We start from the raw sequence: 115,343 nt of genomic DNA, 5'->3' as shown, positions 1-115,343 counted from the left end.
GCAGCTCAACAAGCTGAAATTTTTAGTGGGGATAAGGAAGAAACAGATGTAGAAGCTGGTATAATGTGGCATAAAATAACTAGAAAGTCAAAAAAGTTTGGAGTAAAAAGTGAAATAACATCATTTGTTCCGGCTACTGACGAAAAAATAGAATTAATGAAAGTTACAATTACAAATATAAGTAATGAAACTAAAAAAATAACGTCAACAGTAGCAATACCATTATATTGTCGCTCAGCAGATAATATTAGAGATCATAGGCATGTAACTTCTCTTTTAAATAGAGTAGAAACTACTGAATATGGAGTTATAGTAAATCCGACATTGACATTTGATGAAAGAGGACATAAAAAGAATACAGTAGTTTATGGTGTTGTTGCTGCAACAGAAAATGGTGGAAAACCAATAAGTTTTTGTCCAATAGTGGAGGAATTCATTGGCGAAGGCGGATCTTTTGAGATGCCAAAGAGTGTTTTATTAAATGAGGAATTTAAAATAAAGCCTAATGAAAAGTTAGAAGGCTATGAAGCAATTGGAGCTATACGTTTTGAAGATGTGGTAATTGAACCAAATTCATCTAAGAGTTATATTGTGGCAATTGGATTTGGAGATTCAAAATGTGATTTTGATAGTGTTGTAGTAAACGACTTAAACGAAACCGGTTTTTATAAACTTTTTGAAGATACAAAAACATATTGGGATAAAAAGATTAATATTTCTTATGAAACAAAGGACAAGCGATTTGACAATTGGATGTATTGGGTTAATTTTCAGCCAATGCTTAGAAGAATTTATGGCTGCTCATTTTTACCACATCATGATTATGGTAAAGGTGGAAGAGGATGGAGAGACTTATGGCAAGACTGCTTAGCTCTTATAGCTATGGATCCAAGGGACGTTCGTGGTATGCTTTTAGATAATTTTGGCGGAATTCGTTTTGATGGAACTAATGCCACAATTATTGGAACAAAGCAAGGTGAGTTTATTGCAGATAGAAACAATATAACACGTGTTTGGATGGATCATGGGGCATGGCCATTCTTAACTACTAATCTTTATATAGAGCAAACTGGAGATATAGAATTTCTTTTAGAAAAACAAAGTTATTTTAAAGATCTTCAAGTGGAAAGAGGAACAGAAAAAGATACTTTATGGGACTTAAGTCAAGGAAATAAAATCCTTACAGAAAATTCTAAAGAGTATAATGGAACAATTTTAGAACATCTTTTAGTTCAACATTTAACAGCATTTTATGATGTTGGAGAGCATAATAACTTAAAGCTTCATGGTGCTGATTGGAATGATGGTCTTGATATGGCAGAAGAAAAAGGTGAGAGTGTTGCTTTTAGTACACTTTATGGAGGAAATCTTGAGAGTATTGCAGAGTTATTAAAAGTATTAAGAGATGAAAAGAAAATTAAAAATGTAGAACTTGCAGAAGAACTACTAATACTTTTAACTGGTGATGATGAAATTTACAATAGGGTAGATGAAAAACAAAAAGTACTAAAAGATTATTGTTATAAGTGTAGACACAACATAAAAGGAAAAGTTATTAAGCTAAATTGTGATGAACTTATTGCAGATATTCAAGGGAAAGCAAAGTGGCTTAAGGAACACATACAAAAAAATGAGTGGATTACAAATCGTGAAGGATATAGCTGGTATAATGGCTATTACGATAATAATGCAAGACGCGTTGAAGGTGATGGAGAATCAGGAACTCGTATGATACTTACTGGGCAAGTATTTTCTATTATGAGTAATACGGCTACAGAAGAACAAGTTGAAAGTATTATTAAAGCAGCGGATAAATATCTTTATGATAAATCTATTGGTGGATATAGGTTAAATACTAATTTTAATGAAATCAAAACCGATTTTGGAAGGATGTTTGGTTTTGCCTATGGTCATAAAGAAAATGGAGCAGTGTTTAGTCATATGGCTATTATGTATGCAAATGCACTTTATCAAAGAGGATTTGTACATGAAGGATTCAAAGTTGTTGATACACTTTATAGTCATTGTAACAACTTTGATGTTAGTAGAATTTATCCAGGTGTACCTGAGTATATAAATGAAAAAGGAAGAGGAATGTATAACTATTTAACTGGATCAGCAAGCTGGTTAATACTCACTGTATTAACTGAGATGTTTGGCGTAAAGGGAGAAATGGGTAACTTAGCATTTGATCCTAAAATACTATTAAAGCAATTCGATGATGAAAATAAAGCGTCTATTGAAATGAATTTTGCAGAAAGAATGCTTAAGATTGAATATATAAATGAAGGTATTAAAGAATATGGTGATTATAGTGTAAATCAAATTTATATGAATGGTGAAGAATATAAATTTGATGGAAAGCCTGTCATTTGTAGAAATGTTATAACTTCACTTGACGAAAATATTAAACATACAATAAAAGTTGTTCTTAAATAAGATAAATTACTAATTAAAATTCTATTATTTATAGATATAAAAGTATCTATAAATAATAGTTAAAAACACAATATATGTAAAGGGTTTATTAACAAGGAGGATGATTATAAATGAAAAGTGTAAAATTAAAAAAAATTATAGCTGCAGCAATTGTAGCAGGAATGATACCAGTAATGCTTCAAAGTGGAGTAAATGCGGAATGGAAACAATCAACAGATAATGGTAGTTGGAGTTATGCAGATGATAGTGGAGTAGCTACAAATTGGAAGTTAATAGATGGAATTTGGTATAATTTTGATTCAGCAGGAGTAATGAGAACTGGTTGGATAAATGATAATGGAACATGGTACTTTGCAGATACATCAGGAGAAATGAAAACAGGCTGGGTAAATGATAAAGGGACTTGGTATTTTACCGATGCATCAGGAGCAATGCAAACAGGATGGGTAAATGACAAAGGAACTTGGTACTTTAACGATACATCAGGGGCAATGCAAACAGGTATAGTTGAAGTTAATGGAAAAGTATATTCTCTTGCATCATCAGGAGCAATGCAAACTGGTAAAGTCATTATAGATAATAAGGAATATAACTTTAGTAATAATGGAGATGCTGTTGGAGAAACACCACAGGCTGTTAAAGCTTTTGATAATAAAGGTGCTGGTGTTACGAAACAAGCTGATAAGACAGCAAATACTGAGGCTTTGCCAAGTAGCTCATCATCAAGTAGTAGTTCATTATCTAAAAATTCATCATCTGGTAATTCGGGTTCAAATGGTGGAAATTCAGGGACAAATGGTGGAAATGCTAATCAAGAACAAGATAAGTGGAATTTAGTATGGAGTGATGAATTTAATGGTGACAGTTTAGATGCTAATAAATGGAGTTATCAATATGGAAATGGTACTGAATATAATGCAGTAGATTGGGGAAATAATGAAAAAGAATTCTATACTGATAAGAATACAAAAATAGAAGACGGAAATCTTATTTTAGAAGCAAGAAAAGAAGAAACTCCAATTTTGTATGGAGATAAGGAATATAAATATTCGTCAGCAAGAATCAGAACATTAGATAAATATAGTAAGACTTATGGAAAAATAGAATCTGCTATTACTATGCCAAAAGGACAAGGATTATGGCCAGCATTTTGGATGTTGCCAGATGATAATGATGTATATGGAAAATGGGCTAGTGGTGGAGAAATAGATATTATGGAGGCTAAAGGAGGACATCCTAATAATGTGTGGGGAACAATTCATTTTGGTAAGGAATGGCCTAATAATACATCTAGTGGAAGTCATTATACATTCCCAGAAGGAAAAGATATTTCAGGAAAGCACATTTATTCAGTGGAATGGGAGCCAGGCGAAATTAGATGGTACGTTGATGGGGAATTATATTATACAGCTAATAATTGGTTTAGCAAAGGTAATGATCAACCAGAACCATATGCTTATCCAGCTCCATTTGATAGGAACTTCCATATGATTCTTAATCTTGCAGTAGGTGGAGCGTATGATGGTAATGTAGAACCAGATGAATCATTTAAATCGGCACAAATGAAAGTAGATTATGTAAGAGTATATGATTTAAATGGAAAATATCCAGTACATGAAAACCCAGCATCTAATACAGGAGAATTAAAAGGGGCAAGAACTCCTTTAGATAATGGAAGTTATGTTTTGGATCCTACGTTTAAAAATATAAAAGCGACTAACGCGGAAGATCTTTCTTTTGACAACTGGAATCTACTTACAGCAAGTGGCGGTGAAGCTACATTTAAGAACGATAATGGATTAGATATTGATATTAAAAAAGGTGGAACTGTAAATTACGGAGTTCAGTTAGTTGATCATGTTCCTTTAAGACTTAATAAAAAATATACATTAAAGTTTAAAGCAAAAGCAGATAAAAATGCAACAGTTGAAGCTCAATTTGGTGGGGGTTCAGATAGAGGTTATGCGAAATATTCAGATGCTTTTAAAGCAAATCTTACAAATGAAGAAAAAGAATATGAATATTCTTTTGTAATGAAAGATACACCTAATGTTCATGGTAGACTAGAATTTAATCTTGGATTAACTGATAATGTTAATCTTCATATTACTGATGTAGAAGTGACGCAATCTGAGCCAGATGTAGTTTCAGATGAAGATACAAGTACTGCAAAAGCACCATTAGCAAATGGTAATCATATTTATAATGGTAGTTTTAATTTAGGAGATAATAGAATGGGGTTCTGGGATTTTACAGGCAAAGGTGCTACTTTTGAAAGTGATAAAGTTAAATCAGAAGCTGTAATAACAATACCAACTGCAGGAACTAAAGACAGTGTTGTATTATCTCAAAAAGGAACTAATCTATTACAAAGTGATATCTATAAACTTAAATTTAAAGCACATGCATCTAAAGATAGATCAATTGATGTAAGATTTGCATCAAAAGATGGAAAAACAACTTATAATCAAAATACATTTAATTTAACTACAACAAATACTGACTATGACTATGACTTTACTATGCCAAAAGGAACAACTGATGAAGAGGCAATTACACAATTTTTAATGGGGGATAATATTGGAACAGTTTATATTGATGACATTGTACTTATAAGAACAACAAATAACAATGTAAATTATGATGGCGTTGATTTATATCCAATTAAAAATGGAGATTTCTCTTTAGGATATAACTATTGGCAAACTATGGACAATCAAGGCGGTTCAAAAGCAGATTTTACAACAACAAATGATGCAGCTACTATTGATGTTAAAGCATTAGGTACAGAAAATTGGAATGTAATGTTATATAGTAATGATATGAAATTATCTAAGGGTGTTAATTATACTTTAGAATTTGATGCTTGGGCAAAGAATCCTAGAGATATAGTAGCTAAAGTTGAAGAAAATGCCACTTATTCTTCTTATGCATCAAAAACTTTATCACTTAAACCTGATTCTCAACATGTAACGTTAAACTTCACAATGGCTAAAGATGATGTGGCACAATTAAAATTCATATTAGGTAACACAAGTAGCCCTGCATTAGGAAAAGTATATATTGATAATGTTTCACTGAGAGTAAAGAATGCACCAGTTAAAATGCCAGCAACATTAGTATCAGATAGTACAGACAATACAATTGGAAATGATATTAATATTGCTTATGCCGGTGGAGATACAGGTTGGAAAGACTCAATCAGTGGAATAAGTGATAACGACACTGATATTGATAAGAGCTTATATACAGTAGCAGATGGTCAAATAACATTAGATAAGAGTATATTTACTGAAAAAGGTGATTATAATATTGTTGTAAAATCTAATGGCTTTGATGATACAAAAATAAGTCAAATTATAAAAGCAGCAGCAGGAACAGTAAATTATGATAATCTTATTAGCAATGGAGATTTTACTTCAGAATTTAGCGATTGGAAGAATTATGCTACAAGTCCAGCTGCAGCAACATTTAGTATAACAGGTGATGCAGATAAAGCAGCAGCTATTGATGTTACAGAATTAGGTATATCAAAAGCTTGGGATGTAATGTTATTTAGTAATAATATAAATTTATCAAAGGATGTAAAGTATACATTAGATTTTGATGCTTGGGCTGATCAAGCCAGAGATATAGTAGCTGAGATTCAACAAAGTGCTGGTGCTTATTTCACTTATAAAGAAGAAACAGTAGCACTTGATGGTACTAAGGATAAGAAACATGTAACTTTAGAATTCACAATGCCAAATGATGATACTCCACAAGTGAAATTCTGCTTTGGTAACACAACTAACCCTGCATTAGGAAAAGTATATATTGATAATGTTTCACTTAAAGTTAGTAATGTTACAGTATAAATACAAGCAACATTAGTACAAGCTTAAGAAAAAAATAGTAAAAATGAAATAAGGGACAAATATTTTCAAAATTTAATTGTGGGAAATAAGGTGATTGTGTAAGGAGTATCTATAAAAGATACTCCTTTTTCTATTGTTATAAGTAGTTAGAATATTGTTAGTATTTCATGTGCATTTTTTTGATAAGCAAAGAATAAGTTAGAAAAATGGTGTAATATATATTATGTTGGGATATAAATGAGATAATAGATTATTACCATATATATACTGATTGTTGGTGGTTGCTAAAAGTGCTATAATTATGTAATAACAGGGGATAATAAAGGGGGAAAGGGTTTAAAAAACCGATAAGATATGAAAAATAAAATTTTAGCTACTTCGTTAGCGATTATAATAGCAATTGGCACTACAATGCCAGTATTTGCAACGCCAAATAATGCGCAATTAAGTGAATCAAGACAGAAATATGCAGAAATTGAAAATAAAATAACAGATATTGAAAATAAAATTTATGATTTAAGTGCTCAAATAGAACCATTACAATTTACTGTAGATAAGAATAAAAGGGAAATAGAAAATATTAATATGATTACTGAAAATACTGGAAAAGACATTGTGCAATGTAAAAAAGAAATTAATGATTTAGATTTGGCTTTAGGACAAAGGGTTAAAGGAATGTATTCAGCAGGAGAACTGGAATTTAATTATTTAAACTTCGTACTTGAAGCTGATTCAACCACTGAACTTTTTTCTAGAGTACAAGCAGTGAGTAAAATTGTAGGAAAAGATAAAGAATATATAGAAGCAATTGATACTAAGAAAGAAGAATTAAATAGTAAAGTAAAGTCTTTAGGTGATAAAAAGGATGAAATAAATAAATTAAATAAAGAAGTACAAGACACTTTAAGCCAATTAGATGGAAAGAAGAAAGAACAAGAAGTTTTAGCCAATCAAGCTAAAGCAGAAAAAAGTAAATTCGATGCAGAATATTTATCGCAATTAGAAAGAGAGGCTGTAAAGACTCAATTTGATACTATAGATAATGCCAATAGTTCATCTATAGAAATTGAAGGGGCAATTAATCAATTAGTAAGTATTAGAAATAATCAAATTAAGAGTCCCATTGTTACTAAGGAAATTAACGATAAAATAGAAAAAGCAAAAGTAGCAGCAAAACAAAAGAAAGTAGTTGAGGAAAAAGAAGCAGCAAAACGTGAACAAGAAGCACAAGCAGCAAACGTAAAATCAGAAACGTCAAATACAAAATCAAGCGGCAAAAAATCAAATTCAACAGTAGCAGCACCAGCAGCAGGAAAGGCTCAAGCAATTTTAAATGAAGCATATAAACATTTAGGAGCAAATTATGTATGGGGTGCAACAGGCCCGGATACCTTTGATTGTTCAGGATTTACTGAGTATGTGTATGAACATGGAGCAGGAATAGATATATCAAGAACAACATATACACAAATTAACGTTGGACAGTCAGTTAGTGAAGATCAACTTAAGCCAGGAGATTTAGTATTTCCACATGCAGGTCATGTTGGAATATATGTTGGTAATGGACAAATGATTCATGCACCACAAACGGGTGAAGTAATTAAAGTAGGACCAGTATATGGTTTTTATGCAGCAAGAAGAATACTTTAGTATAAACCAGATTGTTAAAAAAAGAATTTTGCTTATTTTTGAGTAAAAGATATATAATTTACACATATATATATGAATAGATGAAAAGGAGAATAATTGTATGAATGCATTAGAACTAAAAAAGAATTTTTATTGGACGGGAGTATTAGACCCAGAGTTAAAAGTATTTGATATTGTTATGGAAACGGAATTTGGGACTTCATATAATTCTTATCTACTTAAAACAAGTGAAAAGACAGTGCTATTTGAAACAGCAAAAGCTAAATTTTTTGATGATTATTTAGAGACATTAAATAAACTTGTTGATATAAGCGAAATTGATTATATTGTAGTAAATCATACGGAACCAGATCATGCAGGTAGTATAGAAAAACTTATTGAAATGAACCCTAATATTAAAATTGTTGGTACATCAGTTGCTATAGGATTTTTAAAGAATATTGTAAATCATGATTTTTATAGTATAGCAGTAAAGGAAAATGATACTTTAGATTTAGGCGATAAAACTTTACGTTTTATGGTTCTTCCAAATTTACATTGGCCTGATACAATGTATACATATATTGAAGAAGATAAAACTTTGCTTACTTGTGATTCTTTTGGTTCACATTATAGCTTTGATGAAATTTTATTAAGTAATGTTACAGACAATGAAGGTTATATGAGAGCTAATAAATATTATTTTGATAATATTATTGGACCATTTAAACCATTTATGATAAAAGCCTTAAACAGAATTAAAGATTTAGATATTGATATGATTTGTACAGGACATGGTCCAGTAATTGATTGTAGAATAGATGAGATTAAAGAAATTAATGCTAAATGGTGTACTGTAGTTAATCCAAATCCAAGAAAAACAGTAATTATACCATATGTAAGTGCTTATGGTTATACAAAAGAATTGGCAGGCGAAATAGCTAAGGGAATTAAAGCTAGTGGGGATATAGATGTAAGAGATTATGATTTATTAGAAGTAGAGAAAAGTAAAGTCTTAGAAGAATTAGGATATGCAGATGGTATTCTTTTTGGTACACCTACAATTGTTGGTGAAGCATTAGAACCAATTTGGGATTTAACTATATCAATTTTTGCTAAAACTCATGGAGGAAAGCTTGCGAGTGCTTTTGGAAGTTATGGCTGGAGTGGAGAAGGAGTTCCTCATATTATAGAAAGATTAAAACAACTTAATATGAAGGTTGTTGATGGATTACGAATTAAATTCAAACCAAGTGATAATGATTTAAGTGAAGCTTATGATTATGGTTTTAACTTTGGTTGTATTTTGCAAAATAAAGAAAATCAAAAAAAGAAATCTGCAAAGAGAACTTTAGTAAAATGTTTAGTTTGTGGTGATATATTTGATTCTAGTCTTGAAATTTGTCCAGTTTGTGGTGTGGGCAAAGAAAACTTTATATCAGTTGAAGTGGATGAAAATGATTATAAGAAAAATACAAATGAAATTTATTTAATTTTAGGAAATGGTGCAGCAGGAATAAGTGCAGCAACTGCAATAAGAGAACGAAATGAAACTTGTTCTATAGTTTTAGCTTCTAATGAGAATGTACTAGGATATAATCGTCCAATGTTAACAAAGTCAATGATAGCTAAGTTTAATTCAAATCAAATTGCAGTTCATGATGAAGCTTGGTATAAAGAAAATAATATTACAAATGTACTTGGAAGAGAAGCAATTAAAATTGATACCAAAGAAAAAGAAGTTATTTTTGAAGATGGAATTAAGCTTAAATATGATAAATGTATTTATGCATTAGGTTCTGAGTGTTTTGTTCCTCCAATTTTAGGTAATGATAAGTCAGAGATTATAGCAATTCGTAGTATTTCAGATACAAATAAAATTGCAGAATTGCTACCAAGAGTTAAGAACGCTGTTGTAATTGGTGGAGGTGTTCTTGGACTTGAAGCTGCATGGGAATTAAGTAAAGCAAAATGTAAAGTTACTGTATTAGAACTTGCAGATAAATTAATGGGACGTCAATTAGATAATGAAGGCGGAAAATTCCTAGAAGAAATAATTAAAGGTGAAGGAATTGATGTAAGATTAAATGTAAAGATTGATGAAATAGAAGGTGTAGATTCAGTTACAGGTGTAAGAATTAATGAAAGCGAAATTATTGAAGCAGATCTTGTTATTATATCTTGTGGTATTTGTGCCAATTCTAAAATAGCAAAAGAAGCAGGAATTAATGCAAGTAGAGCTATAATTGTAAATGAAAAAATGGAAACTAATATTTCTGATATTTATGCATGTGGAGATTGTGCAGAATATAATGGAATAAATTATGGTATTTGGCCACAAGCGCTAGAAATGGGTAAAGTAGCTGGTGCTAATGCAGCAGGAGATTCATTAACATATGAAACAGTAGATTCTACTTTAACCTTTAATGGTATGAATACTTCATTATATGCAATTGGAGATAATGGGAAGAAGCCTAATGTTCAATATAAAACAGTAGAATTTAAAGATCCAGTTAAAAGGACATATACAAAATACTATTTTACAAATAATCGTTTATGTGGTGCTATATTAATTGGTGATACTAGTGATATTGTAAAAGTAACACAAGATGTAAAAGAAAATAAATTGTTTAAACAAATATTTTAAGTAAAAAATTAAAAATAAGGTTAGAAGGTAATTAAAACTTTCTAGCCTTATTTTTGTTAAAAGTGTACAATAGTATAAAAGTTGTAATAAATAGACTGGAGATTTAATAGAAAACTAAGAAATTCATGTGTTTATAAGAAACACATAAAATATTAGGAGATATAATTATGAAAATAAATTATAAGCATTTAAGCACATTTATAATTTTACTTATAATAGAAATATATATAGGACTTTTCGTGCATGATAATATAATTAGACCTTTTGTTGGTGATGCATTGGTAGTAGTTCTAATATATTTTTTCATTAGAAGTTTTATTAGCAAACATATAAGATTTTTACCGGTGTATATTTTTTTGTTTGCTTGTTTGATTGAAGTAGGCCAATATTTCAATTTGATTTCTTTATTACACATGGAAAATCTTAAAGGTGCAAAAATAATTATTGGGTCAACTTTTGATTTAAATGATATTTTTTGCTATTTTCTTGGGACAATATTAATATTTGTATATGAAGTTAAGTGGAGTAAGTAAGGTAGTTGAAGTTTTAGAAAGCATAACATAAAGAGGTCTTCTTCATTATGAAGAAGACCTCTTTAATTAATAGATTTATTTAAATAAGTTATTTTGGAATTCTTTTTAAAGTGGTATGATGGTGCTTATTACAACCTAAAAATAATGGGACATTTTCAATGTCAACATCACTATTCTCAAGTCCAAACCATTTTGTTGGTGAAACAGTATATCTTTTTATAAATAACTTAGATTTAAGTACTAATGATTCCCAAAAATCTAAATCTGATTCATATGAAAGTTGTTCTTGGATTATAATAAAACGAAAATCACCAACTTTTCTATCAGGCATTGTAGTATAGTTTCTAGATTGAATTTTTATTTCACCATTTTCAACTAATTCAGTTGAAATTTGGCGTAAGAAAACATTCAATTTTTGTTCTACTCGGAAACCAAGCTTTATATGAACTTTTACAATGTATAATGTTCCCAATGTATCTATTGAATATTCTGCGTCATAAGGTTCATCAGTAACACTAATATTAACAAACCAGTAAACTTCTGCTTTCTTAGGTCTTTTATCTAAAATAGAGTACATTATGCTTCTTTCAATTTGGTTAGGATCTTCGCAACTAGTTAAACATACAAGATTTGTTGTATATTTAGGGCGATCAGCATCTTGACGTAATTGATTTAGTTGTGTCTTATAATCTGCAATTGGGACATTTTCTAATAAACGAAGTTTAATATAGTGTCCTTTAATCCATATATACATAATAAAGAAAATTACTAAAGCAATTATGACAGCTACAAATCCTCCATGCATAAATTTAGCAGCATTTGCAATGAAGAAACAGAATTCAAAAGTACCAAAGAAAATAAGCATACTTACTGCAAGAGCAAAAGGAGTCTTTTTCTTTAATAAATAATTAAATAAGAGAATAGTTGTCATTAACATAGTAACTGTAATTGCAAGTCCGTAAGCTGCTTCCATATGTGCTGAATTCCCAAAGTAAAGAACAATGCAAATACAAACAAACCATAAAGATTTATTAATTGTTGGTATATAAAGCTGCCCTTTAGTGCTAGATGGATACATAGTATGTAATCTAGGAAATAAATTCAATTTAATTGCTTCAGAAACAAGTGTAAAAGATCCGGAAATTAAAGCTTGCGAAGCAATGATTGCAGCCAAAGTTGAAATTATTATACCGTAAATTAAAAAATTGTGTGGAATCATTTGAAAAAATGGATTTAAGTCTTCCACATTTAAAAAAGCTGGATTTTTCCTAGCGGCTAATAGCCAAGCTCCTTGGCCAAAATAATTTAATAATAAGCATATTTTAACATAGGGCCATGACGAATAAATATTATGTTTACCAACATGCCCAAGATCTGAATAAAGAGCTTCAGCACCTGTTGATGATAAAAATATACCACCAAGAATAAAAAATCCTAATTTATTTTCACTACCAAAAAGAGTCATAACAGCATAGTGCGGAGATAGTGCACGTAATAACGTCCAATCATGAGAAAGGTTCATAATTCCAAATATTGCTAATGTGGAAAACCAAATAAGCATTATTGGACCAAACATTTTTCCAATTAAATCAGTTCCAAAATGTTGAATGAAAAAGAGGGCACTAATGATTACTATTACAATTAAAACAATGTTATTTTGATTGCTACCAAAAGAAGCCTTAAAACTTGGAATTAGATCTAGTCCTTCGATTGCCGAAGTTACAGTTACAGCAGGTGTTAGCATTCCATCAGCTAAGAGTGCAGATCCACCAATCATAGCTGGAATGATAAGCCACTTTGCACGTTTACGAACTAAAGTGTAAAGTGAAAAAATTCCACCTTCACCTTTATTATCTGCATTTAAAGTAATAAGAACATATTTTATTGTTGTCAAAATAGTAATTGTCCAAAAAACTAGAGACAAGACGCCAAGAATAAAATTTTCAGATATATTTTCTAAGCCTCCATTACCTTGAATAACTGATTTCATTACATAAAGTGGTGAAGTTCCAATATCCCCATAAACTACACCTAGTGTTACTAAAATTCCCCCTAAGGTTGCTTTAGAAATGTTATTTTGCTTCGTATTTGATTTCATATTTAATCTTCCTTTACATTTAAAAATAGTTATGTATTAGTTCTAATTAAGTTTATATATTGAATTATTTCTTCGAAGTTACTCTTTTAGCTTTATTTTAAACAGTAACTTGTACATTATACATTATTAATTGAAACATAAATAGTATTTGTTAATTTTAGAAATAATATTTATGATATCACTATTTAAAAATAAGTCAAATATCTTAATAACCTAATATTAGTCTTCTTCGACATTCTGATTTTTGACGAGGCAACATTTTTGATATATTCTCTTCCATCCATTTTCGTTGTTCATAGGAAAACCTTTTTCCATAGAATAACATAAATTGATTATTAGAAGATTCATCTATTAAACCATAAGTAGATTGGGTAAATTTAATATACCCTAAAGACTCTAATAATGCTGTATCATGCAAATAAATAGACTTTTGTTCATCAAATACTTTTAAGTTTAAATCCTTTTCTAATTTAGATGCTAAAAGATTGTGTTTAGACTCACCACATTCATTAAATTTTCCATCTTTGGATAACCAACCGCATATACCCAATTTATCCATTTGTTCAATAGGACAGATACTTATAATTTCATTTATTAAACAAAACTTCAAATGTATCTCCCTATTTTAACACCTCACTTTCTTGTATAAATAATTCTAATCTATTATAAATGATTTCTTTCAAAATGGCTATGTTTTACCACAGTGTTGAGTGTCAAATATTATTCAGTTATATTTTAACTTAATTCTCACTTCTAATTTCCTGGAAATCAAGAAATACATTACATTAATATTAATAAAATATCATTTCATTAGAGATACTATTATTAGACATCATTTATTCGATATTATATTTTAGATGTCTTACATAATATAATTCAAGAAGGAGGATTTTAAGATGAATGGAAAAAGTAATGGAAATAAATTTCGTAATTTAATGAGGGTGGGGAACTTTACTAAACATGCAATAGAAGACTTTGAACAAAATATAGTGAATCAAAAAGACTATTTAGAAAAGGTTAAGGAGAATGAATCGTCTAAGAATTTAGAATAGGATATATTCAATTACTTTATATGCCTAAATTTAATTAAGAGGTGTAAATTATGGAAAATATATTAGGATATTATCTTTTACCACATCCACCAATAATTATTCCAGACATAGGCAAAGGGGAAGAAAAAAAAATAGAGAAAACAAGTTTGGCTTGTAATTGCATAGGAAGAGAAATAGCAGATATTAAGCCTGATACAATAATAATTATAACACCACATGCTGCAATGTTTTCTGATGCTATAGCGGTATCAGACGACGATATAATCTATGGGGATTTAAGCCAGTTTGGATGCACTAATATAAGGATGAACATTCCTATAGATAGGCAATTTAATATTAGGTTGGGGACAGCTTGTCATTTAGAAGGAATACCATCAGTTCTTGTGAATTCAGATTTTTTAGAGAATTATAACGTTAGTTATGAATTAGATCATGGTACTTTGGTTCCATTATATTTTGTTAACAAATATTATAATGATTATAACCTTGTACATATTACTTATTCTATGATAGGTAATATAAATTTATATAAATTTGGGATGGCAGTAAAAAAAATAGCAGAGGAATTAAATCGAAAGGCTGTAATTATAGCCAGTGGAGATTTATCTCATAAACTTAAAGATGAAGGGCCATATTCTTATTCACCATATGGAGAAAAGTTTGATCATGAGCTTCTAAAGAATTTAGAAAATGGCGATGTTGTTGGAGCTTTTAATATGAATAAAACTATGGTTGAAGAAGCTGGACAATGTGCATTAAATTCTGTTTATATACTTCTTGGAGCAATGGAAGGCAAGGAAATAAATGGTGAACTTTTATCTTATGAAGGACCTTTTGGAGTAGGCTACAGCGTAATGAAACTTAGAAGAGGATCGGAAAATAAAAGTAATTTAGATTTATTAATAAAAGATAAAGAAGAAAAATTTAAAAAAAAACTAAATAGTAAAAATCCTTATGTAAAGCTTGCTAGAGAAAATTTAAATCATTATTTTTCTCGTGGAAAAGAGATAGCAGAAATATCTAATTTACCGAGTGAACTTTTAGCACAAAGACATGGAGTTTTTGTGTCGTTAAAAAAGTTTGGTAATCTTAGAGGTTGTATAGGAACCATAGCACCTACAACTAATTCTGTAGGCCAAGAGATAATAAGAAATTCAATAGAGGCAGCCATCCATGATCCAAGATTTCCAGCAGTTTTAGAAGATGAACTACAGGATATTGATATATCTGTAGATGTTCTTATGGATTCGGTGCCATGTGAAAAGGAAGAGCTAGATCCTAAAAGATATGGTGTTATTGTTTCTTCTAGTGGACGACGTGGATTGTTATTGCCAGATCTTGAGGGCGTAGATACTGTAGAAGAACAATTAAATATAGCTTGTGATAAAGCTAATATAGATAGTGAAGGATATTATAATATAGAGAAATTTGAGGTTGTAAGATATAAAGAAATATGATGGCTTTAGAGGAAGGTGATAAGTTATGGATATGAAGATACCATTTTATGAAGAATATAGAGATAAAATTAGATGTAGAATATGTCCTCATAATTGTATATTAGATGAAGGGAAATTTGGAATATGCGGAGTTAGAACTTTAAAGAATAATGTACCTGTTGCCATAAATTATGGAGGCGTTACGTCTATGGGAGTTGACCCTATAGAAAAAAAGCCTCTATACCACTTTAAACCATCAAAAAATATTTTATCTCTTGGAAGTTTTGGATGTAATATGACCTGTAGCTTTTGTCAAAATTATGAAATATCTCAAGGCAAACCAGAGACACAATATATGAGTGTAGAAAAATTGATTGATATAATTCCAAAAGTAGAAAATAATGCAGGAGTTGCTTTTACTTATAATGAACCATTTATGTGGTATGAATATATTTATGATGCAGCTAAAAGTATAAAGGAAAATAATCCGGATACAAGTGTTGTAGTAGTAACAAATGGTTACATTAATGAAGAGCCACTTTTAAAACTTATTCCTTATGTTGATGCTATGAATATTGATTTAAAGGGATATACAAGTAGATATTATAATAAGATTTGTGGTGCAAGACTCGAACCAGTTTTAGAAACTATAAAAATAGCTAATAAATATTGCCATGTGGAAATAACAACTTTGCTCGTTAGCGATGAAAATGATTCTATAGAAGAAACCAGGGAAATAGCTAAGTTTATAGCTAGTGTTAATGAAAATATACCTTTTCACTTAAGTAGATATTTTCCGAGATATAAAATGGATAATGCAGAAACTAGAATAGATACGATAACGCAAGCTCAAAACGAAGCTAAAAGATATTTAAAACATGTGTATGTAGGAAATGTGGAAGGGGTTGATAATAATACATATTGCTCTAAGTGCAATGAATTGATTATTAGAAGAAATGGATATTCTACTGAAATTCTTATGAAAGAAAATAAATGCGAAAAGTGCGGGGAAGATATATACCTATAAAAAGAGTACAAAGCCGCAACCAAGAACTTAATTAAACAACTAAGACTATTTTAAATATTAAGTCTTCAGGAGCTATTAAAACTCCTGCTTTTTTTGACCTAAATTATTAAGTGTAAAAGGATTAAATTTAATGGCACCACTATATTGATAAGGATAAAATTGTTTTAAATGTGAAAGGTAGCTTATCCATTGCAAAGTTAATGCTTTATATACTCTATTAATATCACCCTTAAGATGCACGCAATCATCAGTGGTTAATTCCTTATGCTTTAAAAATATGATTTCATCTCGTAAATGCATTAATGACATAAGCAAATCAGCAAAGGTTTCATGCTCTAAAAGACTCTCATTACTTATAAGATTAGACAAAATATCTCTACTTTCAATAACTAGTGTCTTAAGTTCAGGATAATTAATTTTTTCAAAATCAACATTATGATCATGGGATTTTAATTTATTACCAGAAGTCTTTAAATCAGCAAAGTCCAATTCTAGAGATTGAATCTTTTCATCTCCTTCAACTATTAGCTTCAATAGAATAAATCCAATATCACTAAAAAATAATCCGACTAACATATTTAATTTACTTACACGCTCAAGTTTAGCACGTCTCTCAACAAGTTTTTCAAACATAAGAGTTACAGCAAGGATATTTATTGGAATAAAACAAAGATTCATTAAGGAATAATATTCAGTATTCTCCAATTGACCAAATATTAAATAGTGAATTAAAAACATGATAAATGATAAAAAAATTAAAAGAAATGAAACTAATAAATAGTGTTTTGAATTTTTCATATGTACTCCCTTTTGAGAAATTTTTATTTTTTTGATTGTGCCTTATTATAACAAAAGCATTTCTATTTTAACAGAATATACAACATATAAGCAAATGAATAAAAAGAACAACAGTGTTTATCATATATTGTGGAACGATTGTGTTAAGATGCGAAAGAGAATATAATAACATATGATAATTAAATTTCTATAATAATTAAAATATTTATAAAAAAATTAAAAATGAGATATTAAAATAGTAGAAATATGTTTATAAAAAGATTATTGTTTTGATAAGTGAAAAAGTACCTAAGAGAAAGATTGCATTTTGAAATATATAAACTATTTATTTTTTGAATTAATTTATAACAGATTAAGAGGTTAAAGGAGAACAAAAAGATGAGTGAAGATTTAATTGATTTTTGGAAAAAGTGGATAGATGGAGAAGAAGAAATTGATGTTACTGCTGATTCTATTATTCTAAAATATTCCATGATTAATAAACAAAGTGATGATGGTGTTAAAGATTGGGTATGTTTTAATTCTAAGGATAAACTATATTCATTTATTAAGTATTTACTATTACCATCAATCCAACTTACAAGAAGTATAGGAGCTAAAGAATCTCAGGTATATTTTGATGTGTGTGAGTATAGTGAAACTATAAAATTGTTGGAAACCTTTAAATTAGATTCTTGTAAAAAGGATATAGAAGATTATAAAAGGTGGCTTGGGGAAATTGAAGTATTAGAAAATAATGAATATTCTTTAGAATCTATAACAAATTTCATTAATATAATTTGTTGTGAAGTGGCTAAAACAGAAGACATTTTTTTTGAATTACAATTATTTAAAAATATAAAATGTGTAGGGAATATTATTATAAAGCAATATGAAGATGATAACATGTTAGATGTATTGGAAAGTAAATTTGAATTAAGCAAAGATGAAATAAAAGATTTATTTGAAAGTATTGATAATAATAAATTAGTGTTTAAGAAAATCCTTGATTTATTAAATGAAAGATTTATATAGAAGAATCTTGTAATTCTAATATGACATACTGTTGGCATATTTGGGATGTTATAGTTTAGATAAAGCAGGAGGTAAAGATTAATGAAATTTGAATGAAAAAAACATGATAAAGAATTATATATGCAAAAAAACAAAGTGGAATTAATTACAGTCCCAGAATGTAAATTTTTTATGATTAAAGGAAACGGGAATCCAAATGATGAGAAATTCTCTGAAGCAATAGGGGTTTTATATTCTCTTTCTTATGCAGTAAAAATGATGCATAAAAATGGAGTGATACCAGATGGATACTTTGATTATACTGTTTTTCCTTTAGAAGGTGTTTGGGATATGAGTGAAAAAGGGAAATTGCAAGACACTCTTGATAAAAATGAACTTATATATAATATTATGATTAGGCAGCCAGATTTTGTAACAGAAGAAATTGCTATGAAAGCAATTGAAATAGTCAAAAAGAAAAAACCACATCCATTATTAGAATGTGTAACCTTTGGTAATATGAATGATGGATTATGCGTACAGATGCTTCATGTTGGTTCCTATGATGATGAACCAAATAGTTTTGCTATGATGAAAGAATATTGTGAGCAAAATAACTTAAAAAGAATAACAAAAGTCCATAGAGAAATATATATTTCTGATGGCCGTAAAACAGAAATATCAAAATTAAAAACTGTTTTACGTTATAAGGTAAGTGCTATAGAATAAAAATAATTATAAATATCGTAGTATTCAATAAAATGAATTTACGATATTTTTTTACTCAATAAGTAAAAAATATTACGGAAAAAGGAAATTTTTATAGTAAAGGTATAGAATTTAAATGTAATTATATAAGATTGGATATATTAAGCATGGGAAATATGTTATAATTTTCATGTTAAATATATAAAAGGTGGGGTATCGAGTTATAAGAAATATATATGAGAATGTAAAATAAGTATTATTTGAAAAGAAATTTAATTAGATTTTAGGAGAAGTTGATTAATATGTTTACAATTGAACAAATTAAAAGCAATAAGAAAGAGTATTTACCATTGTTATTGCTTGCAGATCCTTGTGAAGAAATGATTGATTTGTATCTTGATAAGGGAGAAATGTATGTACTAAATGATGAAAATAAAATACTTTGTGAAGCAGTTGTTATTGAAATATCAAATACAGAATGTGAATTAAAGAATATTGCAACAACTGAAGAACATCAAATGAAAGGATACGCAAAAAGAATTATAGATCATATTTCTAATATATACAAAAAAAATTATAAAGAAATGTTTGTTGGAACTACAAGCGCAGCAGTTCCATTTTATAATAAATTAGGATTTCAGTATTCGCATACTGTGAAGAACTTTTTTGTAGATAATTACCCTAAATCAATTTTTGAAGGTAATGCTCAGTGCGCTGATATGCTGTATTTGAAAAAAGATTTATAAATAAATTAATTAAAAAAGCGAGGATATTATGGGAATAAAAATGATACATCATGTATGTATTCAAACTGAAAATTATAGAGAATCCCTTGAATTTTATACTGATATTTTAGGATTTGAAGTTGTGCAAGAAACAAAGAACTTTCACAATAGAGATTTTAATACATGGTTAAAATTAGGCACATTCATGATTGAATTGCAAACTAATAAAAAAGAAGATAAGTTAAATAATTGGAATGAGTTAAATGCAGGAATAGTACATATGTGTTTCTTGGTAGACAATGTACACGAAGAAGTTAATAGAATAAAAGAATTGGGTTATACCAAGTTTAAGCTTAAAAATGGAGAAGCAATATACAAAGTTGAAAATAATTGTTTATGTAAAATTAAAGCACCAGAAGGCACTGAAATTGAAATGAGAGATAGGGAATTATGAAAAAATACCTATTACCAATTGCTATATTAATGCTTTTTCTTGGAATTGGCATTACTTTAAGTGTCAGCTCTGGAAATTATTTTTATTTATTCAATTTTATTTATATAGGAAGCTTTGTATCAGTTGGAATGGTTTTATTTATAAAAGGATGGAAATATTCTAGATTAATTGTTCAATTTGGTGTAGGTCTTTATATGTTTGTGTTTTTAGGGATATTTTGCAAGGAGAATATGCAAATAGAAGGATTTTGGTACTATTTATTTTTAGGTGTTTTCCAAGCTGCTACAATTCACTACATTGTAGCAAAAATTGCTGGACCATTAATTTTTGCTAGAGGTTGGTGTGGATATGCATGCTGGACGGCTATGATTTTAGATTTATTACCATATAAGACACCACAAAATCCACGTGTAAAAAAAATTTCTTATATAAGATATATTGTGTTTATATTTTCATTTTCGTTTATTGGTAGTTTGTTTTTATTTAAAGTAGACAATATTGAGAATATAATGTTTCAAAGCTTTATAATATGAAATATACTTTATTATGTTATAGGAATAGCTCTTGCATTTAAGTTAAAGGATAATAGAGCTTTTTGTAAGTATATTTGTCCCATCACAGTATTTTTGAAGCCCATGAGTTATTTTTCTTTATTAAGAATTAAAGTGGACAAAAATAAATGTATATCATGCAATAAGTGTAGATCTGTTTGCCCAATGGATGTGGACATGCTAGATAATAAGAGAAATCGTAAAAATGGAACAGAGTGTATTGTATGTAAAGAGTGTATTAGAGCATGCCCTAAAAATGCACTTAAATCTTAGTAAGCTTATTGTGTGGTGGAGATACACAGAAAGGAAGTTGAAGAATGGTTATTGAAAAGTTAAAGTTAGAAGATATTGAAGGTTTATTAGAATTATATAAGGAGCTTACTCCTTTTGAGAATTCATTAGAAAAGTCAATTGAAATATACAAAGAAATACTACAAGATGAACAGTACTTAATAATAGCGGCTAAAGAGAACAATAAGATTATTGGTTCTGCACTTGGAGTATGTTGTAAATGTCTTTCAGTAGGAGGAAACCCATTTTTAGTAATTGAAGATGTAATTATTAACGAGGACGTTAGAGGTCAAGGAGTAGGTAAAAAAATAATGACGGCTTTAGATGAATTTGCTAAAGAAAAGAATTGTGATTATGCAATTCTTGTATCTTCTGATTATCGAAAAGGAGCCCATGTATTTTATGAAAATTTAGGATTTATTGATGGGGTAAGAGGATTTAGAAAAATGTACACAGATTAAAAAGCACGCACCAATGAAAAAGGCACGAAGTGCAACCAAGAACTTTTCACCTATAAGAAGATACGCACATATAAAAAAAGTGCGAAGCACAATTAAGAAATTAAGTAAAAAGTACAAAATGGCAAAATATTATAAATTAGTAAGTTGTAAATTATACTAATTATATTATATGTGAAAATGTTAATATATATAATAGAGTAAGAGAAAGGATTTGGGGGAAGAAATATGGAGATTAATAATAACGAAATAAGAGAAAATGCAAGACTCAGTTTAAAAGGAAATTGGAAGGTTGCAATAGTAAGTTCTTTAGTGTATAGCATTGTTAGTATTATAGGAGATTTTATACCGGAGTCTAGCAGTATATGGTTTTCTATATTAACAACTATTTCTAATGCACTATTGATATTTGGGTATACAGCTATAATGTTACATATAGTCAGAGGTGAGGATGCTGAATTTTCGGAAATTTTTTCTGAATGCAAGAGATTTTGGAAGGGCTTGGGAATGACAATAGTAGTTAACATTTACATCGGATTATGGACATTGCTATTGGTAGTTCCAGGTATTATAGCATCTATTAAGTATTCTATGACGTTTTATATATGGGTTGATAATCCTAAAATTGGTATTGACGAAGCAATAAATAAAAGTATTGAGATGACTGACGGGCATAAGATGGATATATTCAAATTATACTTAAGTTTTATAGGTTGGATTGTATTATCCTTAGTGCCAAGTTTTGTGGTATGGTTTTGGTTTAAAGAATATGCTCTTGGAATTATGTCTCTTGGAATGATTTTCGTAAGTCCTTATATTGAAGTATCTATGGGAACTTTCTACAATACGTTAGTCAAGGAGAGGGGAAGTCAACTCACATTAGGGGAATAAGCAAGAAAGTTCGATATATTATCAAAATTAACTAGGCATAAAGGAAGGTAAGATTATGTGTAAAAAGAGAACAAGAATTTTACTCCATGCAAAGTCAGCTATGAGCAGTTGCATGTATGGAGTAAGTTAGAACTGCTCATTGTAAAGGCTTTGCATACTTAATTATTTTATTAAATTTAAGGAGCAAAGTTAAAATGAAAATAAAAAATATACACAAATTAAAAAGAATAAAAGATCTTCAACAATTAGAAATATTAAAAGAGCTAAAAAATTTCTTGATATTATGGAGTAGTCAATCATTATCACAATTTGGCAGTAGCATGACAAGTTTTTCACTTATTGTTTGGGCATTTGAGAAACAAGATTCTGTATTGTCAATTTCGATGCTTATGATATGTTCACTATTACCTAGTATTTTACTTAGTTTTTTAGCAGGAACATTTATAGATAAGTGGAATAAAAAATTAATAATGATTATATCTGATACAATTGCAGCTATTTGCTCAGTATTTGTATTGATTTTATTGTTCAACAATAGACTTGAAATAAGTTATTTGTATATTATAAATGTTATACTTGGAATAATGAATGCATTTCAATCACCTGCTTCAAGTGTAGCAGTTACTATGATTGTACCTAAAAGGCATTATATTAAGATAAGCGGATTGCAATCATTATCTTCTTCAATGGTTACAACATTTACACCTTTAGTTGCCACATCTATATATGCTTTTGGAGGAACGAAAGTAATTTTATTTATTGACCTTAGTACTTTTTTTGTAGCATTTATAGCATTACTATTTTGTGTTAAGATACCAGATTATGTAGCGTATAAAAAGAAACAAAAATTAAGTACTTTAGCAGATTGTTTGGATGGAGTTTCTTATATTTTTAACAATAAAAGCATTTTACATTTAATAATTTTTATGGGTTTTGTGAATTTGATTGCATCAATATATAATTGTAATTTAACTCCAATGATTTTAGCTAGAACAGATAATAATAAAATTATTCTTGGAGTCATTACATCATTTGTAGGTATTGGTGGGGTTATTGGAAGTATTTTATTTACCATAAAAAAAACTTCTAAGAGCAAAGTAAATACAATATTTAATTCTATCACTTTCTCTTTTTTGATTTGTAACACTTTACTTGGAATAGGCGGGAATGCTTATATTTGGTCATTTGCAGTACTCGCAGGACATATTGCAGTTCCTTTTTTAACTGGAAATGTAGAAGTTTTAATGAGAACTAAAGTTCCGATAGAAATACAAGGTCGTGTATTCTCAGCAAGAAATACTATTCAATATGCCACAATACCTATTGGATATATATTAGGTGGAATATTAGCAGATAAATGTTTCGAACCAATAATGGCTTCAAATTCTTATCTTAAGCAAATACTTTCTATGATTGTAGGAAGTGGTAAGGGCTCTGGGATATCTATTATTTTTATTATAATTGGAATTACAGGATTTGCTGTATGTTGTATGTTTAGAAGAAACAAATATATAAAAGCTTTGGATGATTAATAATTGATAAGAATAAAAAAGATAATTAAAAATATCGTATTATTTAGTTTAAAATGAATTTACGATATTTTTTTACATATGCAAAGGAATATCCATTTGGAATAATTAATGGTAATAATTTAGAAGTAATAGTTAGAGATCCTATAGCATAAATTTCTTTATTTTACTGCTCAGGTTTGCAATCTGTAGATTTTATGTAGTAAATAATAAAAAAGATGTTCTTTGAAGTTAGAGTATAATTTTATATTACAATTTATGTTATAATTAATTTGGAATAGTAAATATTGTGAATTTTATTAAATCTTTAGAATATAAGGTGGATCTATAAAATGGATATAGGAACAATTTTAATTTTATCAATGATTCTATTTGTAATAATATATTTTTCAGTTAGGTTAGCAATTAATCCATTGTTAAACAAGACAGAAAAAATAATCACAGAAAATAATAATATTGGATTAGTTAAATTACGGGATATAGAAATATTAAGTGATACTGAACTTGAGCAAGTAATAAAACTATATAAGAACAAAAGTGTTGATAAAAAAGACTATGAGCAGTATCAAAAATATGCAAAAGTCCTAAATGAATTGAAGGAGATTGGATATTTATCTGTTGAACAATATTCAAGTAAGGCTAACAAACTTAAAAAGTATTTCAAAGTTGATTAGTATTTGATTTGTAGATATTTCTTAAATCATGAATTAATAAAAAAATAAAAAAACTAAATTTGAAAAATATAAATAGTTATTGCTATGATTTGATAGAAAATTCTTTGGATGAAAAGTACCATGTTATATATAGTTCAATGGCTTTACATCATATTGTGGATATAGATAAATTATTAAAAAAATTCTATAATATGATTAATTCAAATGGTACATTATGTATTGTTGATTAAATGAAGATGATGGAAGGTTTCATTTAAATGAAGCTGGATTTAACGGTCATAATGGATTTTCTAATGTTAAATCACAAACATTTTATAAAAGTACACGTGAAATTGATGAAGAAGAATTAAAATATTCTTTATTTATAATGACAGCTGATAAAATAAATAATTAAGATTTAAAAAAGATATACACATTAAATATTTAATTATTTCATTAATATTTAATAAAATAATTATTAAAGTATTATAATATAATAGTAAGTACCCCATAGTAAATTACCAAAAGAGGGGTGAATGGAAGGAGAACTATAATGTACAGAAAACAAATTGAAGATTATTTTACTACTCACAAAGATGAAATGCTAAATGATATATGTAGCATTATCAAAATAAAAAGTGATAGAGAAGAAGCGATAAAAGGAATGCCTTTTGGAAAAGGTCCAGCTAAAGCACTAGAAGCAGCATTAAATTTAGCTGAGGGAATGGGGTTTATTACTAAGAATTATGATAATTATGTTGGAACTATTGATTTTAGTGAAAAGGAAAAGGGATTAGATATCCTTGCTCATTTAGATGTAGTTCCAGCTAGTGACGATTGGGTTGTTACAAAGCCTTTTGAACCTCTTATAAAAGATGGAAAATTATATGGTAGAGGAAGTGCTGATGATAAGGGGCCAGCAATTGTAGCATTGTATGCCTTAAAAGCAGTTAAAGACTTAAATATACCACTTAGCAAAAATGTCAGACTTATTTTAGGGACAGATGAAGAGTGTGGTAGTGAAGATATTGATTATTATTATAAAATTGAAAAAGAAGCACCTATGACGTTTTCACCAGATGCAGATTTTCCAGTTATAAATATTGAAAAAGGTCGTCTAGCTAGCACATTTGAAGCTAAGTTTGAAGAAGATGTTATGCTTCCTAGAATAGTATGTGTACAAAGTGGAGTTAAGGCAAATGTAGTTCCAGACAAAGCAACTGTTACAATTGAAGGTTTTAATAATGAAGAAATTAAAAAGTATTTAGAGGCTGTTGAAAAGAAAACTGGGATAAAATTCACAGTACATGAAGAAGCTAATGAGAAATTGATTATTTCTGCAAAAGGAAGTGGCGCACATGCATCTACTCCTGAAAAGGGTGATAATGCATTAACTGGAATATTAGAATTGCTTAAAGATATGCCATTTGCAAAGAGTGAGGGTTTTAATAGATTATGTGAAGTGCAAAAGTTATTTCCTCATGGTGATTTTAATGGTGAAGCTAGTAAAGTTAAGATGAGTGATGAAATATCAGGGGAATTAACTATTTCATTAAATATTTTTGAATATGATACTGAAGGCCTTAGTGGAGTATTTGATTGTAGAGCTCCAATTTGTGCTACAAATGAAAATTTACGTGATGTTTTAAGAGATACTATGAAAAAAGAAAACATTATTCTTTCTTCTGATGATTTAACTGAAGCACATCATGTAAGTGCAGATTCTGATTTTGTGCGTACCCTTTTAAAATGTTATGAAAAATATAGTGGTAGACAGGGAGAATGTCTTGCAATTGGTGGGGGGACATATGTACATCATCTTAAAAATGGTGTAGCATTTGGTTGTACAATGCCAGGAACTGAGAATAATATGCATGGAAATGATGAATTCGCAAACATAGATGAATTAGTACTTAGTGCTAAAATATTTACTCAAGCAATAATTGATTTATGCACTTCTTAAAAAAAACGCGAAACGCAACCAAGAACTTACTCTTTGAACATTTTATATTAAATTAGGTAGGTGGTTATATTAAGAGTCCAATGAGAATTTAATATAAATTTAGATTGAAAAATAAAAAATACCACATTAATAAATTTGTGGTATTTTTTTCTTGCGAGGTAATATATTATTAGTTAAAAAACAATATAGGAGTAACTAAAAACAAATTAGAATTTCTTATTTACAAAATATGTTATAATAATATAAATTTAGTAATAATTGAAAGAAGAGTAATAGATATGCGAAAAATATGGAGGGGCTTTTATGAATATATGTATAGTTGAGAAGGATATAAAAGAAATTGAAATTATAAGGCCATTATGGAAGCAACTTAATTCTGTTCACTTGGATAAATCAATTTATTTTAAGAATAAATATGAGACATTTACATTTGACAAAAGAATGGAATCTATATATAAAAAGGCTCAACATGGTATTGTAAAACTTGATATGATTTTAGATAGTGATAACGGGAATTATGTAGGGTATTGCTTAAGTTCAATTGAAGATACTTTAGGTCAAATAGAATCTATATATATTGAAAAAGAGTATCGTAAGTTTGGATTAGGCGGTACACTTATGAAAAGTGCGTTAAGGTGGTTTGAATCAAATGTAATAATAAATATTGAAATTAGTGTAGTTTATGCAAATGATGACGCATTATCTTTTTATGAACGTTATGGGTTTCATATTGGAAATTATATATTAAAAAAGTAAAAACTAAAAAGTTATAATTTGAATGTGTCAATATTAAATCAGGTAGGTGGTTATGTGAAGAGATGCATTGTATTAATGGAATAGGAATTAAAGTATTATAATTAAAGGAGAGATTAAATATGGCTATTCCAAATTTAAATAAAATATATCCGAGAAGTAATGATTTTCAAACAATATACCTTAAGAATGTAATCACAAGAGATAATATAAAGGTTGGAGATTATACTATATATAATGATTTTTGCGATGATCCTAGGGATTTTGAGAAGAATAATTTATTATATCACTATCCTATTAATAATGATAAATTGATTATAGGAAAGTTTTGTTCTATTGCATGCAAAGCAAAATTTCTTATGACTTCTGGAAACCATGCTATGAAATCACTATCTACTTATACATTTCCTATTTTTTACGAAGAGTGGGATGAAACATTAAATATCAAAGATGCTTGGGATAATAAAGGAGATATTATAATAGGTAATGATGTGTGGATAGGATATGATGCTATTATTATGTCAGGAGTTAAAATTGGAGATGGTGCAATAATTGGAACGAGAGCTCTAGTAACTAAAGATGTTGCGCCATATACTATTGTTGGAGGAGTGCCAGCAAAACCTATAAAGAAAAGGTTTGATGATGATATCATTTCTAAATTGCTAGACATTAAGTGGTGGGATTGGAGAGCTGAAAAAATTCAAGCAAATATAAAATACATTCAGCTTGGAGACATTAAAAATTTAAGATAATAATTAACAAGTACCGCATTATTCAAAATTGAATTTGCGGTATTTATATTAATTAAGTAAGAATATTTTTCCAAGTGACATATTCTAATATGGTAAACCATAAATATTCTTCACCATATATATGGTGAAGAATATACACCTATAAGAATCCAAAGCATTTATTCATTTATATTAAATAGATTATCAAAATGTTCTTCTTGATGATATTAATCTTAGTTCTGTAACATCTGTTATATCATAAAATCTACCATTAACAGGGCTTCTATCATATGCATATTCTGTATTGCTAAATAGTGCGCTAGAAATAAATTTCCATACTTTAGTAAAATGAGATTTATTATTCATAATAACCCCTCCAATTTGTTAACGCTTAATTAAATATAGTAACTGTTTAAAAATATAAATTACTATACTTTTAATATAAATGAATATTCTGAAAATTGCATCTCTATAATATTTACCATTTAGCAAAAAAATAGGTAAATATCTAAAGATATATATACAAATTAAACTATCATTGTATATATAATAATAACATATTAGAAATACTTAATATGTTATAAAAATAATAGAAATCATTATATTTTTATTATGCTGAAGTTAGGGTTTATAAACGGAGTAAGAGGAGTTAGAAAATTATATAGAATCCCATTGAATTTTATACTAAAATTTTGGGGTTTGAAGTTGCACAAGAAACAAAGAACTTTCATAATAGATAGTTTAATACATGGCTAAAATTAAGGACATTCATGATTGAATTGCAAACTAACAAAAAAGAAGATAAGTTAAATAATTGGAATGAATTAAATGCAGGAATAGTACATATGTGTTTCTTGGTAGATAATGTGCAAGAAGAATTTGATAGAATAAAAGAATTGTGTTTATGCAATACTGGTATCTTCTGATTATAGTAAAGTAGCATATGAATTTTATGAAAAATTAGGATTTATTGAAGGGGTAAGAGGATTTAGAAATATATATTAAAAGTATAAAATCATAAAAATTATGATTAAGTTTTATCGGTTGGATTGTATTGGGCTTAGTGCCAGGTTTGGCGCTAGCATTTGTGGATAATCAATATGCTGTTGGAATTATTTTCGTAAGCCCTTATATTGAAGTATCTTTAGCAACTTTCTACAATAAGTTAGTTAAGGAGATATAATTTGGGCTATGTTTTTTATAAGATGAGAATAAGAGGTGGTTATGTGAAGAGATGCTATGAAATCACTATCTACTTATACATTTCCTATTTTTTTACGAAGAGTGGGATGAAACCATTAACTTAGTCGCCTTTAATTAAAGCATGCTTTTACAGGCTTTGTTTCCTTAATTTAAATTAATAATTTAAGGAGATGGGCTTTGTGAGATATGTAAAAGCTGAAACATTATTACCAGATAGTCTAATAGAAGAAATTCAAAAATATATTCAGGGAGAGTATATTTATATTACATCCCAGAAATCAATACGTAAAAAATGGGGAGAAAAATCTGGAAGTCGTGAATATATATTAAATAGAAATAAAGATATTCGTAAGAAATATCAAAGTGGATATATAATTGAAACTGTGGCAACACATTCAGATTACCAAAAACGTGGATTTGGAAAAGCAGTTATAACAGAATGTTTTAGAAGGCTTAGAGAAAAAGGTGTTAAAAGTGCATATAGTACAGGCTACTCAGAAGCCGCAAATGCACTTTATCAATCTTTAAAACCTGTTGAGGTTTACCAATTAATACGATATAAATTAGAAAATTCATGTCAAATTGACTTATTGTAAAATAAAAGTATTTTCTATGTATAATCGTTTAGGTATAGAAATAGGAGAATATACAAGTAGTAGTAATAATAAATGTAAGTAATATAGAAGAATACTAAAAATATGGTATAATATTCATATGAAATAAATGTAAGAGAGATATGAAGGTGTAAAGCATGGAATTTGAAGAAGTAAAAATAGAAATATATGTTCCCAATGAGTTTATTATTCCGTTAAGAGATGGTCTTAATAGTATAGGTGCATGTAAAGTTGGAAATTATGATAATTGCATTTCAGTGACACAGGTTAGTGGATACTGGAGACCGTTAGATGGTGCAAAACCTTATGATGGGAAAGTAGGAGAAATTTCTGAAGGGGTCGAATGTAAAATGGAAGTTCGTTGTAAAAAAGAATATATAAAACAAGCTATTAAAGTGATAAAAGAAATTCACCCTTACGAAGAAGTTCTATTTAATATTATTCCTATTATTAATCATTTATACATATAAGGTATGCGATAGAGTAAATACGGTATTATTCCAAGTGAATTTGCCTTAGAATTAAATAAATTACATAGTGGAAGTGATATTTAATGAAATATTTTATTAAGTCAGAAAGAATTGGATTTTCAGTGTGGGATAAGGAAAATGAAAAACAGGCTAATTTATTATGGGGAAATGAAGATGTGACTAAATATATATCTACTACAGGTAAGATGACTGAAAAAGAGATATTAGAGCGATTAGACAAAGAAGTAGATACATACAGTAAATATAGGATTCAGTATTTTCCTCTATATATAAAGGAAAATACTGAATTTATTGGATGTTGTGGTTTAAGACCTTATAAAAAAGAGAAGAAAATAGCTGAAGTTGGAGTTCATTTACTTCCGGAATATTGGGGGAAAGGTTATGGAAAAGAAGCATGTATGAGAATAATAAAGTATGCATTTGAAACACTTTCTTTTGAAACAATATTTGCAGGGCATAATCCTAATAATTTAGAATCGGCCAAACTTTTAAAAAAACTTGGTTTTGTGTATTCGCATGATGAATATTATGCTCCAACAGGTCTTAAACATCCATCGTACTTATTAAATAAGGAATTTTAGTATGAAAGTTTGAAGGAGGAATTTCTATGGATTTTGATGATGTTGCCAGAGAATGGGATAATGAAAAAAGAATTGAAAGAGCTAAAATTATAGCAAATAAAATAAAAACAACAATAACAGTAGGAAAAGATAAATCTGCAATGGAATTTGGATGCGGGACAGGTCTTGTTAGTTTTAACTTACATACTGAATTTAAAAATATAACTTTAATTGATACATCTAAAGAAATGATAAATGTTGTAAACAATAAAATTGAAGCATTGAATTTAAGCAATATAAATACTTATTGTGAAGACTTGGTTCAAAATAAATTGAATGAAAAATTTGATATAATATATAGTTCTATGGCATTACATCATATTGTAGATATAGATAGATTATGTAAAGAATTTTATAATATGCTTAATTTAAATGGTACATTGTGTATTGTTGATTTAAATAAGGATGATGGAAGTTTTCATAAAAATGAAATTGGATTTAATGGACATAATGGATTTTCAAAGACATGGCTTAAAAGTATATTAGAAGTTAATGGATTTTCTAATATAACATTTCAAACATTTTATGAAGGTGCGAAGCAAATTGATAATAATGAATTAAGATATTCTTTATTTATAATGACAGCTGATAAAATTTAATACACAAATTTTTTATGGATATTGTATACTTGAGTATTTTATATGATAACGGAGGTTAATCTTATATGATAATGAATTTTGAGGATATTTTTAATAAAGATGAATTAATTTTAATGGAAGGAGGATTAGGTGAGCGTTTAAAACGGGAATATAATATTCAAAAGGATAATAATATTTCACTTGCAGGACATATTTATGACGAAAATAAAAGACAAGCGCTTACTGAATTATTTAAGCAATACTTCACTGTAGCAAAGAAATATGATATGCCAATTATGGTTACAACACCAACACGAAGAGCAAATAAGGAGCGTATTTATTGTTCGATTTTTAAAGAAAGTAATGTTATTGAAGATAATGTGAGATTTTTAAAACAGTTAAAAGAAGAAACCACTGCAAAGGTATATGTTGGAGGTTTGATGGGATGCAAAGGGGATGCGTATTCTAAAGACGAGCATCTTAGTATTGAAAGTGCTTTTGAATTTCACGCGTGGCAAACAGATTTATTTAAAAAAGCTAATGTAGACTTTTTATATGCTGCTATTATGCCTACTCTACCAGAAGCAATTGGAATGGCAAAGGCAATGGAGTTAACTGGATTACCATATATTATTAGTTTCATGATTAAAAAAGATGGAAAACTACTAGATGGGACAACCATAAATGATGCTATTGTTGCCATTGATAAGTATACTACAAGAAAACCTTTATGTTACATGACAAATTGTGTACATCCAAAAGTTCTAAATAGTGCATTATCACAGGAATACAATGAAACTTCTGTTGTAAAGGAACGATTTAAGGGAATACAAGCAAATACATCAGAATTATCACCAGAAGAGCTTGATAATTGTGCCGAATTAAAAACTTCAGATAGCATAAGATTAGCAAATGATATGATTAATTTATATAATAAATTTAATCTTAAAATTTTTGGAGGGTGCTGCGGGACTGATAACACACATATTGAGGAAATAGCTAAGAGATTAAATTAAGAGATATTGTGAGTAGGATATATGTTTTAGTTTATAACTGACAGTAACGTTTAATATTTAAGGTTAGTAAATATTAGATAATATGAACATATTTGTGCAAGTTAAGTTGCGAAAGTTAATTGAATTTTAGATATACTTTAATTGGAAGGAGGGGAAAATATGGATTGGCTTAAAAAAATGAATGAAGCACTTGATTATATAGAAGACAATTTAACAGAAGAAATTGATTTTGTGACAGTAGCACAGAAAGCATGTTGCTCAACGTATAATTTCCAACGTATGTTTTCTTTTATAACTGACATTACTCTTGCTGAGTATATAAGGCGTAGAAAATTAACTAATGCAGCTTTTGAATTACAAAATAGTCATATTAAGATAATTGATTTAGCATTAAATTATGGCTATGATTCACCTACATCTTTTACAAGGGCATTTAAAGTTATGCATGGAATTACACCAACTCAAGCAAGAAAAGAGGGAATAACATTAAAAGCTTATCCAAGACTTCTCTTTCAAATTACAATTAAAGGAGTAAGTGAGATGAATTACAGAATCGAAACAAAACCTGCATTTCAAGTTTATGGAGTTGAAGGAATTTTTGAAAATGAAAATGCCTTCAGTACTATTCCAAAATTTTGGCAAGAATTTTGTAAGAATGGTGATTGGAAGAAAATGAATGAATCTTTGGGAAAGGACTTAAATAAATTAGATGAAGGTTCTATTCATGCAGTATGTGGTTATAAAAAAATAAGTGAGACAAGCTTTCCATATATGATTTGTGCATTTAAGACTCCTACATCAAAAACAGATGGTTATACTATTGTAGATGTTCCAGAGTCAACTTGGGCAATATTCACATCTGAGAAACATGGAAAAGATACAATGACAGAAGTTACACAGAAGCTTAATAGACGAATTTATACAGAATGGTTTCCAAATTCAAAATTTGATATGATTGAAGGATTTGACTTTGAACTATATAAAAGTGATGGTGAAAAGTGCTATGAGGAAATATGGTTTAGAGTAAATCCTAATATGGAGAAGAAATAAGTTTTTATATAAGGGCACATATATAAAAAAACAATAGAGGTCATGTCTTTGTTGCAAGAATGTCAACAAAGACATGACCTTTATATAAGTTAAATATAGTATTGAATGTGTAAGTTGAATTATAAATAATCTTAGTAATAAATCAAGTTGTAGCTAGCTAAAATGTATGATTTAAAAGGAAAAGTAGTTTTGGTAACAGGTGGGACAAGAGGCATTGAAAAAGCTAGAATTGATATTTACAGAGTTTAATAGATTGAATTCTGCTATAGTGATATAATAATATTAATCATACGATTCATTTGAAGATGCATATCAAACATTTATTGCGTCTCTATGAAAACTGCATATTCGTATTATAGAAACTGTCAATGAACAAGGAACAAAAAATAATATATAGTAAGCTGAAGTTTTTTTGACTTAGAAAACTTCAGCTTTAATTTTATTATGCTATATAAAAAAATAACTAGAGAAGGTGATAAAATTGATAGAGTTTGATTATAGTGGATTAACTGGAGCGGTTGTTACTAAAGAAGATTTCAGTTATGAAAAAGATAGAAAGGCTTGGAATAGGGCTATTGAAAAATATCCATTAGTAATTGTTTATTGCCATACTAAAAATGATGTTAGTAATGCAATAGCTTGGGCTAGGTTAAATTCACTAGAGATTAGAATAAGATCTGGTAGGCATCATTATGAAGGATATTCAACTGGTAATGATGTGGTTGTGATTGATGTTAGTAAAATGAATGGTATCAATGTAGATGAAGAAAAAAATATAGTCAAGATACAAGGTGGAGTTACAAATAGAGATATATATGAAGCTTTAGGAGAGATGGGGTATCCATTTCCAGGAGGCGGGTGTCCAACAGTTGGAGTTTCAGGATTAGTTTTAGGCGGTGGCTGGGGGTACTCTATTAGATTACTTGGATTAGCTTCTGATAGTTTAATTGAAGTGGAATTAGTAGATTATAAAGGTGAGACAATAGTTGCTAATGTGGAATCTAATGAAGATTTATTTTGGGCTTGCAGAGGCGCTGGTGGAGGAAACTTTGGTGTAATTATTAGTATGACTTTTAAACTTCCAGAAAAAATAAAAATGGCAACATTGATACATATTGAATACATTGATGTTCAGCCTCAGGAAATTATTAAAGTATTTGAAACATGGACAAACATATTTAAAGATTTAGATAGACGAATTAATTTAAAGATGGGTATATACAATTCTAAAGTAAAAGGAAAGGGCATCAGTATAACAGGATTGTTATATGGAAATAAAGAAAAAGCTAGTATGATTTTAGAACCATTTAAAAATATTTCTAAAAAGGTCATATTTAATTTAGAATATATTACCGTATTGGAGGCAAATAGAAGAATTCAAGATAGCCATCCACCCTATGAAAATTATAAATCATCAGGAAGATTTGTATATAGGGATTATAGCAGAGGTGATATGGAGGATATTATAAACTTAGTAAATGATAGGGCAGAAGGATCAATATATGCAGCTGTTTCATTATATGGACTAGGTGGAGCACTTATGGATAAAAGTAAGGAAGATACAGCTTTTTATTATAGAGATGCAAAATTTATAATGGGATTTCAGTCTGTTTGGGAAGAGTCTAAATATGCACCAAGAAATAGAGATTGGGTGAAAGAGAAGTTTGAATATATAAATCTTATTACAACAGGATCTTATAGTAATTTCCCTTCTGCGGAACTTAAAGATTATGAAAAAGATTATTATGGTGAAAATTTATATAAGTTAAAAGAAGTAAAAAGAAAATACGATCCTTATGAGGTGTTTAAGTTTCCTCAAGGAATAAAAATAGAAAAATTTTAGAGATAAATTTATTGTTATAATAGAAAGGATAAAAATGGATGAAAAACATGGCTGAATCAAGATGTGGGATTTTATGTAGTGAGTGTGTATATAAAGAGCAAATGAATTGCAAAGGGTGCGTAAATATTGAAAAACCTTTTTGGGGAGAAAGCTGTCCTGTAAAAGATTGTTGTGAAAGTAAAAAGCAAGAACATTGTGGAGTTTGCAATAGCTTTCCTTGTGAATTGTTAAATCAATTTGCATATGATGAAAAACAAGGTGATAATGGGAAACGTATAGAACAATGTAAAAAATGGTGATTGAAATAAGGGGGATAAGATATATGGCTTCAACAGTAGAATTTGTAGAGTATGTATGTGATCAAGCTAGTGGTGCAGGAAGTATTTCATATAAAAAGATGTTTGGTGAATATGGTATTTATTGCAATGAAAAAATTATAGGTCTTATATGCAATAATCAATTTTTTGTAAAGAAAACAAAAATAGGTGAAACCTTATTAAGTTCACCGGAAGAAGCACCACCATACACTAATGCAAAACCTCAATTTGTTATTGATTTTTTAGAGGAAAGAGATTTTTTAAGCAATTTTATTGAAAAGACCTGTGAGGAACTACCAATGCCAAAGCCTAAAAAAGCAAAAAAACCTAAATTAAAGTAGTTAGAGAGATTTAAGGCTATAGATGCAAAAAGAATTGATTATATTATATTTAAAAAATATGTTAAAAACATGACGGGATTTTTTAACTCCTTTGATGAGGGAGCATTGACTCTATTTGTTTTATCAAGAAGTATAGTGACTTAAAATTGTTTATTATGGTATATTAAATACATAAGAGTAAATAAGTACAAGAAAGGTGAGGGGGCATTTACATGAATATAACTATCGATATTACAAAAACGACTATAGAAACTGATAGGTTGATTTTGCGAGCCTGGCAGGAAACAGATGTAAACGACTTTTACGAATATGCATCAACCCCAGGTGTTGGTGAAATGGCAGGTTGGAAGCATCATGATTCAATTGAAGTTTCGGAGAAAATATTGCAGTCATTCATTTCAGAAAAAAATGTTTTTGCAATTATATATAAAGAAAATAATAAGGTGATCGGTTCATTAGGATTGCATGAATCATGGGCTAATGATGAAAGTAGCTATGCACATTTTAAGATTAAGGAAGTTGGCTATGTTTTATCCAAAGCATATTGGGGAAAGGGATTAATGCCTGAAGCTGTTATCGCAGTGATTAGATTTTGTTTTGATAAATGTAAACTAGATGCATTGACTATCTGTCATTTTTCATCGAACAACCAATCAAAAAGAGTTATAGAGAAATGCGGATTTACATTTATAAAGCAAAGTGAATATTATGCTAACCAACTGGAATTAACTTTTGATGATATGAAATATATATTGTTAAATAAAGCAAACTTGTAATTATAAGCATATTCTACAATAAACTTAGTACATAATTTTCTATTGTGTACTACAAATGTTAATGAATACATGATTATAATTGTTTTTTAGGAGGCCATATTATGTTAGCGTTATTAAAAGAAAAATGGGTTTAAATTTAAAAGTTTTACAATTTAAAAAGTAAAAAAGTTAAGAATAAAAAAAGAAAACAATATAACAATTTATAGGAAATATCACGGGCTGAAGGCAGTGATCTACTTTGGAATGAACTATATGTATTTCGTGACTTGGACGAAAAGGACATTCAGAATTATTTTTGTGTTGCAGAGTATATTTCCTGTCTGAAAAAATTTGGACTTATCGAAAGTGCCTTGGTCTAAAATTCTAATTTGTGAAAGAGGAAAATATACATAAAAGTTTAATTCACATATATAGAGCATTAGGCTCAGGAGCGTCTACATTAGGTAAATTCATAATGCTCTTATATCAGAGTAATAAACTCTAATTTTAAGGTTGAATATTATAAATAGTAATTTGAAAGGAAGTTTCATTATGGGAGAATTATCAAAATTACCTAACATAGGAAAAGAAGTTGAAAGGCAGTTGAATAAAGTAGGTATATTTACTTATGATGAATTAAAAGATATTGGTACAGAACAGGCGTGGCTGAAAATACAAGAAATTGATACTTCTGCGTGTATTCATAGATTGTTAGCACTGGAAGGTGCAATTCAAGGTGTCAAGAAAACAGCGTTAGCACAGGAACGTAAAGTAGATTTAAAAGATTTTTATAATTGGCATAAAGGTAAATAGTAATTTGTAGAGGAGAAAAACGATGATTAGAGTTGCTACGGTAGATGATCTTTGGGAAATAGAAAATATATATAATGAGATTTTGGATTATGAAGAACAAACAGTCTCTTATACTAATTGGCAAAAAGGACTTTATCCAACAGTTGATTATGCTAAAAATGCTATTGATAATAGTACAATGTTTGTTGGAGAAAATGAAAAAGGAATATATGGCTGTGTAGTGCTTAATAGTATTCAACCTAAAGAATATGATAACATTTCCTGGATTACAAATGCAAAACCAAGTGAAGTTATGGTCATTCACACTTTATGTATTCGACCTTCCGCAAGTGGTAAAGGTAAAGCAAGAATAATGATGGAATTTAGTGAGAAATATGCCAAAGAGCGAGGATATAAAGTTATCCATCTTGACACTTACGAGGGTAATATTCCAGCTGGAACGCTATATCCTAAGATTGGATATATTTATGTAGGTACGACAAAGTTTCATTTTCAAAATGCAATATGGGAAAATTTAAAATGTTTTGAAAAATCATTATAGTATCAAATTCCAATTTAAGGTTGAGCATTATAAATAGTAATTTGAAAAGGAGATTAAAATGGTTTTATTAGTAATTGATACACAAAAGTTAATAACCAATGAAAAATTATATAAATTTGATATGTTTGTATCTAATGTTAAAGAAATAATACATGAGGCTAGGGCAAATAATATTGAAGTAATATATGTACGTCATGATGATGGAATAGGAAATGAATTAACAAAAGGAACTGATGGTTTTGAAATATATGAAAAGTTTCAACCGATGAATGATGAAAAAATATTTGATAAAAAGGTTAATAGTGCTTTTAAAGAGACAGGATTATTAGAATATTTAATAGATAAGGGAGAAAAAGATATAATCATTGTAGGGCTTCAAACAGATTATTGTTTTGATGCTACTATAAAATGTGGATTTGAACATGGATTTAATATTATAGTTCCAGCATATGCAAATACAACAGTTAATAATAAATTTATGTCAGCTAAGCAAAGCTATCAATATTACAATGAATTTATGTGGAATGGCAGATATGCAGAATGTATTTCATTAGATGAAACAATTAAAAGAATGAAATAGATAAGTTCCAACTTGTATTTGTACATAATTCTAATGATTCAAGTATAAGTGGTGTAAGAGCATTTATTAATTATAAAGAAAATTTCCAATAAAATTAACTAATGAAAGGGAAATAAAAATGTTGAGTGAAATTGAAATGAACCAGATAAAAAAATACTAATTATAGCTATCTATGTAAGTGCTATTTTAAATTATATATTTATTATGTAGCAAAATGGTATAATATAAAACTAGATATTATACTGTTGAACAATATTCAAAAGATAAACTATAAAGAGAAAGGTGAATTTAAAATGGGAAAATTAAGAGTTATAGGAATAGGTCCTGGAAGTATTGAAAATATGAGTTTAAGAGCTTTAAAAGCAATTGAAGATAGTGATGTTATTGTGGGATACAATAAGTATATAGATATGATTAAGGATTTAGTTAAAGATAAAGAATTATATTCGACAGGAATGATGGGTGAAGAAGCTAGATGCAGAGAAGCTTTAAGTTTATGTAAAGAAAAAAATGTAGCATTAATAAGTACTGGAGATGCTGGGATTTATGGAATGGCTGGATTAATTCTTGAACTTAGAGAAAATGAAGATGTTGAAATAATTCCGGGAATAACTGCAAGTAGTGCAGCAGGATCTGTAATTGGAGCACCACTTATGCATGATAACTGTAATATTAGCTTAAGTGATCTTATGACACCTTACGAAGACATAAAAAAGAGAGTGAAACTCGCAGCAGAAGGAGATTTTATAATATCTTTATATAATCCTAAGAGCAAAGGGAGACCTGAATACTTAAGAGAATGTATTAATATAATAAAGGAATTTAGAGTAGATTCTACTCCAATAGCAGTGGTAAGACATGCCCTTAGAGAAGGTCAAAGTTATAAGTTGTTTACAATTAAAGATTTTGATACTGAAATAGTAGATATGATGTCAATTGTAATAGTAGGAAACTCAAAGAGTTATTATAAAGATGGAAAATTCATAACACCTAGAGGTTATGAGAATAAGAGGTAAATATGATTGGATTTATTTTAGGAACTTCAGAAGGAAGAAAAATATTATCATTAATAAATAAATATACAAATGATATTGCAGTTTCAACAGCTACAACTTATGGTGGTGAATTACTTAAAGAATTTAATATTAAAGTTTTAAACACAAAACCTTTAAATAAGGAAGAAATGTTAAATTGGATAAGCACAAGTAAAATTGATGTTTTAGTTGATGCTTCTCATCCTTATGCACAGGAAGTAACTAAAACTGCTTTAGAATGTGCAAATGAACTTGAAATTCAATATGTGAGATATGAAAGACAAGGAGCATTAGAAAATGTTAGTGGTGAAGATATAATAAGAGTTAAAAACTATGAGGAAGTAATTGAGATTATAAAAGAAATAGACGGAAACATTTTAAATACAACAGGCGGAAATAATGTTTCTAAATTTTTGAATTTGGATTTTAAATATAGAATTATACATAGAATTTTACCATCACCTAAAGTTTTAACAAAGATAGTAGACGCAGGGATTAGTATTAAAGATATTATTGCACTTCAGGGTCCAATATCTTATGAACTTGAAAAAGCTTTTATAAAGCAATATGATGTTAAAGGAATTTTAACTAAAGATAGTGGAACTCAAGGTGGAGTATTAGAAAAACTCAAAGCAGTGCGTGAATGTAATATTAAATTAATAGTAATAGAAAATTCGAAGGTTACATATGATTTGGAATTTAATGATGAAGAAAAATTAATAGAGTTTTTAGTAGATAGGTATTGTAAGGTGTGAAGATGTATCAATAAGGATGAAACATTATATAGAGAAGTAAAGGATGAAAATGCTATTATATCACCACTTATTTTCTATTTTCATATAATTTTGATTAAGCCTAATATGTTTATAAATATTAAATCAAATTTGAAGGTTATATGTAGAATAAATGAGAAAATGTATTGATTATGTATTATTTATGTTCTATAATGGTTTTATATTATACTAATCTACTCAACATTAAACTTTATAATACCGAAATTATAAATTTGAAACATATAAAAAATAAAAGTAGAATTAGTTTTAAATTAAAAAGGGGGCATAAATAATGAAAAAAGAAATTTTTAGTATTAAAACGATTGTTGCTATCGGTATCGGATCAGCTGTATTTATGATTTTAGGACGTTTTGCATCAATCCCAACGGGGATTCCTAACACAGAAATCCAAACAGCATATGCTTTTTTAGCATTAATGGCAGTAATTTATGGACCAATCGCAGGATTGTCTATAGGATTTATTGGAAATACCTTAAAGGACTTAACAGCTTACGGTACACCATGGTTTAGTTGGATAATTGCTTCAGCAGTAGTTGGGATAATAATTGGACTTGCATGGAAGAAATTTGACATAAACGAGGGTGAGTTTGGGAAGAAAAAAATAATTGGATTTAATGTATGTCAAGTAATTGCTAATGTAATTGCATGGTTTGTAGTTGCTCCAAGCTTAGATATATTAATCTATGCAGAGCCAGCAAATAAAGTTTATTTACAAGGAGCTATAGCTGGATTTAGTAATATTATTGCAGTTGGAGTTCTTGGAACAATTTTATTAGTCTTATATTCTAAGACTATAGTAAAACAAGGAAGTTTAGATAAAGAGTAATTCTAAATTTAAATTAAAGATAAAATAGAGAATGTGAACTAAAAATTCATTCTCTATTTTTTATGATTAATTTAACTGAGTAAAAACTTTAAAATCTTCATTTTTCGCTAGAATAGGTTAGATTTTATGGTAAAGTTTGTAGTATAACATATACATATAATAGAAAATAGTTTATTATATTGTTTAGATATATTTTTACATTTGAGAAAAGGAAGATTAAAATGAGAAAACCAGTAATAGAGTTTGTGGATTTTAGTTTTAAGTATAGAGCCCAAGCAAAATCCACATTAAATAATATAAATTTAACTATATATGAAGGTGAAAAGGTACTTATTGTGGGTCCATCAGGTTCTGGCAAGAGTACTATTTCTAATGCTATTAATGGGCTAATACCTTTTAAATATAATGGTGATATAAGTGGAAGTTTAAAAATTAATGGGAAAGAAACAAAAAAGCTTAGCATATTTGAACTTTCTAATATGGTTGGAACTGTTCTTCAAGATCCTGATGGTCAGTTTATTGGACTTACAGTTGGAGAAGATATAGCTTTTAAATTAGAAAATGATTGTGTAGAGCAAGAAAAAATGAAAGAAATTGTTAAAGAAGCTGCTAAAATTGTGGATATAGATACTAGACTTGATTCATCTCCACATAGACTTTCAGGAGGACAAAAACAAAGAGTATCTCTTGCAGGAGTTATGGTTTCAGATGCTAATATACTATTATTCGATGAACCATTAGCTAGCTTAGACCCTGCAACTGGAAAAACTGCAATAGAGCTTATTGATAAGATAAAGAACACCAGTAATAAAACAGTTATTATTGTAGAGCATCGATTAGAAGAGGTTCTTTACTGTGATGTAGACAGAATTATAGTTGTTGAGGATGGCAGAATTATTGAAGATGCTAGTCCAAATCAATTGTTATGCTCTAATATATTAAAGGAAACAGGAATAAGAGAGCCATTGTATATAACAGCTTTAAAATATGCAGGTTGTGAAATTAAACCAGAACTAAAACCAGAACATATTTATTCTTTAGATATAGATAAATGTAAGAATAAGCTTAATGAATGGTTTGAAAGTACCAAAGAAGAAGAAACTAAAGGAAAAAATGAGATCATCCTTGAACTAAAGAATATTAAATTTAAATATAATAATAAAAAAGATACTTTAAATGATGTGTCTTTTAAAATACATAAAGGTGAAATGGTAAGTATTATTGGTAGAAATGGTGCAGGTAAATCAACCATATCTAAGTTGATTTGTGGATTCTATCCACCATCTTGTGGTGAGATATTATTTAAAGGAAGAAACATAGCAAAAGATACTATAAAAGAACGTGCAGAAAAAATAGGAATGGTTATGCAGAATCCAAATCAGATGATATCTAAGACTATGATTTTTGATGAAGTAGCACTTGGACTAAAAGTTAGGGGAATGCCAGAAGAAGAAATAAAAGAAAGAGTTTTTAAAACTTTAAAAATATGTGGATTATATGAAATGCGTAATTGGCCAATTTCAGCCTTAAGTTTTGGACAAAAGAAAAGAGTAACTATAGCTTCTATATTAGTTATTAATCCAGAAGTTATATTATTAGACGAGCCAACAGCAGGACAAGACTTTAAACATTATACTGAAATTATGGAATTTCTTTGTGAGATAAATAAACAAGGCGTAACTATAATAATGATTACTCATGATATGCACTTAATGCTTGAATATACTAATAGAGCTATTGTACTTTCAGAAGGGGTAAAACTTATGGATGACAGTGCAGCAAATGTTCTTACTGATGAGAAGATAATTAAGGCAGCAAATCTTAAAGAAACATCATTATATCAATTAGCAGTTAGGGCTAATTTAAAGAATCCTAGAGAATTTGTAAAAAGATTTATTGATTATGATAGGAGGATTAGAACAATATGAATGAAGCAATGCTTGAATATTTAGAAATAGATTCACCTATTCATAAACTTACAGGAGCAACAAAACTTATATGTTTAATATTATGGTCAATAATATCTATGTTAACTTATAATACTTTTATTTTAGGGTTTATGGTTATATTTAGTATAATAATATTTAAAATATCTAAAGTTAAGTTTAAACAAATATCATTTGTGTTTTATTTTATATTAGTATTTTTAATTATTAATAACATAGCTATTTTTATATTTTCTCCATATCAAGGTGTTGAGATATATAAGACAAGAACTGATTTATTTTACATAATAGGATCATATACATTAACAATTGAAGGTCTTTTTTACCATTTGAATATTACATTAAAGTATTTTTCTATAATACCTATAGCATTATTATTTATGGTAGCTACAAATCCTAGTGAGTTTGCATCATCATTAAATAAAATTGGTTTAAGCTATAAGATAGCATATTCAGTAGCAATAGCTCTTAGATATATACCAGATATTCAACATGAATATAGAGATATCTCGTTTGCTCAGCAAGCTAGAGGAATAGATATGTCTAAAAAAGCAAAGATATCAGATAGAATTAAAAATTCAACGTCTATATTAATGCCACTTATATTTTCTAGTTTAGCTAGGATAGAAACAATAAGTTGTGCCATGGAGCTTAGAGCATTTGGTAATAAGAAGAAACGTACATGGTATAGTGCAAGAAACTTTGAGAAAAGAGATTATGTAGCAATATTAGTGTTATTAGTGTTGTTTATTATATCTGTTGTAATTACATTAAAAAATGGAAGTAGATTTTATAATCCTTTTATATGAACATAATTAAACTTGGACTTCTTTATATTTATTGTTAAAAATAGTAGCATATCAATTTGAGCTACTATTTTTTTATGCAAATATTTTGATAAAGTAAATAATATATAATAAAAATTCAAAAGACCGCTGATTTTTTAATTCAGTACCGTTATATATAGTGTAAGAGCTTTTACAAATATAGAAATGAGTGGGGAAAATATGAAGGTTAATGAGAAGAATTTTATAAAAAGGTTACAAAAAGGAAAAGAAGATGCCCTAGAGTGGACTTATGATAAATATATCTCTTTAATTAAAGGCATTGTTTCTAAAGTTCTTTTAAGATTTAATGATAGCGGAATTATAGAGGAATGTATAAATGATATATTTCTATCGGTCTGGAATAATTGTGATAAATTCACAGGTGATGAAAATAACTTTAAAAATTGGATATGCTCTATAGCAAGGTTTAAGGCAATTGATTATTATAGAAACTTAATAAAGAAGTCTGAAGTTATTTTAGATTGTATTGATTTGCAAGAAAAAAATACACTTGAGGAAGAAATTTTGATAACTGAAAATAAAAAAGATGTTATGAATCTATTAGATGAGCTTGAAAGCGTTGATAAAGAGATATTTATTATGAAGTATTTTTTAGGATTAAAAGCAGAGGAAATTGGGAAAAGACTTAATTTAAGCAAATCTTCAATTGATAGTAGAATTTATAGAAATAAAAAGAAGCTTAAAGAAAAGGCTATTGAATTTAAATTGGAGGTTGTGTAGTTATGAAAGATATATATGGATTATTAAATGAAGTAAATCTTGATTCTAGTGATATTGAAGAAGTCGAAGTAAGTGAAATTGAAAGAGAAAGAGGAAAAAGAAAATTAATGGGCTCTTTGAAAAAAAGGAAAAACAATAAGAAAAAAATATCTGTAGCAGTAGCATCAATAGCAATAATTAGTATAGTATCAATAACTGTAGCAAAACCTACTTGGGCTCAAAATATACCAATAATAGGACACTTAATGCAAAATAGTTTAATAAATCAAAATGGGAAATATAGTGATTACATGAATACAATAGGACAAACTAAATCTCAAGATGGTATAGATGTAACCTTTGAAAATGCTGTTGCAGATAAGAATACGTTTATCTTTAGCTTTATAGTTAAAAATAATAATGCTTCAATCCAATATGCAGAGTTATTAGCCAATATGACAATGTTCTTAAATATTAATGCTAAAAATATAAATATGATGGACGGAGGTTATCAATGTGAAGTTGTTGATAAGAATACAATAAAGTATTTAAGAATAGTAAATTTGGAAGAGAATAATATTCCTAATTATTTAAATGTAAATATAGACATTCCTGAGATGTTTGATAAAAAAGGAGATTGGGGAGTTAAATTTACAATGAATACAAAAGACATTAAAAAGAATACTTATGTAGAGAAGTTGAGCAATAAATTTAAGGCTAATAATATAGATTTTGGTTTAGAGGAAATAAGTATATCTCCATTAACAACTAATATTAAATATTATGCTAAAAATGATGAAAGTCTTTGGATGAATTTTTTAATTCTTGATCAAGACGATAATCAAGTTAAGTTTGTAAATGGAGAAAGTAGTGATAAAAAAGAAAAGGGCAAAATTAAATTTAGCATGAATTATATTAATAATGCAAATGTAAGTTCACTAAAGCTAATTCCAGAATATTATAATGAAAATTATATCGAGAAAGAAAGAGATAGCAAAAGAATTAATTTAGAAAACTTTTCTCCTTTTGAAGTCAAGTTAACTGATAAGTTGTCAATATACATGGAGAATCTTACAGTTGATAAGGGGAACTTAATAGTCAATTATAATTATAAATATTTAGGTAACAAAATCGGGGTGTCTAATAAGGTAAAAGGTTTCGATATAAAAGTAGACGGAACTTCAGTAGAAAAGGAAACAGATAGTGATTTGTTTGAAAAATATGAAACAGATAGGATTTATAAAATTGGCAATGCTAAAGATATAGAAATGGAATTTTATGATGGGGCAACTAATTATTTACTTGAGGATGATGCATTTACAGTTACAAAAAAGTAAGGAGTAATATTAGGCGTTATTTCTAACTTAAAATAATAATAAAAAATAGAGCTAGAAATTAGATGTTCTAGCTTTATTTTTAGGCTATATTAATAAATAATATTTTACAACAAAGTTGCTTGAAAGCATAATATACCATTACTAAAACCCGTGATAAGATTTTCTTCATAGTTTATATAAACTGGATTACATCCATAAACAGGATGAATATATTTTACTTCTATTTCATTAGTTTTAGTTGTATCACAAAGCTCTTTCAGAATAAATAATCCTTGTACAACTGGATTTTCAGTAAGATGAATAGAATTTGTATCTCCTGTAAGATGACTAAAATCTGCGATTTCTTCTTTTGAGAAATTGTGCCATAAAGTCCCATTAGCTTTAAAAGTTTCTGGTTGACTAGGTTCTTTAACTGCTACATTCATCATTAAATAAACTGTTAATGTTTCTGCAATTTCATTATTAACATATCCATTACAATTGATTACACAAAGTCGTCTATTACTTTTTACAACTTCATTTTTATAAGTTTCTTTATCTAATTTTGATTGAAACCGTTGGTATTTTACTTTAGCAATAAATGCACCATCATAAAAAAAATCTTCCTTTGTAGTAAATGCTTTAAATAAATCTATCATTTTATTCTCCTTTATATATAAATACTGTAAAAAATGAATCTATAGTTAAGAATTTTTATGCTCTACCCATAAGCATTCAGATACACTTATTTCAGAAAATATTGCATTAAATGAAGAATCAGAAGGACTACAAGCGTATACACCAAAATTCACTTCTTTGTCACCTTCAAATAAATGAAAAATTCTCATTTGCTTAAAGCTTTTACCATCCAATGAATTTTCAATGCAAAAATCACTTTCTCTACGACTTAATCTATAATACATGGATTTAATATTACCAGCTATATCAGTAGTAGCCCAATCTGAAAAGCCATTATTAGTTACAACACTGCCTAGTCTTTGATATTCTTCATTTTCATATTCAATAGAAGCTTTAAACCAATTGTCACTATTTTGATAAATTATAACTCCGCATTGGTCAAATTGATTTTTACTGTTAAAATCAGTTTTAATAGTAAATGAAAAATATTTTTCGTCAGTTTTAAATAGTAATGCAGGAGCATTATCATTTCTAAATCCATAATAAGTTCTTTGCCAAAAATCTGTGTTTGGTTCTGTGGCAATTTTAATTATATTATTTTTAAATTCATATTTTTTAGGCTCATAAATCCAAAAGGTTTTGTTAAAATCAAAATTAAACATTCATATTCCTCCACATAAAATAATTTTAAATTACTATTTTCAAATTCACTTTATCTATTAACCATTATATCAAATATTATAACATAATGGATTTATTAGGAATTATAATATTTGAAAGAATTCAGATAATTATAAAATATTATGTTTTGTGAACTCTCTGAAATAGTAATATATTTTCCTTTGAAATGTAATGGAGTATAAATATAGAATAATAATGTATAAAACTTAAAATTTTGTTATAATGTAATTAGATATAAGTATTTTAAAGAAAATCAAATATATTTTTAAGTAATTAGGTATTCTGCTAATTATCCACGGTTTGAATAAAAAGATAAGTTTTAAAGATAATTTATAAACAACTTTGCAAATAATTTTGAATTATTAGATGGGAGAAAAAAATGAAAAGATTTTTAACATGTTTTTTAACTGTAGCTGTTATGGCTACATCTATAGTATTTATTCCAAATAACCAGGTAGCATTTGCATCAAGCAAAAAGGTGATTGTTATTGATCCAGGACATGGAGCTGGCGGTAACAAGGGATATGAACTTCAGTCACCAGATTCAAGCATTACCAAAATAAAAGATGGTGGGGGAACAGAAGGGATTGCAACTGGTGTTCCAGAGTATGCTGTTACATTGAAGGTTTCAGAAAAATTGAAAACTTTATTGGAGCAGAATAACTACACAGTTATAATGACAAAAACTCAAGCTTCTGAAGCTCCTGGAAATATTGAAAGAGCAGAAGTTGGGAATAATAATAATGCAGATTTAGTTATTAGAATACACTGCGATGGATTAGATAATCAAAGTATAACTGGAGCTTCAATGCTTGTTCCGGCACCAATAGGATATGCAAAAGATATAAGTAGTATAAGTGGTCAATATGGACAAACTATACTAGATGATTTAGTTGCAACTGCAGGAATGAATAACAGAGGGGTAGTAGAAAGAAATGACATGACAGGATTTAACTGGTCTAAGGTTCCAGTAGTATTAGTAGAAATGGGATTTATGTCTAATCCAGATGAAGATAGATTATTAAATGATGATAGTTATGAGAACAAGCTAGCACAAGGATTAAATAATGGAATAGTACATTGTTTACACAAGTGGGAATCAGGATGGAATCAAAACAGTGAAGGCTGGTGGTATTGCACAGATGCCAGTAATGGATATTATTATACATCAAATAATGGATGGAAAAATATTGATGGACAATGGTATATTTTTAATGAGGCTGGATATGCGCTTAAAAGTACATGGTATGCTGATTCAACTAATGGACATAAATATTATTTAGACTCAAACTGTATGAGAGTCAAAGGAGCAAAAGATAAACCTCTATGGCTTACTATAGATGGATCATATTATGGATTTAATGAAGAAGGGCAATTATATGTAAGTTCTACAACACCTGACGGTTATAAAGTAGATGAAAATGGAGTGCGTAGCAATTAAAGAAATATTACATAAATAAGGAAGAAAACCATAGAGAATTAAAAAACTCTATGGTTTTCTTCCTTATTTATGGTGTTATTTTATTATCTTAACTAATTTATTTTTAAATAAATCATTTAAGAATTTGTTAAGGATTTAGTTACATTCAATTAAAGACTTAAAGCTAAAAGCTTAATATAATAGAAATATAAGTCATATTAAGAGAAAGTATACATAACATATGGATTTATTATTTTTTTGCATATGTCTAAAATTGAGTGAAATGAAAGGAGAATAGTTGTTTATGAACAATGTAATTCTTAAAACAGATAAATTATGTAAGAGCTTTTCTAATGGAGGTAATCAAATACACGTATTAAAAAATCTAGATATAGAGATTATAGAAGGGGATTTCACTATTATAATGGGGAGTTCGGGTTCTGGAAAATCAACATTGCTTTATGCACTTTCTGGAATGGACAAGCCAACTTTAGGTAAGGTTTTATTTAAAGAAACTGATATTTCAAAGTTAAATAATGATAAATTGGCCGTATTTAGAAGAAAAAACTGCGGTTTTGTATTTCAAAGTATTTATTTATTAGATAATATGAGTGTTTTAGATAACGTGTTAACAAGTGGACTTCTTGTTAGTAAAGATAAACGAAAAATAATTTCAAAAGCAAAGGAACTATTGCAACAAGTTGGTTTAAAAACAGAAATATGGGATAAGTTTCCTAATCAAATATCTGGAGGAGAAGCACAGCGTGCAGGCATAGCTCGTGCCCTTATAAATGAGCCGACAATAATTTTTGCAGATGAACCAACAGGAGCATTAAATTCATCAGCAAGTACAGAAGTATTGAATACATTAACAAAAATAAATGAAAATAAGCAAAGTATTGTTGCAGTAACCCATGATGTAAAAACAGCATGTAGAGGAAATCGTATTATATATATTAGAGATGGTGCTGCATGTGGTGAACTTAAGCTTTCATTTTATAAAGATGAAAATATGGAAGCTAGAAGAGAAAAAGTTCAAAGATTTTTAGATGAAATGGGGTGGTAGTATGAATTTACTTCGTATAGCAATTTTCAATATAAAAAAGAAGAAAAGTTCGACTATATCCTTAACTATACTTATATTACTTGCAAGTTTATTTTTAAATATTGGATTGAATATTTCTAGTAACATATCTAGTTTTTATAATAACAAAGTAGAAGAATTACATGGGCCACATTATATTGCATTATTTGAAAATAATAATTATAATCCAGCATATTTGGATTTTTTAAAAAATGATGAGAGAGTAGTAGAAAGTGAAACTGAAGAAGTTATTTACATGGAAGAAACAGAATGGACTAATAGTAATAATAAAGATGATAAAATACCATTTAGGACAATCATTCAAAATATGGATAGACAAAATAAATTAGGTGGATATAAATTAATAGAACAAATAGAGGTTTCAGATAATGAGGCAATATATCTGCCAATTTATTTTAAAGGCTCAAATTATAGCTTAGGTGATAAATTAAAGATAGAATGCAAAAATAAAGAATATACTTATACAATTGCGGGTTTTTATGAAACAACAGTTTTCGGGACAATAAACTTTGGGGCATTTAAAGCATATTTAAAAGATGAAGCCTATGAAAATTTGTATCAAAAAATTGGCGGAGCAAAGATTATATCTGCACGAATGAAAACTAGTGATATGTCAAGTCTTGTAGCAAAAGATTTTGACAAAGCTACGAAAGAAATGATTACAAGTACAGATTCAAAGCAAACTATTTTTGAAAGCAATTATGAAGAGACTAAAATGGGAAATACATTAATGGCACAAATGATGTCTAAAATTCTAGTGATATTTTCAATAATAATAGTTGTTATTTCAGTGCTTGTCGTTAGATTTAGAATACGAAATGACATTGAAGAAAACATGCACAATATTGGTACCCTAGGTGCTTTAGGATATACAAGCAGACAAATATTAACCATATACATTTTGGAATTTGTATTAATATCTTTAGTTGGTGTTTTAGTTGGCATAGTATGTTCATATGCTATAATGCCTGTTTTAAGCAAAAGTTTAACATATTTGGTTGGAGCATTATGGAGAAATACAGTGCATCTTATTATTGATATTAAAACTATATTCAGTATATTACTATTAGTTTTTATAATTAGTTATTTTGCTGCAAGAGCAATAAAAAAATATCCTCCTATTATTGCTTTTCATGGAGGAATTAAAGCACATAATTTCAGGAAAAATTATTTTCCATTAGAAAAAGGTATTGGAAATATTCATATTAAACTTTCATTAAAAGGATTTATGTCATGTGTGCATCAAAATATAATAACAGGAACTATTATATTAGGTGTTACATTTGCAACAGTTTTTTGCACAGTATTATATTTAAACTTTGGACAAGATTATACAGCAATAGCAAAGATGTCTGGATATGAACTTTCAAATATTCAAATTAAAACTACAAAAAATACTAGCACTGAAAAATTTGCTAAAGAAATTGAAACAATGAAAGACGTAAGAAAAACAAGTTTTCTTGATTCTATGAAGATAAATGTAGATGATATAGAAATTGATACGCAAATTTCAGATGATTTTAGCAAAATGGAATATATAAATGTTTATGAAGGAAAATTCCCAGAATATGAAAATGAAATTGTAATTACAGGATTACTGGCAGAAAATTTAAATAAAAAGATTGGAGATACTGTTACAGTAAGAAGTGGTGGATATGGTGGCAAATATATTATCACAGGATTTATGCAAACAACTTCAGGCTTTGGGAAAATATCTTTAATTAATAATGAGGGTATTAAGCGCATTATGCCAGGTTATTCTAAAAGAACAATAAATGTATATTTAAATGAAGGTGTAGATGAACAAAGTTTTATAAAAGAAGTAAATAAAAAATATGGAAAATCAACAAGCGAGGCTGCTTTAGGCTCACAAGTAAGCGGAGATGATGAATATTCCAAAGTAAAAAAAATAGCAGAAGAAAAGGTAGCTAATTTACTTAAATTATATAATGTAGATAGTGTAGATTATGCTCTTATGGTAGATGGTAAAATAGTTGTATCTGGAAATAGCAATATTTATAAAATAGAAAAAATAACAAATATGAAGACACAATTAGGGAATCAATTAGGCTCAATGTCAACTACTATTTCAAGCTTATCAAAAATAATTGCAGTAGCAACAATGGTTATTATTGCATTAATATTATCTTTTATGATAAAAGCTATGATAATAAAACGTAAAGTTGAGTTTGGGACCTTTAAAGCTATTGGATACACAACAAAAGAGCTTATGATACAAATTGCTCTAAGTTTTATGCCAACAGCAATACTTGGAACAATAATTGGAACCATAGTCGGATATTTAGCGGTCAATCCTCTTCTTACAATTGCACTGCACTCAATAGGTATATCACAATTTGAAACAACGATTAATGTTATGGCATTAATAGGCGTAATTATTTTAATTATTGGTTTTACATTTTTAGTTGCAATGGTTGAAGCATATAAAGTTAAAAAGATTTCTGTATATGAATTATTAACAGAATAGTAGAAGGGGGAAGTGAATTATGAAATATAAGAAAATAATATTAACATGTATAATACTTTCAACTGTTGCTTCAAGTATTATATTCTTTTCAAATTTGTCCTTGAAAAGAGTGAGTGCTGTTAATGGACAAAGTGAAGTAGGAATAATAAATAATAACAATAATAGTAATAATGATGAAAACAACGCGAGTTATAATGATAAAAATAATGGGAGTAATTATGAGAAAAAGTTATACGGAATAGGATCTGTAAGTAAAGTATATACAACAGTAGCTGTTATGAAGCTAGTAGATGAGGGGAAAATAAAGTTAGATGATCGTGTACTCAAATATATACCAGAATTTAAAATGGCCGATGAGAGATATAAAGATATTACTATAAGAATGTTATTAAATCATTCATCTGGAATTAATGGTGGAACTTTATGTAATGCAATGCTTTTAGGTGATAATAGTACCTATAATCATGATAATCTTTTAGCAAATTTAAAAGACCAAAAGTTAAAGGCAGCCCCAGGTGAATATTCTGTTTATTGTAATGATGGTTTTACTCTTGCAGAAATAGTAGTTGAAAGAGTAAGTGGTATGTCTTTTACAGAGTACCTTGAAAAAGAAATTTCAATACCACTTGGACTAAGTAATACAAAGACTCCTCAAAGTAATATTGATAAAGATAGGTTAGAAAAAATATATTTTAATAAAAGTTCTTTAGAATTACCATATGATTGTGCAAATGTTATTGGGAGTGGTGGAATATATTCTACTGCAGAAGATATGTGCAATTTCTCTAAAATATTAATGAATTCAAATAATGGATTTTTAAGTACAACATCGATAAATGCAATGGGAAATCCTGAGTCTGATAAAAATGTATATGGAGTGATAAATGGAGATGGTGCTTTTAAATATGGACTTGGCTGGGATAGTGTTAATACGTATCCATTTAATAAGTATAATATTAAAGCCATTTCAAAAGGGGGAGACACTAATTACTTTCATGGTAATTTAACAGTTCTGCCAGATAATAATATGAGTGCAGCTGTACTTTCATCAGGTGGATCAAGCTCATTTGATAAACTTGTAGCTCAAGAACTTCTAGAGGCTGCATTAGAAGCAAAAGGCGTAATAAATGAAACTTCTGAGTACGCGCCTGTATATGGTCATGTAAACAAAAATATTCCAGAAGAAATTAAAGAAAATGCTGGAGTCTATAGTGGCAATAAGATGCTAAAGGTAACATTTAATGATGATAATAAGTTGATTATTTCAACAGTTGATGATGAAATAAATGTTACTCATGAATATGTATATACAGATGAAGGTTATTTCATATCTACTAATGGAAATTATATATCAGAAACTGGATTAGTATCAGCTCAAAATGGATCTATAGGAAGTACTAAACTTTATTTTAGTAAAGAATCTAATGGAAAGACATATATATTCATTCAAAGTTATGAGAGTTATCCAGGTTTAAGTCATACAGCAATGGCTATCCCATATGTTCAAAAGATAGAAGAAAATCCTGTTTCTAAAGAAGTATTAGATGTATGGAAAAAGAGAAATAATAAGAAATATTATTTAATTAGTGAAAAATATACTTCAACATATTACTTAATAAAAGACAGAATAGGTATAAAGATAAATTTAAGTGATACAATGAATGGTTACTTAAAAAACTATGGATCATTTAGAAACAATAAGATTATAAATGAAAATTATTGTGAAGATTTTATTAAAATACCAGGAATGATAGGAAGAGATACAAATGATTTTTCTTTCTATAAAAAAGATAATATTGAATATCTAAAATTACCAACAACAATGCAACAATTTATTTGTGAAGATGCTATAGAAGAATTAAATTTATTAGATGAGAAAATAGAAATGGATAAGAGCAATGCAAAATGGTTTGACATAAGCAAAGATGATGAAGGAAAACTAATAAATATTGAAATTATAGGTAAGGGTTCTTATTCTGTATATGACAAGTATGATAACTGTGTTGATACTTCATCGATTAAAAATAAAGATAATAAAATTCTGTTGCCAAATCAGGGAAAGATTGCTTTTGTAGGAGAAGAAGGGACAGAGTTTAAATTTAATTAATGTTAATGATCAATACTCATTACGGAAATGGGTATTGATCATTGTTTTATAACAGTGGAATTAACAGTTCTACTTTAAAGCCATCATTTTCATTAAAGCAGTAAATGTCACCGTCCATTTCATTCATAAGGTACTTTGATATGTAAAGTCCAAGACCTGAGCCATCTTGTTTTTGTACATCAGGATTTTTCCCTCTATAAAATTTATTAAAAAGTAGTGGGAGTTCATCTGCTGAAACACCTTGTCCGTAATCTTTAATATTAATTTGAAAAAATGAATGATCTAAATTAAAGTCCACATCTAGTTTAGTATTTGCATATTTATAAGAATTATTGATTATATTATTAATGACTTGTTGAAGTCTTAGAATATCTACTTTTATAGCACAAGCTGGTATTCCTGATAATGTAATTTTATTATAATAATCAGCATTAAGAAATAAATCTTTTAAATCAGTAGAATATTTATCAGTAACAGTAACCTTTAATTGGTTCAATTCTTCAAGAGTAACATTAAACATATCTGTTACAAGATAGTCTATTTGATCTGCTTTATTATATATAGAAGAAATTTTATTTTTTATTTTGTCCTCTGTAATCATTACTAGTAATAATTCACTAATAAGTTTTATAGACGTTACTGGTGTTTTTATATCATGACTTAGTGAAGCAACTAATTCTTTTTTACTCTTATTAGCAAGGTATTCATTTTTTTTAGATTTACTAAGTTCTTCTCTCATAATATCAAAGCTCTCTGTAAAGGCTCCAAATACATTATTTTTGTCCATTAGAATAGGAGCATCTAAATTACCATTAGCTATTTGGTGTGCAAAACTTTCTAATTTTTTGAAAGGATGAAGTATATTTTTATATAAATAATAAAAACATAAAATTAATAAAACACTTAGTATTCCATAAGAAAATAAAATTACTTTTGATATTTCATTTTTTAAATTAAAAATATCATTTTCTAAATTAGTAAAGATTATTGCAGTACCAATTTGTTTATTATCTTTAATTATATCTATATATGTATCGTGCTTTTTTATAGTGGATTCTATTGAATTAAAAGTGTTATTGCCTTTAGAATAAAGTATGTTTTCATTATTATCTATAATTATAAAATCATAAGTAAATGAAGTTTTATCTAATTCATTAAGGTTGTCCCAAGAATTACAAGATTCCTTTACTATTTTATTAATTTGAACAGTATCGATATCACTAATAAAATAATTTTTTATTATGACGGTAGCAGATGCAAAACCAACTAAAAACACAAATACTATTAATAGTAAGATACCTTTAAAATTTTTCATTCTTTTACCTCGAAAACATATCCAATTCCCCATACTGTTTTTATATATGTAGGGCTATTAGCATTAGCTTCAATTTTTTCTCTAAGGCGCCTTATATGTACATTTAAAGTTCCATCACTAATGAAAGTATCTTTCCACACATTTTCAAATAATTCATCTTTAGAAAGTACTCTATTTTTATTTTCAATTAAATAACTTAATAAACGAAACTCCATTTCTTTTAGTTTTATAGGCTTCGAGTTAACGAGAACTTGATGATAATTGTAATCAAGTTCTAAGTTCTGTAATTTTAAATTTGTACTACACGTGACTAAGTTAGAATCTGATGTATATCTCTTTAAAATAGCTTTTACTTTTGCGAGCAGAATATTTAAGCTATAAGGTTTCTTTATATAATCATCTCCACCTATATTTAAGGCTGTTAATACATCATCATCACTGGTTCTAGCACTAATAAATAAAATAGGCATATTGGAAGTTTCGCGTACCTTTTTACATAATTCAAAGCCAGAAGACTCTCCAAGATTAATATCTAATAAAAGTAAAGATACATCATTTTCACTTAAGAATTTAATACCTTCTTCATAGCTTGTTGCATATGCAGATTTTATATCAAACATATTAAAATAATCACAGGTGGTTTCGGCTATGGAAATTTCATCATCTATAATTAAACAGTTATATTTCATAATTGATCCCTCCGATGGTAATTATATCATAAGTTGGAGATGAGAAATGTTCATATTTTAAAAACTAAATGTTGATTTGGTTCGTAATGGGATAATTGTAAAATATATAGTATAATTAAGAAAAACCAAATAATATTCAAAAGGTAAAAAAGTGAAAGGTTGATTTTAATGAGAAAATTAAAAGTTATAGGGATTAATGGTAGTGCGCGCAAAGATGGAAATACAGCTATTCTTATTAAAACTGTATTTGAGGAATTGGAGAAGGAAGGAATTGAAACAGAATTAGTACAATTATGTGATAAAGAAATAAAAGGATGCATGGGTTGCTTTGGCTGTGGACAGAAAAAACAGTGTATTATTAAAGATGATTTTTTCGATGAATGTTTTAATAAGATGGTTAATGCAGATGGGATTATTCTTGGGTCTCCAGTTTACTCAGCAGATATATCATCTAAGATGAAAGCTTTTCTTGAACGTGCTGGTGTTATTGTTGCTACTAACCCTGGAATGTTAAAGCATAAAGTGGGAACTTCTGTTGTAGCTGTACGTCGTGGAGGGGGAATGACTGCCGTTGATACGCTTAATCATTTTCTACTTAATAAAGAAGTTTTTTTAGTTGGATCAACTTATTGGAATATGGTTTATGGAAAAAATATAGGGGATGTTACTCGGGATGAAGAAGGAATGGAAAATATGAGGAATTTAGGACAAAATATAGCTTGGTTAATGAAAAAGATAGATAATGTTTAACATATTTAATGATGTATATTTTAATTGTAATCCGACTTTTTTGTGCATGGAATGAAATATGCTTTAATAATACATGATATAATAGGAATGTGTTTTGTAAGTTAAATTACAAAATAAAAGGACAACTTGATTTTTCAGATGATAAATTGGCGGAATATTTTTATATCAAATGCAGAGGGGTTATAAGATGGCCAAAAGAAAAAGAAAAAAGAATTTTATGAAAACTATTATAAAGATTATAGCTTTATGCTTTGCTTTGTTTATTGGATTAGGATTTTACATAAGTTATACAGAAAAATATAAAAATATCAATATGAAAGAATTAGATACAAAGATTTATATACAAGCTGCAGATAAAGAAAGCACTGGAAAACTTCAAGTTAATTGGCAGTACATGGCTGCAATTGATGGGGTCAGATATAAGAATGATTTTTCTAAGGTTACTGATAGAAGTGTGAATGACTTGGCTACGATGTTTTTAGAAAAAAATAGTACAAGCACTAAAATTAAAAACAATCCATATAAGCTTGTAGATTTAGATGTGGTGTTAAATAAATTAGATTTTGATGAAAAGCAAAAAGAAAAAGTTAATAATTACATAGAAAATTTAAAATATACAGGGTTTACGAAAATTAGTTTAAATGATCCTTCAAAACAGCAATTTATTCAAGACTTATATACTGAAGCTGCTGACGTTTATGATAAGTATGGAGTTCTTCCGTCTATAACTATTTCTCAAGCTATATTAGAAAGTGGATGGGGTAAATCCGATTTAAGCACAAAAGCAAAGAATTTATTTGGAATAAAAGCAGATACTAGTTGGAAGGGTAAAAAAATTAATATGAATACCTCGGAATACTATAATAAAAAAATTGTAGATAACTTCAGGGTATATAATAGTAATAAAGAATCTGTAAAGGATTATGGAGAATTTCTTAAAAATAATAAGAGATATAAACAAAGTGGAGTATTTCAAGCTGTGCATTATTTAGATCAAGCAATGGCACTTGAAAAAGCAGGGTATAGTACTGTAGAAAATGAAAAAGGAGAAGAAATTTATTCTGACTTATTAATTGAGATTATTCAAGAGCAAAATCTTCAGCTTTTAGATTATGAGTGTGAGATAAATTACTTTAAATCGAGCAAATAGGTGTAATACATTTTTTATAATTTAATATTTAAGATTATTAGATATTCTAAGGAGTAGATATTTATGAATAAGGATGAAATGTTATCATTTTATGATGATGAATTAAATGAACTGGGCATAACCTTGCGCTCAGAAATCCATTCTAAAGGCTTTCTTCATAAAGTGGTGCATTGTTGGATAATAGCTGAAGAATGTAATGAAAAGTGGATTTACTTTCAGCAGAGATCTTATGACAAAAAAGATTTTCCGGGACTATATGATATAGCAGCAGCTGGTCATGTAGATGTAGGAGAAGAGGCGGAAGTAGCAGTTATAAGAGAAACTAAAGAAGAAATAGGTATAGAAATTGATTCAAAAAAACTAAGATTTGTAGGCAGTATTAGAGAAAAGATGTATTTAGATAATTTTGATAATAATGAAATATGTGAAGTATATTTGTATCCTATGGAAAATCCTAAATTTGAGCTTGGTCATGAAGTAGAAAAAATGGTAAAGATATCATTTGGTGAATTTAAAAAATGGATAATAGAAGGCTCAGAAAATATAGTGGCTTTCTCAATGGACAGTAAAGCTAAATTTATTCTAAAATCAGAAGAATTTTGTGCTCATAAAAAAGAATATTTAGAATTAGTAATAGATTTTATGGGTAAAATGAAATTGATAAAATAAGATTATTGAAATATAATTAGAAGTAAGTAAATCGAATATTATTCAAAGGGAGATGGAATAAATGAGTGCTAAAGAAAAAGTATTGGAAGTTATGAAAGAAGCAGGGAAGCCTGTAAGTGCTGGTGAAGTTGAAAAGTTATCTGGCTTAGAACGTAAGGAAGTTGATAATGCGTTTAAAGAATTAAAAAAAGAAAGTGCTATTGTGTCACCAGTTCGTTTTAAATGGGAGCCAGCAAAATAATTTTTTGGCTAAAATTTCTCTTGAAAAATAAGTTGGAAAATATAAAATGTAATGAAGAAGAGAAGCTTGTCCTGTAGATGAAGGGAGGCTTCTCTTAATTTTTTTACTTGTTCTACATTAAAGTTAGTAATTACTTTTTAGTATATTTAAATTAGTACTTAAAAAGTGTTAAAATATATACAAAAGAAAATGAAAAATATTGGGGGATACATAAAATGAATACTGATTTGAAGGAATTAAATGGTATTATAAATGCAATTGAAGAGGTAAATAAAGAAATAATAATAGAAGCAGATAAAAGAATGACTTCCCTTGCAAAACCATTAAAGAGTTTAGGTAAATTAGAAGAAATGGCTATAAAACTTTCTGGGATTACAGGTAAGGTAAAGAACAAGATTAATAAGAGAATGGTTATAATAATGTCTTCAGATAATGGGGTTGTTGAAGAAGGCGTTGCATCAGCACCACAATCTGTAACAGTAGCTCAAACTATAAATTTTACTAAAGGGCTAACCGGTGTTGCAGTTCTTGCAAAAGCAAATAATACAGAGCTTATGGTTGTTGATGTAGGAATTAACTGTGATTTTAATCATCCAGATGTAATAAACAAGAAGATAAGAAAATCTACTTGTAATATGGCTAAAGGACCTTCTATGAGTTATGAAGAAGCTGTGCGTGCAATGTTAATTGGAATTGAATGCGTCAAAAATGCAAAAGATTCAGGATATGAAATTCTTGGTGTTGGAGAAATGGGTATAGGAAATACTTCAACAAGTAGTGCAGTTTTGTCAGCTTTAACAGATATTAAAGTGGAAGATGTAGTAGGACGAGGCGGCGGAATTACAGATGAAATGTTTGAATGGAAAAAAGAGGTTGTTAAGAAAGCCTTAGAAATAAATAAACCAATTAAAGATAATCCAATAGATGTAGTTTCTAAAGTTGGAGGATTTGATATTGCAGCTATGGCAGGAATATTTTTAGGGGCAGCGTATTTTAAAATTCCAGTTGTTATAGATGGATTTATATCAGTAGTTGCTGCACTTATAGCTTTTAGATTAAATCCCAAAACTAGAGATTATATGTTTACGTCTCATGGTTCAAGAGAATTAGGATTTAATGTGGCAATGGAAGAACTTGGCTTAAGTCCAATATTAAATTTGGATATGGCCCTTGGAGAAGGAAGTGGATGTCCATTAGCTTTTTCAATAATTGATTCAGCTTGCGCTATTATGAATAACATGGCAACCTTTGAAGAAGCTGAAATTAATGATAGTTATTTAGATGAATTAAAAGAAATGGATAAGCTATAGAGGTAAGTAATATAAAGTGCCTTTAAAGAATGGATAATTTATAGATTCGGAGTAGTAATCAATAAAAAATTGCTCTTTGAAAATTGAATAATATAGTATCCATGATATAATTAAACGAATAATATTTTTTTTAAGAATGTGAGATGAATGAAAATGAGTTACTGTAATCTACAAGCTGATTGCGAAAAATGTTTTGGATTGTGTTGTGTTGCCCTGTACTTTTCAGCTACGGAAGGATTTCCGGTTAATAAAGATGCTGGGAAGCCTTGCATTAATCTACAAGATGATTTTCGCTGTAGTGTTCATAATAACCTTAAGAAGAAAGGGCTAAAGGGTTGCATTGCTTATGACTGCATTGGTGCAGGGCAAAGGGTTTCTCAAGTTACTTATGGTGGACATGATTGGAAGCAAAATCCAGAATCTGCAAAGCAAATGTTTGATGTGTTCATTATTATGAGGCAACTCCATGAAATGCTTTGGTATTTGGAAGAAGCACTTACACTAAAATCTGAACATAATATGAAAGATAAGCTAAATGTTATGATAAATGAGATAGAGCACCTAACACTTTTAAGTGCAGATTCCCTTATAGAATTAGATTTGGGAGCAAGGCGAGTAGGTGTTAATACTTTACTTTTACATACTAGTGAACTTGTGCGAAAAAAAGTTAAAAGTAATCAGATGAATTCTTTAAAGGGTAAGAAGACTCTTGGTAGCGGATTGGATCTTATGGGTTCAGATCTTAGAAAAAAAGATCTTAGAGGTGCAAATTTGAGCGGAGCCTATCTTATTGCAGCTGACTTAAGGGGTGTTGATTTGAGCTTTGCAGATTTTATCGGGGCTGATTTGCGAGATGCAAATTTAAGCGGAGCAAATCTAACCAATAGTATTTTTCTAACTCAAGGTCAAATTAATACAGCTAAGGGTGATATTAATACAAAACTACCAAAGAAGCTTACTAAGCCAATGTATTGGCAAAAATGATTAACAGTCAATGAGTTGATAAGTATTGTGAATACCGTATTATTCAGAGATGAATTTGCGGTATTTTTTCGAAACAATACAAAGTTATTATACAATAATTAAATATTTAGAAAGAAGGGAATTTTTATGGAACTAGGACTTATTCATATATATTGTGGGGATGGAAAGGGAAAAACTACAGCGGCTATGGGACTTGGAATGAGAGCAGCAGGTAGAGGTAAGAAAGTTTTATTAACTCAATTTTTAAAGGATAATGAAACTGGTGAATTAAATTCTATTGAAAAACTTGGAGTAAACTTTGAAGTTTTTAAAGGAACTCCAGTAATGAAGTTTTTTAAATTTATGAGCCCAGAAGAACAAATGGAAATTAAAAAAGAACATGAAGAGAGATTTAGTAAAGTTACTGAAAAAGCTATAGATGAAAATGTTGATTTGCTTATATTAGATGAAATAATTGCATCAATTAATTTGGAGTTAGTGCCTTTAAATAAAGTAATAGTGTTTCTTCAAAATAGACCAAAGGGGCTAGAAGTAGTTTTAACAGGAAGAAATCCTCATGAAAAGTTAGTTGAAATTGCAGATTATGTTTCTGAAATTAGGGCTGTGAAACATCCATATGAAAAAGGCATAAATTCAAGAATAGGTGTAGAAAAGTAAGGGATATGCAATGAAGTATTTAATAATTGGAGGCTCTAAAAGTGGTAAATCTGAAGCGGCAGAGAAAATAGCATTAACTTTAAATCAAGATAAGGTCATATATATTGCAACTATGAAACCTTATGATAAAGAAGATGAAGAAAGAATAAAAAAACACATACAAAATAGAGTGGACTTAAATTTTATAACGTTAGAAGTACAAAGAAATCTGCATGAAATAGTAAATAGTATTAATTATAATGATACAATATTAATAGATAGTATTACATCACTTTTGACAAATGAAATGTTTATAGGAAATGGGATTATAAAGAATCCTTCGGTAAATATATTGAATGGACTAAAACAAATTATGTTGAAAGCTAAAAATACTGTTATTGTAAGTGACTATATATTCAATGATGCTATAAAATATGATGAAGTATCTGAAACTTTTAAAAAGGAATTAGCTATTATAAATAAAGAATTAGCAAAGAGTTGTGATAATGTTATAGAATGTAGCTTTAGTAACATAAGATATATTAAATATGAGGAGAAAACTATTTTATGAAGAAACTATACAAAGGATTTATAATGGCACTAAGTATGTTTACAGTACTTCCAACACCATATATTGAATGGGATGATGATGGTGTTAAAAATATGATGAAATTTTATCCCACCATAGGGCTGATAGTTGGGATTATATGGAGTGTAATATATTATTTAATTAATATTTTAAATGTTTCAATTGTTTTAAAAAGTGTAATAATTATGATAGTACCATTTTGTATTACAGGAATGCTACATTTAGATGGTTTTATGGATGTTTGTGATGCAATTCTCTCAAGAAGAGATAAAGAAGAAAAACTTAGAATATTAAAAGATTCTACAATAGGAGCATTTGCAGTAGTATCATTATTAATTTTATTTTTTTTGCAATTTGGAGGGATGTATTCTGTTTTAGAAAAAAATATTCCATTTTATATAATTATATTAATTCCAATAGTAAGTAGAAGTGTTGTAGCATATTTTCTATTAAGTAGAACAACAATAAAAGAAAGCACTCTTGGAACTTATTTTAAAAAAGGAACTAATATTCAAGATAAAATAATTATGATAGTTTCAATAATAGTAATGATTATAATTTCCTTTATTTTGTTACGATTTTATGGGATAGTGTTAGTTTTATTAATAACACTGGGTATTACATGGGCAGTAGAAAAATGCAAAAAGGAATTTGGTGGGATATCAGGTGATGTAGCTGGATTTGCTTTAGTTGTAGGTGAGGTAATAGGAATATTAACTTTGGGAATAATGTTATAGTTTTTGAGGTGAGGATTAATGATACTAATTTTTGGTGGAGCTTATAATGGAAAATTAGAATTTGCAAAGGAAAAGTATGATATAGATAATGAAGGTGTATTTTTCTGCACTGATGAACATTTAAAGTTTGATAAAAAGGTTTTATGTGGATTACATATTTTCACAAGAGCTTGTGTTTTAAGAAATATTAATTCACTAGAAATTTTAGAAGATAATATAAATTTCCTAAAAGATAAGATAATAATTTGCGATGAAATAAATTCAGGAATTGTTCCAATGGATAAGTTAGATAGAGTTTGGAGAGAAGAAACAGGTCGCGCATTACAGTTTCTAACAAAACATTCTTCTTCAGTATATAGAATATTCTTTGGACTGCAAGAAGAACTTACTCAGAGAAGGTAGTGAGTCGAGAAAGTAGGTAATAATTTATGAATGAAATTAAATTATATTTAATTAGGCATGGAATAACAGATTGTAATGAAAAAAATTTATATTGCGGAAAAAGTGATGTTGATTTAAGTAAAAATGGAATTCGTGACTTAATAGAAAATGCAAAAAAGATTAAATATCCAAAATGTGATTTTTATTTTACAAGTGGAGCAAAAAGAGCAAATCAAACTCTAGAAATTCTTTATCCTAAAAATAATTATAGTATATTAGAAAAATTTTTTGAATATGATTTTGGGGATTTTGAATTAAAGTCATATGAAGATATAAAATTATTAAAAGAATACATAGGTTGGATAGATGATAAGGAAGGAAATATAAAATGTCCAAATGGAGAAAGTAGATGTGAGTTTAGAAAAAGAATTAAAGAAGGATTTACAGAACTCATAGAATATGTTGTAAAAGAAAATATAAAAACAGCATTAGGAGTAACTCATGGTGGAAGTATAGGCATGATATTAGAAATGCTATATGATGATAAAAAGAAATTTTATGAGTGGCAACCTAAAAATGGTGAAGGATATGAATTAACTATAATTGTATCTGAAAATGCAGAATTTAAAATAGATAAAGTATCTCAAATAAAATAAGAAACCATAGCACTAGTTATTTTATTTCAGATACTAAAGAAATTATAAGGAGACCTATATGATTGAATTAAGCATAGGATTTATTTTAGATTTAATAATTGGAGATCCTAACAATCCATTTCATCCTGTCAGAGGAATTGCATATGTTGCAAGCAAATTTGAAATGATATTTAGAAGGATTTTAAAAAAGTATTTAAAATTTGCGGGACTTATGACTTGGATATTCACAGTTGCAATAACATTTGTAATTACATTTGGAATTGTAAATGTAGCTAAGAAATTTAATATTTATTTTGGTATTATTTTAGAAGGGATTTTAATATATTTTTGTATAGCATCAAAAGGACTTGTGGTTGAAGGGTATAAGGTAATAAAATTTTTAATACATGATGATTTAGATGGCGCAAGAAAACAACTATCGTTTATTGTAGGACGTGATACTGCAAATCTAAGTAAACAGGGCATAATAAAAGCAGTTGTTGAAACCATAGCTGAAAATATGGCAGATGGTATTATAGCACCTTTATTTTATGCAGGAATTTTTGGTGCACCATTAGCTTTTGTATATAAAGCAGTTAATACTTTAGATTCAATGTTTGGATATAAAAATGATAAATATATGGATTTTGGATATTTTCCAGCTAAATTAGATGATGTTTTTAATTATATTCCAGCTAGGATAACTGGTTTGTTAATAGTACTAGCCTCTGCAATATTAAGATATGAATATAAAAATAGTTTTAAGATTTATAAAAGAGACAGATATAATCATACAAGCCCCAATAGTGCTCATCCAGAAGCAGCAATGGCTGGAGCACTAAGAGTACAACTTGGAGGATCAAATTACTATTTTGGAAAACTTGTAGAAAAGCCTACAATAGGTGATAATCTTAAGGAAATTGATATTAAAGATATTCATAAAACGGCTAAGGTTCTTTACTTATCTTCAGTAATGGCATTTGTACTTGCTTTAGCACTTAGAGAAATAATAGTAATATTGTGTGGGTAGATAAAATGGTTGTATAATTTAAGGGATGTGAAAGAAAATAACAAGTCAAAGACGCAAAATAGACTAGAATACTGAATTGTTATTTATTTGAACATCCCTAAATATAAATTAATTGTACAAGGAACAAAGGAGGGCGATTATGGCAAGTTTTGGTCATGGTGGTAATGCTAAAGAAATAAGCAGATCAAATAAAATAGATTATGATAAAATACTTGATTTTTCAGCTAATATAAATCCACTTGGAATGCCGCTTAGTGTAAAGAAGGCAATTATAGAAGGTTTAGATGAAGCTCAGAAATATCCTGATATAACTTATTTTGAACTTAAAGGTGCAATAGGAGAATTTGAAAACATAAATAAAGAAAATTTAATATTAGGAAATGGAGCCGCTGAAGTTTTATTTAATGTAGTTAGAGGAATTAATCCAAAGAATACACTTATTTTAGCACCCACTTTTTCAGAATATGAAGAAGCAACAAAAGCTGTAAATGGGAATATTATTTATTATAAATTAAAAGAAGAAAATAACTTTTATATACAAGAAGATATTTTAGATAATATAAATAGTGAGTTAGATTTAATATTTATATGTAATCCTAATAATCCAACTGGAGTTATAACTTCAAAGGATTTGCTAGTAAAGATTTTGATTAAATCAAATAAAAATAATGTTATAGTGGTAATAGATGAATCTTTCTTAGATTTTATAGAAGGAAATTTATCCATGATTTCTTACATAAATGAATATGAAAATTTAATTATAATAAAATCATTAACTAAATTTTTTGCACTTCCAGGTATAAGGATTGGATATGGAATATGTGGTAATATATTATTAAAAGAAAAAATAGAAAAAATATCTCCAGCCTGGAATATAAATATTTTTGCAGAAATAGCTACAAAAACTGGAACTTTAGACGAAAATTACATTAAGAAATCTATAAAATATATAAGAGCTGAAAAAGAGTATTTATATAATAAATTAAAAGAAATAAACCAGCTAAAAGTATATGAGCCAAGCGTAAATTTTATTTTATTAAAGATTCATATAAAACTAGATCTTAAAGAAGAGCTTTTAAAGAAGAACATCTTAATACGAAGTTGTAGTAATTATGAAGGATTAGATAATAGTTATTATAGGATTGCAGTAAGAACTCATGAAGAAAATACAAAATTAGTAACGGATATAAGAAATATAATTGAAATATATAAAAATGAATAGTAATATAAAAATATATTAAATGCAAAATCAAGTGGTCTATGGATAGCATCAGTTGAAATTAATTAAGAAAGTAAAACTGTGAGGTGAAATAATATGAATAAAGAAAAAGTTGTAATTTCATTTAGTGGAGGTAAGGATAGTACGTTATCTTTATATAGAATGATTAAAGAAGGTTATGAAGTAATTGGACTTTTAGTTACATTTGATGAGCAAAATAATTCATGTTTTCATAGAATACCAAAAAATATTTTAAAAGAAGTATCAAAACAATTAGAAATTCCACTAATTGAAGTAGATTGCAGTGGTGGGAAAGTTTATGAAGAAGAATTTGAAGATGCATTAAAAATTTCAAAAGATAAGGGCGCAGAAATTTGTGTGTTTGGAGATATAGATATAGAAGCTCATAAAAAATGGTGCTTAGATAGATGTGATGTAGCAGGAATTAAAGGAATGTTTCCTTTATGGCAAGAGAATCGAGAAAAATTAACTAATGAATTCATAGATTATGGTTTTAAGGCTGTAATTAAAAAGATAAATTTAAAGACACTCGGCCAAGAATTTCTCGGTAAAGAATTAAATAAAGATGTTGTCAATGAAGTTAAAAAATTAGGCTGCGATCCAAGTGGTGAAAATGGAGAATATCATACATTAGTATTTGATGGCCCGATATTTAAACAAAGGGTTAAATTTAATAAAGTTAATAAAGAGATAACAGAAGAATTTGGATATTTAACAATTGATAATGTATAAACAAGTATTAAAAATCTAATCTAAATAATTTAATATTAAGAATTTGGACATTGGCAATTGAAAATTTTAATTTTACAAGGGGGATATAAATGAATAAGACAAGTATAATGTTTTTGGGGACAGCATCCTCTGTTGGGAAAAGTACTTTAGTAACAGCGTTATGTAGATACTTAAAAAATCAGGGCTTAAATGTAGCTCCTTTTAAGGCTTTAAATATTTCATTAAATTCTTATGTTACAAAAGATGGATTAGAGATGGGAAGAGCTCAAGTAGTTCAAGCAGAAGCTTGCAGGATAGAACCAGAGTCTTTAATGAATCCAGTTTTAGTAAAGCCTAGTGGTGATTATACACAAATAATAGTAAATGGAAAAGTTTATTGCAATATTGATCCATATAAATATAAAGAACTTAATAAGGAATTAAAAATAAAAGTAAAGAAATCTTATGATAAATTAAGTAAAAAACATGATATTATTGTCCTAGAAGGGTCTGGGAGTTGTGCAGAAATAAATTTAAAAGATAGTGATATTTCTAATATGGCTATGGCAGAAGTTGCAAATGCACCAGTAATTTTAGTTTCAGATATTGATAGAGGTGGAGTTTTTGCATCAATTGTTGGAACAATTATGTTATTATCAGAGGAAGAAAGAAATAGGGTAAAAGGTGTAATAATAAATAAATTTAGAGGTAATATAGATTTATTTAAACCTGCCATGAAGCAATTAGAAGATATTATAAAAATTCCTGTTCTTGGAGTTATGCCTTATGAAAAATTCGATATTGAAGATGAAGATAGTGTAACTGAAAGAATTAGGAATAAAGAGGTAGATGGAACTCTAGATATTGCTGTTATTAGGCTTTTACATATGTCAAACTTTACTGACTTTAATATGATTGAAAGAATGCAAGGAGTAACAGTTAGATATGTTACAAATCCTAATGAATTAAAAAATCCAAATTTAATTATAATTCCTGGAACAAAGAATACAATAGATGATTTAAGATATATAAAAGAAAATAAGTTATTTGATAAAATAAAAGAATTAAAAGAAAGTGGGACACCTATATTTGGAATATGTGGTGGTTATCAGATGCTTGGGAGTTTTGTTCTAGACAAACTAGGTGTAGAGGGGAATATTTCACAAGAAGATGGATTTGGTTTCCTTGATATAAAAACAAGATTTAATGAAACAAAAATTACAAAGCAAACAAAAGGTGAGATTTTATGCGATCTTAAATTAGTAAGATCCATAACTGGAAATACAATAAGTGGTTATGAAATTCATAACGGAATAAGTAAAATAGGAAAAAAAGCAATTCCGTTTATAAAGGATTTTGACGGAAATATTATAGGGGTATGCGATGCGGAAAAAGTGGTTGCAGGAACTTATCTTCATGGTATATTTGACACAGAAAATTTTATAAATTTATTTATAAAATCTCTTAAAGAAAGTAATGACATAATAATATCAGAAGAAGCAATTATAGAAAAGGTAACTGAGTATAAAGACAAGGAATATGATAAATTATCAAGGCTTTTTGAAGAAAATGTTGATATATCTAAAATTAAGGAAATAATAAAATTGAAAAATTAGGGGTGGAGCTGAATGCTAACAGCTACTGAAGAGAGATTATTAAATTATATAGAAACTCGTGCCAGGGAAAATGTTAAGGGAAAAGCTTTTTATAAGATGACAGACATATTAGAACATGCATTTTGGATATCTGAAGAAAAGTCATATGAGGTTTTAAAAAATATAATTTCAAGAAAAAATGTAGGGAATTCCAAAAATGAAATTATAAATGAATATATTGATATGTTGAAAAAGGGATATGGATCGATTCAAGAACAAGTTGATGTATTTGGAGGAGACAAAGTATCAAGTATAATATATACTGCAGAAAGAAGATTAAAAAACTATGAGGGTGGAACATTTTTTGATGTTCTTAGGGATATTTATAAGATTTCAGATGAAGAAATAATGGAGATTACAGAAAAGTATTTAGAATTTTTAAATTCACCATCATTTGTTTTTAGATTAGAAAAAGAGACTTTCCATAAGTTTTTAGAATCAGATATGGAAGAATTAGATAAACAATTTGATAGATTTGTTAACTTATGAAGAAAGATTTTAATACCATTGATTGTATATAAATTAGGAGGGTAATTAATTATGATAGTTGGAAATCAAGAATTATTTAAGTATATAGAAAGACGTGCAAAATATAATGTTAAGGATAAAAAGTTTTTTAGAAACACAGATATATTAAAAGAAGCATTTTTAGTATCTGAAGATACAGCATATGAAATACTAAAAGATATAATGTCTAGAAAAAACATTAAAAATACTAAAGAGGCAGTTATAGAGGAATATATGAATATGTTAGGAGATGGATATGCCTCTTTAAAAGAACAAATGGAATTGTTTGGAGGACATAAATTATCTGCTATAAAGAAAGAAGCAGAGCTTAGATTTAGAAAATTTAAGGAGGGTACTATTATAGATGTTCTTAAAGATGTTTATAATGTAGCAGAGGAAGATATACCTTCTACACTTATGAGATACATGGATTCTTTAACAGCTCAAGAATTTGCATTTAAAGTAAATATAAATACTTTTTATAAATTTCTAGATGACAATATGGATGAATTAGACAAACAAGCAGAAAGATATGCACTTTAATTTAAGGCACATGAAAATAAATAACAAGTCCAAAGTTGCCATGAATATTTTTCATTAAAAAATGATTTTGTGTGAATCGCTTACTCAAGAAGAGTGTAGCGAGTCGAGCTTCATTTATGATGGAAAATAGGCTGGCAAATGGACTCGTTATTTTTTTAATTATGCCTAATGTAAAGTAATACAATAAAATCAATAAATTCTTCATATAAAAACTATAAAGAAATTATTGATTTTAACATTTTAAATAACATAAGCCAGCATAATTAAGTAATATAAAAATGAATAAATTAATTTATTTTAAAACCCTAATTATTGCCAATAGTATAAGTAGTACTCCTGAAAGCCAAGATAATTCAAGATGTACCTTTTGAGAAAATTTTCGTCCAAGATATACGCCTAGGGATACACAAAGCATTCCTATAACAAAGCATAACATTAGAACTTCCATATAATTGATATTGCATAAGCTAGAACCAAATCCAACTGCAAGACTGTCTAAGGATAAGGCTAAAGCTAAATAAAATGATTCTTTAACATTTAAACATTTAGAGTTATCAAAGTCAGCTTTAATTTCGTCTGCATAAACCTGCAAAATAAATTGAAAATCAAAAATTTTGAAGGTTAGTGGAGACGAAGATTTAGAACATTTTGATATATATGCTTTAAAAATATACTCAAATAATCGATATATTCCAATAGCCATTAAAAGTAAAAATCCTAAAATTGTAGGGAGATTGCCAGGAAGAAAGCTTTTGAATATAGATCCAATCAATAAAGAGCAAGCAAGCGTAAGAGTACATATTAAATTTATTATTATTGCAGATAAAGGTGGTATACGAATTTTAGAAGTACCATAAGCAATGCTTGCAACAAAAGAATCTATACATAAAGAGGACACTAATAATAAGGACTCAAGCATAAATATTACCTCATAAGTTTCTAGATACAATTTATATTATGAAAAAATACTACTTTTAGTTACAAAATTAGAGGTTTTTTAGTTATAAAATTAGAAGCTTTATAGTAATATTAAATAGGACTAGTATATACAACAGATTTAAAATAAGTATTCTATGTTATAATTTAAGAAAGATCAAATTACATAATATTTGTATGTAAAATAAAAGCAAATGAGAATGCAGTAATATATATACAAGTATAAGAAAATATTATTACACAAATGGAGGAAAGAACATGTACAAACTAATTGCATTAGATATGGATGGAACATTACTTACTACGGATAAGAAAGTTTCAGAGAAGACTGAAGCAGCTATAAAAGCAGCAGAAGCTAAGGGCGTTAAAATAGTATTGGCTTCTGGAAGACCCTTGACTGGATTAAATAGATATTTAGAGGAACTAGATTTGCTAAAAGGTGAAGATTACGTACTTAGCTTTAATGGAGGATTAGTTCAAAATACTAAGACTGGAGAAATTGTATCGAAGGTTTCTCTAAAAGGTTCAGATTTGAAATACATATATAAAATAAGTAAAGAACTTAATATTAATATTCATGCTTTTTCTGCAAAAGATGGATTAATAGCACCTAAGACTAGTAAGTATACAGAATATGAAGCAACAATGAATGGAATTGATTTGAATATAAAGGATTTTAATGAAGTTGATGATGAGGAAGATATCATAAAGGTTATGATGATAGATCCACAAGACATATTAGATCCAGCTATAGAAAAACTACCAAGTGAGATTTATAAAATGTATAGCGTATTTAAAAGTTCACCATTTTTCTTAGAATTTACTCATAAAGAAGTAGATAAGGGGCTTGGATTAAAAAAGCTTAGTGAATTTCTTGGTATAAAGAGAGAAGAAATAATTGCTTGTGGAGATGCGGGCAATGATTTTTCTATGGTTAAGTATGCTGGACTTGGAGTTGCTATGGGAAATGCAATTGCAGAAGTTAAAGAAGTAGCTGAATTTATTACTACATCAAATGATGAAGATGGAATAGCAAAGGTAATAGAAAAATTCATTTTAAATGATTCTATATAGAAATATTTATTTTTAAAGCTACTTTTAATGGGAATATAGGAGAATATATTAGAAATCATAGCTAAAATAAAATTATATATATCATCCCTAAATTTTGAAAAACAGCTACAAGCTATATAGATTAATGTAAAGAATACGAATATAATAGATAGGTATGCAAAAATTGTACATCTATGGATTCAGAACGCAACAACAATAATTCTAAAAGTAGATTATGAATGATAATCCATATTTAGAATTATGGGGGAAATGATAGCCATTTTAGGGGGATAAGCTATGAGACTAGTTCCAATTGAAAATGTGAGGCCTAATACAGTACTTGGAAAATCATTATATGATATTGATGGTAGAATTTTGCTAAGAGCTGGAGTGGTTTTAAGAGAAAATACAATTGCAAAAATAAAACAAATAAATATTTTATCAATATATATAGTTGATAAATATAGCGATGAAGAAGTTGAAGATATTATTAAACCAGAATTAAGGCAAAAGGCAATTATAACTATAAAAGAAGCCTTTTCTAATATAGGACGACTTAATAAAACTAAGCCAGAGAAGAATGGTGAAAATGATTATACATGGCAAGAACAAAGTTATTTCTACAATATAGGTAAAATGGCAGTGAATTTGATAGATGATATATTAAATCATAAAGATGTAATGCTTGCACTAGTTGATATAAGAAGTATGGATAATTATATGTATTCTCACAGCGTAAATGTTTCAGTAATAGCCCTTACAATAGGTATGGCATTTAAATTGCCAAAAAAGAAATTAGAAGCTCTTTGCATCGGAGCTTTAATTCATGATATTGGCAAATCATTACTTCCGAAAGAGGTTTCAGATAAACAGGATCAATTAACTGAAGATGAAAAAGAAATAATGAAGCAGCATCCAAGACTTGGATATAAATATTTATCAAGTACATATAATATAAATAGTTTAAGTAAACTAATTGTTCTTCAACATCATGAGAGACCGGATGGAAAAGGATATCCAGATGGAATAAGTCAAGATAATATTATTGATTTAAGTCATATTGTAAGTGTTGCAAATGCTTATGATAATTTATCAACAGACGTGCCAGGAAAAAGAGCAATGTTTCCAAGTGATGTTTTAGAATATTTAATGTCATATGCAGGAACAAAGTTTGATTATAATATAGTTAATACTTTTTGCAGAATAGTAATTCCATATCCAAAAGGAACTATTGTGGAAATTAGTACTGGAGAAATAGCTATAGTTGAAGAAACAACTCCAGGGTTTCCTTTAAGGCCAACAGTAAAGATAATAGATGGCCCAAGAGTAAGTAATATAGGTATTAAGATTGATTTAATTAAAGAAATCTCTATAGTTATTAGTAGAGTAAAATATGAAATATAATAATTTTAGAAAATTATAAATACCCAAAGCGCATTGTTCGCTTTGGGTATTTATGTTATTCACAGATGTCTATAAATTTAAAGTTAACAACATCAAATAAACCTTTATCTGTAATTTTTAACTCTGGTATTACTGGCAAAGATAAGAAGGAAAGCGTCAAAAAAGGATTGAAATTAATACTTGGAGCTATTATTTTAATTGCAGAATGAAGATTTTTTAAATCAGATTCAATTTCAGTATATTTTCTACTCGTCATAAGCCCACCAATTTCAAGCTTAATATGTGCTAGAACAGTCTCATCTTTAACAACTATTATACCACCGTGCATTTTTTCTAATTCTTTAGCTGCAAATAACATATCTTTATCATTTGTTCCAGCAAGAATTAGGTTGTGTGAATCATGAGCAATGGTAGTTCCAATTGCACCTTCTTTAATTCCGAGACCCTTTAATATTCCAAGACCTATATTTCCAGAGGCCTTATGTCGTTCTATAACACAAATTTTTATTAAGTCATCTATGGGTGAAAACTTAAAGAATTCACAGTTAGTATCTTTCATTGAAGCAATATCAGAAATATTTAACTTTAAGTGAATGCTTTCTAGCTTGTTTGGGATTATTGAAATTACATTTAATTTGTTGGATTTATTATTTGGAATATTAATTTTAAAGTTATATTCACTTAATGTTGGAAGATTTACATAGTTATCGCATGTATGATTTATGCATGAGTGATTAGTTAAATCATCTTTACAATTGATAATTTCACCATCATTTACAACAAGTATTCCTTCTTTATAAACCTGAGATATTTTAAATTCTTCTAAATTATCTAATAAAACAAAGTCAGCAATATAGCCAGGAGCAATTGCGCCTTTGTTATTTAACTTGTATAAATTAGAAGGGTTAATAGTTGCCATTTGGATAGCTGTTTCAGGTCTTAATCCAGTCTTTATAGCATAAGTAATTGAACTATTAATTGAGCCGTTAAGTTCAATATCATCTATATGTTTATCATCAGTACAAATACAAAATCTATTGCTATTGTTTTCATTAACTGCTGGCAATAATTCTTTTAAATTCTTAGCAACACTACCTTCTCTAATTAAAATGTACATACCACGTCTGACTTTTTCAAGAGCTTCTTTTGCATTATTACATTCGTGATCTGTCAAGATATTAGCGCTTCTATAAGTATTTGTCATCATAGGCGTTAAACCTGCTCCGTGCCCATCAATTACTTTGTTGAAAGTCATAGCATCATAGATTTTATCAATCATATTTTCTTCGCAATTTGATACAGCGGGGTAATCCATAACTTCAGCCAATCCTAAAACTTTATGATTTTTATAAAAGTTCTTTAAGTCTTTAGCAAGTAAAGTTGCACCAGAACTTTCAAAGCTAGTTCCGGGAACACAAGATGGAAGCATAAAGTATACATCAAAAGGAATTTCCTCTGATGCATCAAGCATAAAATTTAGACCATCAGTACCCATTACATTTGATATTTCATGAGGATCTGCAATTACAGATGTAATGCCGTTTATTAAAGCTACTTTATAGTATTCAGCAGGTGTAACTAAACTTGATTCTATATGGCAATGGGAGTCAATAAGACCAGGACAGATATATTTGTTAGTACCATCTATATTTTTCTCACCCTCATACTCACCAATGCCTACAATATAACCATCTTTAATACCAACGTTATCTACAAATCTATCTTTATTAAAAACATCAATTATAGTTATATTTTTAATCACTAAGTCACATTTTATACTTCCGCTTGAAGCCTTAATGTGATTTACTAGTGTTTGTTTATTCAAAATAAGTGCCTCCTTGTTTTAAAGTTATAATTATTATATTCAATAATTAATATTAACTTATGTTTTTTCTGGTGAAATGATTTTGATTGAACTTCGTTCTTTTTTTATCGGTGAAATGATCTTGGTTGTGCTGCGCACTTTTTTTAACTGTGTATATTTTTTTAATTATAATTAAGTTAAGTATTATTGTCAAAGTAAAAAAGGATTACATAAAATAAATACAAACATATTATATATAAATATTTATTATATATGTAAAAAAATATTTGAATATGTGTGATAAATTTATTAAAATGTATAAGTGAACTTATTTTTGTATATATAATATTAAAAAAATGTGATTTGGTAAATTTAGCTATGTTAATGAGTAGAAGATTGTTATAGGAAAGAAATAGTAAATAAATAATTTTGAAATATATGTTTTTTGTGTGATAATAATATTGAATAAAGTATTAGTAGGAAAAATGTTTAGAATTGAAAAGTATGTGAGGTGACAATGCGTGATAGGATTAATAGGTATTAGAAAAAATACTCCACTAGAAATTAGAGAAAAGTTTATAATAAAACCTAAAAAACACAAAGAATATATGCAAGAGTTACGTAAGGAAATGAAAGAAATAGTTCTTTTAGCCACTTGCAATAGAACAGAAATTTATTTTAATGCTTCTTTAAATGACGAAGAATTATTAAAAAAGATTTTTGAGATTTTTAATTGGGATTGTGAATATGAACAATATATTTTTATAACTACATATCAAGACGTTTATAGGCATTTATTTGAAGTTTGTTGTGGCTTTCATTCTAAAATATTAGGAGAGGATCAAATTTTAGGTCAAGTCAAGGAGGCTTATGAAGAAGCTTTAGATATAAAAGCAGTTTCTTTAGAATTACATAGGTTGTTTCAAGAAGCTATAACCTGTGGGAAAAGATTTAGAAAGGAATCTAAATTATTTGAGATACCAGTATCATCAGCTTCAATAGTTGTAAATGAAGCTGTTAATCATGGGTGCACTAAATTCATGATATTTGGATATGGAGAAGTTGGACAGCTTACTATGAAGTATTTGCTTTCCCATGGGGCAAAGCTAGTTTATTTAGTCGTTAGAAATAATAAAATTAAAGATGAAATACATGATGAAAGAATTAATATAATTAGGTTTGAAGAAAAGAATAAATATATAGATGAAGTTGAATGCCTTATAGGTTGTACATCAGCACCTCATCCAGTGGTGAGAAAATCAGATATTAATGAACAGGGAAATAAACTTATAATATATGATTTATCTGTTCCAAGAGATGTGGAAAAAGAAGTTGCTTTGTTAGAGAGAACAGAAGTGTATAATATTGATACTATAAGTTATATAAATGACAAAAATAAAAAATTACGAAAAGAAAAGATGGAAAAACATAAATTTATTATGACTAAGTATCTGAAAGAATATGAAGATTGGCTTAAACTCAGAAGCATTTCACCTAAAATTAAAAGATTAAAAGCTTTTGGAACTGAAATTTCAGAAAAAAGAATTAAAACTTTTGCACATAAAAGTGATAATGAAAAAGACATAATGTTAGCTAATAAGTTAATTAAAAGTACATCAGATTTTTACATAAATAGAGCCATTGATGTTATTAAAGAAGAAACTCTAAAAGGATGTGGTGAAGAATGTATGAAAATAATAGAAAAGATATTTACAATGAAGAAATAGACTATTCGTATATTTCATTAATATCTAATAAACTTAGAGTTGGAATAATTGGTGGAGGAAAAGCTGGTGCAATAAAAACTAAGCATTTTGTGAATAATAAATGTAATGTTTATGTATTGTCACAGACTTTTAGTGAAGAAATAATTGAGATTTCAAAAGCTTCAATGGGACGACTGAAACTTATAAATGAAGAATTTAGTTATGGGTTTTTAAAGGATAAACATCTTATAATTATTGCTTTAAATGATAAAAGTTTAAAAGATAAAATAAAGAAATATTGTGATGAGAATTGCAAAATATATATAGATTCCTCTAATTTTACAGATGGAATGGGAGTCGTTCCGATTCAAAGGAATACAGAAAATATAACTTTTGCATTGAATACCAAGTATGGTAATCCAAAAGGTGCAGTTTTAGTTTCTAATAAAGTGGAAGAATTGTTAGAATCATATGATGACTTTATTGAGTTTATAGGCAAAATAAGAAATAGGGCAAAAGAATTTCCGCAATATAAAAATGAGATAAGTAGATTTATTGGGACTGATGATTTCAAAATAATTTTTGATGAAGGTAAATGCGAAAGTGTATTAAAAATTAATTTTCCAAAAGAAATTGTAGATTATTTGCTTAAATAATAAGGGATGTTCAAAGAAATAACAAGTCAGTATGCTAGTCTGTTTTGCATCATACTGCGTCGCTAAGTCTCACTAATAGCTTGCTATGAGCAAGTCTTAGCTCCTTGTCTGACGCAAAATATACATCGCATATTTGACCTGTTATTTTCTTTCACATCCCTAAAGACAATTTTAAAGAAATAGGTATGGAGGAATATTGGATAATGAATAAATTAATCATAGCAACAAGAAAAAGTAAGTTGGCTCAAACACAAACAGAAATAATAATGAAAAGTTTAAAAGATAAATTTAATATAAATAGTGAAAAATTACTTATAGTTACAGAAGGGGATAGAAATTTAGACGTTTCTTTAGCTAAAATTGGAGGAAAAGGACTGTTTGTTAAAGATATAGAAATTGCACTTTTGGATAAAAGAGCAGACGGAGCAGTTCATAGCATGAAAGATGTTCCTTATGAATTAAATGATGAGTTTGAAATTGCATCTATTACTGGAAGAGAAGATGTTAGAGATGTTCTTATTTCAAAGGATAATATACCTTTCAAAGAACTACGACGGGGAGCAACAATTGGAACGAGTAGTATAAGGCGAGCTTGTGAGCTTAAATTACTTAGAGACGATTTAGAAATAGTTTCAATTAGAGGGAATGTACAAACTAGATTGAAAAAAATGAAAGAGCAAAATTTAGATGGAATAATATTAGCTGCGGCAGGATTAAAAAGGTTAAATGAAGAAAACTTAATAACTGAATATTTTGATCCAAAAGAATTTTTGCCAGCAGTTGCTCAAGGGGCACTTGGTATAGAATGTTTAAAGTTAAGCGAAGCTAAAGAGTATTTTAAACAATTAGAAGATTTAAATGCAAAATTAACTGTAGAAGCTGAAAGAAGTTTTATGAGAAAATTAAATGGTGACTGCCATAGTTTAATTGGATCATATTCAGAAATTCAAGGAAATGATTTATATATGATTGGAATATATGATGTGGGTGGTAAAATAGTTAAGAAGGATATTTTAGGAAGCATAGATGAACATATTGAGGTTGGGAGAAGATTGGCACAAAAGATATTAGATATATAGATACTCAAGGTGGAAATCGTACTTATGTGGATAATCAGCCGAAATAAGGAGCATGATTTTGTTCCGGTTTCTAGTTGGGTATATTTTGATAGTATAAGTATAATTTAGGAGTTGGGTATCTATATTGAGTTAATAATATGAATTAAGGTTATTAAAAACTAAGGAGAATATTAATATATATAGTGAAAAATATCAAATTGTTGGAATAGGAGAATTATAATATGAGTAAGGTATATATAATAGGAACAGGTCCAGGAGATGAAGAATTATTGACATTAAAGGCTGTTAGGGTTTTAAAAGAATGCACAGCGGTATTATATGATAGATTAGTTTCAAATAATGTATTAAATTATTTGAATGAAAATTGTGAAATTTATTATTGTGGTAAAGAGCCGGGGGCTCATTCTAAAACACAAGAGGAAATTAATGAACTTATAGTTAGTCTCGCAAAAAAAGGTCATATAGTTGGAAGAATTAAAGGTGGAGATCCTTATGTGTTTGGAAGAGGCGGAGAAGAAGTACTTGCTTTAGCTAAGGAAAACATATCTTTTGAGGTAATTCCGGGAGTAACATCTCCAATAGCAGTTTTAAATTATGCTGGAATTCCAATAACTCATAGAGGCATAGCACAAAGTTTTCATGTTGTAACAGGTAAATCTGCACAAGATTTGAATGTGAATTTTAAAGCTTTAGCTGCTGAAGAAGGAACTTTAGTTTTTATGATGGGTTTAAGTAATTTAGATAATATAGTTAGAGAGCTTATAGATAATGGAAAAGATTCATCTACGCCATGTGGTGTTGTAATGAGGGGAACCTCAGCCAAACAAAAAAAGGTTATAGGAACTTTAGATAATATTTCACAAAAAGTAATGGATGCAAAACTAAAATCACCGTGTATAATTGTGGTTGGAGAAGTTGTAAGCTTAAGTGAAAGCTTAAACTGGTATGAAAGTAAGCCGTTATTTGGAAAAAATATATGTATTACAAGATCTAAAAAACAATCTGAGAATTTAAAAAATAGATTAGTTGAATTAGGAGCAGAGGTTACAAGCTTTAATTCAATAGAAATAAAAGGTAGTACAAATAATTTATACAGTTATATAAATAAATTAGGAGACTATGATCATATGGTATTTACGTCTGTAAATAGTGTAGATATATTTTTTGATTATCTAATTGAAAAAGATTATGATATAAGAGGAATTAAAGCAAAAATTTCTGCTATTGGGCATGCAACAGCAAAAGCTTTAAATAAAAGAGGAATTATATGTTTTGCAAAAGCTAAGGAATTTGCTTCAGAAGGTTTAATAAGCATATTGAAACCACATTTGAAAGAAAACGAAAAATTACTTTTGCCATGCTCAGCTAAGAGTAGACAATATATATATGAGGAACTTACAAAAACTGGTGTAGAAGTAGATAAAGTATATTTATATGATACAGTTTGCGGAACTGTAGCAAATAAAAAATCTTTTGATGAAGTAGATATAGTATTTTTTACAAGCCCATCAACAGTTAAAAATATGGTGGATATGGTAGGCTTAGAAGAAATTAAAAAGAAACAAGTTATATCTATAGGACCAAAGACTAATGAATCATTAAAGGAATTTGGAATAGAAGCAACAGTATGTAAAGAGCATTCGGAGGATGGATTTTTAAAGGAAATAATGAATTTATTAAAGAATTAATATAGAAAAGACTCAAAGGGTAATTAGAAAATTTAAGGATATTTAATTTGGATATAACTATAAAATGTTACACAACAGGAGATTATGGTGAAGAAAATTTATATATAAACATTGAAAGGATGATGAATTTGTGGAAAATAACTTACATATAAATGCAAATAGATTTTTGGGCTTTGCTAATGTTTATGATAATGCACGACCAAAATGTCCTGAAAAAGTTAAAGAGATATTACTTAAATATTTAGGAAAAAGTCCATCTGTTGTTGTAGACTTGGGATGTGGTACTGGCCTTTCCACAACAATTTGGAGTGAAGTAAGCAATAAAATCATTGGTATAGAACCAAGTAAAGATATGATTAAATTAGCGATAGAAAAGGCTTCTGACTTAGAGAATGTTAATTTTGTTTCTGGATTTTCAGATAACACTGGATTAGAAAATAGTTCTGTAGATATTATTACATGTTCTCAATCATTTCACTGGATGAATCCAGAAACCACATTGAATGAAGCGTCAAGAATATTAAAGAAAGGTGGTGTTTTTGCAGTTTATGATTGTGATTGGCCACCTGTATGCAATTGGGAAGCAGAATTTGAATATAAAAAACTTTTTGAGAAAGTTACGGAAATTGAATCCACATATCCGAATGTTAAAGACAGTTTTATAAAATGGGACAAAGAAAATCATCTTTCTAATATTGAAAATAGTTTGAATTTTCGATATGTAAGAGAAATTGTTTTTTCAAATACTGAAATTTGTAATGCACAAAGGTTTATTGAAATTGCTTTGAGTCAAGGAGGACTGCAATCTATCATAAAATCTAATAAAGATGAAATAAATCCATTTATATTGACTTTTAAAGAGAAAATTATTGATATTTTTGGTGCTGTTGAATTTAAAATAGATTTCTGTTACCGTATGAGGATTGGAGTTAAATAGAAAAATACTGCACAACATTCTTATAAGGCGAATTATTATAATATATACATTAAAAAGTATAAAAAGAAAGGAAGTGAGTACTTTAGTGGCTGTGGGATTTGTGTTATTATACTGCACTCACTAAAGACAAATTATGATTAAAAGAGGGCGAAGACTTAGAGCTAATTCAGCTATTCGTGATATGGTTAGAGAAATAACTTTAAGTTCAAAGGATTTTATTTATCCTATTTTTGTTGTTGAAGGACAAAATATAAAAAATGAGATTTCTTCATTGGAAGGAAATTATCATTTTTCGATTGATAGATTACATGAGGTAATTAAGGAAATTCAAGAAGCTGATATTGCAGGGGTTTTGATTTTTGGAATACCAGAGCATAAGGATGAATGTGGTTCTGAAAGTTATAATGATAATGGAATTGTTCAACAAGCAATAAGAGAAATAAAAAAAATAGATAAAAATTTACTTGTTATAACAGATGTTTGCATGTGCGAATATACATCTCATGGCCATTGTGGAATAGTCCATGATGAATATGTAGATAATGATGAAACTCTTGAATACTTGTGTAAAATTTCTGTATCCCATGCAAAAGCTGGTGCAGATATAATTGCACCTTCTGATATGATGGATGGAAGAATTGGAGCTATAAGAAATGCACTAGATGAAAATGGATTTAAAAATATTAGCATAATGAGTTATTCTGCAAAATATTGTTCAGCATTTTATGGACCATTTAGAGATGCAGCAAATTCTACACCTCAATTTGGAGATAGAAAAACATATCAAATGGACCCAGCAAATAGAATGGAAGCACTTCGTGAAACACAAATGGACATAGAAGAGGGTGCAGATTTTATAATGGTGAAACCTGCTCTTGCATATTTAGATATAATTAGGGATTGCAAAGAAAACTTTAATATGCCACTTGTAGCTTATAATGTAAGTGGAGAATACGCTATGGTTAAAGCAGCAGGGAAGCTTGGACTTATTGATGAGGAAAGAGTAATGATGGAAACATTAACTTCTATTAAAAGAGCTGGGGCAGATACGATTATTACATATCATGCGCTAGAAGCAGCAAAAGTTTTAAAAAGATAAGTACTTAAAATTTATCTGATGTCCAGCCGCTGTAACACTCCCACTTCTATAAGTGGGAGATAACAGCGGCACGACCCTAGACGAGGTACCCCTTGGGGGTATAAGTTCAACTAAGATTCAGATGGGGAGCAAACCCCACCTGAATCAAGTTTCACTTGATAGATATTATGCGCACTGAGGAGGAATTGTAATGAAAAACCTTGAAATATTTGAAGAATCAGAAAAGTATATGCCAGGTGGGGTTAATAGTCCAGTTAGAGCTTTTAGAGGAGTGAATTTAAATCCTCCTGTTATAAAATCGGGAAAAGGTGTTATAATTAAAGATGAAGATGATAATGAATATATTGATTTTGTATTAGCATGGGGACCATTAATTCTTGGACATTGTGATGAGGATGTTGTATGTGCTATTCAAGAAACAAGTTCAAAATCAATAGCATTTGGAGCACCAACAAAATTGGAATTAGATTTAGCAAAGTTTATTTGCACGAGTGTTGATAATGTTGAAATGATTAGGATGGTTAATTCAGGTACGGAAGCTACTATGAGTGCAGTAAAGCTTGCAAGAGGATACACAAATCGAAAAAGAATAGTTAAATTTGCTGGATGTTATCATGGACATTTTGATGGATTCTTAATAGAAGCTGGATCTGGTGTTATGACAGGGGGAATTCCAGGCTCCCTTGGAGTACCGAATGAAAGCATAGAAAATACTTTAATAGGTATATATAATGATGAAAATCAAATAAGAGAGCTTTTTAAAGAATATGGAAATGAAATTGCTGGAGTTATTATTGAGCCTGTAGCTGGTAATATGGGAGTAATAAAGGCAGAAGAAGATTTTATGGAAACTTTAAGAGAACTTTGTGATACCTATGGTGCATTACTGATTTTTGATGAGGTAATGAATGGATTTAGAGTAGCATTTAAAGGGGCTCAATCTTTATTTAATGTTAAACCTGATTTAGTTGCTTATGCTAAAATAATGGGGGGTGGACTTCCATGTGGAGCATATGGTGGAAGAAAAGAAATAATGGAAAACTTATCACCTCTAGGCGGGGTATATCAAGCAGGAACTATGTCAGGGAATCCAATTGTAATGGCAGCAGGACTTGCAACATTAACAAAGCTTAAAAATAATTTGAGTTATTATGACCATATTGAAAATATAGGTATCAAACTTCAAGAAGGAATATTAAGTATATCAAAAAAATATAACCTTCCAATAGTAATGAATAGAGTTGGAGGAATGATGACAATATTCTTTACTGAACTAAAAGAAGTTAGAACCTATGATGATGTTAAGAAATGTAATGTAGATAGATTTAATAGATATTTTGAGCATATGATAAAGAGTGGAATAAATATAGCTCCATCACAATTCGAAGCTGTATTTTTAAGTGTAAAGCATGAAGAAAATCATATTAATATTTTCTTGAAAACTTTTGAAAAATTTGCAGCAGCTGAAGCTTTAAGGAACTTATCTTAAATAGTTTATAATAATACTCACAAAAGGATGACCTAAATATGAATAAAATTAATTATCAAAAAGAATTAGATTGTTTAATAGAAAATTTAGTAAAAGATAAAAAAGTCCCAACATTACTTTTGCATAGCTGTTGTGCACCCTGTAGTAGTTATGTACTTGAATATCTATCACAATACTTTAAAATAAGTATTTTCTTTTATAATCCTAATATATACCCTTTAGAGGAATACTCAAGAAGAGTAGCCGAACAAAAAGGACTTATTTCAGCGCTTAAGGTTAAGCATGAAATAAGATTTATTGAAGGCAGATATGATACAGAAAATTTCTATAAGATATCAAAAGGATTAGAAGAAGAAAAAGAAGGTGGGAGTCGGTGCTTTAGGTGTTATGAGTTAAGACTTAAAGAGGCAGCAATTATAGCTAAAGAAGAAGGTTATGATTACCTTACAACTACTTTATCTATAAGTCCTTACAAAAATGCACAAAAATTAAATGAAATTGGTGAAGAATTATCAGAGGAATATAACATAAAATATTTATATTCAGATTTTAAAAAGAAAGAAGGATATAAACGTTCTATAGAACTTTCTGCTGAATATAACCTATATAGGCAAGATTATTGTGGATGTGTATTTTCTCAAAATGAAAGAATGAATTCAACTAAATTATAAATTAAATTTTAAATATTGTATACAGACTATAAAAACATGGTATATTTAGATTAGAATATTATAATGTAGAAAGGATAGGATTAATATGTCTGATAAAATTATAGACTTTAATGAATTAAAAAATAAAGCAAAGGATAAGGACATAGATAAGTTCGAAGATTACATATATTCTATGTACTATAACCTTGCTGAAGGCAAGATGAATATGGCAGATTTCTCTAAAAATATAATGTCATATATGCAAGATAATGATATATCCCAAGATAAGTTACTTAATATACAAAAAAAAATCTTAGAGAGATATGGATTTGATTCGTCTTCTATAGATGAGCAATTTAAGATTCCAGGATTTAATATGAATAGCTCAGGATTAAATTATGAAACTATGAAAAAGACTATTAGCTTTCAAGAAAAATATAAAAGTAGAATATCTACTAAAGCAATGTCTGAATATTTTATAAAGAATGAAAAAAATGATCTTAAAGTACTGCTAGAAAAAGAAGATGTAATACTAATAAGCGAAAAGAATATAGATTTAAATGATAATGAGCTAAATGAATTCTTATGCTCATATAAAAAAGTTATTGAAGATAATAAAATACAAATAGTATTATGTGAAAATATAAAAAGTTATGAATATTAGAAATTAATAAATGCCATACAAAATCTGTGTACAGATTTTGTATGGCATTTATAGTTTTTTGATTGTGCCTAAAACAAATTTTTGCTATAAAGGAGAATTAAATATTACAAACTTTAATAGTCCTTCTGATATAGAAACAATGTCATCAGTTGAAATCGTTGATAAATCATGAGCAGTGCTATTTAAAGTAATTAGTTCTGCTTTAGCATTTGATTCAATACATTTATCATAAAGTTTTTTTGAACTTTCGTAAGGAACCATGGTATCTAAATTACTATGAATTATTAAGGTGTTCGGAATTGTAGAAGTAACATAAGTCATAGGGTTAAATTTCTTAATTATATTATCTTTATTTGTAATTGATGAAAAGATCTTTGACAAATCAAAGTTTAAATCTGTAGTATTTAAAAGGCTTAAATCAGTAGGACCAGAAAAATCGATCAAATACTTGACTTTTGATGGATAATTGCTTAACTGTGTATCACCTACAAAGTCTTCATCATTACTATAACTTGCCATAAGGGAAAGATAAGCGCCAGAGGAAACACCAATAACTCCGATTTCTTCTGTATCAATATTATAAACAGATTTGTTTTTATATATCCACCTTATGGTATCTTTCACATCTGAAATTTGTTTGTTAAAGTTTTCTGTGTTTTTCATAAGTTCATAAGATGTGCTTATGATTGTATAACCTTGTTCGCGAAATGTATCAAGTACCGGACTTAACGCAACAGGAATACTTTTATCACCATAAGCAAAGCTTCCACCATGAACATATAAGAGTACAGGTGAAGATTTATAAACTTGCTTAATTGGACCATAAATATCTAGTGTTAAAGAAACACCATTAGTGTTTTTATAAACAACATCACTATAATTCATAGAATTTGAAAAAGTTGTAATATCAAGTTCTTTGGTTGTCCATATATCATCCTTTAAAGAAATATACTTTTCACCAATGCCATAACATAACATTATTCTTTTTTGAAATACTATAGTGAAAATAATAATTGAAATAAATAAAATTAAAAAAAATATTTTCAAAAATTTTTTCATAATAAAAATTCGCCTAATTATAAAACAAATTAGATATAAATCGAATTAAATTAGGACTATCCTTTCTTAAAACTTATATTAGGCACAATCAAAAAATAACAAGTCCATTTGCCAGCCTATTTTCCATCATGCTGCGTTGGCAAATTGACCTAATAGGCCTGCTATGAGGGCAATTCGTCTCCTTGCCTGATGAAAAATATTCATGGCAACTTTGGACTTGTTATTTATTTTCATGTGCTTTATAAATTATAACATAAGAAGTGAAAATAATTCATAAATTAAGAAATTTGTAATTTTCTTGAATATAGTAGATTTTTATTTGCATAAAGTAAAAATAAAATCATAAATAATATTTTGCATTAATATGAATATTAATAATATATAAGTATAAAATTATCAATCCTTTTGAAAGGAGTAGACATGAGTAATCCTTTTGATGTACTTGTTTATTTAGATGAAAATTTAGTCAGAAATTTATCGTCACTAGTATTAACAGGATTTATAGAAACAATAACAAAAACTCAAGCTTTTGATAGAACAATATCTGCAGGATTTCACCAAGGAGACAGGATTGAAAGCTCTAACCAAGGAAGTGTTACAAAAAATGAGAGAGAAGGTTTTAAAGATAAAAATAAATTAGAAGCTAATACTGATTTTGAACACCATCATATGGAGAAAGATATAGATTCAAGACAATGTATAAGAGAAGAAAAAGAAGTTAAAACTACCTATACAACGTTTGTGTTAAATGGCAATTTAATTGACTATCTTAATGAAAATGATCAATTGCAACATAAGAACGAGATGGATATAGAAAATAATAATATAGCTAGTGGTGATTTAATTGAAATTGAAGGAATAATAACCAACAAAGGTGTTTTGTCATATATTGATACATTGATAAATTTAATAACGATATTTGGGACTGATTATTTAAATACATTATCAAAAGACTGCAAAGAAAATATTGATTTTTCGATTTTTTTAAAGATGTTAACATATATAAAAAGTATTTTAACTTATAATAATACTCAAGATTTAATAATGAAAAGTGGAAATGGAGTTGCAATTTTAACTGTAAATAAAGATAATTTTATGAATAACAGATGTAGTGTATTTGATAATATCAATTGTCATTGCAAGGTTGTAGGAAAGGTAATAAAAACTTGTAGTGATGAATGTGATTCCATAAGTTTACTTAGAAAAACAGGTCAGGAAGAGTTTTATGAAAACTTTTTAAAAAAATGCACACCACTTTTAGAATGCTTAAAGAAAAATGATATTTTAGTGCCAGAATGTCCAAATTTAAGAATAAATGAATGTGCAATTCAAATAATGCCTTTGAATATTTATATGTAAATAGTTTCATAAACAATTATTATGTATTTTACACAAAAACACTTGTGTATCTATTGAATACATGATAATATATATTACAAGTGAAATATGTTTATATATAATAAAATTTGTTGATGAAAAAGGATATATATTCATATTTATGGCAGATTAAAGAAAATAGCAAGTTAAAATATACCAACATATGACTTGTTATTATTTTTGAATCGCTAAGAATACAATTTTGAGGTGAGATTAGAATGAAGTTTAGAAGTACTAGAGGATTAGAAAAAGATATGACATCTGCTGAGGCCATAATTAATGGACTTTCAAAAGATGGAGGGCTATATGTACCAGATGAATTTCCTAAGGTATATGATGAATTAAAAAAAGACACAAAAATCAAATATGAAGATTTAGCATTTAAGATTATTAATGAATATTTCACAGACATTGATGATGCAGAATTAATGGGGGCAATTAATGATGCATATAATGATAGATTTAATGTAGAAGTTAAAAATAACTTTTTAGAATTATATCATGGACCAACTTGTGCATTTAAAGATGCAGCATTATTATTTTTACCACAAGTTATGAAAAGAGCTAAGAAAATCTGTGATGTTAAAGAAGATATAACAATTCTTACTGCAACATCAGGAGATACTGGAAAAGCTGCACTTGAGGGTTTTGCAAATGTTGAAGGCTTTAAAGTTGTAGTTTATTATCCTAAAAATGGGGTTAGTGCAATTCAAGAGAGACAAATGTCAAGTCAAGAAGGAAACAATGTTAAGGTCGTTGGAATAAAGGGAAACTTTGATGACGCTCAAACTGGAGTAAAAGAAATATTTGGAGATGATGATTTTAGAGCAGGGTTAGCTCAAAAAGGATTTATTTTATCATCTGCAAACTCAATTAACATTGGAAGACTTGTACCTCAAATAGTGTATTATTTTTATGGATATTTTAATTTAGTAAATCAAGGGGTAATAAAAAAAGATGATGCTATAAATGTAGTGGTTCCAACAGGTAACTTTGGAAATATTTTAGCAGGATATTATGCTAAACAAATGGGATTACCAATAGATAAATTTATTTGTGCATCAAATGAAAACAAAGTTTTAACAGACTTCTTTGAAACAGGGGTATATGATAAGAAGAGAGAACTTGTTTTAACAGAATCACCATCAATGGACATACTTGTTTCATCAAATCTTGAAAGATTATTATATGAAGCAAGCGGAAGAGACACTGAAGTTGTTAGTCAATTGATGAAAGATTTAAATACTAAAGGTGTTTATGAAGTAAATGAAAAAATCAAAAACTTTATAAAAGAATTCTATGGAAACTTTGCAAATACTGAAGAAGTATATGCAGCAATAAAAGAAGTTTATGAAAAAGACAATTACTTAATGGACACACATACTGCAGTAGCATATGTAGTTAAAAATAAATATGTAGAAGAAACTAAAGATGATAAACCAGCTTTAATACTTTCAACAGCAAGTCCATTCAAATTCCCAGCAAGCATTTGTAATGCTCTTAATATTGATATTGAGGGAATAAATGATTTTAAAGTGTTGGAAGAGTTATCAAATAAAACAAATAATAAAATACCAAATAGCTTGAGCACTTTGGAAACAGCTAAAGTATTACATGATGAAGTTTGGGATAAGTCAGAAATGAGAGATGCTCTACTTTCTTACTTAAATTCATAGGGGAAGAGATGCGTATGATTAAAGTTAGAGTACCAGCTACATCAGCAAATATGGGCCCAGGATTTGATTCGCTTGGAATAGCGTTAAATCTATATAATGATTTTGAATTCAGAGAATTAGAAGAGGGTTTAAAATTCAAGGGAATGCCAGAAGAATTCTGTAATGAAAGAAATATAATTTATCAAGCAATGAAACTTTGTTTTGATAAAGCGGGCTATAAAATAAAAGGATTAGAAATAAGTGAAATCAAGCAAGATGTACCAGTAGCTAGAGGCCTTGGAAGTAGCTCTACATGTATAGTTGGGGGACTAGTAGGAGCTAATGAAATCTTAGGCAAGAAGTTTACTGATAATGAATTATTAGAGATGGCAGTAGAAATTGAAGGTCATCCAGATAATGTTGCGCCAGCACTACTTGGGGGTATGGTTGTTGCGATAGTTGATGAAAATAAGACTTTTTACGATAAAGTAGATGTAAAGAAGGGAATTAAGTTTGTTTCAATAATCCCTAATTTTAGATTATCTACAAAAAAAGCAAGAAGTGTAATTCCAAAAGAGATAAGCTTAAAAGATGGTGTTTATAACGTTTCAAGAGCAGCTCTTATGGTAGCATGTTTTTCAAGTGGTAAATATGAATTGATAAAATATGCATGTAAAGATGCCTTTCACCAAAACTACAGAAGTAAGTTAATTCCTGGTTTTGAAGAGGTATATAATAAGAGCTATGAATTAGGAGCATTAGGGTGTTACTTAAGTGGAGCAGGTCCAACAATCATGGCAATTATTAACGAAGAAGATAAGCGCTTTAGCAATGAGCTTAAAGAATTTTTAAAAATAAAAGAATTGGAATGGGATATATTAGAGTTATCTATTGATGATGCGGGGGCAACCATTATAGAAGGTACAAACTAATGAGTGGAGATTACTTAGTTATAGATAAAAGGGTTTTACCTGACGTTTATGAAAAAGTTCTTTATGCAAAAAAACTTTTAAAAGATGGAAAGGTAAAAGAAATAACAGAAGCTGTAAAGATAGCAGGCATAAGCAGAAGTGTATATTACAAATATAAAGACTTTGTATTTGAGTTTTCAGAAACTTCAGAAGGCAGAAAAATAACTTTTAACATTATATTGAAAAATGAAAAAGGGGTTTTATCTAATATTAGTAATTATATAGCAGAGCAAGGAGGAGATATATTGACAATAAATCAAGGTATACCTCTAAATGGATATGCTAATTTAAGTATAACAATAGATCTATCAACTGTGGATGGAGATATAAAAACATTAACTGATGGATTGCTTAACATTCATAATGTGGAGAAAGTTGAGTTTGTCGGTATGGAATAAAAGATAATAGCTTTGAAGTGATGGGGGTCACTTTAAGGCTATTATTATTTTCGTTTTTATATATAGAGCATTATATCAATAAAAACCATAGTTTTAAAGAATGATATATTATATTAGAGTTAATTATGATATATAGATCATCTGTTTATATATTATTTATATATCATTTATAAAAAGATTACACATGACTTTTATAATTAAATTAAGCTATTAATGCATAAATTTAAAAATTACAAATTTACAGGTTAATAGATAAAAAATAAAAGGAGATGTAAACTATGAAAAGTAAAAAAATTAAGACAATAATGGTTACGGCATTAACTGGGTGTATGTTATTATCAGTTACTGCAGTCGCATCAGCAAGTGGAGCTTCAGGATATGAAACATATAAAAGTGCAGCAAAAAATTTAGCAGTTACTAGCAATGCTACATTCCAAACATCATTTGAAGTAAAAGATAATGGAAATACTGACATTTCAGGAACTAGTGTAGAAAAGCTTGAAGGTGCTAATAATTCTTCAATTACAAATATAAAAATTGAAGATGTTACAAAAGAAACTGAGACAAGTAGAATAGATGGTAAATCTATTGTAAAGGATGGAGAAAATTATTATTCTAGTGATAGTAATGGTAAAACGAAAAATGGGAAAGTTGAGAGAAAATTTGATGCTTCATCAAGTAAATCAAAACTAGGAGAAATGGTTTTAGATACTCTAGTTGGAGATGTTAAAAATCAATTTGTTGTAGACGGAGATACAATTAGCGTAAATCTTGAGGGTGCACAAATTCCTGAACTTGCAAAATTAGCTATTTCAGCAGCTGTTGAAGAGGCAAATAATAAAAAAGATTTTAATAAAGGTGAAGATTCAAAAGATGGATTAAAAGATGCATTGAAAAGTATAACAAATTTAAAAAATGTAGATGTTAAATCTTTGAGTATGACTGCCAAAGTAAATGGAAGTACATTGACTGATAATGCCTTTAAAATTGTAATTACTGGCGAAGATGAAAGTGGTGTTTCGCATGAATTTGAAGTATCAGCAGATACTACTATTAGTGGTGTGAATTCAACAAAAGCAGATTCAATTGATACAACAGGTAAGCAAGTACAAACTATGCAAGATAAAATGAACAATAAACAACACTCAAAATAATAAATATTAATATATAGATCACTACAGTGGAAACTAGGATTATGTATGTATTCCTAGAAATTTGATACAAATGTAGTTAAGTATAAGAACTGTCTCAAAATTTAATTTGAAAAAAAAATAGATTTTTCATTTTAAAATTTTGAGACACTTATTTTTAACGGAAGAGGAGGAATTACTATGGCACCTGTACTTAAAGTGAATGAATTAACAAAGACATATAAAAATGGTCGTGGAATAATGGATATATCCTTTGAAATTGAAAAAGGAGATATTTTGGGTTTACTTGGTCCAAATGGTTCTGGAAAAACTACTACTATGAAAATTATCACTGGTTTGTCATATGCAGACAAAGGAAGTGTTCAAATACTTGGAAGTGATTCCTTAGAAGAAAGTTCAAAGGCATTTAAAGAAATCGGATGCCTTATTGAATCACCAGCAATTTATGAGTATCTTACAGCTAGAGAAAATCTAAAACTTGCAGCAAATTATTATGCAGAAATCAAAACACCAAGAATAGATGATATGCTGCAACAAACAGGATTAACAAAATATGCCAATGAGAAGGCCAAAAACTTTTCCCTTGGAATGAAGCAACGTTTGGGGCTTGCTTTAGCATTAATATCTAAACCTAAATTAGTGATTTTAGATGAACCTACGAATGGATTAGATATAGAAGGAACTGTAGATATTAGAGAAATCATAATGAAACAAGCAAAACTTGGTATAACATTTCTTGTTTCAAGTCATATTTCTCATGAAATAGAACTTATGTGTAATAAAGTTGGTATTATGAAGGATGGAAAATTATTAAATGTAACATCAATGAAAAATGCACTAGATGAATGCGAAACTCTAGAAAAGTATTTTCTTAGCCATGTTGGGAGAAAGGAGGAAGAGATATGAATACAATAAGAATCGGAATAATTAATGAAAGTACAAAAATATTTAAAAGAAGTAAGTACAAAGTATTATTAATTTGTATTGGAATATTAAGTATAGCCTTAGGCTTAATAAGCAATTATACAGGAGGATTAATTAATGTTTCATTATCTAATCTTCCATTAAACATATTATCAATATTGACGAATGTTCTTATTCCATTAATTATTTTTATGGTAGTTGCTGATCTTTTTGCAGCAGAACAAGAAAATGGAACAATTAAAGCTGTGATAACAAGGCCTATAAGTAGAAATGAAATTCTTATTTCTAAGATGATAGCTATTTTAATTTATGTAGCAAGCATTTTAATAATCACATTTATAATAGGTTTAGTTATGGAAATATTCTTTGGAAGAACACAAATCATAAGTATTCCAGAGATTTTTATGGCATATGTTGTATCAATATTACCTATAATACCAACAATTCTCCTTTCCATACTAATATCACAATTATCAAAAAATAGCTCTTCTTCAGTAATGTTTTCAGTGCTAATTTATATTATAATTATGTTAAGCGGAATAATTGTTCCGAAAGTATCCTCAATGATATTTATTTCATATACAAATTGGTATAAACTCTTTATTGGAGCTCAAATGCCAATCAAATCAATTTTAACAATTATAGGATTGCTTTTGGGATATTCATTAATATTTTTTTCAGGAGCGTATGCATTGTTTGAGAAGAAAGAATATTAAAACAACTAGGAGGCACCTCCTAGTTAACATATAAATTAGGGGGAATACCTTATTATGATGATAAAAAAGCGTCTTACTATTTCTAATATTCTTATGTTAGTAGTTCCAGCAATATTAATAGTAGCTATTGCTGGAGGAGTGCTTGAGGGCTTTATAGAGATATATGGTAAAAAGATAAAGGGCTTAGATGATAATAATGGAACTTATTATGTACAGAAAGTTTTAAATTCTTATAGTAAAGATTTAAAAAAAAATAATAAAGAAAATGAAGAAGATGAAAAAATTAAAAAAATTCTTAAAGATGTAGGATATAATTTAATAATTACTAGTGATAACGAAACTATCTTTTCAAATTTAACTGAGGAAGATAAAAATTCTATTTCAAGAATCCAAAGTGATATGGTATCTTCATCAGATTCAATAGTACTTGAAATTAATTCGATTTCTTTAGTCAAAAATTCTTTTATAAATAATGATAAAACAATCAGCATTATTGCTGTTAAAAGCAATAGTTTAATGGGTCATGAGCATATGAAAGCTGAGGTTAGAACTTTTTTTGTTAGTTATATGGGAGTTGTATTTGTAATAGCATTACTTATTATTATATTTACAAATGGTATATTATCCTCACGTGTAGCTAAAAGTTTGATAGAGCCTTTAGATTTATTAAGTTATGGTGCAGGCCAAATTGAAGAAGGTAACCTTGATTTTAAAATGAATTATCAAGGGAATGATGAATTTACAAAGGTTTGTGCTGATTTTGATAAAATGAGAATTAGACTACAAGAATCTGTTGAAATGCAATTGAAATATGAAGAAAATAGAAAAGAGTTAGTTGTAGGAATATCTCATGATTTACGTACTCCGCTTACAACAATTAAGGGATATGTTAAAGGATTAAAAGATGGTGTTGCAAATACTCCTGAGAAATGTGAAAGATATCATGATATTATATATAATAAAGCTTGTGATATGGATATGTTAGTTGATAAATTATTTTTATTTTCTAAGCTAGATACAGGAAAGTTTCCGTTTCATTTTGAAAAAGTATATTGTAATGAATTTTTAAGAAGTTTCTTTAAAAGTGCTTTAGATGAATTTGAAAGAAAAGGTCTTAATTTATATTATGAAAATAGTTGTAATGATAATATTTTGATCAATATTGATTCTGAAGAAATAAATAGAGTTCTAATGAACATACTTGAAAATAGTGCAAAATATAAACTTCGTGATTATGGAAATGTACATATTACAGTAAATAAACAAGGAGATAGTATTGTTTTAAGGATTAAGGACGATGGTCCAGGTGTTTTAGAAGAAAACCTTTCACGTTTATTTGTCAGTTTTTATAGGGAAGATGTAGCGAGAACTAATACAAGTGAAGGTAGTGGACTTGGACTTTCTATTTCTGAACATATAGTAAAGGCACATGGTGGTACAATTGCGGCTCAAAACATGGACGGACTTGTCATTACTATAATATTACCAATAGTTGCCCAAGATTAAGGCACAATCAAAAAAGTGAAACTTTTTAGGTGGAATTTTATATTCTAGATAAAATTAGTTGAGCATACCTTAAGGAAAAAAAGACGAGCACAACAATTTGTCATTCTTTAAATATGCATTAATATAGTTATAATGGGGGAGAAAAATGAGGAAAATATTGATTATAGAAGATGATGAACTTATCGCAGAATTAGAAAGAGATTATCTTGAAATAAATGGATTTGAAACAGAGATAGCAATGACTGGAGATAAAGGATTAGAGCTTGCACTAAATAAGGAATTTGATTTAATACTATTAGATTTAATGCTTCCTAGCACCGATGGATTTCAGATTTGCAGAGAAATAAGAAAGAGTAAAGAGATACCTATAATAATGGTTACAGCAAAAAAAGAATCTATAGATAAGATTAGAGGACTTGGACTTGGAGCAGATGACTATATTGTTAAGCCTTTTGATCCTAGTGAGCTTGTAGCTAGAGTAAATGCACATCTTTCTCGTTATGATAGATTAACGACAGTAGAAAAAAGGGATGACACAGAACTTGGTGTTATAAATTTTGGGAGATTAAAAATATTAACACAGGCATGGAGAGTGTATGTTGATGAAAAAGAAGTCAAATTTGCAAACAAAGAATTTGAACTGCTATTATTTTTAGCGACTAATCCTAATATTGTATTTTCAAAGGCAACTCTTTTAGATAGAATTTGGGGGCTAGATTGTTTTGGTGATGTTGCCACTGTTACAGTTCATATTAATAGAATAAGAGACAAGATTGAAGAGGATAGTAGTAACCCTAAATTTATAGAAACTGTATGGGGTGCAGGCTATAGATTTAAAATATAGATTTTCAGAGTAGTTTGAAAATTCATTTAACGTTTTTTGAATAATAAATTATAAGTTTTACTTATTTAATTAGGGTTTGCTCAGCAAGCCCTAGTTTTATTTAAAAAATTATATATTTTTATTCCATCTATTATTTTCAATGATTACTAATATGTTAGCATCTGCTAATTAGATAATTGAAATTGTTTCTTAGAATATTCAATATTATTTGAGAAATTGAGATTAAAATTAAAAATAGCAGAGCAAACAATAGAACTAATTTCAACACAGTGTGTAATATCCCATAAATAAGATGCTTGACCTTTAGTATATTTAAGTAATGTATCTTCAATTGAAGTTTTTATTGAAGATATGTTATTTAAAGTTAAGTTCATATTATGTGATTTTTTATGAAACTTGTTCTTGAAAATATCAAAATTTGAAAATAAATGCTTTTGTAATTCACGTTCATATTTTAAATGATATGAAATATTGCCAATTGAGCCAGTAATGTGAGAATTACAGCAAAAGTCACAAAGATAGTGAACAACTATTCCTAGTTGCATTGAATGATAAGCATTAAACTTTTTCACTGAAATAAGCTCTTCTATTTTCTTTGTAATGTATTCAAGAGATTTTTGCATATAATGAGGATGAGTTTTAACAAGCCAACTTTGATCAACCATTACAAGACCAAAATTAAACATAAACTTAGAAAATCCCTTTGGAATAATATTCATATTTCTAATTAAAGATAATTCTGCTAATTTAACATGAGTTTTTACTTTCATAATTAATCTCTCCTCGTATTATAAATTTTGTATATAAATAAATTAAAGCATAGTAATGTTAATTGCTGATTAAATTTTAAAACAATTTTGTAAATTTACTCTAAATCAAATATAAACAATATATAAATTCAGTTGTTTAATTTGCTTTGTCAGATTTATATAATATATTACGAAATATATTATATAAATCAAATTTGATAGAAAGAAGGTGCACTTTGATTTCTGATATTGAATTACTAAAATTATTGAATAATAAGCCTGAGACAGGTCTCAAAATGATGATGGATAACTACATGGCACTTATTTATACAATAATATTTAATAAACTTTCAGGCATTTATTCAAAAGAAGATATAGAGGAATGCGTAAGTGATGTATTTTTTGAAGTATTTCATTATAAAAATAGAATTGATTTACAAAAGGGATCAGTTAAAGCATTTCTGGCAATTATAGCAAAAAGAAAAGCCATAGATATGTATAGGAAAAATAAAAATAATCAGCATATTCCTATAGACGATGTATCAGAAACTTTATATACCATGGTAGATGAAGTAGCAGATTCAATCTTATTAAAAGAGAGCAATTTACTATTAATAGATGCTATAAAATCTTTAGGAGAACCTGATAGTGAAATAATTATAAGAAAATATTATTTATATCAAAGTTCAAAGGATATTTCTAAGAATATTGGTTTGAAGGTTAATACTATTGATAAAAAAGTATCAAGATGTATGCAAAAACTAAAAAAAATATTGGGAGGGATTTTATAAGTGGACGATAAATTATTTGACATATTAGATGATTTAAATATAAGGGATACTAAATTACTATTAGATGAAGATATTAAATTATCATTAGATTCTTCTACTAGGAAGCGTATTGAAAAGTCTATAAAGAAAAAGACAGGCTGTTATAGAGAAAGCAATGTAAATAAAGAAAAAATTAATAATATTTTAGGAGGTATTTTTATGAAGAAAAAAATAGCTTTAGCATTATCTGCTGCAGTGATTTTAAGTTTAGCAGGCGGTGGATATGCATATGCTAAAACCCCAGTGGCATATGTTAGCATGGATATTAATCCAAGTGTTGAATTAGGTGTAAATGCTTTTGACACGGTAGTATCAGTTGAAGCGTATAATAAAGATGGTGAAAAAATATTAGAAGGTACTGATTTAGTAAACACTGATGTTAAGGCTGCTGTTAGTGCTGTAATTTCAAATGCAATTTCTGAAGGGTACATAACTCAAGATGTTACAACTACATCTGCAGTTGTAGTTGAAATTACTACATCTACAGACAAGGAAAGTGTGGCAACTGAATTGAATGAATCTTTAAAAGAAGTTGCAGAGGTAACATTAGATAACAATGATGTGGATGCAGAAGTTGAAACTGAAAAAGTGGCTCTTGTAAGAAGAGATGAAGCTAGAAAACTTGGAATAACACCTGGTAAGTTAAATCTTATACAAAAACTTCAACAATTAGATTCAGCAATAACAATAGAAGACTATAAAGATAGTTCTGTAAAGGACATACAAAAGAAAACTAAAGAATTAAGAAAAAATAATAAGAGTCAAGAGACTACTACAGAGGATAGTACAAGCACTGATACAAAAGCTGATGTAGCTACTGATGCAACTGCAGATACAGTTACAGAACAAGCAACTTTATCTGAAACATCAAATGATTTAGAGGAAGCTAAAATTGTAGAACAAGAAAAAAATAATAATGGTAATGCTAAAAAAGAGGAAAATAATAATGTAAATAGTAATAGTAAAAAAGAAGAAAATAGTAATACCAATGGAAATGAAGAAAAAAAGACTACAACCACTACAACTGAAAAACAAAATAACAGCAATAATGTAAAGTCACAAGAAAATAGCAATTCTTCAAAGTCAGAAAATAGTAGTAGCTCAGACTCAAAAGGTAATAGTAGCAATAGCAACGTTTTAAAAGCAAGCGATAGTTATAATGGAAATTCAAGCTCAGAAAATAAAGGTGATAATAAAAATAAAAATTAGGATAATTAAATAAGATACATCAAAAAATAGCAGATCGATTTATATCGGTTTGTTATTTTTTATATGATTAAATATAGTTTGATAAATTTGTTCTAAATATGGGGTTACATAACATATTAGTATTTAGAATGAAATAATACAATTGCAATATAAATTTGAATTTATTTAACAATTATATTTATTATTGCTAAATAATTAGAGGAAAAAATGATTTGGTGTAGAATAAGTAAAGTAAGCAGAGAAAATAAAAAAAATGGGGGTGGAACAAATGGGATAAGTAAAAAATATTTTTTAAATACCAATAAAAATTTATATATCAATGAATAAATTCCATTGGTCTGAGAACGTTAACATAAAAATGACCCGAAATAACTATGCAAAATAATGTTTAGATAAGATGTTTGTACTCGCTTAAATAATTGGAATACTAATTATAAAACATTCAAATAAATGTGAAGACATAATTATTATATTTGTTAAAGGGGAGAGTTATATGGGAAAAAAATATGTTATGTTTGTTGATGAAAGAGGCTTTTTAAGTACGGATAGAATTAATAATTTTTCAATGATTGGAGTGATATTTGAACACGATTATTGCATGGATTTAAAAAATAAACAATGTGAATTAAAAACAAAAATTGATAAATACAAGGAAGAAGTATTTGGTAAGAAAAATATTAATATTTTTTTAGATGATATTATAGTTAATGAAAAGGTTTTAAAAAAATATAATGAAGCAAAAAGAAAAGAATTTTTAGATGGACTACCATTCCTATTTAAAGGTTTAAAATTTACTATAATATCAAGTACAATAAAACAAGATATTAAAAATATAAAAGAATCATATGATATAGCAACTAACAATTTATTTAAAAATTTCAACTCATTCATCGTAAAGAAAAATGGGGAATGTGGTACGATAATTATGGAAGCTAGGGACTCAAAGACTAGATATACAGTACAACAAAGTTTTTTTGATGTATATAACGAGAGAAATTTAAGTATGTCAGAGGATATGGAAAATAAAATTAATGCATTCATTGTATCTGAAAAAGATAATGAAAAATATGGATTAGGCATAGAAATATCAAATATATTAAATAATATATTCTTTAGAGTTTCAAATGGGTTAAGAGAATTTGATAGTAAACTAATGTCATATATTGAATATGGGAATACTGATAAAATATTTAATGTAATAAAGCACAAAATTTATAAGGATACAGCAGTACAGATATCTCATAAACAATTAGAAAAGATTTCTTATAATAGTATAGAAACATTTAACAAAGAATTAAAAACATTAAAAGAACAATTAGAGCATAAAGATACAAAAATTAGTCAAAAAGAAAAAGAAATTAGTGAATTATCAAATGAAATTCACTTTTTAAATCAACAATTGGAAGAAGCTTTATTAAGTAGGAAAAACGATAGTATAATATTTCAAATACTTTCAGATATAGATTTTAAGATGAAAAGAATTGAGAAGAAAGCTCTAGTTGCGAAAAATTAAGAAAAATAAAATGCCTTAGGGGTTTCCCTTTAAGGCATTTATTTTTTTATTTTGGTGAAAAATCACTAGGAGATTTATGGAAAATATTTTTAAAGGAACGAAGAAAGCATGAGTAATCATTAAAACCGCATTGTATATAAGTTTTAGTAATTGGTTCTCCATTCTTTATAAGATCCTTTGCCATTAAAAGTCTTTTTTGCATTACATAGTTATGAAGAGTATATCCAGTTTCTTTTTTAAATTTATGCATAAGATGATATTTACTAATATAAAATTCTTGAGATAAAAATTCGATGGAAAGATCAGTGCATAAATTACTGTTAATATATTTTAAAATCTTTTCAATTTGTTTGTCATATTTAAGTGCTTCATCTTCTATAGTATACATATTACCAAGATGTATTCTGTTTAAGTAGATAAGTAATTGAATAAAAAGTGAATTATTCAAAAGCTTACTCCCAAAGTCATTAGAATGAAGAGATGCTTCAAGGGATTTTATTATGAACTTTATATAATTTTGAAATTCAGCTTCTAATCTAATAAGATTGAAGCTTTTTTCATTTGCTAACTTAAAACATGTTGAAAGGTCACAGTTTTCATAATTGTGATTTTCTATAAAATGTGAATTAGCCCAAATTACTATTCGTTCATAAGTTTTAGAAGAATCAATAATAGGTTTATGAACATCATGATTATTTACAAGCAAGATGTCCCAGGGTTTTAAATAATAAGCTTTTCCTTCAATTAAATAAGTCACTGTACCAGAAAGAAATATTATTATCTTATTAAAATCATGGTAATGAAATTCAAAATCCTGATTTTTTTTATCTTTTAAGTGAAATAATTGAAAATCTTTGTTTAAGTATCCCAATTTATTACTAGAATCGTTGTCATGCATATTAAAAATATCCTTCCTAATAAATTAATTATTATGTATAGCTGAAGAACTACAATATAAAATTAATATGATATTAAATAATATCATAAAGCACTTTTTACACTATATCAAGCAATATATACACTATTTGTTGCAAAAATGTTGTATATAATAAAAGTATAATAGATAAACAATTAATGGAGGAATAGAAATGAAATTATATGAATTATTAAGAGATATAGATTATATGCTAATAAATGGAGATGTTAATAATGATATTACAAGTATTTGCTACGATTCTAGAAAGGTAAAGAAAAATTCAATATTTATATGTATAAATGGAAATAGAGTTAATGGGCACGATTTTATAAGTGAGGCTATTAAAAATGGAGCTATAGCAATAGTGGTTGAGGAAGAAATTAGTATTAAAAGTGAATATATTTCATTAATAAAAGTGGAAAATGCTAAATTAGCTTTATCAAGTATGTCGAATTTATTTTATAAAGAACCATCTAAAGAAATAGAATTAGTTGGAGTAACAGGAACTAATGGTAAAACTACAGTTATCCATTACATTAAAGATGTACTAGAAGCTTATGGAAAAATTACAGGAATAATAGGTACTTTAGGTTATGAATTAAAAGATAAAGAAATAAGTATAGAAAAGATAAATCCAACAACCCCAGAATCATTAGAGCTTCAAGCTGTATTGAGAGAATTTATTGATAAGGATGCTAAAAATGCAGTAATGGAAGTTACATCTTCAGCACTCGCAAAGCATAGAGTTGATTTTTGTAATTTTAATATAGGGGTATTTACTAATTTATCACAAGATCATCTTGAAGAACATGGGACAATGGAAAATTATAAGAATGAAAAGATAAAATTATTTCGTAAATGTAGTCTTGGTATTATTAATTTTGATGACAAAATTGCTGAAGAAATTATAGAAAAATCTACTTGCAAAATTTTAACTTATGGAATAAGAGAAGAAGCAGATATTAGAGCTACAGAAATACAATATAAAAATGATTCAGTGAGATTTAATGTTGCTTTTAAAGGAATAAGTAAAGAAGTAAAAGTTAATATTCCTGGAAAGTTTACAGTTTACAATGTTTTGGCCACTATAGGAGCTTGCTATGGACTTGGATTAGATATTAATGAAATTCTAAAATTAGTATCTAATATTAAACATGTTCCAGGAAGACTTGAAATGGTTAAAAATAATTTAAACAAAAATGTAATAGTTGATTATGCGCATACTCCTGATGCTTTAGAAAAATTATTAATGATGGCAAGAGATATAACTGATGGAAAACTTATTACGGTATTTGGATGTGGTGGTGATAGAGATAAAACTAAGAGAAAGATAATGGGAATGGCAGCTGGAATTTTATCGGATTATTGTATAATAACTTCAGATAATCCAAGAACTGAAGATCCAATAAGAATCATTGAAGAGATTGAAGATGGAATGGAAAATATAGATTCAAAGTATGAAAAAATAGCAGATAGAAGAAAAGCAATTGAAAAGGCATTAAAATTATTAAATGATGATGATTTATTATTAATAGCAGGAAAAGGTCATGAAGATTATCAAATTATAGGAACTACAAAAATACATTTTGATGATAGAGAAGTAGTTAGAGAAATTTTAGGATAAGGCATAATCAAAAAAATAACAAGTTAATATGCTAGTCTATTTCGTGTCATACGGAAGCTCGACTCGTATTCGCTCGCTGAGTAAGTGATTCACACCAAATCATAGATTTGGGTTCTCTACTCATCAGTGTGTTCACCTAATAGCAACTATGAGGTAAACATACCTTCTCGTCTGACGCAAAATATACATCGCATTTTGGACTTGTTATTTTCTTTCATATGCCTAAGTAATTTGTAGGAGGAGAGAAATTTGAAGTTTCTAAAAAGTTATAAGTCATCGCTAATTTTATTATTTTCCATTTTGTTAGGTGGATGTATAGGATTAATAATAGGGGAGAAAGCAAGTATATTTGCTCCTTTTGGAAATCTATTTTTAAATCTTATATTTACAATGTTGGTGCCTATAGTATTTTTTAGTATTGCATCTTCTATAGCTAACATGGATAGTTCAAAAAAACTTGGGAAAATACTTGTGGTAACTATAATTGTTTTTGGAGTTACTGCAATTATTTCAGGAATAATAGGAGTAGTTAGTTTTAAACTATTTAATCCAACTACTGGTTTAGATTCGTCAACATTTAATAATTTAATGAGCACTAATGAAGCAGAGACAGTTAAAAATGTAGGTGCTCTAGAAAAAATAGTTTCTAGTATTACTGTTGGAGACTTTCGAGAACTTTTATCTAGAAGTAACCTACTTGCATTAATATTATTTTCTGTGTTAATAGGATTTGGGACTATGCTTTGCAGAGAACAAGGCAAGGCATTTGCTTCATTCTTAAATAGTGGAGCTGCTGTAACTATGAAAGTAGTTAATATAATTATGTATTATGCACCAATTGGACTCGGAGCATATTTTGCAAATGTTATTGGTCAATTAGGTGGTCAAATCTTAAATGGATATGTAAAAGTATTTGTATTGTATTTAGTTGTTTCTATAATATATTTCTTTATATTTTTTAGCATATATGCATATATAGCAGGAAGAAAAAGAGGAATAAAAATGTTTTGGAAAAATGCAATAGAGCCTTCAATAACAGCATTAGCAACATGCTCAAGTGCAGCATGTATTCCAGTTAATATAAAAGCAGCTAGAAATATGGGGGTATCAAATACTTTAGCTAATATAATAATGCCAATTGGAGTTAATATTCATAAGGATGGTTCAGTTATTGGAGGAATATATAAGATAATGTTCTTATTTGCTATATTTGGTAGGGATATAAATAATATAAGCTCTTTAATAGCTATATTAGGAGCAGGACTTTTAATTGGTGCCGTAGTTGGTGCAGTGCCAGGAGGTGGGGCCATAGGTGAAATGCTAATTTTAAGTATATTTAATTTTCCACAAGAAGCACTAGCGATAATGCTGGTAATAGCTACAATAATTGATGCGCCTGCTACACTATTAAATTCAGCAGGAAATACCGTTTGTACAATGATAATATCTAAATTTACAGAGAAATGCTAAAATTAAAAATATACCATGAAATAAATGAAATAATAGAGCATTTCAAAGGTGAAATAATCAAGACGTTGATAGGTAATCTTTTATTGAGATTACCTATTATAAATGTAGGTGTATAATAGAGAAAGAATAAAATATTTGAATGCGAAAATCCCAAAAGATAATCTGGCTGCTAAAAAATTTGGTAAAGATATAGTGCAAAGATAGAATTAATAAATGATAAAAATTATGTATATAGTGTTATAGAAATTTATAATATTCCCATTGCGTGTAGTAAGTGAGAAAAGTGTAGATAGTATTATATAAGCAGAAGGAGTAAAAACGTGAAATTAAAAATTTTAGTAGATAATAACACATATATTGACCAATATTATTGTGGTGAACCAGCAGTCTCATATTATATAGAAGATGAAGATATTTCTATATTATTAGATGTAGGATATTCTGATTTGTTTATGAAAAATCTAGAGGCATTTGGTATAGACTTAGATAGTATAAAAACTATTGTTATTTCCCATGGTCATGATGATCACACAAGAGGGTTGAAATATTATTTTAACCAACCTCGTAAAAATAAGATATCTGTTTTGGCTCATCCAGATGCATTTAAGGAAAAAGTTATTGGCAATTTAAGAATTTGTTCTCCTATATTAGAAGAAGAATTAAAAGAAAAGTGTAATTTAATTCTATCAAAACAACCTGTTAAACTTAGTGAAAATATTATATTTTTAGGTGAAATACCACAAGTGGTGAATTTTGAAAAGAGAAAAGATATTGGTAAACAAATGGATAACCAAGATTTAGTTGATGATTATGTAATGGATGATACAGCACTTGTATATAAAAGTGATAAAGGTATATATATTATTACAGGATGTTCACACAGTGGGATTTGCAATATAGTAGAATACGCTAAAGAAGTGTGTAATGATAATAGAGTACTTGGAATTATAGGTGGCTTTCATTTGTTTGAACTGTCAGAACAAGTAAGTAAGACTATTGAGTATTTTAAGGCGAATAATATAAGAGAATTATATCCTTGCCACTGCACATCATTTGCTGTTAAAGCAGAAATACATAAAACTATACCTATAAAAGAAGTTGGAGTAGGTCTAGAAATACAATGGTAATACATACAACTTGAGTTGCATTTCCAAGATAGTACAAAATTAAAATAGGTAGTCAGCTTTGAGTGCCTATTTTTAAGATATGTTAATATACATTTATAATTATGAATATATATATTGTAATAGAATAAATGTAAAATTAGAGTAGAGGAGTCTGATAAATTTATGAGAAGTACATTACTTATTAGTGAAAGTTATTACGGAACTTCAAAGAAGGTAGCAGATATATTATCGTTAATCTTAGGTCCTGCAAAGCATGTTGAGATAGATGAAGAATTACCAGAAGTAAGCAAATATAATAATATAGTATTAGTACTTGGTTTTTATGGATTTAATACAGCGGATAAGTTAAAAAAGTATTTATCCTCTATAAAAGATATAATAAAAAATAAAAGAATAGCTATAGTAGGAGTAGGGTTGTTGGAAAACTATATCAATAATGATGTTTTGTCCATTGAAAAGGCAATGAATAGAGAAGCTGATATAATAAATTTTGTGCAAGGGGAAATTAGGGTAGAGAAACTTACTAAAGATGATAAAAAAATATTAAAAGCATTTCTAAAAGAGAAACGTATACCATTAACAGACATGGGAAGTTTAAATAAAAAGGAAATACTTGACATTGGTAGTAAATTGGCTAAAGTGCTAAATAAACCGGATAAAGAAATGAATAAAAAAGAATTAAAGGATGAAATTAATAAGTTTATTGAAATTAATAATACTTGTACACTAGCAACAGGAAGTGGAGATTTTGTTAGAAATACACCTATAGAATACACATATTATAAAGATAAATTTTATTTTATTAGTGAAGGCGGTTTTAAGTTTAAAGGGATATTACAGAATTCCAATGTGTGCTTAGCTATATTTGATAGTTATACATCTATGAATGAACTTAAAGGAATGCAAATATCAGGAGAAAGTGAAATAATTCCTTGCTGGAGTGAAGAATATATTGAACTAATAAAAGTTAAAGGATTAAATATTGAAACGTTAAAAAATCTTTCAGTGAATTTGAATTTAATAAAAGTAGTTCCAAGCGTATTTGAATTTTTAAACACAGATTTTAAAGCAAAAGGAATGGATTCAAAACAATATTATTTTGTAAATTAGAAAGAAGAGTTAATAGTTTACGCAGAATGGGAAATATATAATGAAAACAATAGGATGAATTTGTATAATGCATCTGAAAAACTTTTCATTTCTATTTAATTTAAATCTAAAGCTATCTATATTACGTAAACCATGTTATACTTATGGAAATAGATTTTAGTATGATTAAAATGGCTATTAATGATGGCCATTTTTATTGTGCTTAGAAAAAGAGGGAAGAAATATAATATATGAAATTTGAAGAATTAAACATAATAGAACCAATATTAAAAGCATTAAAAGATGAAAATTATAAAGAGCCTAGTAAAATACAGGAAGAAGCAATTCCATCGATTTTACTTGGAAAAGATTTACTTGGATGTGCACAAACAGGAACAGGTAAAACTGCTGCTTTTGCAATACCTACATTACAGTTATTACATAATTCAAATAAGATTGCAAAGAAGAAAAAAATACAATCGCTAATTTTGACACCGACTAGAGAATTAGCAATACAAATATATGATAATTTTCAATCATATGGTAAGAATTTGAATTTAAAGTCTGCAGTAATATTTGGTGGGGTATCACAAAAACCACAAGAAGAAGTATTAAGAAAAGGTGTAGATATATTAATAGCAACACCAGGAAGATTGAATGATTTAGTAAATCAAAAAATTATAGATTTAAGTGAAATAGAGATATTCATATTAGATGAAGCTGATAGAATGTTAGATATGGGATTTATAAATGACGTAAAAAAAATTATAAGATATATTCCTAAAAAAAGACAAACACTATTCTTTTCAGCAACTATGCCTAGCGAAATCAAAAAATTAGTAAGCACACTTTTAGTAGACCCAGTTGTAGTAGAGGTAACACCTGTATCATCAACTGTTGATAAGATTAAACAATCACTTTACTATGTTGACAAAGCTAATAAGAGAAAATTATTAATAAGCTTATTAAAAACAGATGAAATAAAATCAGCATTAGTTTTCACAAGAACTAAAAGTGATGCTAATAGATTAGTAAAGTATTTAGAAGATGCACAAATAGGAGCAAAAGCAATTCATGGGAATAAGTCTCAAAATGCTAGACAAGAAGCACTTCAAAGCTTTAAAGATAAAAAAATACAAGTTTTAATAGCTACAGATATAGCAGCAAGAGGAATTGACATTGATGAATTGTCACATGTAATTAATTATGGTTTACCTAATATACCAGAAACTTATGTACATAGAATTGGAAGAACAGGTAGAGCCGGGCAACGTGGAATCGCTATATCATTTAGTGATGTAGATGAAGTACCTTTTGTAAGAGATATAGAGAAATTGATTAAAAAGAAAATAGATGTGGTTGAAGGACATAAATTTCCAATGGTAAATTTAACACCAAGCCCTAAGACTAAAGCAACAGGAAATAGACCAAGAACTGGGCATAATACTAGAGTTAAAGGAACAGGAACTCAAAGTACATCTAAAAATACAACTGCAGGAAATACAAATGCAAATAAGACTGCAGCAACAGGAAGTGAAAATACACGTAAAGCTGTAGCAACAGGAAATACAAACAAAGCTAAAACAACAACATCAGGAAATAAAAATACATTTAAATCTACAGCTACAGGAAATCAAAATACATTCAGAACTGGAGCAACAGCAAACCCAAATACACGTACAGCTGGAGCAAAGAAGAATACAACTAGAAGAACAAGTTTTAAATAAATTTCAAATTAGATTTAAAGCACCAATAGTATTAGAGATAATATTGTTGGTGCTTTTTTATTAAAGCTTATTGTGGGTTTGATTTTTTTGTTAATATATCCAAGTATTAATTTTAATAAATTCATATGAGCATTTTATGCTACTGATACATCTAATAACTGTAATACTTAGCTAGGTAGTATAAATTAAGGAGGAAAAAGATGGAGTTGATATCATTTTTAAATTATAGAAAAAAATCAACGGTGTCTAAAGCAAAGAAAGGTGACAAAGAAGCTTTTTTAGCACTTATAGATGAAAATAGATTAAACCTTTATAGAGTAGCTAGAGGAATTTTAATAGATAAGGAAGATATTGAAGACGCTCTTCAAAATACAATAATACATTCGTTTCAAAAACTAAATTCCTTAAAACAGGATGAATATTTCAGAACTTGGATAATAAGAATTTTAATTAATGAGTGTAATGAAATATTAAGAAAAAGTAAAAGAGTTACTTATTTAGATGAAAATAATAATACTGAAATTTGTAGTGATAGTTATGAAAATATGGATTTGACAAGAGCAATAAATTCTCTGAGTGAAGAGCTAAGAATAACTACAGTATTATTTTACTTTGAAGATATGAGTCTTAAGGATATTGCAAAAATATTGAAAATTCCAGAAGGAACAGTTAGATCTAGACTTACAAGAGCAAGAGTAAAACTTAGAGAAATCATAAGTGAGGTGGAATATGATGCAAGTAAGTGATGATTTATTTGATGATAAAATAAAAGAGAGATTAAAAAATGAAATCAACTATATTCCGGAAGATGTTAATAAAAAAATAAATGATGCAGTTAAGAAAATAGAAAAAAGAAGATTTAATGTAAAAAAGGTTGGTAGCATATGTGTTATTTGTGTAACAGCCACAATAATATTAGGAATAGCCATGCCGGCTTATGCAAGTAATATTCCTATTATAGGGAGTATCCTTAAAATGTTTAATTATAAAACTTATGAAAACTATGATAAATATGCTTCGGATTTAAACATAACTAAAGAAAGTAATGGATTGAAGATTACTATTAATAAAGTGGTTTACGATGGACTTGAAATATATATATTTTATACTGGTGAAAGTGAAGAAAGAATGGAACACAGTCCAAGTTTTGATGAGGCTGAATTAAAAATAAATGGGAAGAAAACATCTTTTGCTAGTGGAGGAACTGGAAATTTTATAGATGATAACAAGACTTATGTTGGTATGGAGCATTATTCAGTAGTAATGAATAATATAGTACCGGAAGATATTCAAAATAAAAAAAATTATGGAGGATATATAGAAATACCGGATAAATTTATATTAAGTTTAAATATAGATAAGATGCAGTATTCAGAAAATAATTATATTAAAGGAAAATGGGATTTTAATATTCCTGTAAGCAGTGAAAAAGTTAATGGGAACGTTAATGAACAAGAGTGTAATATAGATTTAAGCAATATAGGTAGTGAAAATCATATAAATAAGATTATTACAACGCCAATAAATACAGAAATACAAGGAACTAAAACGTATGATCAAGAAAATTCAAATGAGGATTTATATTTTGTTGTATTTGATGATAAAGGAAGATATATTGAGTCTAAATCTTCAGAAAGTCAGGGCTATATTGATGATGATGGAAACCATATCAAGTATTTTAATAATAGATTCAAAGAAGTTTATGATGATACAGAATCACTAACATTTATACCATACAAGTATATTTTTAATAACGATGATGATACTGAAAAGGAAATTACTGCAAAACTTAATTTGCAAGGAGAAACAAGGTTATATTCGGATGATGGAAAAGAGTATGCTACCATTACGAGAATTGAAACTAAAAATGGAAAAACAAAAATTTATTATAAATCTAAATATGGAGTTCATGTGGCACCAATTGAAATAACAAATAATAAAACTAATGAGAAGATATTATCTATTGATAATTCTGATGATAGGGTTTACAGAAAACAAGAGGAAGAGAGTACTTATATAAGTAATAGCGATGAATATGTAATTACTTGTGATAAAGTAATCACAGAAGGAGACTATTCAGTTAGGGCTAAAGATCAATCAAAAGCTATTGAAGTATATAATGATGACAAGTTCACAATAAAGGTTAAATAGTAGGGCTTATAATTATTGATGGAACTTCAAAGATTTTTAATAATTACTTTTAAGAGAGTGAGAAAGAATAACTTCAACTTGAATAGGAATGGTTGAAGTTATTCTATATCTAAATACAAAGCGAAAGATAAGATTGAATCTATAAAGAAAATTAAGCATACAGTTAAGTAAATTTATTGAATAATTATAAAAATAGCTTCAATCCAGAAATTGATTGGAGCTTTTGTTTATTGAATTTCAAATTAATGTAGTATAATACAGTATAAAAAAGAATGATAAGTAGAGAATTTAGTATAACGATTATAAATAAAGGAGTATATCCTAATGAAAAAAGGTTTTAATATAGATGAATTTCTATTAAAGTATCCACATTCTAAGGAAACAATTTTAAAAGATAACATTAACATTGATAATGTTAAAGAAATTTATAAAGATTACATGGAATATAAAAACTCATATGAAAATCAAGCAGAGTTCATAGCTAATATATTGCGTTCACAAAAAATGGTACATTCAGTTAAGTCTAGAATTAAAGAGCCAGATAGATTAATAGAAAAGGTTATAAGAAAGACAATTGACAGAAAAAGCAAATATGGGAGCGAATTTGAGTTTACAATAGATAACTATAAAAATGAAATAAATGATTTAATAGGAATAAGGGTTATACATATATTTAAGGATCAATGGCAAGAAATACATGAATTTATTTTAAAAACTTGGAAGGTTATAGAGATAACTGCAAATGTTAGGGCTGGAGATAATATAGAGGTTTTTGCTGATCAAAATATTGAGGTGAGATCAAAAGCTTCAGGATATCGTTCAGTGCATTATTTAGTAGAATTTTATCCAACAAGCCAAAAAGTTATTGCAGAAATACAAGTCAGAACAATTTTTGAAGAAGGTTATGGTGAGATAGACCATAGGCTCAGGTATTCACATAAGGAGATTCCTGAAATTCTTCAATCTAATTTATTATTATTCAATAGAATTGTAGGAAGTGCAGATGAAATGGCTTCTTTAATTAACAATCTGGGTAAGGAATGGGGGGCAAAGGAACTAAATTTAAAAAATATAATAGAAAAACAGAAAGCAGAGATAGCTAAATTAAAAAAACAAGTGAATAAAAATAATATAGAAAACAATTTATAAGGTGAATCAGAAATAAAAGTGAAAATAGAGAATATATGAATATACTTAAAAAAATGATTTTTTATGGAGAAGAAGAGATGTAGATATTTAACTTAGTAAAGTTGTATGATTCTATTTTTTACATAAATTATAAACAAGTCGGGAAATGTTGAATTTGGCAAAATTGAAGAATAGTTACTTGACTATAAATGAACAATTTATATATAATTAATATATAAGAAAAAAATCAGTAGGAGGTAGTTGAATGATTTTTGTGCCTCAATACAAATTGAAAAGTGGAATGAAACTAGCTTCTAATATAGACTTGAATTATAATAAAAAATCTGATGCATTTTTATTGACAAAAGGAAAAATATTAACAGAAAAAAATATCAATAAATTAATAAGTTTTGGCGTGTTAGGAGTATATATTGAAGACGGAAGAACAAATGAAATTCTAGATAATAGATTTAAAAAAGAATCAGTGCTAGCAATTAAAACAATTTTCGATAGCTGCGGGAATACGCATCGAATTCTAGCTAAAAATACGATAAGACAAATAGAAAAGGTATCAGAAATGCTTGTTCGTAACATAAAAAAAAATAAAGAAATTACCATAGGAATTTCTGATTTGCAAACCTATGATGCAAATACGTATTTGCATTCCTTAAGTGTAACAGTTATAGCAATTGCAATAGGAACAGAACTAGGTTTAGACAGGACACAATTATGCAATTTAGGAGTATGTGCTATGCTGCATGACATAGGAAAAGTGGAAATTCCAATTGAAATAATATCAAAACCAGGAAAACTTACAGAATCTGAATATGATATTGTTAAAACACATACGACTTTAGGAGCAAAGTATATTAGTGGAAATAAAGAAATCAATAAGGATATATATTTAGGTGTGATTAGTCATCATGAAAAGTTTGATGGAACAGGATACCCTGAAGGATTGAAAAAAATGGAAATTCCGTTTTTTGGAAGAATAATTGCAGTTTCAGATGTATATGATGCATTAACGGCTAATAGACCATATAGAAAACCTGTGAAACCATCCGAAGCAATTGAATATATCATGGGAGGTATTGGGACAAGCTTCGATTATGATATTGTAAAAGCATTTTTGAAAAAAATTGAGACATATCCTATTGGTTCACGGGTGTGGTTAAGTGATGGGAGAACTGGAGACGTTATAAAAGGAAATCCTAATGATCCATTAAGACCTGTTCTTAAAATCATAGGAGGCAAAGAAGAAATACTAGATCTTCACAATGATTTTAATTTGAAAAACATTGTAATATCTGGTATTGATTATAATTATTTAATAAACAAATGATTAATCACAATAAGTGCACTTTAACAATTTTCTCTCTACTAAGCAGTAAATAAGAAATTCTTGTTTATTGCTTTAGGTACTATCAAAAAAATAACAGGTCAGTATGTTAGTCTGTTTTGTGTCATACTTCGTCAGTAATATTAGCTAATAGTCAACTATTAGTTAACATTACTTCCTTGGCTGACATAAAGTGAAACTTTTAAGGTGAAATTTCACATTTCAGCTGAATTTAGTTGAACTTATACCCTCAAGGGGTACCTCGTCTTAAGACAAAATATACATTGCATCTTTAACTTGTTATTTTCTTTCTAGTGCCTTATTTGTGTTTAAATAAAAAAAGACTATGCATATATTATTTTTTTGTTATAATAAAACATGTACATTACATAGTAAGGCTATCAGAAAAGTTAGATATTGGGGATGAGATAGAAAAATTAATACATATTTGATTATTATATAAGGTATATTCAAAAAAATACAAGTTAGTATATTAGTATGTTTTGTGTCATATTCTTAAACTTGAAAGGAAGAAAAATTAATGGAAGTTTATTTTGATAATAGTTCGACAACAAAACCTTTAGGGACTGTAATAGATGAAGTAGCTTTTGGTATGAAGGAGTTTTATGGGAATCCTTCTTCTCTGCATAACTTAGGATTGAAAAGTGAAAGGAAGCTTAAAGAGTGCAGGGAAATATTATCTAAGACCATAAATTCTAGTGAAAATGAGATACATTTTAATTCAGGTGGAAGTGAAGGGAATAATTCTGTACTTAAGGGGATTTTAAAAAGTGGAACTCATTTTATTACGACTCCATTTGAACATGCATCTATTTTAAATACTATAAAAAAATTAGAAGATAACAACATTAAAGTAACATTCTTAAAGATAAATGAAGATGGAAGCATTGATTTAAATCATCTAAGAAATTCTATAACTAAGGAAACTGTACTTGTTTCAATAATGCATATAAATAATGAAATTGGAGTAATTCAAGATTTAAAGACAATAGGTGAAATAATAAAAGAAAGTAGTAGCAGAGCTAAATTTCATGTTGATGCTGTTCAAAGTTATGGAAAAATACCTATAGATGTAAAGAAAATGAATATAGATTTCTTGACAGTAAGTGCTCATAAATTTCATGGACCCAAAGGCGTAGGATTTATATATATTAGAAAGCCTAATACTTTAATTCCGTTAATAGAAGGTGGATCTCAAGAATTTGGACTAAGAGCTGGTACTCAAAATATACCAGGGATAATGGGGATGAGTTTAGCTTCTAAAATTGTAAATGATAAAATCAATGAAAATTATAAAAAGGTTTCTGGAATAAAGAAAAAGTTTATTGAGAAATTAAGATCTATAGAAAATATAAGGATAAACAGTTTATTAAATGAGAGTTTTTCACCTTATATTTTAAATGTTTCATTTAAAGGAATAAAAGGTGAGGTATTACTTCACTTTTTGGAAGAAGCAGGAGTATACGTATCTACAGGTTCAGCTTGTTCATCTAGAGAAAGAGAAAAAATTGGTGGAAGTTATGTATTAAAAGCATTAGGATTAACTCAAGATGAAATATCAGGTGGGATCAGATTTTCTTTTTCTGATGATAATAAAGAAGAAGAAGTAGATTATGTAATGGATAATTTAAATAAAGGAATTAACTTTTTAAGGAGGAAAAAATAATGAATGAACTTATTTTAGTAAAGTATGCCCCGGAAATATTTTTAAAGGGATTAAACAGAGGTAAATTTGAAAAAAAATTAAGAGATAATATAGGTAAAAAGCTTGAAGGTATAAATGCAGAATTTACACATGATAGTGGAAGATATTTTATTAAGACTGAAGAAGTAGAAGAAAGTATTAAAAGAATTAGTAAGGTGTTTGGGATATTAGAAGTATGTTTAGTTAAAGAAGTAGAAATAGATTTAAATTCAATAAAGGAAGTTGCTTTAGAAAAAGCTAAAGAAACAAAGGATAAGACTTTTAAGATAGTTACTAACAGAGCAAATAAAAGCTTTGAATTAAATTCTTTAGAAGTATCAAGAAAA

General features: G+C 28.2%; 109 protein-coding genes and 2 pseudogenes (2 of these 111 running past the window's edge). 98 read left to right on the top strand and 13 right to left on the bottom strand.

Annotation, left to right across the window (positions count from 1 at the left end; genetic code table 11):
* The 5 genes from psyc5s11_RS19130 to psyc5s11_RS19110 all read left to right on the top strand — a co-directional run.
* Nucleotides 1-2,439, top strand: the 3' portion of a protein-coding gene (locus psyc5s11_RS19130; RefSeq protein ID WP_224034079.1) for a GH36-type glycosyl hydrolase domain-containing protein. It extends 264 nt beyond the left edge of the window; only the last 2,439 of its 2,703 coding nucleotides appear in the window; the start codon falls outside the window, past its left edge; its stop codon occupies nt 2,437-2,439.
* Between the two features lie 110 nt (nt 2,440-2,549).
* Nucleotides 2,550-6,296, top strand: a complete 3,747-nt coding sequence (locus psyc5s11_RS19125; protein ID WP_224034078.1) for a carbohydrate binding domain-containing protein — start codon at nt 2,550-2,552, stop codon at nt 6,294-6,296.
* Nucleotides 6,297-6,650: 354 nt separating this feature from the next.
* Nucleotides 6,651-7,946, top strand: coding sequence for a C40 family peptidase (locus psyc5s11_RS19120; protein WP_224034077.1), 1,296 nt, complete (start codon nt 6,651-6,653; stop codon nt 7,944-7,946).
* A 100-nt stretch (nt 7,947-8,046) separates the two neighbouring features.
* Nucleotides 8,047-10,572 carry an FAD-dependent oxidoreductase gene (locus psyc5s11_RS19115; protein WP_224034076.1) on the top strand — a complete coding sequence of 842 codons (2,526 nt, stop codon included), beginning with the start codon at nt 8,047-8,049 and terminating at the stop codon, nt 10,570-10,572.
* A 167-nt stretch (nt 10,573-10,739) separates the two neighbouring features.
* On the top strand, nt 10,740-11,105 hold the full coding sequence (locus tag psyc5s11_RS19110; protein WP_224034075.1) for a ribosomal maturation YjgA family protein: 366 nt from the start codon (nt 10,740-10,742) through the stop codon (nt 11,103-11,105).
* Nucleotides 11,106-11,193: 88 nt separating this feature from the next.
* Here the strand turns inward: psyc5s11_RS19110 and psyc5s11_RS19105 are convergent, their stop codons facing one another.
* Together psyc5s11_RS19105 and psyc5s11_RS19100 are read right to left on the bottom strand one after the other, a co-directional pair.
* Entirely contained in the window at nt 11,194-13,203 is a 2,010-nt protein-coding gene (locus tag psyc5s11_RS19105) for a KUP/HAK/KT family potassium transporter (protein ID WP_224034074.1), read from the bottom strand.
* Between the two features lie 205 nt (nt 13,204-13,408).
* Nucleotides 13,409-13,813 (bottom strand): hypothetical protein, encoded by a 405-nt coding sequence (locus psyc5s11_RS19100; RefSeq protein WP_224034073.1) that lies wholly within the window; start codon nt 13,811-13,813, stop codon nt 13,409-13,411.
* Nucleotides 13,814-14,099: 286 nt separating this feature from the next.
* On the opposite strand from psyc5s11_RS19100, the gene psyc5s11_RS19095 reads away from it, so the two are divergent.
* From psyc5s11_RS19095 to amrS, 3 genes are read left to right on the top strand one after another with little or no spacing between them, the layout of a single operon-like run.
* Nucleotides 14,100-14,255, top strand: coding sequence for a hypothetical protein (locus psyc5s11_RS19095; RefSeq protein WP_224034072.1), 156 nt, complete (start codon nt 14,100-14,102; stop codon nt 14,253-14,255).
* 50 nt (nt 14,256-14,305) lie between these two features.
* On the top strand, nt 14,306-15,712 hold the full coding sequence (gene amrA / locus psyc5s11_RS19090) for an AmmeMemoRadiSam system protein A (protein WP_224034071.1): 1,407 nt from the start codon (nt 14,306-14,308) through the stop codon (nt 15,710-15,712).
* Nucleotides 15,713-15,737: 25 nt separating this feature from the next.
* Nucleotides 15,738-16,718: an AmmeMemoRadiSam system radical SAM enzyme gene (amrS, locus tag psyc5s11_RS19085; RefSeq protein ID WP_224034070.1), complete on the top strand. Its 981-nt coding sequence runs from the start codon at nt 15,738-15,740 to the stop codon at nt 16,716-16,718.
* Between the two features lie 75 nt (nt 16,719-16,793).
* Here amrS and psyc5s11_RS19080 read toward each other — a convergent pair whose 3' ends face one another.
* Nucleotides 16,794-17,516, bottom strand: coding sequence for a hypothetical protein (locus psyc5s11_RS19080; RefSeq protein WP_224034069.1), 723 nt, complete (start codon nt 17,514-17,516; stop codon nt 16,794-16,796).
* Nucleotides 17,517-17,894: 378 nt separating this feature from the next.
* Here psyc5s11_RS19080 and psyc5s11_RS19075 point away from each other — a divergent pair, with 378 nt between their 5' ends.
* The 14 genes from psyc5s11_RS19075 to psyc5s11_RS19015 all read left to right on the top strand — a co-directional run bounded on the left by psyc5s11_RS19075 (nt 17,895) and on the right by psyc5s11_RS19015 (nt 28,237).
* On the top strand, nt 17,895-18,530 hold the full coding sequence (locus psyc5s11_RS19075; RefSeq protein ID WP_224034068.1) for a hypothetical protein: 636 nt from the start codon (nt 17,895-17,897) through the stop codon (nt 18,528-18,530).
* A gap of 120 nt (nt 18,531-18,650) precedes the next feature.
* Nucleotides 18,651-19,238, top strand: coding sequence for a GyrI-like domain-containing protein (locus psyc5s11_RS19070; RefSeq protein WP_224034067.1), 588 nt, complete (start codon nt 18,651-18,653; stop codon nt 19,236-19,238).
* 281 nt (nt 19,239-19,519) lie between these two features.
* Complete coding sequence (locus psyc5s11_RS19065) at nt 19,520-19,963, top strand: GNAT family N-acetyltransferase (protein WP_224034066.1); 444 nt, start codon at nt 19,520-19,522, stop codon at nt 19,961-19,963.
* Between the two features lie 28 nt (nt 19,964-19,991).
* Nucleotides 19,992-20,396 (top strand): VOC family protein, encoded by a 405-nt coding sequence (locus psyc5s11_RS19060; protein ID WP_224034065.1) that lies wholly within the window; start codon nt 19,992-19,994, stop codon nt 20,394-20,396.
* Nucleotides 20,393-20,929 (top strand): hypothetical protein, encoded by a 537-nt coding sequence (locus psyc5s11_RS28260; RefSeq protein ID WP_375541965.1) that lies wholly within the window; start codon nt 20,393-20,395, stop codon nt 20,927-20,929. Before psyc5s11_RS19060 ends, psyc5s11_RS28260 begins: the two co-directional genes overlap by 4 nt.
* A gap of 3 nt (nt 20,930-20,932) precedes the next feature.
* Nucleotides 20,933-21,220, top strand: a complete 288-nt coding sequence (locus psyc5s11_RS28255) for a 4Fe-4S binding protein (protein ID WP_375542016.1) — start codon at nt 20,933-20,935, stop codon at nt 21,218-21,220.
* Nucleotides 21,221-21,264: 44 nt separating this feature from the next.
* Nucleotides 21,265-21,699: a GNAT family N-acetyltransferase gene (locus psyc5s11_RS19050; protein ID WP_224034064.1), complete on the top strand. Its 435-nt coding sequence runs from the start codon at nt 21,265-21,267 to the stop codon at nt 21,697-21,699.
* A gap of 225 nt (nt 21,700-21,924) precedes the next feature.
* Nucleotides 21,925-22,587 (top strand): DUF975 family protein, encoded by a 663-nt coding sequence (locus psyc5s11_RS19045; protein WP_224034063.1) that lies wholly within the window; start codon nt 21,925-21,927, stop codon nt 22,585-22,587.
* A 194-nt stretch (nt 22,588-22,781) separates the two neighbouring features.
* Nucleotides 22,782-24,119, top strand: a complete 1,338-nt coding sequence (locus psyc5s11_RS19040; protein ID WP_224034062.1) for an MFS transporter — start codon at nt 22,782-22,784, stop codon at nt 24,117-24,119.
* A gap of 329 nt (nt 24,120-24,448) precedes the next feature.
* Nucleotides 24,449-24,790: a hypothetical protein gene (locus psyc5s11_RS19035; protein ID WP_224034061.1), complete on the top strand. Its 342-nt coding sequence runs from the start codon at nt 24,449-24,451 to the stop codon at nt 24,788-24,790.
* A 59-nt stretch (nt 24,791-24,849) separates the two neighbouring features.
* Complete coding sequence (locus psyc5s11_RS19030; RefSeq protein ID WP_224034060.1) at nt 24,850-25,020, top strand: methyltransferase domain-containing protein; 171 nt, start codon at nt 24,850-24,852, stop codon at nt 25,018-25,020.
* Nucleotides 25,021-25,322: 302 nt separating this feature from the next.
* Nucleotides 25,323-26,732 carry a dipeptidase PepV gene (gene pepV, locus psyc5s11_RS19025; protein WP_224034059.1) on the top strand — a complete coding sequence of 470 codons (1,410 nt, stop codon included), beginning with the start codon at nt 25,323-25,325 and terminating at the stop codon, nt 26,730-26,732.
* 303 nt (nt 26,733-27,035) lie between these two features.
* Nucleotides 27,036-27,488, top strand: a complete 453-nt coding sequence (locus tag psyc5s11_RS19020) for a GNAT family N-acetyltransferase (RefSeq protein ID WP_224034058.1) — start codon at nt 27,036-27,038, stop codon at nt 27,486-27,488.
* Nucleotides 27,489-27,607: 119 nt separating this feature from the next.
* A complete protein-coding gene (locus psyc5s11_RS19015) occupies nt 27,608-28,237 on the top strand; it encodes a CatB-related O-acetyltransferase (RefSeq protein WP_224034057.1) in 630 nt (209 codons plus the stop codon).
* Between the two features lie 183 nt (nt 28,238-28,420).
* On the opposite strand, the gene psyc5s11_RS19010 is transcribed toward psyc5s11_RS19015, so the two are convergent.
* On the bottom strand, nt 28,421-28,582 hold the full coding sequence (locus tag psyc5s11_RS19010) for a hypothetical protein (RefSeq protein ID WP_224034056.1): 162 nt from the start codon (nt 28,580-28,582) through the stop codon (nt 28,421-28,423).
* A gap of 305 nt (nt 28,583-28,887) precedes the next feature.
* On the opposite strand from psyc5s11_RS19010, the pseudogene psyc5s11_RS19005 reads away from it, so the two are divergent.
* From psyc5s11_RS19005 to psyc5s11_RS18905, 21 genes and pseudogenes are all read left to right on the top strand, one after another.
* Nucleotides 28,888-29,115 (top strand): annotated as a pseudogene (locus tag psyc5s11_RS19005) (VOC family protein); the annotation flags it as partial.
* Nucleotides 29,116-29,598: 483 nt separating this feature from the next.
* Entirely contained in the window at nt 29,599-30,015 is a 417-nt protein-coding gene (locus tag psyc5s11_RS19000) for a GNAT family N-acetyltransferase (RefSeq protein ID WP_224034055.1), read from the top strand.
* 155 nt (nt 30,016-30,170) lie between these two features.
* Nucleotides 30,171-30,503 (top strand): cytochrome C biogenesis protein, encoded by a 333-nt coding sequence (locus psyc5s11_RS18995; protein WP_224034054.1) that lies wholly within the window; start codon nt 30,171-30,173, stop codon nt 30,501-30,503.
* A gap of 83 nt (nt 30,504-30,586) precedes the next feature.
* Entirely contained in the window at nt 30,587-31,105 is a 519-nt protein-coding gene (locus psyc5s11_RS18990; protein ID WP_224034053.1) for a GNAT family N-acetyltransferase, read from the top strand.
* 26 nt (nt 31,106-31,131) lie between these two features.
* The gene (locus psyc5s11_RS18985; protein WP_224034052.1) at nt 31,132-31,743 is read left to right on the top strand and encodes a class I SAM-dependent methyltransferase; all 612 of its coding nucleotides are present in this window, start codon (nt 31,132-31,134) and stop codon (nt 31,741-31,743) included.
* 71 nt (nt 31,744-31,814) lie between these two features.
* Nucleotides 31,815-32,738 (top strand): homocysteine S-methyltransferase family protein, encoded by a 924-nt coding sequence (locus psyc5s11_RS18980; protein WP_224038226.1) that lies wholly within the window; start codon nt 31,815-31,817, stop codon nt 32,736-32,738.
* A 159-nt stretch (nt 32,739-32,897) separates the two neighbouring features.
* The gene (locus tag psyc5s11_RS18975; protein ID WP_224034051.1) at nt 32,898-33,788 is read left to right on the top strand and encodes an AraC family transcriptional regulator; all 891 of its coding nucleotides are present in this window, start codon (nt 32,898-32,900) and stop codon (nt 33,786-33,788) included.
* A gap of 481 nt (nt 33,789-34,269) precedes the next feature.
* The gene (locus psyc5s11_RS18970; RefSeq protein ID WP_224034050.1) at nt 34,270-35,631 is read left to right on the top strand and encodes an FAD-dependent oxidoreductase; all 1,362 of its coding nucleotides are present in this window, start codon (nt 34,270-34,272) and stop codon (nt 35,629-35,631) included.
* A 47-nt stretch (nt 35,632-35,678) separates the two neighbouring features.
* Nucleotides 35,679-35,930 carry a DUF3795 domain-containing protein gene (locus psyc5s11_RS18965; protein WP_224038225.1) on the top strand — a complete coding sequence of 84 codons (252 nt, stop codon included), beginning with the start codon at nt 35,679-35,681 and terminating at the stop codon, nt 35,928-35,930.
* 23 nt (nt 35,931-35,953) lie between these two features.
* A complete protein-coding gene (locus tag psyc5s11_RS18960) occupies nt 35,954-36,289 on the top strand; it encodes a TfoX/Sxy family protein (RefSeq protein ID WP_224034049.1) in 336 nt (111 codons plus the stop codon).
* 212 nt (nt 36,290-36,501) lie between these two features.
* Nucleotides 36,502-37,065 (top strand): GNAT family N-acetyltransferase, encoded by a 564-nt coding sequence (locus psyc5s11_RS18955; protein WP_224034048.1) that lies wholly within the window; start codon nt 36,502-36,504, stop codon nt 37,063-37,065.
* Between the two features lie 531 nt (nt 37,066-37,596).
* Nucleotides 37,597-37,857 carry a TfoX/Sxy family protein gene (locus psyc5s11_RS18950; RefSeq protein WP_224034047.1) on the top strand — a complete coding sequence of 87 codons (261 nt, stop codon included), beginning with the start codon at nt 37,597-37,599 and terminating at the stop codon, nt 37,855-37,857.
* 22 nt (nt 37,858-37,879) lie between these two features.
* Nucleotides 37,880-38,398 carry a GNAT family N-acetyltransferase gene (locus psyc5s11_RS18945; protein WP_224034046.1) on the top strand — a complete coding sequence of 173 codons (519 nt, stop codon included), beginning with the start codon at nt 37,880-37,882 and terminating at the stop codon, nt 38,396-38,398.
* Between the two features lie 58 nt (nt 38,399-38,456).
* Nucleotides 38,457-38,978, top strand: a complete 522-nt coding sequence (locus psyc5s11_RS18940) for a cysteine hydrolase family protein (RefSeq protein WP_224034045.1) — start codon at nt 38,457-38,459, stop codon at nt 38,976-38,978.
* Nucleotides 38,979-39,271: 293 nt separating this feature from the next.
* Entirely contained in the window at nt 39,272-39,994 is a 723-nt protein-coding gene (gene cobJ / locus psyc5s11_RS18935; RefSeq protein ID WP_224034044.1) for a precorrin-3B C(17)-methyltransferase, read from the top strand.
* Nucleotides 39,995-39,996: 2 nt separating this feature from the next.
* Nucleotides 39,997-40,767 (top strand): cobalt-precorrin-6A reductase, encoded by a 771-nt coding sequence (locus tag psyc5s11_RS18930; RefSeq protein WP_224034043.1) that lies wholly within the window; start codon nt 39,997-39,999, stop codon nt 40,765-40,767.
* Between the two features lie 310 nt (nt 40,768-41,077).
* Nucleotides 41,078-41,632, top strand: coding sequence for an ECF-type riboflavin transporter substrate-binding protein (locus tag psyc5s11_RS18925; protein WP_224034042.1), 555 nt, complete (start codon nt 41,078-41,080; stop codon nt 41,630-41,632).
* A gap of 221 nt (nt 41,633-41,853) precedes the next feature.
* Nucleotides 41,854-43,560 carry an ABC transporter ATP-binding protein gene (locus psyc5s11_RS18920; RefSeq protein ID WP_224034041.1) on the top strand — a complete coding sequence of 569 codons (1,707 nt, stop codon included), beginning with the start codon at nt 41,854-41,856 and terminating at the stop codon, nt 43,558-43,560.
* Entirely contained in the window at nt 43,557-44,387 is an 831-nt protein-coding gene (locus psyc5s11_RS18915) for an energy-coupling factor transporter transmembrane component T family protein (protein ID WP_224034040.1), read from the top strand. Before psyc5s11_RS18920 ends, psyc5s11_RS18915 begins: the two co-directional genes overlap by 4 nt.
* Nucleotides 44,388-44,585: 198 nt before the next feature.
* Nucleotides 44,586-45,146, top strand: a complete 561-nt coding sequence (locus psyc5s11_RS18910) for a sigma-70 family RNA polymerase sigma factor (protein WP_224034039.1) — start codon at nt 44,586-44,588, stop codon at nt 45,144-45,146.
* Between the two features lie 2 nt (nt 45,147-45,148).
* Nucleotides 45,149-46,462, top strand: a complete 1,314-nt coding sequence (locus tag psyc5s11_RS18905) for a DUF4179 domain-containing protein (RefSeq protein ID WP_224034038.1) — start codon at nt 45,149-45,151, stop codon at nt 46,460-46,462.
* A 104-nt stretch (nt 46,463-46,566) separates the two neighbouring features.
* On the opposite strand, the gene psyc5s11_RS18900 is transcribed toward psyc5s11_RS18905, so the two are convergent.
* Nucleotides 46,567-47,100: a hotdog family protein gene (locus psyc5s11_RS18900; RefSeq protein WP_224034037.1), complete on the bottom strand. Its 534-nt coding sequence runs from the start codon at nt 47,098-47,100 to the stop codon at nt 46,567-46,569.
* Nucleotides 47,101-47,145: 45 nt separating this feature from the next.
* Nucleotides 47,146-47,742: a DUF1349 domain-containing protein gene (locus tag psyc5s11_RS18895; RefSeq protein ID WP_224034036.1), complete on the bottom strand. Its 597-nt coding sequence runs from the start codon at nt 47,740-47,742 to the stop codon at nt 47,146-47,148.
* 398 nt (nt 47,743-48,140) lie between these two features.
* On the opposite strand from psyc5s11_RS18895, the gene psyc5s11_RS18890 reads away from it, so the two are divergent.
* The 4 genes from psyc5s11_RS18890 (at nt 48,141) to psyc5s11_RS18875 (ending at nt 54,881) form a co-directional block, all read left to right on the top strand.
* Nucleotides 48,141-49,202: an N-acetylmuramoyl-L-alanine amidase family protein gene (locus psyc5s11_RS18890; protein ID WP_224034035.1), complete on the top strand. Its 1,062-nt coding sequence runs from the start codon at nt 48,141-48,143 to the stop codon at nt 49,200-49,202.
* Between the two features lie 283 nt (nt 49,203-49,485).
* Nucleotides 49,486-50,247, top strand: a complete 762-nt coding sequence (locus psyc5s11_RS18885) for an ABC transporter ATP-binding protein (RefSeq protein ID WP_224034034.1) — start codon at nt 49,486-49,488, stop codon at nt 50,245-50,247.
* Between the two features lies 1 nt (nt 50,248).
* Complete coding sequence (locus tag psyc5s11_RS18880) at nt 50,249-52,774, top strand: ABC transporter permease (protein WP_224034033.1); 2,526 nt, start codon at nt 50,249-50,251, stop codon at nt 52,772-52,774.
* 19 nt (nt 52,775-52,793) lie between these two features.
* Entirely contained in the window at nt 52,794-54,881 is a 2,088-nt protein-coding gene (locus tag psyc5s11_RS18875; protein ID WP_224034032.1) for a serine hydrolase domain-containing protein, read from the top strand.
* A 46-nt stretch (nt 54,882-54,927) separates the two neighbouring features.
* On the opposite strand, the gene psyc5s11_RS18870 is transcribed toward psyc5s11_RS18875, so the two are convergent.
* Together psyc5s11_RS18870 and psyc5s11_RS18865 are read right to left on the bottom strand one after the other, a co-directional pair.
* Nucleotides 54,928-56,196 carry a HAMP domain-containing sensor histidine kinase gene (locus tag psyc5s11_RS18870; protein WP_224034031.1) on the bottom strand — a complete coding sequence of 423 codons (1,269 nt, stop codon included), beginning with the start codon at nt 56,194-56,196 and terminating at the stop codon, nt 54,928-54,930.
* A complete protein-coding gene (locus psyc5s11_RS18865) occupies nt 56,193-56,885 on the bottom strand; it encodes a response regulator transcription factor (protein ID WP_224034030.1) in 693 nt (230 codons plus the stop codon). Before psyc5s11_RS18865 ends, psyc5s11_RS18870 begins: the two co-directional genes overlap by 4 nt.
* A gap of 168 nt (nt 56,886-57,053) precedes the next feature.
* On the opposite strand from psyc5s11_RS18865, the gene psyc5s11_RS18860 reads away from it, so the two are divergent.
* The 17 genes from psyc5s11_RS18860 (at nt 57,054) to psyc5s11_RS18780 (ending at nt 70,653) form a co-directional block, all read left to right on the top strand.
* The gene (locus psyc5s11_RS18860; protein ID WP_224034029.1) at nt 57,054-57,635 is read left to right on the top strand and encodes a flavodoxin family protein; all 582 of its coding nucleotides are present in this window, start codon (nt 57,054-57,056) and stop codon (nt 57,633-57,635) included.
* 187 nt (nt 57,636-57,822) lie between these two features.
* Nucleotides 57,823-58,785 (top strand): glycoside hydrolase family 73 protein, encoded by a 963-nt coding sequence (locus tag psyc5s11_RS18855; RefSeq protein WP_224034028.1) that lies wholly within the window; start codon nt 57,823-57,825, stop codon nt 58,783-58,785.
* A 63-nt stretch (nt 58,786-58,848) separates the two neighbouring features.
* Nucleotides 58,849-59,454: an NUDIX hydrolase gene (locus tag psyc5s11_RS18850; protein WP_224034027.1), complete on the top strand. Its 606-nt coding sequence runs from the start codon at nt 58,849-58,851 to the stop codon at nt 59,452-59,454.
* Nucleotides 59,455-59,515: 61 nt separating this feature from the next.
* Nucleotides 59,516-59,695, top strand: a complete 180-nt coding sequence (locus psyc5s11_RS18845; protein WP_224034026.1) for a transcriptional regulator — start codon at nt 59,516-59,518, stop codon at nt 59,693-59,695.
* Nucleotides 59,696-59,910: 215 nt separating this feature from the next.
* Entirely contained in the window at nt 59,911-61,005 is a 1,095-nt protein-coding gene (cobT, locus tag psyc5s11_RS18840; protein WP_224034025.1) for a nicotinate-nucleotide--dimethylbenzimidazole phosphoribosyltransferase, read from the top strand.
* A gap of 153 nt (nt 61,006-61,158) precedes the next feature.
* Nucleotides 61,159-61,989 carry a pentapeptide repeat-containing protein gene (locus tag psyc5s11_RS18835; protein ID WP_224034024.1) on the top strand — a complete coding sequence of 277 codons (831 nt, stop codon included), beginning with the start codon at nt 61,159-61,161 and terminating at the stop codon, nt 61,987-61,989.
* Between the two features lie 126 nt (nt 61,990-62,115).
* Complete coding sequence (locus psyc5s11_RS18830) at nt 62,116-62,646, top strand: cob(I)yrinic acid a,c-diamide adenosyltransferase (RefSeq protein WP_224034023.1); 531 nt, start codon at nt 62,116-62,118, stop codon at nt 62,644-62,646.
* A gap of 10 nt (nt 62,647-62,656) precedes the next feature.
* Entirely contained in the window at nt 62,657-63,196 is a 540-nt protein-coding gene (locus psyc5s11_RS18825) for a bifunctional adenosylcobinamide kinase/adenosylcobinamide-phosphate guanylyltransferase (protein ID WP_224034022.1), read from the top strand.
* The gene (locus psyc5s11_RS18820; RefSeq protein ID WP_224034021.1) at nt 63,193-63,951 is read left to right on the top strand and encodes an adenosylcobinamide-GDP ribazoletransferase; all 759 of its coding nucleotides are present in this window, start codon (nt 63,193-63,195) and stop codon (nt 63,949-63,951) included. The genes psyc5s11_RS18825 and psyc5s11_RS18820 overlap by 4 nt, the downstream gene beginning before the upstream one ends.
* A gap of 18 nt (nt 63,952-63,969) precedes the next feature.
* The gene (locus psyc5s11_RS18815; protein ID WP_224034020.1) at nt 63,970-64,353 is read left to right on the top strand and encodes a bifunctional adenosylcobinamide kinase/adenosylcobinamide-phosphate guanylyltransferase; all 384 of its coding nucleotides are present in this window, start codon (nt 63,970-63,972) and stop codon (nt 64,351-64,353) included.
* A 26-nt stretch (nt 64,354-64,379) separates the two neighbouring features.
* On the top strand, nt 64,380-64,988 hold the full coding sequence (locus psyc5s11_RS18810) for a histidine phosphatase family protein (RefSeq protein WP_224034019.1): 609 nt from the start codon (nt 64,380-64,382) through the stop codon (nt 64,986-64,988).
* Nucleotides 64,989-65,046: 58 nt separating this feature from the next.
* Nucleotides 65,047-65,997, top strand: a complete 951-nt coding sequence (gene cbiB, locus psyc5s11_RS18805; RefSeq protein WP_224034018.1) for an adenosylcobinamide-phosphate synthase CbiB — start codon at nt 65,047-65,049, stop codon at nt 65,995-65,997.
* 139 nt (nt 65,998-66,136) lie between these two features.
* A complete protein-coding gene (gene cobD / locus psyc5s11_RS18800; protein WP_224034017.1) occupies nt 66,137-67,219 on the top strand; it encodes a threonine-phosphate decarboxylase CobD in 1,083 nt (360 codons plus the stop codon).
* 93 nt (nt 67,220-67,312) lie between these two features.
* On the top strand, nt 67,313-67,969 hold the full coding sequence (locus psyc5s11_RS18795; RefSeq protein ID WP_224034016.1) for a Dph6-related ATP pyrophosphatase: 657 nt from the start codon (nt 67,313-67,315) through the stop codon (nt 67,967-67,969).
* An 89-nt stretch (nt 67,970-68,058) separates the two neighbouring features.
* Nucleotides 68,059-69,564, top strand: coding sequence for a cobyric acid synthase (locus psyc5s11_RS18790; protein WP_224034015.1), 1,506 nt, complete (start codon nt 68,059-68,061; stop codon nt 69,562-69,564).
* A gap of 12 nt (nt 69,565-69,576) precedes the next feature.
* On the top strand, nt 69,577-70,092 hold the full coding sequence (locus psyc5s11_RS18785; protein ID WP_224034014.1) for a hypothetical protein: 516 nt from the start codon (nt 69,577-69,579) through the stop codon (nt 70,090-70,092).
* Between the two features lie 51 nt (nt 70,093-70,143).
* Nucleotides 70,144-70,653: a beta/alpha barrel domain-containing protein gene (locus tag psyc5s11_RS18780; protein ID WP_224034013.1), complete on the top strand. Its 510-nt coding sequence runs from the start codon at nt 70,144-70,146 to the stop codon at nt 70,651-70,653.
* Between the two features lie 292 nt (nt 70,654-70,945).
* Here the strand turns inward: psyc5s11_RS18780 and ytaF are convergent, their stop codons facing one another.
* Nucleotides 70,946-71,572, bottom strand: coding sequence for a sporulation membrane protein YtaF (gene ytaF, locus psyc5s11_RS18775; protein ID WP_224034012.1), 627 nt, complete (start codon nt 71,570-71,572; stop codon nt 70,946-70,948).
* 275 nt (nt 71,573-71,847) lie between these two features.
* On the opposite strand from ytaF, the gene yidA reads away from it, so the two are divergent.
* Together yidA and psyc5s11_RS18765 are read left to right on the top strand one after the other, a co-directional pair.
* Nucleotides 71,848-72,663 carry a sugar-phosphatase gene (yidA, locus tag psyc5s11_RS18770; RefSeq protein WP_224034011.1) on the top strand — a complete coding sequence of 272 codons (816 nt, stop codon included), beginning with the start codon at nt 71,848-71,850 and terminating at the stop codon, nt 72,661-72,663.
* 276 nt (nt 72,664-72,939) lie between these two features.
* Entirely contained in the window at nt 72,940-74,046 is a 1,107-nt protein-coding gene (locus psyc5s11_RS18765) for an HD-GYP domain-containing protein (protein ID WP_224034010.1), read from the top strand.
* A gap of 55 nt (nt 74,047-74,101) precedes the next feature.
* Here psyc5s11_RS18765 and ade read toward each other — a convergent pair whose 3' ends face one another.
* Nucleotides 74,102-75,871 (bottom strand): adenine deaminase, encoded by a 1,770-nt coding sequence (gene ade / locus psyc5s11_RS18760; RefSeq protein ID WP_224034009.1) that lies wholly within the window; start codon nt 75,869-75,871, stop codon nt 74,102-74,104.
* 500 nt (nt 75,872-76,371) lie between these two features.
* Here ade and hemA point away from each other — a divergent pair, with 500 nt between their 5' ends.
* The 9 genes from hemA to psyc5s11_RS18715 all read left to right on the top strand — a co-directional run bounded on the left by hemA (nt 76,372) and on the right by psyc5s11_RS18715 (nt 85,818).
* Nucleotides 76,372-77,577 carry a glutamyl-tRNA reductase gene (gene hemA / locus psyc5s11_RS18755; protein WP_224034008.1) on the top strand — a complete coding sequence of 402 codons (1,206 nt, stop codon included), beginning with the start codon at nt 76,372-76,374 and terminating at the stop codon, nt 77,575-77,577.
* Nucleotides 77,535-78,212 (top strand): NAD(P)-dependent oxidoreductase, encoded by a 678-nt coding sequence (locus psyc5s11_RS18750; protein WP_224034007.1) that lies wholly within the window; start codon nt 77,535-77,537, stop codon nt 78,210-78,212. Before hemA ends, psyc5s11_RS18750 begins: the two co-directional genes overlap by 43 nt.
* Before the next feature lie 203 nt (nt 78,213-78,415).
* Entirely contained in the window at nt 78,416-79,291 is an 876-nt protein-coding gene (gene hemC / locus psyc5s11_RS18745) for a hydroxymethylbilane synthase (protein ID WP_224034006.1), read from the top strand.
* A 221-nt stretch (nt 79,292-79,512) separates the two neighbouring features.
* A complete protein-coding gene (gene cobA / locus psyc5s11_RS18740; RefSeq protein ID WP_224034005.1) occupies nt 79,513-80,979 on the top strand; it encodes a uroporphyrinogen-III C-methyltransferase in 1,467 nt (488 codons plus the stop codon).
* 130 nt (nt 80,980-81,109) lie between these two features.
* The gene (locus psyc5s11_RS18735) at nt 81,110-81,916 is read left to right on the top strand and encodes a class I SAM-dependent methyltransferase (protein ID WP_224034004.1); all 807 of its coding nucleotides are present in this window, start codon (nt 81,110-81,112) and stop codon (nt 81,914-81,916) included.
* Nucleotides 81,917-82,049: 133 nt separating this feature from the next.
* Nucleotides 82,050-83,015: a porphobilinogen synthase gene (gene hemB, locus psyc5s11_RS18730; protein ID WP_224034003.1), complete on the top strand. Its 966-nt coding sequence runs from the start codon at nt 82,050-82,052 to the stop codon at nt 83,013-83,015.
* Between the two features lie 190 nt (nt 83,016-83,205).
* Nucleotides 83,206-84,504 carry a glutamate-1-semialdehyde 2,1-aminomutase gene (gene hemL, locus psyc5s11_RS18725; protein WP_224034002.1) on the top strand — a complete coding sequence of 433 codons (1,299 nt, stop codon included), beginning with the start codon at nt 83,206-83,208 and terminating at the stop codon, nt 84,502-84,504.
* Between the two features lie 38 nt (nt 84,505-84,542).
* A complete protein-coding gene (locus psyc5s11_RS18720) occupies nt 84,543-85,175 on the top strand; it encodes an epoxyqueuosine reductase QueH (RefSeq protein WP_224034001.1) in 633 nt (210 codons plus the stop codon).
* A gap of 85 nt (nt 85,176-85,260) precedes the next feature.
* Complete coding sequence (locus psyc5s11_RS18715; protein ID WP_224034000.1) at nt 85,261-85,818, top strand: DUF3867 domain-containing protein; 558 nt, start codon at nt 85,261-85,263, stop codon at nt 85,816-85,818.
* Nucleotides 85,819-85,902: 84 nt separating this feature from the next.
* Here the strand turns inward: psyc5s11_RS18715 and psyc5s11_RS18710 are convergent, their stop codons facing one another.
* Nucleotides 85,903-86,877, bottom strand: coding sequence for an alpha/beta hydrolase (locus tag psyc5s11_RS18710; protein ID WP_224033999.1), 975 nt, complete (start codon nt 86,875-86,877; stop codon nt 85,903-85,905).
* Between the two features lie 420 nt (nt 86,878-87,297).
* Between psyc5s11_RS18710 and psyc5s11_RS18705 the strand changes: the two genes are divergently transcribed.
* The 9 genes from psyc5s11_RS18705 (at nt 87,298) to psyc5s11_RS18665 (ending at nt 96,419) form a co-directional block, all read left to right on the top strand.
* Nucleotides 87,298-88,236 (top strand): DUF6414 family protein, encoded by a 939-nt coding sequence (locus tag psyc5s11_RS18705; RefSeq protein ID WP_224033998.1) that lies wholly within the window; start codon nt 87,298-87,300, stop codon nt 88,234-88,236.
* A 236-nt stretch (nt 88,237-88,472) separates the two neighbouring features.
* Nucleotides 88,473-89,930 (top strand): threonine synthase, encoded by a 1,458-nt coding sequence (thrC, locus tag psyc5s11_RS18700; RefSeq protein ID WP_224033997.1) that lies wholly within the window; start codon nt 88,473-88,475, stop codon nt 89,928-89,930.
* A 14-nt stretch (nt 89,931-89,944) separates the two neighbouring features.
* The gene (gene thrB / locus psyc5s11_RS18695; protein ID WP_224033996.1) at nt 89,945-90,841 is read left to right on the top strand and encodes a homoserine kinase; all 897 of its coding nucleotides are present in this window, start codon (nt 89,945-89,947) and stop codon (nt 90,839-90,841) included.
* The gene (locus tag psyc5s11_RS18690; RefSeq protein ID WP_224033995.1) at nt 90,841-91,278 is read left to right on the top strand and encodes an ACT domain-containing protein; all 438 of its coding nucleotides are present in this window, start codon (nt 90,841-90,843) and stop codon (nt 91,276-91,278) included. The genes thrB and psyc5s11_RS18690 overlap by 1 nt, the downstream gene beginning before the upstream one ends.
* Before the next feature lie 278 nt (nt 91,279-91,556).
* Entirely contained in the window at nt 91,557-92,432 is an 876-nt protein-coding gene (locus tag psyc5s11_RS18685) for a hypothetical protein (protein ID WP_224033994.1), read from the top strand.
* 177 nt (nt 92,433-92,609) lie between these two features.
* A complete protein-coding gene (locus psyc5s11_RS18680; RefSeq protein WP_224033993.1) occupies nt 92,610-93,335 on the top strand; it encodes an ABC transporter ATP-binding protein in 726 nt (241 codons plus the stop codon).
* Nucleotides 93,332-94,069: an ABC transporter permease gene (locus psyc5s11_RS18675; RefSeq protein WP_224033992.1), complete on the top strand. Its 738-nt coding sequence runs from the start codon at nt 93,332-93,334 to the stop codon at nt 94,067-94,069. Before psyc5s11_RS18680 ends, psyc5s11_RS18675 begins: the two co-directional genes overlap by 4 nt.
* Nucleotides 94,070-94,123: 54 nt before the next feature.
* Nucleotides 94,124-95,575: a sensor histidine kinase gene (locus psyc5s11_RS18670; protein ID WP_224033991.1), complete on the top strand. Its 1,452-nt coding sequence runs from the start codon at nt 94,124-94,126 to the stop codon at nt 95,573-95,575.
* A gap of 145 nt (nt 95,576-95,720) precedes the next feature.
* Entirely contained in the window at nt 95,721-96,419 is a 699-nt protein-coding gene (locus tag psyc5s11_RS18665; protein WP_224033990.1) for a response regulator transcription factor, read from the top strand.
* A 164-nt stretch (nt 96,420-96,583) separates the two neighbouring features.
* On the opposite strand, the gene psyc5s11_RS18660 is transcribed toward psyc5s11_RS18665, so the two are convergent.
* Nucleotides 96,584-97,189, bottom strand: a complete 606-nt coding sequence (locus psyc5s11_RS18660) for a zinc dependent phospholipase C family protein (RefSeq protein ID WP_224033989.1) — start codon at nt 97,187-97,189, stop codon at nt 96,584-96,586.
* A 215-nt stretch (nt 97,190-97,404) separates the two neighbouring features.
* Here psyc5s11_RS18660 and psyc5s11_RS18655 point away from each other — a divergent pair, with 215 nt between their 5' ends.
* From psyc5s11_RS18655 to psyc5s11_RS18645, 3 genes are all read left to right on the top strand, one after another.
* Nucleotides 97,405-97,959 (top strand): sigma-70 family RNA polymerase sigma factor, encoded by a 555-nt coding sequence (locus psyc5s11_RS18655; protein WP_224033988.1) that lies wholly within the window; start codon nt 97,405-97,407, stop codon nt 97,957-97,959.
* Nucleotides 97,960-99,207, top strand: coding sequence for an anti-sigma-I factor RsgI family protein (locus psyc5s11_RS18650; protein ID WP_224033987.1), 1,248 nt, complete (start codon nt 97,960-97,962; stop codon nt 99,205-99,207).
* Nucleotides 99,208-99,700: 493 nt separating this feature from the next.
* Nucleotides 99,701-100,720 carry a DUF3800 domain-containing protein gene (locus psyc5s11_RS18645; RefSeq protein WP_224033986.1) on the top strand — a complete coding sequence of 340 codons (1,020 nt, stop codon included), beginning with the start codon at nt 99,701-99,703 and terminating at the stop codon, nt 100,718-100,720.
* A gap of 46 nt (nt 100,721-100,766) precedes the next feature.
* Here psyc5s11_RS18645 and psyc5s11_RS18640 read toward each other — a convergent pair whose 3' ends face one another.
* Nucleotides 100,767-101,618: an AraC family transcriptional regulator gene (locus tag psyc5s11_RS18640; protein ID WP_224033985.1), complete on the bottom strand. Its 852-nt coding sequence runs from the start codon at nt 101,616-101,618 to the stop codon at nt 100,767-100,769.
* A 190-nt stretch (nt 101,619-101,808) separates the two neighbouring features.
* Between psyc5s11_RS18640 and psyc5s11_RS18635 the strand changes: the two genes are divergently transcribed.
* The 11 genes and pseudogenes from psyc5s11_RS18635 to thiI all read left to right on the top strand — a co-directional run.
* Entirely contained in the window at nt 101,809-103,260 is a 1,452-nt protein-coding gene (locus tag psyc5s11_RS18635) for a UDP-N-acetylmuramoyl-L-alanyl-D-glutamate--2,6-diaminopimelate ligase (protein WP_224033984.1), read from the top strand.
* A gap of 249 nt (nt 103,261-103,509) precedes the next feature.
* Nucleotides 103,510-104,730: a dicarboxylate/amino acid:cation symporter gene (locus psyc5s11_RS18630; RefSeq protein WP_224033983.1), complete on the top strand. Its 1,221-nt coding sequence runs from the start codon at nt 103,510-103,512 to the stop codon at nt 104,728-104,730.
* 320 nt (nt 104,731-105,050) lie between these two features.
* Nucleotides 105,051-105,857, top strand: coding sequence for an MBL fold metallo-hydrolase (locus tag psyc5s11_RS18625; RefSeq protein ID WP_224033982.1), 807 nt, complete (start codon nt 105,051-105,053; stop codon nt 105,855-105,857).
* Nucleotides 105,858-106,019: 162 nt separating this feature from the next.
* A complete protein-coding gene (locus tag psyc5s11_RS18620) occupies nt 106,020-106,967 on the top strand; it encodes a flavodoxin domain-containing protein (protein ID WP_224033981.1) in 948 nt (315 codons plus the stop codon).
* Between the two features lie 230 nt (nt 106,968-107,197).
* Nucleotides 107,198-108,430, top strand: a pseudogene (locus psyc5s11_RS18615) (DEAD/DEAH box helicase); the annotation flags it as partial.
* A 443-nt stretch (nt 108,431-108,873) separates the two neighbouring features.
* Nucleotides 108,874-109,419: an RNA polymerase sigma factor gene (locus psyc5s11_RS18610; protein ID WP_224033979.1), complete on the top strand. Its 546-nt coding sequence runs from the start codon at nt 108,874-108,876 to the stop codon at nt 109,417-109,419.
* Nucleotides 109,403-110,824, top strand: a complete 1,422-nt coding sequence (locus tag psyc5s11_RS18605) for a DUF4179 domain-containing protein (protein ID WP_224033978.1) — start codon at nt 109,403-109,405, stop codon at nt 110,822-110,824. Before psyc5s11_RS18610 ends, psyc5s11_RS18605 begins: the two co-directional genes overlap by 17 nt.
* Nucleotides 110,825-111,148: 324 nt before the next feature.
* Entirely contained in the window at nt 111,149-111,973 is an 825-nt protein-coding gene (locus psyc5s11_RS18600) for a RelA/SpoT domain-containing protein (protein WP_224033977.1), read from the top strand.
* Between the two features lie 244 nt (nt 111,974-112,217).
* A complete protein-coding gene (locus psyc5s11_RS18595) occupies nt 112,218-113,294 on the top strand; it encodes an HD-GYP domain-containing protein (RefSeq protein ID WP_224033976.1) in 1,077 nt (358 codons plus the stop codon).
* 538 nt (nt 113,295-113,832) lie between these two features.
* On the top strand, nt 113,833-114,978 hold the full coding sequence (locus psyc5s11_RS18590) for a cysteine desulfurase family protein (protein ID WP_224033975.1): 1,146 nt from the start codon (nt 113,833-113,835) through the stop codon (nt 114,976-114,978).
* Nucleotides 114,978-115,343, top strand: the start of a protein-coding gene (gene thiI / locus psyc5s11_RS18585) for a tRNA uracil 4-sulfurtransferase ThiI (protein WP_224033974.1). Its footprint extends 792 nt past the window's final position; only the first 366 of its 1,158 coding nucleotides appear in the window; the start codon lies at nt 114,978-114,980; its stop codon lies beyond the right edge, outside the window. The genes psyc5s11_RS18590 and thiI overlap by 1 nt, the downstream gene beginning before the upstream one ends.

It is taken from the genome of Clostridium gelidum (genome assembly GCF_019977655.1).
Classification (GTDB): Bacteria; Bacillota; Clostridia; order Clostridiales; family Clostridiaceae; genus Clostridium; species Clostridium gelidum.
Note: the sequence above shows the minus strand (reverse complement) of the source record. Positions and strands in the feature narration are given on the sequence as shown.

Excerpts from the sequence above, each read along its gene's own strand:
- psyc5s11_RS19125 (WP_224034078.1), top strand. The coding sequence starts at position 2,550 with ATGAAAAGTGTAAAATTAAAAAAAATTATAGCTGCAGCAATTGTAGCA.
- psyc5s11_RS19120 (WP_224034077.1), top strand. The coding sequence starts at position 6,651 with ATGAAAAATAAAATTTTAGCTACTTCGTTAGCGATTATAATAGCAATT.
- psyc5s11_RS19115 (WP_224034076.1), top strand. The coding sequence starts at position 8,047 with ATGAATGCATTAGAACTAAAAAAGAATTTTTATTGGACGGGAGTATTA.
- psyc5s11_RS19110 (WP_224034075.1), top strand. The coding sequence starts at position 10,740 with ATGAAAATAAATTATAAGCATTTAAGCACATTTATAATTTTACTTATA.
- psyc5s11_RS19105 (WP_224034074.1), bottom strand. The coding sequence starts at position 13,203 with ATGAAATCAAATACGAAGCAAAATAACATTTCTAAAGCAACCTTAGGG.
- psyc5s11_RS19095 (WP_224034072.1), top strand. The coding sequence starts at position 14,100 with ATGAATGGAAAAAGTAATGGAAATAAATTTCGTAATTTAATGAGGGTG.
- amrA (WP_224034071.1), top strand. The coding sequence starts at position 14,306 with ATGGAAAATATATTAGGATATTATCTTTTACCACATCCACCAATAATT.
- amrS (WP_224034070.1), top strand. The coding sequence starts at position 15,738 with ATGGATATGAAGATACCATTTTATGAAGAATATAGAGATAAAATTAGA.
- psyc5s11_RS19080 (WP_224034069.1), bottom strand. The coding sequence starts at position 17,516 with ATGAAAAATTCAAAACACTATTTATTAGTTTCATTTCTTTTAATTTTT.
- psyc5s11_RS19075 (WP_224034068.1), top strand. The coding sequence starts at position 17,895 with ATGAGTGAAGATTTAATTGATTTTTGGAAAAAGTGGATAGATGGAGAA.
- psyc5s11_RS19070 (WP_224034067.1), top strand. The coding sequence starts at position 18,651 with ATGCAAAAAAACAAAGTGGAATTAATTACAGTCCCAGAATGTAAATTT.
- psyc5s11_RS19065 (WP_224034066.1), top strand. The coding sequence starts at position 19,520 with ATGTTTACAATTGAACAAATTAAAAGCAATAAGAAAGAGTATTTACCA.
- psyc5s11_RS19060 (WP_224034065.1), top strand. The coding sequence starts at position 19,992 with ATGGGAATAAAAATGATACATCATGTATGTATTCAAACTGAAAATTAT.
- psyc5s11_RS28260 (WP_375541965.1), top strand. The coding sequence starts at position 20,393 with ATGAAAAAATACCTATTACCAATTGCTATATTAATGCTTTTTCTTGGA.
- psyc5s11_RS19050 (WP_224034064.1), top strand. The coding sequence starts at position 21,265 with ATGGTTATTGAAAAGTTAAAGTTAGAAGATATTGAAGGTTTATTAGAA.
- psyc5s11_RS19045 (WP_224034063.1), top strand. The coding sequence starts at position 21,925 with ATGGAGATTAATAATAACGAAATAAGAGAAAATGCAAGACTCAGTTTA.
- psyc5s11_RS19040 (WP_224034062.1), top strand. The coding sequence starts at position 22,782 with ATGAAAATAAAAAATATACACAAATTAAAAAGAATAAAAGATCTTCAA.
- psyc5s11_RS19035 (WP_224034061.1), top strand. The coding sequence starts at position 24,449 with ATGGATATAGGAACAATTTTAATTTTATCAATGATTCTATTTGTAATA.
- pepV (WP_224034059.1), top strand. The coding sequence starts at position 25,323 with ATGTACAGAAAACAAATTGAAGATTATTTTACTACTCACAAAGATGAA.
- psyc5s11_RS19020 (WP_224034058.1), top strand. The coding sequence starts at position 27,036 with ATGAATATATGTATAGTTGAGAAGGATATAAAAGAAATTGAAATTATA.
- psyc5s11_RS19015 (WP_224034057.1), top strand. The coding sequence starts at position 27,608 with ATGGCTATTCCAAATTTAAATAAAATATATCCGAGAAGTAATGATTTT.
- psyc5s11_RS19010 (WP_224034056.1), bottom strand. The coding sequence starts at position 28,582 with ATGAATAATAAATCTCATTTTACTAAAGTATGGAAATTTATTTCTAGC.
- psyc5s11_RS18995 (WP_224034054.1), top strand. The coding sequence starts at position 30,171 with ATGGAATTTGAAGAAGTAAAAATAGAAATATATGTTCCCAATGAGTTT.
- psyc5s11_RS18990 (WP_224034053.1), top strand. The coding sequence starts at position 30,587 with ATGAAATATTTTATTAAGTCAGAAAGAATTGGATTTTCAGTGTGGGAT.
- psyc5s11_RS18985 (WP_224034052.1), top strand. The coding sequence starts at position 31,132 with ATGGATTTTGATGATGTTGCCAGAGAATGGGATAATGAAAAAAGAATT.
- psyc5s11_RS18980 (WP_224038226.1), top strand. The coding sequence starts at position 31,815 with ATGAATTTTGAGGATATTTTTAATAAAGATGAATTAATTTTAATGGAA.
- psyc5s11_RS18975 (WP_224034051.1), top strand. The coding sequence starts at position 32,898 with ATGGATTGGCTTAAAAAAATGAATGAAGCACTTGATTATATAGAAGAC.
- psyc5s11_RS18965 (WP_224038225.1), top strand. The coding sequence starts at position 35,679 with ATGGCTGAATCAAGATGTGGGATTTTATGTAGTGAGTGTGTATATAAA.
- psyc5s11_RS18960 (WP_224034049.1), top strand. The coding sequence starts at position 35,954 with ATGGCTTCAACAGTAGAATTTGTAGAGTATGTATGTGATCAAGCTAGT.
- psyc5s11_RS18955 (WP_224034048.1), top strand. The coding sequence starts at position 36,502 with ATGAATATAACTATCGATATTACAAAAACGACTATAGAAACTGATAGG.
- psyc5s11_RS18950 (WP_224034047.1), top strand. The coding sequence starts at position 37,597 with ATGGGAGAATTATCAAAATTACCTAACATAGGAAAAGAAGTTGAAAGG.
- psyc5s11_RS18945 (WP_224034046.1), top strand. The coding sequence starts at position 37,880 with ATGATTAGAGTTGCTACGGTAGATGATCTTTGGGAAATAGAAAATATA.
- psyc5s11_RS18940 (WP_224034045.1), top strand. The coding sequence starts at position 38,457 with ATGGTTTTATTAGTAATTGATACACAAAAGTTAATAACCAATGAAAAA.
- cobJ (WP_224034044.1), top strand. The coding sequence starts at position 39,272 with ATGGGAAAATTAAGAGTTATAGGAATAGGTCCTGGAAGTATTGAAAAT.
- psyc5s11_RS18930 (WP_224034043.1), top strand. The coding sequence starts at position 39,997 with ATGATTGGATTTATTTTAGGAACTTCAGAAGGAAGAAAAATATTATCA.
- psyc5s11_RS18925 (WP_224034042.1), top strand. The coding sequence starts at position 41,078 with ATGAAAAAAGAAATTTTTAGTATTAAAACGATTGTTGCTATCGGTATC.
- psyc5s11_RS18920 (WP_224034041.1), top strand. The coding sequence starts at position 41,854 with ATGAGAAAACCAGTAATAGAGTTTGTGGATTTTAGTTTTAAGTATAGA.
- psyc5s11_RS18915 (WP_224034040.1), top strand. The coding sequence starts at position 43,557 with ATGAATGAAGCAATGCTTGAATATTTAGAAATAGATTCACCTATTCAT.
- psyc5s11_RS18910 (WP_224034039.1), top strand. The coding sequence starts at position 44,586 with ATGAAGGTTAATGAGAAGAATTTTATAAAAAGGTTACAAAAAGGAAAA.
- psyc5s11_RS18905 (WP_224034038.1), top strand. The coding sequence starts at position 45,149 with ATGAAAGATATATATGGATTATTAAATGAAGTAAATCTTGATTCTAGT.
- psyc5s11_RS18900 (WP_224034037.1), bottom strand. The coding sequence starts at position 47,100 with ATGATAGATTTATTTAAAGCATTTACTACAAAGGAAGATTTTTTTTAT.
- psyc5s11_RS18895 (WP_224034036.1), bottom strand. The coding sequence starts at position 47,742 with ATGTTTAATTTTGATTTTAACAAAACCTTTTGGATTTATGAGCCTAAA.
- psyc5s11_RS18890 (WP_224034035.1), top strand. The coding sequence starts at position 48,141 with ATGAAAAGATTTTTAACATGTTTTTTAACTGTAGCTGTTATGGCTACA.
- psyc5s11_RS18885 (WP_224034034.1), top strand. The coding sequence starts at position 49,486 with ATGAACAATGTAATTCTTAAAACAGATAAATTATGTAAGAGCTTTTCT.
- psyc5s11_RS18880 (WP_224034033.1), top strand. The coding sequence starts at position 50,249 with ATGAATTTACTTCGTATAGCAATTTTCAATATAAAAAAGAAGAAAAGT.
- psyc5s11_RS18875 (WP_224034032.1), top strand. The coding sequence starts at position 52,794 with ATGAAATATAAGAAAATAATATTAACATGTATAATACTTTCAACTGTT.
- psyc5s11_RS18870 (WP_224034031.1), bottom strand. The coding sequence starts at position 56,196 with ATGAAAAATTTTAAAGGTATCTTACTATTAATAGTATTTGTGTTTTTA.
- psyc5s11_RS18865 (WP_224034030.1), bottom strand. The coding sequence starts at position 56,885 with ATGAAATATAACTGTTTAATTATAGATGATGAAATTTCCATAGCCGAA.
- psyc5s11_RS18860 (WP_224034029.1), top strand. The coding sequence starts at position 57,054 with ATGAGAAAATTAAAAGTTATAGGGATTAATGGTAGTGCGCGCAAAGAT.
- psyc5s11_RS18855 (WP_224034028.1), top strand. The coding sequence starts at position 57,823 with ATGGCCAAAAGAAAAAGAAAAAAGAATTTTATGAAAACTATTATAAAG.
- psyc5s11_RS18850 (WP_224034027.1), top strand. The coding sequence starts at position 58,849 with ATGAATAAGGATGAAATGTTATCATTTTATGATGATGAATTAAATGAA.
- psyc5s11_RS18845 (WP_224034026.1), top strand. The coding sequence starts at position 59,516 with ATGAGTGCTAAAGAAAAAGTATTGGAAGTTATGAAAGAAGCAGGGAAG.
- cobT (WP_224034025.1), top strand. The coding sequence starts at position 59,911 with ATGAATACTGATTTGAAGGAATTAAATGGTATTATAAATGCAATTGAA.
- psyc5s11_RS18835 (WP_224034024.1), top strand. The coding sequence starts at position 61,159 with ATGAGTTACTGTAATCTACAAGCTGATTGCGAAAAATGTTTTGGATTG.
- psyc5s11_RS18830 (WP_224034023.1), top strand. The coding sequence starts at position 62,116 with ATGGAACTAGGACTTATTCATATATATTGTGGGGATGGAAAGGGAAAA.
- psyc5s11_RS18825 (WP_224034022.1), top strand. The coding sequence starts at position 62,657 with ATGAAGTATTTAATAATTGGAGGCTCTAAAAGTGGTAAATCTGAAGCG.
- psyc5s11_RS18820 (WP_224034021.1), top strand. The coding sequence starts at position 63,193 with ATGAAGAAACTATACAAAGGATTTATAATGGCACTAAGTATGTTTACA.
- psyc5s11_RS18815 (WP_224034020.1), top strand. The coding sequence starts at position 63,970 with ATGATACTAATTTTTGGTGGAGCTTATAATGGAAAATTAGAATTTGCA.
- psyc5s11_RS18810 (WP_224034019.1), top strand. The coding sequence starts at position 64,380 with ATGAATGAAATTAAATTATATTTAATTAGGCATGGAATAACAGATTGT.
- cbiB (WP_224034018.1), top strand. The coding sequence starts at position 65,047 with ATGATTGAATTAAGCATAGGATTTATTTTAGATTTAATAATTGGAGAT.
- cobD (WP_224034017.1), top strand. The coding sequence starts at position 66,137 with ATGGCAAGTTTTGGTCATGGTGGTAATGCTAAAGAAATAAGCAGATCA.
- psyc5s11_RS18795 (WP_224034016.1), top strand. The coding sequence starts at position 67,313 with ATGAATAAAGAAAAAGTTGTAATTTCATTTAGTGGAGGTAAGGATAGT.
- psyc5s11_RS18790 (WP_224034015.1), top strand. The coding sequence starts at position 68,059 with ATGAATAAGACAAGTATAATGTTTTTGGGGACAGCATCCTCTGTTGGG.
- psyc5s11_RS18785 (WP_224034014.1), top strand. The coding sequence starts at position 69,577 with ATGCTAACAGCTACTGAAGAGAGATTATTAAATTATATAGAAACTCGT.
- psyc5s11_RS18780 (WP_224034013.1), top strand. The coding sequence starts at position 70,144 with ATGATAGTTGGAAATCAAGAATTATTTAAGTATATAGAAAGACGTGCA.
- ytaF (WP_224034012.1), bottom strand. The coding sequence starts at position 71,572 with ATGCTTGAGTCCTTATTATTAGTGTCCTCTTTATGTATAGATTCTTTT.
- yidA (WP_224034011.1), top strand. The coding sequence starts at position 71,848 with ATGTACAAACTAATTGCATTAGATATGGATGGAACATTACTTACTACG.
- psyc5s11_RS18765 (WP_224034010.1), top strand. The coding sequence starts at position 72,940 with ATGAGACTAGTTCCAATTGAAAATGTGAGGCCTAATACAGTACTTGGA.
- psyc5s11_RS18750 (WP_224034007.1), top strand. The coding sequence starts at position 77,535 with ATGTATGAAAATAATAGAAAAGATATTTACAATGAAGAAATAGACTAT.
- hemC (WP_224034006.1), top strand. The coding sequence starts at position 78,416 with ATGAATAAATTAATCATAGCAACAAGAAAAAGTAAGTTGGCTCAAACA.
- cobA (WP_224034005.1), top strand. The coding sequence starts at position 79,513 with ATGAGTAAGGTATATATAATAGGAACAGGTCCAGGAGATGAAGAATTA.
- hemB (WP_224034003.1), top strand. The coding sequence starts at position 82,050 with ATGATTAAAAGAGGGCGAAGACTTAGAGCTAATTCAGCTATTCGTGAT.
- hemL (WP_224034002.1), top strand. The coding sequence starts at position 83,206 with ATGAAAAACCTTGAAATATTTGAAGAATCAGAAAAGTATATGCCAGGT.
- psyc5s11_RS18720 (WP_224034001.1), top strand. The coding sequence starts at position 84,543 with ATGAATAAAATTAATTATCAAAAAGAATTAGATTGTTTAATAGAAAAT.
- psyc5s11_RS18715 (WP_224034000.1), top strand. The coding sequence starts at position 85,261 with ATGTCTGATAAAATTATAGACTTTAATGAATTAAAAAATAAAGCAAAG.
- psyc5s11_RS18710 (WP_224033999.1), bottom strand. The coding sequence starts at position 86,877 with ATGAAAAAATTTTTGAAAATATTTTTTTTAATTTTATTTATTTCAATT.
- psyc5s11_RS18705 (WP_224033998.1), top strand. The coding sequence starts at position 87,298 with ATGAGTAATCCTTTTGATGTACTTGTTTATTTAGATGAAAATTTAGTC.
- thrC (WP_224033997.1), top strand. The coding sequence starts at position 88,473 with ATGAAGTTTAGAAGTACTAGAGGATTAGAAAAAGATATGACATCTGCT.
- thrB (WP_224033996.1), top strand. The coding sequence starts at position 89,945 with ATGATTAAAGTTAGAGTACCAGCTACATCAGCAAATATGGGCCCAGGA.
- psyc5s11_RS18690 (WP_224033995.1), top strand. The coding sequence starts at position 90,841 with ATGAGTGGAGATTACTTAGTTATAGATAAAAGGGTTTTACCTGACGTT.
- psyc5s11_RS18685 (WP_224033994.1), top strand. The coding sequence starts at position 91,557 with ATGAAAAGTAAAAAAATTAAGACAATAATGGTTACGGCATTAACTGGG.
- psyc5s11_RS18680 (WP_224033993.1), top strand. The coding sequence starts at position 92,610 with ATGGCACCTGTACTTAAAGTGAATGAATTAACAAAGACATATAAAAAT.
- psyc5s11_RS18675 (WP_224033992.1), top strand. The coding sequence starts at position 93,332 with ATGAATACAATAAGAATCGGAATAATTAATGAAAGTACAAAAATATTT.
- psyc5s11_RS18670 (WP_224033991.1), top strand. The coding sequence starts at position 94,124 with ATGATGATAAAAAAGCGTCTTACTATTTCTAATATTCTTATGTTAGTA.
- psyc5s11_RS18665 (WP_224033990.1), top strand. The coding sequence starts at position 95,721 with ATGAGGAAAATATTGATTATAGAAGATGATGAACTTATCGCAGAATTA.
- psyc5s11_RS18660 (WP_224033989.1), bottom strand. The coding sequence starts at position 97,189 with ATGAAAGTAAAAACTCATGTTAAATTAGCAGAATTATCTTTAATTAGA.
- psyc5s11_RS18645 (WP_224033986.1), top strand. The coding sequence starts at position 99,701 with ATGGGAAAAAAATATGTTATGTTTGTTGATGAAAGAGGCTTTTTAAGT.
- psyc5s11_RS18640 (WP_224033985.1), bottom strand. The coding sequence starts at position 101,618 with ATGCATGACAACGATTCTAGTAATAAATTGGGATACTTAAACAAAGAT.
- psyc5s11_RS18635 (WP_224033984.1), top strand. The coding sequence starts at position 101,809 with ATGAAATTATATGAATTATTAAGAGATATAGATTATATGCTAATAAAT.
- psyc5s11_RS18620 (WP_224033981.1), top strand. The coding sequence starts at position 106,020 with ATGAGAAGTACATTACTTATTAGTGAAAGTTATTACGGAACTTCAAAG.
- psyc5s11_RS18610 (WP_224033979.1), top strand. The coding sequence starts at position 108,874 with ATGGAGTTGATATCATTTTTAAATTATAGAAAAAAATCAACGGTGTCT.
- psyc5s11_RS18605 (WP_224033978.1), top strand. The coding sequence starts at position 109,403 with ATGATGCAAGTAAGTGATGATTTATTTGATGATAAAATAAAAGAGAGA.
- psyc5s11_RS18600 (WP_224033977.1), top strand. The coding sequence starts at position 111,149 with ATGAAAAAAGGTTTTAATATAGATGAATTTCTATTAAAGTATCCACAT.
- psyc5s11_RS18595 (WP_224033976.1), top strand. The coding sequence starts at position 112,218 with ATGATTTTTGTGCCTCAATACAAATTGAAAAGTGGAATGAAACTAGCT.
- psyc5s11_RS18590 (WP_224033975.1), top strand. The coding sequence starts at position 113,833 with ATGGAAGTTTATTTTGATAATAGTTCGACAACAAAACCTTTAGGGACT.